The following is an 86,463-nucleotide window of genomic DNA, read 5'->3' as shown; positions in this document are numbered from 1 at the left end:
GACATGCCGGGGGCGGACCGGGACGGGTTAACGGCAGGCCCCGCCGACCGATTGCAAGCGGTCGGCGGGGCCATTGTGGCTCTTGACAGCGGATTGGGTCATATGAGCGAGCGGGCCGCATTTGAGACAAGGTGACGTGAAACGAAAGGGCGCTGACCTTTTGGTCGCGCCCTTGAAGTTGAACGTCAGATTGTCCAAATGCGGCCCGCGCAGCGTCGAGCCGTTACGGCGTTTGGCAAAACGCCGTAACTATAAGTTTGGTACCTTGACTTTGATTTCTCACGCTCCTAAATTGGTTAGGCACAAAACAATTCCACTACCTAACTAAAGAAAGGAGCAGCACTAATTTATGTGCGATGAACCTCTTAGCCTTTGTTCGCACGAGCCCGGCGGCGACCCGTCACAGCCGGCGGATGTATCCGAAGCGGTTAGCTCGGAAGACAAGCTTGCCAAGCGCATCCTCAATAACCTGGGCTTTTGCGGCCATTACATGCATTTTCATGGCGGAGGCGTGTCCGGCAAGGCGCCCATCATCTGCCTACTGGCCAAGCAGCCCGGCGGCGAGATGTCGCAGCAGGAACTCGGCATGCACTTCGGCCTCAAGCCGGGGTCGCTTTCCGAGATCCTGTCCAAGCTCGAGCTCAACGGCCTCATTGAGCGCAGCCGTAACCCCAAGGATCGACGGCAACTCACCATTCGCCTGACCGAAACCGGCCGGGAAAACGCCCGCATCGACCAGGCGGCCCGCATCCGCTTTAGAGAACGGGCCTTTAGCGCGCTCACCCACGACGAGCGCGAGCAGCTCGCCGAAATGCTCGATAAAATCCGCAAAACCTGGGAGGAACTGGATGATTAAAACCCTCATGGGCAGCATCCGCGACTATATGAAAGTCACCGTTGCCACGCCGTTGCTCGTGCTTGGCGAGGTGCTCTGCGAGATGCTGATTCCATTTATCACCGCCAACCTGATCGACGCCATCAAAGACGGCGCCACCGTAGCCGAGATGCTTCCCACCGCGGGCTTTTTGGTGCTCATCGCGCTGACGTCGCTTGCCTTTGGCGCCGCTGCCGGCGTCACCTGCAGCCATGCGAGCTGCGGGTTCGCCAAGAACCTGCGTCACGACCTGTTCTACAAGATCCAGACGTTCAGCTTTGCCAACATCGATGAGTTCTCGACCTCCTCGCTCGTCACGCGCCTAACCACCGATATCAACAACGTGCAGCAGGCCTTTATGATGATCATCCGTATCGCCGTGCGCGCGCCGCTGGTATTGATCTTCGCCTTTACCATGGCGTTTATCATGGGCGGCAGCGTTGCCATGGTCTACCTGGTTATCATTCCGCTGCTGGGCTTTGGGCTGTTCTTTATCATCTTTAAGGTGCGCCCCATCTTCTCGCGTGTGTTCCACAAGTATGACGCCCTTAACGAGTCCGTCGAGGAAAACGTCACCGGCATGCGCGTGGTCAAGAGCTATGTGCGCGAAGACTTTGAGAAGGAGAAGTTCGCGACCGCCGCACGCGACGTCCAGATGGACTTCACCCGCGCCGAGAAGCTGCTCGCCTTTAACAACCCCATGATGAACATCTGCGTCAATGGCGCGTTTGTCGTCATCATCTACCTGGGCTCCAAGCTCATCATCACGAGCCAGGGCACGCTGTTCGACGTGGGCCAGCTCTCCTCGATCTTTACCTATGGTTTCCAGATCCTTATGAGCCTGATGCAGCTGTCGATGATCTTTGTCATGGTAACTATGGCCGACGAATCGGCGCACCGCATTACCGAGGTGCTGGCCGCCGAGCCCACGATCGCCGATCCCGCCGAGCCCGTGCTCGAGGTGGCCGACGGCTCCATCGACTTTGACCACGTGAGCTTTAAGTATTCCGCGCATGCGAAGCGCCAGGCGCTCGACGATATCGACCTGCACATTAAGAGCGGCGAGACCATCGGCATCATCGGCGGTACCGGCTCGGCCAAGTCCACGCTTGTAAACCTCATCGCCCGCCTGTACGACGCCACCGAAGGCACCGTGCGCGTGGGCGGCGTGGATGTGCGCGACTACGACTTGGACGCCCTGCGCCACCAGGTAGCCATGGTACTGCAGAAAAACGTGCTGTTTAGCGGCACCATCGCCGAGAATCTGCGCTGGGGCGACCCGAACGCCACCGACGAGGAAGTCCGCGAGGCGGCACATCTGGCCTGCGCCGATGAGTTTGTCGACGGCTTCCCCAAGGGCTACGATACCTGGATCGAGCAGGGCGGCTCCAATGTTTCCGGCGGCCAGAAGCAGCGCCTGTGCATTGCGCGCGCCCTGCTGCGTCGCCCCAAGATCTTGATCCTGGACGACTCCACCAGCGCCGTCGACACCAAGACCGATGCCAAGATCCGCGCAGGGCTGGCAAGCTATCTGCCCAACACGACCAAGCTCATCATCGCCCAGCGCATCAGCTCCGTGCAGGACGCAGACCGCATCATCGTCATGGAGGGCGGCCGTATCGCTCAGATCGGCAACCATGAAGAGCTACTCAAGACGAGCGAGATCTACCGCGAGACCTTTACCTCGCAAAACAAGATGTCTGCCGAGGGCGAAGGGGCCGTCGAGGCCGACACCGAGGCATCCGCAACGCAAGCCCAGAACCAGGAAGGAGGCGAGGCACATGAGTAAGGCAACCACCGCCGAGCGCGCGCTCAACCGCAAGAGCGGCACCATGTCGCGCCTCATCAAGACGCTCTTTGGCTTCTACCCCGTGCTTTTGCCCCTCGTCGTCGCCGGCGTGGTGCTCTGCGCCGTCATCAACTCCATCGGCGCGACCTTCCTTCAGAGCGCCCTGCAGATTATTAGCGAATCGTGGCAGTCGGGCGATTGGGAAGCCGCACAGCCCAAGATCGCGCAGCTCGTGACCACCCTCGCCTGCATCTACGGCGTCGGCATCCTGTCCTCGCTGTTCTGGAACCGCACCATGGCCATCATCACGCAGGGCTCGTTGGAAAAGCTGCGCGAGAAGATGTTCAACCGCATGCAGGACCTACCGATCCGATACTTCGACACGCACCAGCGCGGCGACATCATGAGCCACTACACCAACGACATCGACACGCTGCGCCAGATGATCAGCCAGTCGCTGCCCAACCTGCTCATGACGACCATCGTCATCGTCACGGTGTTCTTTATCATGCTGTACTACAGCGTGTGGATGTGTCTGGTGATTATTGCCGGCGTCGCCTTTATGACCTTTATGACCAAGCTGCTCGGCTCCAACTCCGCGCGCTTCTTTATTGCGCAGCAGACCGAGCTCGGCGTGGTCGAGGGCCATATCGAGGAAGTTATGAACGGCCAGAAGGTCGTCAAGGCATTCTGCCACGAGTCTGCCGCCGAGGCCGATTTTGACGAGCGCAACGAAAAGCTCTTCGAGGTATCGCAAAAGGCCAACATGTACGCCAACATCCTCATGCCCATCCTTATGAACCTGGGCAACCTGCTCTACGTGCTGGTCGCGCTGGCGGGCGGCATTTTCCTGGCGCTGGGCGTGCCCAACCTGAGCATCTCGGGCATGACGCTGTCCATCGCCGTCGTGGTGCCGTTCCTCAACATGACCAAGCAGTTCTGCGGACAGATCGGTCAGATCTCGCAGCAGATCAACGCCGTGGTCATGGGTCTCGCCGGCGCCGACCGCATCTTTGAGCTCATCGACGAGAAGCCCGAGACCGACGAAGGCTACGTGACGCTCGTCAACGCGCAGGTGAACCCCGAGACCTGGCAGCTCGAGGAGGCCGACCACCACACCGGCATGTGGGCATGGAAACACCCGCACCGTGCAACCGGCGAGATCGAGTACGTACCGCTGCGCGGCGACCTGGTCATGGACAACGTCGACTTTGGCTACACGCCCGACCACGAGGTGCTGCACGGCGTGTCCGTGTTTGCCAAGCCGGGCCAGAAGGTCGCGTTTGTCGGTGCCACCGGCGCGGGCAAGACGACCATCACCAACCTCATCAACCGCTTCTATGACATCGCCGACGGCAAGATCCGCTACGACGGCATCAACGTCAACAAGATCCGCAAGGCAGATCTGCGCCGCTCGCTGGGCGTGGTGCTGCAGGACGTGAACCTGTTCACCGGCACTGTGATGGACAACATCCGCTACGGCAACCTGGACGCCACCGACGAGGAGTGCATCGCGGCGGCCAAGCTCGCGGGCGCCGACGACTTTATCACCCGCCTGCCCGACGGCTACGACACCATGCTCACCGGCAACGGCGCGCAGCTGTCGCAGGGCCAGCGCCAGCTGATTTCGATCGCACGCGCTGCCGTCGCCGATCCGCCGGCAATGATTCTGGACGAGGCCACGTCGAGCATCGATACCCGCACCGAAGCCATCGTGCAAGCGGGCATGGATAAGCTCATGGAGGGCCGCACGACGTTTGTCATCGCGCACCGCCTGTCCACCGTGCGCAACGCCGACGCAATCATCTGCCTGGATCACGGCCGCATCATCGAGCGTGGCAACCACGACGAGCTGATCGCCAAGCGCGGATATTACTACCAGCTCTATACCGGAGCGTTTGAGCTGGAGTAGCTCAAAACAGCCCCTACGCTCCCAACGGAGCTCCCCGTGGGAGACGGGGTGCTTACTCCGTGCTCAAACATTCTCGCTTCGCTGCGGAACCGCGCGCGGAGCAAACACCCCCGTCTCCCTCGGGGAGCGCCTGCGCACACGGTCTTTTCTCGCAGCCTGAAAAAAGTGGTGAGGCCCTGGCCGTTTGGCCAGGGCCTCGTTTTGTAAGGAGGGACTCCACCGTCTCCCGTCCGCAGTCCCGTAGCTAAAAAAGCCCCGTCCCAAAAAGACTGCTTTGGCAGAGCGTCGGGTGGTATCCTTGGTAGCCCTGTGCTGCAAACGCAGCTTAAACGCAAGGAGTCCCATGGATCTTATCGCCCAGCTTGCCCACGAGCTCAACCTTAAGGTCGCCAACATCGAGGCAACCGTCAAGCTCATCGACGAGGGCAACACCATCCCCTTTATTTCGCGCTACCGCAAGGAAGCCACGGGCGGCATGGACGACGTCGCCCTGCGCGCACTCGACGAGCGCCTGTCCTACCTGCGCAATCTTGAGCAGCGTAAAGAGGACGTCATCCTGCTCATCGACGCCCAGGGCAAACTCACGCCCGAACTCGAGCAGCAGATTCGCGAGGCCACGCAGCTCCAGCGTGTCGAGGACCTCTACAAGCCCTACCGCAAAAAGCGCATGACTCGCGCGCAGAAGGCCCGCGAGGCAGGCCTTGAACCGCTCGCCAACATGATCATCATGCAGGCCTCGGCCAAGGGCAGCGCACTCGACGCCGCCGCGGCATACGTCAACGAGGAGGCCGGCTTCGACACGCCCGAAAAGGCGCTTGCCGGCGCGGCGGACATCGTGGCCGAGACGGTGGCCGAGGACCCCGAGAACGTCGCCGACCTGCGAGCCTTTACGCAGAACACCGCCGACATCGTCGTCGAGGCCACCGACCCCACCGAGAAGACTCCCTACGAGCCGTACTACAGCTATGACGAGCCGCTGCGCCGTATACCCAACCACCGCGTGCTGGCTATCGACCGCGGTGAGCGCGAGGGCAAACTCCGCGTGCGCGTGAACGTCGACGGCACTGCCGCCACGGCACGCCTCGGCAGCCGTTGGCCCCGACGCCAGGGCGTGTTCGCACCCGTCTTTGATGCCGCCATCGCCGACGGTTACAAGCGCCTCATGGCCCCCTCACTGGAGCGCGAGGCCCGCGCCAAGCTCACCGTCCGCGCGCAGACCGAGGCCATCAACGTCTTTGCCAAGAATCTCGAGGGCCTGCTCTCGGCACGCCCCGTACGCGGCGCCCGTGTGCTCGCACTCGATCCGGGCTACCGTACCGGCTGCAAGGTCGCCGTCATGGACGAGACCGGCAAGCTACTCGACTACGGCGTGGTCTACCCCACCAAGCCGCGCCATGACGTCGCCGGCACCAAGCGCGAGCTCGCCCGCCTCGTCAAGAAGGACGGCGTCAACACCATCGTCATCGGCAACGGCACCGCCAGCCGCGAGACCGAGGAAGTCGTCTCGGAGTTCATCGCCGAGCAGGCGCCTGGACTGCGATACACCATCGTCAACGAGGCCGGCGCATCGGTGTACTCCGCCTCCGAGCTCGCCAGTCAGGAATATCCCGACCTGGACGTCACCGTGCGCGGCGCCATGAGCCTGGGCCGTCGCCTGCAAGACCCGCTGGCAGAGCTCGTCAAGATTCCACCCCAGTCCATCGGCGTTGGCCAGTACCAGCACGACCTTGACCAGGCCGAGCTTTCGCGCACCCTGGGCCATGTGGTGGAGAACGTCGTCAACCGCGTGGGCGTCGACGTAAACACTGCAAGTGCGAGCCTGCTGGGATACGTATCGGGCATCACGCCGAGCGTAGCCAAAAACATCGTGGCCTACCGCGAGGAGAACGGCGCCTTTACCGATCGCCGCCAGCTCAAGAAGGTTCCCAAGCTGGGACCCAAGGCATATCTCAACGCCGCGGGCTTCCTGCGCATCAGCGGCGGTAAGAACCCGCTCGATGCGACGAGCGTCCACCCCGAAAGCTACGAGGTGGCCACGGCCGTCCTGGAGCGTGCGGGTGTGGCGGCAAGCGAGCTCAGCCGCGGCGGCGTGCCCGACATCGAGCGGCGCATCGGCAGCATCTCGGCGCTGGCAAGCGACCTGGGCTGCGGCACCCTCACGCTCATCGACATCGTCAACGAGCTCAAGAAGCCCGGCCGAGACTCGCGCGACGACGCGCCCGAGGTGGTCTTTAGCCGCTCAGCACTTTCCATCGACGACCTGGAGCCCGGCATGGAGCTCAAGGGCACGGTGCGCAACGTCGTGGACTTTGGCGCCTTCGTCGACGTGGGTGTGCACCAGGACGGCCTCGTGCATATCTCCAAGCTGGCCAACCGCTTCGTCAAGCACCCCAGCGACGTGGTGCGCGTCGGCGACACGGTCAAGGTGTGGGTCGAAAAGGTCGATCGCAACCGCAAGAAAATCTCGCTCACCATGGTTCAGGGCAAATAGCCGCCAAAGCGGACGTCCCCCTCTTCGCGGCGTGCAAAATTGCGAGTATTCAGCATCTCCCGATAGCCCCGCGGCGCTTCAGAGGGTCATAAAAGCAAAAACGGCCCCCGTTTTGGCGTTTTAGGGCCAAAACGGGGGCCGTTCCGCGCTTCAACCAGCTGGTAAAAGTCTTTACCATGCTGAAAACTCGCGATTTTGCACGTCGCTGCAGGGGGTACCCTTGCTTAGGGCAGAATATGGAAACCCAAAGCGGCGATATCCTTTGCAAAGCCACGGACGGTATCAAGCGAGACCTCGTACGGGTCACGGCCGATGTTCTTGCGCTTGGCCAGGATGCTATTTGGCACCGTGATGATCTGGCAACCGCAGGCCTCGGCCTGGTAAATGTTGATAAGCTCGCGCGTGGACGCCCACAGGACCTCGCAGTTGGGCTTGGCGGCGGCCTTCTTGACCGACTCCGTCATAAACGGAATGGGATCGACGCCGGTGTCGGCGATGCGACCGGCAAAGAGCGAAATGATAGACGGCGTCTCGGCGTCAACGGCATCGATCATCTCGTCGACCTGCGTAGGCGTAAAGATAGTAGTGACGTTGACCTTGATGCCGTCGGCCGAAAGCTTGTGGACCAACTCAGCGGTGGACTCGCCCTTGGTGGTCACGCACGGAATCTTGACGTAGACGTTCTCGGCCCAGGTAGCAATCTCGCGCGCCTCGACCTCCATGGTCTCGACGTCGTCGGCAAAGACCTCAAACGAGACGGACACATCGGTGATGTGGGCCAGAACCTCCTTGGCAAACGCGCGGTAATCCGTCACGCCACCCTTCTTCATAAGGGACGGGTTGGTCGTGAAACCCTGAACGTTGCCGTTCTCGTACATGTCGAGCATGCCCTCGAGGTTTGCACCGTCAGCGAACACCTTGATTGCCATCTGCCTGATTCCTTTCGTTTGCATACAGCCGATAAACTGCTAAACACTTTACCTACGTTTATCAAGGCGTGAACTGCGGTTTTTTATCTTCTCGGCGAACGGTTTTGCAGATTTACCATTTTTATATCGACATTCCAGCGGCAAAACGTTTTTGCCAATCATCGCGGTTGATTCCGTTCGCGGCGCTGAGACAGCGCTTCACCGGCGCGTTTTCACAACCGCTCCAAAACAAAAAGCGGCGACGCCTCATTTGAGACGTCACCGCTTCCGTGTAGGAGCCGGTTATCGGAGCTCCGCCCGATTAGGGCCTAACGTATGCCTAGATTACTCTTCCTCAACGTGATTGATCACAGCACCCTTGGTGTGGATGAAGTTGGGGACGAAGGCGACGACCAAAAGGACAGCGAGAATCGCGTAGACACCGGTGGTACCGAAGGCCTCGGCAGCGCGGCCGAGCGTAATACCAATGACGGAGAAGTCGAAGTCGCCAAACGTAGTGTTCTTGAAGCCAAAGACGTCAAGAACGGGCAGGAGCAGGGCCGGGGCAAAGGTGATGAGCAGGCCGTTGACGAAAGCGCCAAGAGCTGCACCCTTGCGACCGCCCGTGGCATTGCCGTAGATACCGGCGGTAGCACCGCAGAAGAAGTGGGGAACCATGCCCGGGATGATGAAGATGCCCAGGGTAGCGCCCACGATGAACATACCGACCACGCCACCGATAAAGGAAGCGACAAAGCCGAGGATGACGGCGGTGGGAGCATAAGGGAAGAAGACGGCGCAGTCGACGGCGGGGATGGCACCGGGGATCAGCTTGTTGGAGATGCCCTGGAAAGCCGGGACCAGGTCGGCGAGAATCATACGGACGCCGTTGTAGACGATAGTGACACCGACGGCGAAGGACAGGGCACAAGTCAGGGCATAGACGATCACATTGTCGCCGCCAGCGGTCTTGGTAACGACCGCAGGGTCTGCGATGTAAGCGGCAAAAGCGGTAACCAGGTAGAAGAAAGCCATGGTAAGAGCCGTGGAGATGGTGGTGTCGCGCAGGAAGGCAAACTTCTCGGGAACCTCGATCTTCTCGGTGCTGTTCTCCTCGGCGTCCTTAGCAAAAAGCGTACCGACTGCAGCGGAGATGTAATAGGCGAGTGAACCGAAGTGGCCCATGGCGATTTCATCGCCATCGGTAACCTTCTCGGTGAAACGCTGACCAACGGCGGGAAGCATAGCGCTCACGAGGCCCAGGAACATGCCGCCCACGATGACAAGCTGGACATCCTGGAAGCCAGATGCCTGCAGAACGGCAGACAGCAGGCAGGCCATAAACATGCTGTGATGGCCCGTCAGGAAGATGTACTTAAACTTGGTAAAGCGGGCAATGATAATGTTCACGACGTAGCCGAGAATCAGGATCATCATGGTCTGAACGCCAAGGACGCTCTGAGCCATCGAAACGACGACCTCGTTGTTAGGCACGACGCCGGTGATGTGGAAACCGGTCTCGATGAAGGTACCCAGCGGAGCAAGGTTCTCCTGAACAACAGCGGCGCCAGCAGACAGCATGATGTAACCAAGAATGGGCTTCAGGGTTCCCGTCATCACCTTGTGGGCAGGGCGCTTGAGCGCAACAAGGCCCACAAAGGCAAACAGACCCATGATCCACGCTGGCTTGGTCAGAATCGATTGGATAAACTCAAGTATGGGAAGGATGGCTTGCATCTGCGCTTCCTTTCTCTCTAACGTGGGCGCGTTTCCCTCTTCCACAGGGAACCGCCCTTTTTTTTATGCCGCTTTAGGCGTTAGCAGCGGCCGCCTTGATTGCCTCAAGGGCGTCTTCGCGGATCTTCTTCTTGTTCACATAGCTGCGAACGATCACAACGTTGCCGTGGAGCTCGGGGGCGAGCTCCTTAACGGTGATGAACAGATCCGGATTTGCGGAAGAAGCACCGTTCAGGTCCATAGACTCAACGTCGGCCTTGATGCCCTCCTCCTCGCAAAGCTCCTCTACTTTGCCAGCGAGCATCAGGCTAGACCCGATGCCGTTTCCGCATACGGTGATGATATGCATGGCAACCTTCCTCTCCTACACGTGACGGTTTTCCGTCTATCCAAAAGCGGCGACGCATCGCCGTGCCATTAAGGCCTAAAAGAATGAACGCATGGTCTCCAAAACCTGCTCGGGCGTATCGCATGCGCTGAGCTTGGCAACGCAGTCCTCGTCCTCGAACATCTGCGAAAGCTCCGCCAAGCAGCCAAGATGAGCCTTGGGGTCGGGTGCGCAAATACCCACGAGCACGTGAACCGGATCGAAATCCTCATGTCCAAATGCAACGGCAGGGTCAAGCGTGACAATGCAGATGCCGACCTCGCTCACATTGCCATCGGCCTGAGCGTGAGGCATGGCAATGCCCTCTTCCAAGACCATATAGGGACCGAATTTGTGAACCGACGAAATCATGGCGTCAACATAGCTCTGGTCGCATTTGCCGGCGTCAACGAGCAGCTTACCGCATGCCTTGATCGCTTCCTCCCAATCGGAGGCCTCGACGTGGCAGGCAACAAGCTCGGGCTTAAGAAGATCGGTCAGCATGCTCGCCCCCTACTCCTCGGGCAGGATATGGAAACCAAGTGCCTGAATGTCGCGGGCGAAGCCTTTGACCGTATCAAGCGAGTACTCGAGTAAATCTTTTCCGAAATTCTTGCGCTTGGCAAGAAGGGCATTGGGAACCGTAATGATCTGGCAGCCAACGGACTCCGCCTGGAAGATATTGAGGACCTCGCGCGTAGACGCCCAAAGAACCTCGGCAGCAGGCTTGACGGCAGCCTTCTTTACGGACTCCGCCATGAGGGGCAGCGGATCGACGCCGGTATCGGCAATGCGACCGGCAAAGATGGACAGAATAGAGGGGGTCTCGGCAGAGACGGCATCGACAAACTCGTCGACCTGCTCGGGCGTGAAGATGGTAGTGACATTCACCTTGATACCGTCGGCAGAAAGGCGCTTGACCAGCGCGGCGGTGGACTCGCCCTTGGTGTTGAGTGCCGGGATCTTAACGTAGACGTTGTCTGCCCAGGTTGCAATCTCGCGGGCCTCGGCTTCCATACCCGCCTCGTCGTCGGCAAATACCTCAAAAGAGACCGACACATCGGTGATGTGCTCAAGAACCGTCTTGGCAAAAGCGCGGTAGTCAGTCACGCCACCGGCCTTCATAAGGGAAGGATTGGTCGTGAAACCCTGAACGTTACCATTGTCATGCATGTCAAGCATGCCTTCGAGGTTAGCGCCGTCGGCAAACACCTTGATCGCCATGTTCGGTCCTTTCTCATCTAGCACTATTTCCATCGAAAGCCTTCTTCTTTGTTTCAAAAGCTTTTCGGTTTTCTTTTATAAACCATTTCAAAAGCTATCGAAAGCTCAATTGTCATCTTTCCGTGAACGGTCGAATATCGGGTGTGAACGTACTTCTTTTGGGCGGCACCTTCAGAACAAGACCCTCTACACGCTATTTAAGTGCAAACTATCTGCTACGCATGCATTTGGGACATGCCATTCCGTTCATTTGATTCATTCGATTTTGCCTTGTCCTTTTCATATCGATACGTTATATTTCGATTACGAAAGGCGTATCTTTTGCCTTTCGTTCAAAAGGAGCGGCATATGGCATCTACTTCAGACCTTTCACCGGCCGAGCGTCAGCGATTTATTATGAACTGGCTGGCCGAAAAGCCAAATATCTCGGTATCCGACATCGTTCGCCGTTTTTCGGTTTCGGAAGTCACCGCACGACACGACCTCGTCTCGCTGGAATCCGAAGGCAAGCTGCGTCGCGTACGCGGCGGAGCGGTATCGCTTTCTCGCTCCAACGCAATCTCGTATCCCGAGGAGCGTATCAATGTCCAAGTCGAGGCCAAAGAGGCCATCGCCGCAACCGCGGCAACTCTTGTTGATGATGGCGATGTTCTGGTAATTGATATCGGCACCACAGGCTTTTACTTCGCTAAGGCCCTCATGGACAAGCGTGAGATCACCATTATCACCGGCGATCTTGCAATCGCGAACTATGCCAGCTTTAATCTCCCCAATGCTTCGGTAGTGCTGCTGGGCGGCTCCGTGCGCAAGGGCCACCTCTATCTCGCGGGCGCACTAACGCTCGACTGCATGAGCAAACTCCATGCCGACAAGGCGTTTGTCAGTGCCGACGGATTCCACCCCGACCACGGTTTTACCGTCGAGCACGACTTCTCAGCCATGATCAAGCATATGTACCTGACCAACTCAAACCAGAGTTACATGATGGTTGACCAGGGAAAGTTCAACAAGACCAGTTTTTATCAGTCCGCGCAGATCGATGACCTCGATGGCATCATCGTTGATGGAGACGACGAGGGTATCATGACGGCGGCGATCGAGAGCAGTCGCAGCCATCCCAAGCTCTATATTGCAAAATAGCTCAAATGGCCGGGTCGCCCCCCCCCTGCGGGCGACCCGGCCATTTATTCAATCAACCCAAAATGCCGCATCGCTGTGACGGTGCCGTCGTGTGCGACATCGTCGGTCACGTAGTCGGCGACCGCCTTGACCTCGGGCATGGCGTTGCCCATGGCGACAGCCGTCTCGACCGAAGCGAGCATGCCCAGGTCGTTGCCCGAATCGCCGAAGCCAAAGGTGCGCGCATTTCCTTCGCGGCCCAGATACGCCAGCGCTCGCGCCACGCCCACGCCCTTGTCAATACCCTTGGGGCTCAGCTCGCGATTCTGGCCACCGGTGTTGCACAGCTCAAACTCGCAATCGATAAAGCCGTCATCGTTGGCTACGCGAGCCAGGTCGCCCGCGGAGATACACACTTTGCCTACGCGCAAGCGGCCATCGACGCGCATCTGATCAACGCCATGCACCACGCCGGCGCCTAGCAGAAATGACTGTTCGACACCAACTGGCTCAAGTGAATAAGTGGCACCGTTCGTCTCGAACAACGCCTCGCCGCCTGCCACAGTAATGCGACGCGCAAGCTCCTCGATAACGTCTTCGTCAAAGCAGTCCTCGTGTACCACGCGTCCCTCGACTTCGAGCGTGGCACCTGCCATGGCCACGACGCCCGCGGGGTCGAGCGCACGCAGGCTATCGGCGATAAGCCACAGGGGGCGACCCGTGCAGATAAATGCCTTGTGCCCTGCATCGCGCAGTGCACGGAACGCCTCAACCACCGTCTGCGAGGGGCGAACCGCCGAAAAGTCCTTATCGGTCATATCGTCGGGATCGAACGACGTCAGCGTGCCGTCCACGTCAAAAAAGAGCACGGCGGAATCGGGGCACGCATCAATCATATGGGTTCCTTTCGAGGATAAGGGCAAACGAAGCATCCATCATATAATGGAGCGACGCAACCAGAGAGGTCACCCATGGAATTTTACGCAAGCTGCCCCGAGGGCTTTGAGTCCGCACTCGCCGATGAGCTTAAACGCCTCGGGCTTTCGCATGTCCGCCGGCTGAAGGGCCGCGCTACGTTTGAGGGCGAGCTCGAAGAAGGCTACCGCGCCTGTCTGTGGTCGCGCCTGGCGAGCCGCGTGTTCGTGGTTCTTGGGCGCTTTGAGGCGCAGGATGCCGACGAGCTGTACGATAGCGTTTACGACATCGCCTGGGAGAACATCATCCGCCCCGGCGCAACCATCGCCATCACCGCCCGCGGCGTGACCGAGCAGCTGCGCAACACACGCTTCTCTGCCTTGCGCGCCAAGGACGCATTGTGCGACCGCCTGGCCGAGACCACGGGCCGTCGCGCCGATGTCGACGCCGCCGACCCCGATGTTCACCTGCTGCTTTCGCTGCGCCAGCGCCGTGCGAGCATAAGCCTGGACCTTTCGGGCGACCCGCTGTTCAAGCGCCTGCCGCCCGCCGCGACCCGCGCCGGCGAGGGCGCGCACGTGCTGCGCCCCGACTACGCCGCCCTGGTGCTGGCGCAGGTCGGTTGGACCGCGCTGTGCGAGCGCGAGCTGACGGCCGATGATTACGAGAACGAAGCCCTGCCCACGCTGATCGACGCCTCGTGCGCCGGCGGCGGCCTGCTGCTGGAAGCCGTGAACATTCTGACCGACCGCGCCCCGGGCGCTGCACGCGAGCGCTGGGGCTTTGAGGGCTGGCAGCCGCACGACGCCGCCCTATGGGAGCAGCTGCTCGCCGAGGCACGCGAGCGCGAGGCGGCGGCGCGCGAGCGCCAGGCGCGCATCGTCGCCGTGGACATTGACCCCGCTGCCCGCAAGACTGCCGAGCGCATGGTCAAGTGCGCCGGCTACAAGCGTTTTGTCGACTTTTGCGCTGCCAAGCCAGCCACCGTGCTGGACCATGCAGGCGCTGTCGCCGGTGCCGCCGTGGTCGCAGACACCACCGAGACCCCGCTTTCGCTCATGCACGACGCCATGACGCTGGTCGGCGAGCTGCGCCGCGCGCCCGAGCTTGCCGCGGCGCCGGTCGCCGCGCTCACCCGCGATGGATTGCTGGCCCGCTCGCTCCACGCCGAGCCCGAGCGCTCGATCGCCGTCATGCCCAACAACGAGGAGGCGACCGTCGAAGTCTGGCCGTCGCTCGACCACGCCGCCGTAGCGTTTGAGGCTGCGACCGGCGCAGATGCCGAGGCCGAGGTTGCGGATACCAACGAAGTCAACGACAAAGCCGCCAGCACCCCCATGCCCGAACCTGCCGCCACGCTCGACCTGGGCGACGGCAAGCCGCTGCCCGTGCTCATCCCCGAGTCCGAGCAGTTCGCCAACCGCTTGCGCAAGAACGCCCGTCTGCGCCGCAAGTGGGCAAAGCGCGAGGGCGTGAGCTGCTACCGCGTCTACGATGCCGACCTACCCGATTACTCCGCCGCCATCGATCTGTACGAGGGCTGCCCGCAGACGCCGGGCCGCTGGCTCGTCATCGCCGAATACGCCGCGCCCAAGACCATCGATCCCGCGCTTGCCCAGGCCCGCATGCTCGACATTCTGGCCATCGCTCCGCGCATCCTAGATGTTCCCGCCGAGCACGTGCACGCCAAGGCCCGCATGCGTTCGCGCGGCGGCTCGCAGTACGGCAAGCAGGGCGCCGGCAAGGGCGGCTCGGGCGAGCGCGCCAATATCGCACGCCGTCGTCTGCCGCTCATCGAGGAGGGCGGCCTTACCTTTGCCGTCAACTTTGACGACTACCTGGACGTCGGCATCTTCTTGGATCACCGCGTCACCCGCAACCTGGTGCGCGAGCACGCCAAGCAGGCGCGGCGCTTTCTCAATCTGTTCGCCTATACCGGCACCGCTACCTGCTATGCGGCAGACGGCGGCGTCGAGGAAACTGTGACAGTCGACCTCTCCAACACCTACCTGGACTGGGCCGAGCGCAATATGCGCCAGAACGGCTTTGTTGGTCCGCAGCATCATTTTGTGCGCGACGACGTGCTTGCCTGGATTCGCGACCAGCGCCAGACGCGCAACCGCTGGGACCTGATTTTTGTCGATCCGCCCACGTTTTCGAACTCATCAAAGATGGGCCGCCGCACCTGGGACGTCCAGCGCGACCATGTTGAGCTTTTGGCCGGCGTATCGCGCCTGCTCGCACAGGGCGGCCACGCCATCTTTAGCTGCAACCTGCGCGGCTTCCGTCCCGAGACGCGCAAGCTCGCGCGCGCGGGCGTCGTGCTAGAGGACATTACGGCGCAGACCATCCCCGAGGACTTTGCGCGCAACCAGAAGGTGCACCATTGCTATATCGTGCGCCGCCTGCCCATCGAGGACGCCATGGCCGAAGTCGGCTTTAGCGCCGAGGAGATTGCAGAGCGAACCGAAGAGCTGCGCAACCCCGAGGCCCGCAAGCCCCGCGCAACGGCGCCCGCGCACGCGCAGGCCGGAGACCGAGGGTCGCGCGGCGACGGCAAGCCTGCCTGCGCCGGCAAGCCCAAAAAGAAGAAGTTCTACGCCAGCAAGCCCAAGGGCAGATAAACCAAGTTGCGGTGGAATACGGACTGTTTTGCCTGGAATTAGGCAAATTTAGACCGTATTTCACCGCAACTCATATTGGGATGGTGGTTGGCGATCTAGCCTTGGGTGACCAGGCGATAGCCGATACCCACGTGCGTCTGGATATAGCGCGGATGCGCCGGATCGGACTCGATCTTCTTACGCAACGTGCCCATAAAGACACGCAGGCTCGCCAGGTCGCTCTTAGTTGCCGTGCCCCAAATCTCGTGCAGGATAAACTGGTGCGTCAGCACCTTGTCGGCGTTGTGCGCCAGCAGGCACAAGAGCTTGTACTCGATCGGCGTCAGATGCAGCTCCTCGCCATCCATCGTGGCGATGCCGGCATCAAAATCGATATGCAGCTCACCGGTATCGAACGAGCCCTCGGAGGCAACGCCGCCCGTTTGCGCATACGAAAGGCGCCTGAGCGTCGTGCGAATGCGCGCGAGCAGCTCCTCGACCGAAAACGGCTTGGTCAGGTAGTCGTCGGCACCGGCATCGAGTGCGCGAATCTTGTCCGCATCCTCGCTGCGCGCCGAGACCACAATGATCGGCATGCCCGACCATGCGCGCACCGACTCCACTACCTTGACGCCGTCCATATCGGGCAGGCCCAGATCGAGCAGCACAATGCTCGGTGCCTGCGATGAAGCGGCGGCGATGGCGGCATGGGCGGTCTCCACGGCCATATGGCGCAAGCCGTGCGCCTCGAGCGCGGCAACGATAAGGTTGCGGACGGCAGGGTCGTCCTCAACGACCAAGATGAGCGGTTTCATGGCAGAGTTCGACACAGCGTTACTCCTTATCAAACGAAACGTCGGCGGCGGGAAGCCCAATCGTAAAGACCGAGCCGTGCGGGTCCGCCGCGGCAACCTCTATGCTACCGCCATGCGCCAACATAATGGATCGACAGAGCGAAAGTCCCAAGCCCACGCTGCGATGGCTATCAGCCAAGCCATGGTTGACAGTGTAGAACGATTCAAAGATCCGGCCCTGCTCCTCGGGCGCAATACCGGGACCGTCATCGGCGACGGAACATGCCACCTGTCCATCGTTCGCCATAATCGAGATCACGATATGCGAGCCCGACGGCGTATAGGCAATAGCGTTGTTCACCAGGTTCACCACCAGCTGCACCATCAGGCGCGCATCGACGTTGACGAGCGCCGGCTCGTCGCACGGCACCACCTTAAGATCGTGCTCGCGTACGGCCGGATTCACGTGGCGCAGCGCCTCCTCGACGATATCGTCCATGAGCTCGAGCGTGGTCGACAGATGCATGCCGCCGCCCTCGAGCTTTGTGATGGCGAGCAAATTCTCGACGGTGGCGTTGAGCCATTGCGCATCCGAACGAATGGAAAGGAGCATGCTGCGGCGCGTCTGGCTATCGAGCACGGCCGTGCCGGTCGAACCCTGGTCGAGTAGCACGTCGGCATTGCCCGAAATGCTGGTAAGCGGTGTGCGCAGATCGTGCGAGATGGAGCGCAGCAGATTGGCGCGCAGCTGTTCGTTTTTGGCGAGCACCGCCGCCTCCTCGCGGGCCTCCATGGCGCGGGCGCGATCGAGTGCCAGCTCGCCTTCGCTCACGATGGCGTCGGCAAGTGTCCGTTCCTCGTGCGTCAGCACGTCGGGCTCGGCAACGATAGCCAGCACGCCCACCACCGAGGCGGGGTCGCCCGAGCGCACGAAGCTGTCGCCTGCGCAAACCGTCAGGTAGACGCCATAAAACGCCGAGCCGCCATAGGTGGCATCGAGCGGCGTTCCCACATAGGCGGACGCCGAGAGCCGCGGCGGCATCTGGGGCGTCAGCTGGTGCACCGGCGAGGCGTCACCCACGGCCGTGTACGTCGCACGCGGCAGCAAGTCATCATCGTCGGCGTCGGCGCTGTACCACACGACCGGACAGCCCGAAAGACGCGCCAGCTGCGTTGCCATGGCATGCACAATCTGCTGCTGATCGGAACACCGCTGCAGCATGCGGTTGGTCTCGAGCACCATATGCGTGCGACGGTCGCTGGCGGCAGCCTGTGCCAAGGCGCGGCGCAGGGCCAACGCAATCGAGCTCGACACAAGCGAGACCACAAACATGATGAAGAACATGCCGGGATAGACGCGGTCGATAAACGATAGCGAGCAGCGCGGGTCGACAAACAAGAAGTTGTAGAGCGCTACGGCGGCAGCCGAGCTCAGCAAACAATACAGGCGGCTCCAGGTAAAGAATGCGCACAGCTGCACGGCGAACACATAGACGATCATGATGCTCGGCGCGAGACCAGGATGGTCGAGCAGCGCACCCACAATCGTCGCCGCGACCAGCAGCCCCGCCGATACGCAGGCGTCATACAGAGGGCTGCGACGTGTCAGCGTTGTGCGCCGCCACCAAAAGCTATCGGCAATATCGCCGTCCGCACGGACGTCCATCGGCACCCCGCCCCTCTCTTAAAAACAAAAACCACCACAGAGGGGACAGCACCTTTGTGGTGGTTTCCCTTGTGGTGGTTCCAAGTGTATAGCCTTTGCAGTCTGCGGTCGTTAGACAAACAGCACGTGCGCGAGCAGGGCACACACTCTTGTCCATCGAAGGCCAACTCCATGCAACCTGTCGGCGACTACGGGCGCTCGTTGGGGGCCAGGCGCTGCATCTTGTTCACAGCCTTGAACTTGGTGAACAGCGGCACATACTCAAAGCTCACGTTGGAGTTCTCCAGGCCATACCAGCGCGCCGGCGTACCGGCAAAGCGGCGGATGATGTACTTGAGCGTGATGGCCGTGCGCTCGCTCGGCTCCACGTCACTCTCGGGCGCCAGGAGCTTGCGGATCATGACGAACTTAAACGTACCGATGTTGCCCGGATCCTTGTAGACCGAGTAGTCATGCATCTGCGGCGGCAGCTCGCCAGTGGCGGCCAGATCCTGAACAACCTGGCGCAGGTAGGCGTTCACGCGCTGGTTAACCTTGTAGCCCAGGTACAGATGCACGCGGAAAACATAGTCGGTGCCAAACGTCTCGACCGAATAGGCAAAGGTATGCGGTTCATCCATGGTCTCGACGTTCACGAACCACCAGGCGCGGGCGCGCTTGGGATGCTTGTCCAGAATCGAGTAGACGATATCGCGGTCGATGTAGTCGGTATTGGTGTCCTTGGTCAGGTACACGATGTTGTCGCTCATAAGCTCATAGCGATCGTCGTCGCGCAGGCGCTTGAGCTGCGGCAGATAGCTGCGCAGCGGCAGCAGCGTAAACTGACGCCGCTCGACCGCCGTGCCGTTGTACCAGCACAGCATAACGCCCATGATGAGCATGGCCATAAGAATAGTGAAATAGCCACCGTGGAAAAATTTGGTGAGCGAACTCACAAAGAAGAAGCCCTCGAGCATAAGGAAGAACACAACGAAGATATACGGGACGACCTTAAGGCCGCGATCAACATGCAAGTAGAAGAAGAGCAGCAGCGTCGTGCACATCATGGTCAGGGTGATCGCCAAGCCGTAGGCGGCCTCCATGTGCGCCGAGCTCTGGAACAGCAGCACCACGATGACGCAGCCCACAAGCATGACGTTGTTGACCATGGGAATATAGAGCTGGCCCTTGGTCTCGGCAGGATAGAAGACCTGCATGTGCGGCATGAGGTCCAGGCGGCTGGCCTCGGACACCAACGAGAAAGCGCCGGTGATGAGCGCCTGCGAGGCAATGATGGCCGCGACGGTGGAAAGGCCGACGGCAAAGGGACGCAGGCCCGGGGTAAGCATCTGGTAGAAGGGGTTGAGGTCGGCGATACCCATGAGCTCCGGGTTGCCGGCGTTGTTGATAAGCCACGCGCCCTGGCCCATGTAGGACAGCAGCAAGCAGCACTTAACGAACGGCCAGGTTGCGTAGATGTTGCCACGGCCCACGTGGCCCATGTCGGAGTAGAGCGCCTCGGCACCGGTGGTGGCGAGGAAGCAGCTGCCCAGAATCATGATGCCCGCATGGTTGTTGGGGCTCAACAAAAAGGCGATGCCGCGCACCGGGTTGAGGCACAGCAGCACGGCGGGGTGCTGGAAGACAAAGAACAGACCCGTGCCGCCCAGGAACAGGAACCACAGCGTCATGATGGGGCCAAAGGCGTGGCCGATCTTGGCCGTGCCGATGCGCTGCACCAAGAAGAGCGCAATGATGATGGCAAGCGTGATGGCCACGACGCGGGCCTGATCGTCGCCCAGCACGGCATGGACTGCCGGAATGGTGCGCAGGCCTTCGATAGCCGTAGTCACGGTAACGGCAGGCGTGAGGATGCCATCGGCGAGCAGTGCCGCGCCGCCCAGCATGGCGGGGATGATGAGCCATTTGCCGCAGCGCTTAACCAAGCTGTACAGAGCAAAGATGCCACCCTCGCCATGGTTGTCGGCGCGCAGCGAGATGAGCACGTACTTGACGGTCGTCAGCAGCGTGACCGTCCACACGACGAGCGAGAGCGCGCCGAGCACGAACTCCTCCGTGACGCTTCCGATGCCGCCGTTGCCGGCAACGAGCGCCTTGGTTACATACATGGGGCTGGTGCCGATATCGCCATACACCACGCCCAGCGTGACGAGCATCGCCGAGATGCTCACAGGAATCGCAGCGTGCGAGGCTGCCTCCTTGGCCTTTTGTTCCATAAGCCGGTTTCCTCCCAACTTTAACGTTCGAGGGGATTATAGATAATCGTCCCATGTTTTAATGCACTGTTTTCCCAGCTAGATAAACATTTATACGGCCTTTAGGCCACCGCGGCGATATGGAATGTGACAAAGGGACTGTCCCTTTGTCACATTCGTCATTTTCCGAGCCAGTTTTTGAACCACCACTCCATGGATCGGCTCATCTCGGCCATAAAGGGGCTCGTGTGCTTGCGGGTGTAGATATCCACGACGCGCTCCCCCACCTCGCGGGCATGCGGACGGAACATCGCGTCCATCTCGGCCACCTGCGCATCCATGGTCGCGGCATCGGCGCGGCGATAGCGCTCCTCGTGCACCAGGTTCACCACGGGATGCGCAATCGCCGGGCGCTCCTTGCGGGGCGTGCCGATGATGAGCATCGACAGCGGCATGGTATAGGGCGGCAAGTCCAGCAGCGCAGCAACTTCCTCGGCGTTCTCGACGACATCGCCGATATAGCAGCTCCCCAGCCCCAGGGCCTCGGCGGCGACCACGGCGTTTTGGGCAGCGATCACGGCATCCTGCGCCGCGATGGCAAAGTCGCCTAAACCCGGCGCGCGGCGGGGCGCCTTGCCCGTGCGCTCGACAAACTCGGGCTCAAAGCAACCCACGTGCTCAAACAGATCGATCCACTTGGCATAGTCGACCACAAATATAAGTGCCCAGGGCGCCTTGGCGATCATGGGCTGGTGGTCGCACAGGTCGGCCAGGCGATCGAGCGTTGTCTGCTCGCGGATACTCACGATGGAATACATCATCATGGCGCCTGCCGACGGCGCGCGGCTCGCCGCATGCAGAATCGCCGCCCGCTGCTCGTCGGTCGCCGCTACGGGACGGTCGTTGTCATCGCGCGCAAAAGCGCGCGTGGACGAACGGTGCTCCAAAATGTCCAGCACCGCGTTGCCCGTGGTCTCGACCGGATAGCCGCCCGCGCCCATGCCAGCGCCCACGTCGCCCGCACTCGTCATACAAACCTGCTCGTTCATCGCCTTAACCTCGCCATTTCTTTAAGAAGCCTTTACGTTTCCGTGTAATTCCCGTCCATTATCGCGCAGGTCGCCACTACATTGCGCCACACCGCCACACATGCGCGCTAATATGGCTGGTTGTTGTGCGCAGCCACCAATCGCAGCGCATATCTTGGTAACAATCGGGTAAACCCCCGCTTTCGTAGTTTTAAGTTTGTGAGGAGTCTCAGCATGTTCGCAGCCGCCATCTCGCTCGTCGGTCTTGCGGCGACCGTCTTCCTTGTCTTGCGCGAGGCCAAAGCCATTCGCGCGCAGTCGGGCACCGTTGCCAAGGGCGCTCTTGCCTGGAGCGTCGCCTTCGGCCTGTTCCAGCTCTTTTTGACCATTTGGGGCGCCATGAGCCTCGTCGCCCAAAACGAGCCGCTCGCCTTTGTGATGCTCATCCTGACCAACGCCATCCTCACCGGCTGCGCCTGGGCCAGCATCGCACGCGACCGCATCGCCCCGCGCGTCTTTGCGTTCGCCGCGCCCGACGCCCCCGCCCCCACCGGCAAGCTCGCCCGTCTGCGCGGCGCCTTTGTGGGCAAACCGCTCGTCGCCGCCGTGCTGTGCCTGCTGCTCGCCGGCGTCTTTGCGCTGCTGGGCATGGAGGTCTCGTCCAACCACGACTTTACCTGGGTCTACCCCCTGTGCATACTGCTCGAGTGGGCCATCATCACCACGCTCATGGTCGGCCTGTTCTTCCTGTTCCAGCGCCGCGGCGCAGCTCCCGCCGCCCTGGCCTTCGCCCTCTTTATCCTGGGCATTGCCGAGTTCTTCGTCATCACGTTTAAATCCATGCCCATCCAGCCGGGCGACCTTTCGGCCATCTCCACCGCCGCCGCGGTCGCCGGCAACGGCTACACCTACTCGATCTCGCTGTTCTGCGTGCTGTCCATGGGCTTTACCGCCATCGCCATGCTGCTATGCGAGTACGCCGGCCTGGTAGCACCGCACCGTCAGAAGGGTGCCGCCAACGCCAAGCGCATGCTGCTCACCAACCTGCTCGTGGCGGTGCTGTGCCTGGGCGGCGTGACCGCGCATGTCACGCTTATCGACTACTACAACACCCTCGGCATCACCGTCTACACCTGGCGCCCGCTCGAGAGCTACTGGCGCGAGGGCTATCTGCCTGCCTTTATTAGTGCGGCACAGTCCATCAAGCCGCCCAAACCCGCCAACTACTCCGCCGACGACGCCAAGGCAACGCTCAAAAAGTATGCCAAGGCCTATGACAAGTCCGATGCCGCCACAAGCGACGCCCGTACCGCCGCCCAAGAGCAGTTCGATAGCGAGAAGCCCACGGTCATCGCCATTATGAACGAGACCTTCTCGGATCTTTCGATCTATCAGGAGATGCACGCCGGCTACGAGGGCCCGCAGTACTTTAAGAACCTGTCCGACTGCCTCAGCCGCGGCAAGCTCTACGTGAGCGCCTACGGCGGCGGCACCGCCAATACCGAGTTTGAGTTTATGACCGGCAACTCCATGGCCAACCTGGGCTCGGGCGTGTACCCCTACACCATCTACAACATGGAAACGACCGGAAACCTGGCAGAGCAGTTCAAGTCGCTCGGATATTCCACAACGGCCATGCACCCCAACCACGCAACCAACTGGAACCGTGAGAACGTCTACAAGGACTTTGGCTTTGACCAGTTCCTGTCTATCAACGACTTCCAGGGAGCCGACACCTTGCGCGGCATGGTGACCGACCAGGCAACCTACGACAAAATCCTTGAGCTGCTCAACCAGAACGCCGACCCGCAGTTCATCTTTGACGTGACCATGCAGAACCACTCGGGCTACGATACGGGCCTGCTGCCGGCAGATAAGCAGATGCACCTGAACATCGACACGACCGATCTGGACGCCAAGACCATCGAGGACGGCACACTCTCCGATGTCGACGAGTACGTCTCGTGCATCGAGCAGTCCGACCAGGCGCTGCGCTACTTCCTCAATGCCCTGCGCAATCTCGACCGCAAGGTGGTCGTGGTGTTCTGGGGCGACCATCAGCCGTTCTTCCCGTCCAAGTTCAACGATAAGTGGTTTACCGGCGAGGACGACGCCACGCATCAGGAGCGCCTGTGGCAGACCGACTACATCATCTGGGCCAACTACGACGTTGCCGGCTGCGACCAGGCGAGCGAGGTCGACGACCTGTCCATCAACTACCTGTCCACCCAGCTGATGCAGCTGATCGGCGCACCACTGACCGACTACCAGAAAGCGCACATGACGCTGCGCAAGTCGCTGCCCGCCATCAACTCGGTGGGCTACGAGGACGCTAGCCTGCGCTGGGCGCTCTCCTCCAACGTCACCGGCGAAGACGCCGTCGCCGCGGCGGCCACCAAGGCGCGCGAGGATTACGCCAAGATGCAGTACTACGAGATGTTCCGCGACGGCAAGAACGTGTACACCGAACACCTCCAGACCGAGGCCAACGAGACCGACCCCAACCTGGCGCCGGGTACGACCAAGATCAAGTAGCGGGGATCAAGTAACGGGGTCGGGGGCCCGAATCGACGGCAGGCGGAGGTACGGGAAAGGCCTGCTGCTCAAACAGTCCTGCGCAAGACGGGGGCCACATTAAGTGGCCCCCTATGCGTGCGGAACTCGCGACAGACCTTTCCCGTACCTCCGCCTGCCGTCGCCCCTCACCCGTTGCGGGCTGAGTGGGCTGAAGAGAAACTGCGCTCGCCAAACGCTTGCCACGGTTGCTCCCGCGAGTGTCAAGAAAAAGCCTCGAGGATTTCGAGGCTTTCTCTTCTGTATTATTTCGCACGCGCGGCAGCGATAGACCTACTCGCCCAGCACGGCCTTCTTGGCGGCTGCCGCCATGTTGTCCAGATCTTCCTTGGTCGGATGGTCCTTCGCGGCAACCCAGTTGTCGAGCAGCAACTTAGCGCGGGCGTTGTCGGAATCTTGCTCGAGCATGGCCTCGTAGCGCTGCTTGACCGCAGGGCCCATCTTGCCCTGGCACATCGCCCAACCTACAAGCTCGGCATCATTGGCCAAATTGGAGGTCACGCGATCGATAATCTGCTGATAATAGCTCTGGTCGGCGCCAAAACCGCAGGTGCCAAACAAAAAGACGCGCTTGCCGTGCAAGGTGGAGAGCAACGCCGCGACCGAAGGCGTGCACGCGCCCTTGTCACACCAAAAACCGACGAGCACCGTGTCGGCCGCGCAGGCGCCCTGCGCCTCGAGCGCAACCTGATCTGCATCCGCATCGTCGCTCAACGCCGCGGCATGGACAAACTCAACACCCGCAGCCTGCAGAGCGCGCTTGATCGCGCCCGAAACCATCCTGGTATTGCCGCTCTTGCTGTTAACCACCAAAGAGCACGTCATAGTCACGTTGCCTCGTTTCCCCCAAAACTAAAGCCACTAATGCAATTTATTAGATGAATATCTTAGTACCAACGTGACAGATGTAAACCACCGGCCGCTAATCGGTGGCCCCTACTGCGCAAACTGGCTGCGGTAAAGATCGGCATAGAAGCCGTCTGCCGCCAGCAGCTCGTCGTGTGTGCCGCGCTCGATAATCTCGCCGTCGCGCATCACCAGAATGCAGTCGGCGTTGCGAATGGTGCTCAGGCGGTGCGCCACCACAAAGCTTGTGCGACCGGCCATGAGCTCGTCGAATGCCGCCTGCACCTGCAGCTCGGTGCGGGTGTCGATGCTCGAGGTCGCCTCGTCCAGCAGCAAGATCGCCGGGTCGGTGAGCATGACGCGCGCGATGCACAGCAGCTGTTTTTGACCCTGGCTAAACGTGCCGCCGTCCTCGCCAATCACCGTGTTGTAGCCCTGCGGCAGCTGCACGATAAACTTGTGCGCATGCGCGCGCTTGGCAGCTTCGATAACCTGCTCGCGCGTGGCATCGGGACAGCCGTAGGCTATGTTATCTGCCACCGTGCCCTCGAACAGCCACGTATCCTGCAACACCATGCCAAAGGCACGGCGCAGGCTTGCGCGCGTGTAGTCACGCGAGGAACGGCCATCGACCGCAATGCGGCCGGCATCGATATCATAAAAACGCAGCAGCAAATTGATGAGCGTTGTCTTGCCACAGCCCGTAGGGCCGACCAGGGCAAAGCGCATGCCGGGCTTGGCCTCGATGCAGATATCCTGCAGCAGCTTGCGGTCGGACACGTAGCTAAAGTCCACATGCTCAAAGGCGACCTCGCCCTGCGGTGCGGCAAGCTCTATAGCGTCCGACGCGTCGGGCTCCTGCTCGCGCGCATCGAGCAGCGCAAACACGCGGCGCGCCGAGGCATACGCCGCCTGGATCTGCGTAATAACGTTGGTGACCTCGTTGAACGGCTTGGTGTACTGGTTAGCATAGGACAGGAAAATCTGCACGCCGCCCACCGTAAGCGCCGCGGGCACGCCCGTGATCACGCCCACGCAGCCGATCACAGCGACCACGGCATAGATGATGTTATTGATAAAGCGCGTGCCGGGGTTGGAGAGCGAACCCATAAACTGCGCGCGCTCGCCCGCGGTGTAGAGCTCGGCATTGAGGGCATCGAAGCTCGCTTGCGCGTTGGAGCCATAGGCAAAGGCGTCGACAAGCTTCTGCTCGCCCACGTACTCCTCGATATGACCACCGAGCTGGCCTTGGATGCGCTGCTGTGCCGTAAAGCTTTTGTTGGAGAGCTTGGCAATAGCACCGGCTGCAAAAATGGAAAGCGGCGTGACGAGCACCACCACGAGCGTCATGGTCAGGCTGATGGAGAGCATAAACGCGAGCGTGCCCACGATGGTGATAACGCCGGTGAAAAGCTGGGTAAAGCCCTGCAGCAGGCCATCGCCCACCTGATCGACATCGTTGACCACGCGGCCCATAAGGTCGCCGTGGGCATGGCTGTCGATAAAGCTGAGCGGCATGCGGCTGAGCTTATCGCTCGCCTCCACGCGCATGTCGCGCACCGTCTCGTAGGACAGGCGGTTGACGCAGTAGCCCTGCAGCCACTGAAAGGCCGCGGCCCCCACCACGACGAGCGCGAGTCTGGTAACGAGCGGCAGCAGCGCATCGAAGTCCACCTGCCCGGCGGCGACAATCAGGTCGATGCCCTCGCCGACGAGAATGGGCGTGTAGAGCTGCAAGATCACCGAAGCGGCGGCACTCACAAACGACGCTACAAACGAAATGCGGTGCGGACGAACATAGCCCAGCAGGCGGCGAGTTACCGCGCCCACGGGATAGCGCTCGGGGTCGCCGGGCTGACGCGGGCCGTCACCCAAGTCACTGAGGTTATCGTTGCCGGACACGTTGGCCGTCATCGTGGCGACCGAACCGGAGGAAGTGTAGGGATTCATTTAGCAGCCCTCCTTTGCGCAGACGGATGCGGGGGCGGTCGGGGCGCCTGGGACGGGCGCGGGGCTTGGAGCGGGCGTGGGCGCCGCACCCCCCTGCTGACCCTCGAGCTCCTCGCGGCGAAGCTGCGACTGGCAAATCTCGCGGTAGAGCTGGCAGCTTGCATACAGCTCATCGTGCGTGCCCAAGCCCGCGACCGAGCCGTGGTCGAGTACGCAAATCACGTCGGCGTCGCGCACGGTCGAGACGCGCTGGCTCACGATGATGGTCGTCAGCGGCAGCCCGCCCTCGGCGGTACCGCACACGCTTCGTTCGCGAATGGCACGGCGAAGCGCTGCGTCGGTCTTAAAGTCGAGCGCCGAGGCGGAGTCATCCATAATCAGAACCTGCGGCGAGCCCACTAAGGCACGCGCGATAGTCAGGCGCTGACGCTGGCCACCGCTGAAGTTCTTACCGCCCGCCTCGACCGGGGCATCGAGGCCCTGCGGCTTGTTGCGCACAAACTCGCTGGCCTGCGCCATATCGAGCGCCGCCCAAAGCTCCTCGTCGGTTGCCGCCTCATCGCGCCAGGTCAAGTTGCTGCGGATGGTGCCGCTCACCAGCGACGCGCGCTGCGGAACGGTCGCGACCACACGGCGCAGCTGGTCGAGCGGCCAGGTGCGCACGTCGGCACCCATCACGCTCACGCTGCCGGTGCTCGCATCGTACAGGCGTGGGATAAGCGAGACGAGTGTGGACTTGCCGCTACCCGTGCCACCGATAATGCCGAGCGTTTTGCCCGCCGGCAGCTCCAGGGTCACATCGCTCACGGCATTTACCGCGCCCGCGCCAAACGAAAAGCTCGCATGGTCAAAGCTCAGTGCGGGAACCGGAACAACGCCACCCGCCAGTTCGCTCGGCTTGGGCAGCGCGACCGGCTGGTTGCCCTCGTCGGTGATGCTCGGATCACAATTGAGCACCTCGTTGATGCGCGACGCGCTGGCGCTCGCCTTGGTAAAGACCACGACCAGGTTGGCGACGTACACGATGGAGGTGAGCGTCTGCGTCATGTAGTTCACAAACGCCATAACCTGGCCCTGCGTAAGCTCACCCGCGTTGACCTGGATGCCGCCCACCCACAGGATGGCGCACACGCCTAGGTTCATCATCAAAAACGTTACGGGGTTAAGGATCGACGAGAGCTTGCCCACCGCGATGGCGGTATGGGCCTGGTCGTCGGCGGCTTGGGCAAAGCGCTCGCGCTCGTGATCCTCGCGTACAAAGGCGCGGACCACGCGGGCGCCCGAAAGCCCCTCGCGGCAAATGAGTGCGATGCGGTCGAGCTTTGCCTGCAGCTGCTTGTAGTACGGAATGCAGCGCGCCATGACAAACCAAAACACCAAGCCGATGGCGGGCGTGCAAATCAAAAAGATCACGCCGAGCTTAAGGTCGATGGCAAGGGCCGCGCACATAGAGCCCACCGCCAAGAAGGGCCAGCGAATGAGCATGCGCACGCCCAGCGCCACGGCAAGCTGCACCTGGTTGACATCGTTGGTAATGCGCGTGATGAGCGACGGCGTGCCAAAGCGGTCGAGTTCGGCATAGCTCAGCTTATTGATGTGCTGGTAGAGTGCGCCGCGGATGTCGGTGCCCATGCCCTGCGAGGTGAGCGCCGCCATCTTCTGGCAGACGAGCGTAAACGAGATGCCGATCACAGCCATGGCGGCGAGCACCATACCGTAGTGGACGACGGCGTTGACATCGCGCGCGCCAATACCCTTATCGATCATCTGGGCAATCACCAGCGGCGTAAGCAGGTCAAAAATCACTTCGATCAACTTACACGCAGGGCCAATCACCATATACCGGAGAAACTTACCACCAAAACGCCTGAGCAGCTCAATCATAGAAGGCGCTCCCTATCATCATCTCTCTTCAATCTGATTCATGATAGTACGGCGAGCCCTGGAGATGCGTAAGCAACTCGTTACAGATGTAAGGGCGACGGTCACTAGCGCCCAAGGCATGTAGCAGCCGATGTTTTGGCAACGCCAGCGAGCGCCGCAAGACACGGGATTCAATTCTTCAGATAAATGCGCCCTCTACGGGTGATTTTTGGACGAAGTAGTCCCGGTGCCGGCGGGCTGTTTGGCAGTCGAGCGATCCCGCAGGCAAAGCCGAGGACCAGCGAGACACCAAACAGCCCGCCGGCACCGGGACCGCATCGCAGCACCAAAAAAGCGCCCGTGCGCTCGATGGATTCGGATGCCCGACAGAGGCTCCTTATGGCTGCTTCCTTCCGGACCTGACCAGATTCGGAACATGTCGTCATCCGAACCCATCGAGCGCGCTTGGCGCTCGATATATCTTACCTGCTCCCGCCCGATGGGGCAAGGTAGCTAATTTGGGACGGGGCCAAAAAGACTACTTTTGAGTTGCCTGGATAAACTTAAATACGGCCGAGGTCGTAGGCTCGAGCGGCTGCCTCGCCGGCACAGATGAGGTTGGTTGTGGCTTCCTGGGGGTCGAGCGCTTGGTCAAGGGGCATGGGCCTGCGGCAAACCGGCAGAACCAAGTCGATACCCTGTCCATACACCGCATCCAGGTTGTCGGCACGACCGCCCACGACGGCGACCACCGGCTTGCTATATCGCTTCGCACGACGGGCCACGCCCACCGGCGCCTTACCGGCGGCGGATTGCTCGTCCATATTGCCCTCGCCCGTTATGACCAGGTCGGCATCGCGCACGCACTCGTCAAACCCAATCAAATCGAGCACCGTCTCCACGCCCGAGCGCAGCTCCGCACCGAGCGCCAGCAGCGCGGCACCCAAGCCGCCGGCGGCACCGGCACCGGGCACACCAAGCACCGAGCCAAATGACCGTGCACCCTCGGGCGCGCGCAGAAGCTTCTGGGCTCGCATCTCGAAAATCGCCGCATCGAGCAGACGACCGTAGCCGACCATCCATCCGTCGTATTTGCCCAGGGCCTCGGCATCCCCCGTCGGCAGACCCTTCTGTCCACCGAACACCGCAAGCGCGCCGCGACGCCCCACGAGCGGATTCTCAACATCGGAAAGCACCACGATACGCACGCCATTCAGCGCCCAAAGCGCTGGCGCCAAATCGATACTCACCACGTGTTCGAGGCCCGCAAGACCGGGGGCGATATTGCAGCCACACTCATCGACAAGATGCGCGCCCAGCGCCTGCAGCATACCGGCGCCGCCATCGTTGGTAGCGCTGCCGCCCAAGCCAATATAGATAGTCTTTGCCCCAGCACGGACCGCGCGAAGCATGAGCTCGCCCACGCCATAGGTCGAAGCCGCGATCGCCGCCGATTCCGTGCAGGGCGAATACCCAATACCCGCCGCCTCGGCCATCTCAACTAAAGCCGACTCGTGCTCGCCGTCCACCAGCATCCGTGCAGACACGCGGTCGCCCAAGGGGCCTGCAACCTCGCAGGTCACAAGCTCGCCGCCGCGCGCGGCGACGGCATCGAGCGTTCCCTCGCCACCATCTGCCAGCGGCAAAGCGCTCAGCTCGGCATCGGGCCACACCTGGCACACGCCTTCGGCAACGGCCGCCTCCGCCTGTGCACTCGAAACGCTGCCCTTAAAGGAGTCGATCGCCAGCAGCACACGGCGGGGCCGGCGGCACGCGACACCAAAATCGACCGCCTCAACGGCAATATCTTCGGCACACGTGAGTGCCTTGGCATGAGCGACATGCGCCTCAAGATCGGCCCCACAACCGCAGACAGCACCATCGGTGTCACGCAGCCCACTAAAATAGCCGCTCAACACCTCACGACACTCGTCTGCCAGCACGCCGGCGGCCACATTAAACCGATGGTTCAGGCGCGAATCGGCATTGAGGTCATACAGCGAGCCCACCGCGCCCGCCTTGGCATCGGCCGCACCATACACACAACGCCCCACGCGCGCGTTAACCATAAGCCCCGCGCACATGCAGCAGGGTTCGAGCGTCACGTAGACCGTACAATCGGAAAGGCGCCAACGCCCAAGCGTCTGAGCGGCGGCGCACAGGGCCAAAAACTCGGCATGTGCCGAAGGGTCCTGGTCGAGCTCACGGCGATTATGCGCCCTCGCGACAATCTCGCCCGCACGCACCACCACAGCACCAATCGGCACCTCGCCCACTGTCGCAGCGGCGCGCGCCTCCGCCAGCGCCTCGCGCATGAACTTCTCGTCGATTTCAGTGATCGTCATCGTTCGCCTTCCCTGTTGCAAATTCAAAACGATGCTATCATTACGACTCACGGAGAGATGGCAGAGCGGTTGAATGCGGCGGTCTTGAAAACCGTTGAGCGCGAGAGCGTTCCGGGGGTTCGAATCCCCCTCTCTCCGCCACCTTAGTGATTCACCGGCGTCATGGTGCGCTCAAACAGCGCATCGACCACGTCGGCCATCTCGGGTCGACTCTCAAGATCGTGGCCCGATTCCCACCAATTTGTGAACACTCGAATAATGCCACCGGCGATAAATTCCGATGTCGTCTCGAGCGAAACGGGCGCCAGGGCGTCTTCGGCAAGCGAGCTCATCACGCGCTCACGGATGGAATGCGCGATGCGGTCGCAAATCATGCCGGTCAGCATGCCCGACATGCTGCTCGCCAAAAGGTTATCCATGAGCTGCTCATGCGCCAGTACCATATTCATGGCATCGTCAAAGACCTCATGGCGAAGCGCCTGTACATCCACAAGCGGCTCCGCGTCCGCTGCGTCGGTCTGGTTTTGGGGCAAGCCCGTCATAAGCTCATCGATATAGAAGGCAAAATAATCGTTTTTATCGCGAAAATGCTTATAGAACGTCGTGCGGCGAATCAGGGCCCGGTCGCAAAGCATGGCAACCGTCAAATCCTCAAACCGATGCTCTTCCAAAAGCTCGGTAAAGGCGTCGAACAGGGCACGATAGGTTTTCTTGATGCGAAGGTCCATCCGTATCACCATCCTCAAGGCGTAGACAGCATTCCGTAATTTGTCGCATATCTTACACCTGTACCACCCGTTCGATATTGGCGCCCCCTCCCTGGTTGAAACAAAACGCTTACCGGAAAGTTCGGCACCGCCAAAGGTTGCGGGTATACTAGATACGTTATACCAACAACGGCCGGCGCAAAACGCCGCTGCCATTCGAAACGGAGACATCATGCTTCCCGTCATCATCGGTATCGTTGTTGTCGTTGTGATCGGCTGCGCCATCGCTGGCATCTACAACAACATGGTTACCAAGCGCAATCGTATCGATAACGCCTGGCAGAACATCGACACGCAGCTGCAGCGCCGCAACGACCTGATCCCCAACCTGGTCGAGACCGTCAAGGGCTACGCCAAGCACGAGCAGGACACGCTCGCCGCCGTGATCAACGCGCGCAACACCGCCGTAAGCGCCACCACCCCCGAGGCCAAAATGGAAGCCGACAACGTGCTGACCGGTGCACTGCGCCAGCTCTTTGCCGTGGCCGAGGCCTACCCCGACCTTAAGGCGAACACCAACTTTATGCAGCTCCAGGCTACGCTCGAGGACACCGAGAACAAGGTGAGCTACGCGCGCCAGAGCTACAACGACTGCGTGCTCAGCTACAACAACGCCATCCAGACGTTCCCGGCCGTTATCTTTGCCGGCATCTTCCAGTTTAAGGAGCGCCAGGGCTTTGAGGCCGCCGAAGCTGCCCGCCAGGCACCGACCGTCAAGTTCTAACAGATCCGCAGCGTATCCTTAATCGGGTATATACATAAACCGCATAAACCGTCCCGTCGAATGCATACTTCGGCGGGACGGTTGCTTTTTGCCCGCAGGTACCCCAGAGGGCGGCGTGCAAATTTTGGAGTTTTCAGCATCCTGGAGCCCAAAGGAACAGGAACGGACCCACAAAACCGCGTTGAAAACCCTGATTCTGAGCCCTCAGCACCTCAGGGATCACTCATTTTCTACAGGATGCGGCTCACGGCGCCTGACTTTCGCCCAAAATCCCGTATGCATGCGCACCCGGCTGCTGAAAACTCCCAAAAATGTACTCCCCGTCCCACCCCAGGCGAGCGGCAACCGGAAAACCGCGCACGCACCTCTTCCTGGTGCGCGGTTTTCCTACAGAACTGCGCGGGGTCACTAGGGCCAAGCTCCTTATGGAGCCCACACCCAAGCGCACTCCGCAGGACGAAAGAACCCCCGCCGCACGTAGTGCGCAGCGGGGGTTCTTTCATATCCGAGGACGCGCCGGAAAGGAAGGTCGCCCTCGGGCCGAACATACAAGACAGCTTACGCGACGGTGTAAACCCAGTTGTGCTTATCCTCAACAGCACCAGACTGAATACCAGTCAGGGTCTCGCGAAGTTTCTTCATAACAGGGCCGATCTCGGTGCAGCCAGCCGGGAAGGTCACGGTCTCGTCGGCACCATAAACCTTGTTGTCAATCTCGCCGACTGGGGAGATAACAGCAGCGGTGCCGCACAGACCGCACTCGACAAAGGTGCCGGCCTTAACCTCGGCCCACTCGACGGGACGCTGATCAACGGTCATGCCCAGGTCCTGAGCGACCTGAACGAGCGAGCGACGGGTGATGGAGGGCAGGATCGAGTCGGTGTGCGACTGCGGAACGACGAGGGTGCCGTCCTCTTTCACGAACAGGACGTTGGCGCCACCGGTCTCCTCGACATAGGTGCGAGACTCGGAGTCAAGATACAGGTTCTCGGCATAGCCCTCGCGATGGGCCTCCATCGTGGGCTTAAGGGACATGGCGTAGTTCAGGCCGGCCTTGATGTTGCCGGTGCCATGCGGGGCTGCACGGTCATACTCGGAAACGCGCAGCTTAACGGGCTTAAGGCCGCCCTTAAAGTACGGACCGACCGGAGTCACGAGAATGCGGAACGTGTACTCAGGAGCAGGAGCCACGCCAATCACGTCACCAGAGCCAATCATAAACGGACGCACGTACAGGGTCGCACCGGAGCCGAAAGGCGGAACCCAGGCAGCATTGGCAGAAACGACCTGCTTGACGGCCTCAACGAACTTGTCCTTGGGGAACGGCGGCATCTCGAGGCGCTGGGCAGAGTTATACATGCGCTCAGCGTTCATGTCGGGACGGAAGCAGACGATGCTGCCATCCTCGGCGGTGTAGGCCTTCAGGCCCTCAAAGACCTCCTGGCAGTAATGGAAGATGCCGCCGCACTCGGAGACATGCATGGTGTGGTCGGTGGTCAGGCCGCCCTCGTCCCACTCGCCATCCTTCCAATGAGCCTCGTAGCTGTAATCGGTCTTCATGTAGCCAAAGCCGAGGCTACCCCAATCGATATCCTTCTTCTCGACAGTCATATGTCGCTCCTTACATACACAGTTGCATACTCGCGAACCCGCACGCAAGGACCGAGGCCGACCGTGTCGCAACGTCGCACGCCCGGAGCGTAGAGCCGGACGGGACACGCGGGCAACATCGAAGCCGATGGCACGTCGATTCGCATGGACGAGATTGTACTCCCCGCGCGCGTCGGATAAAACGTTTTTCTTTAACTAAGTAAAGTATTTTCATTTGCTTCGGAATTCACCAGGGTAAATAGGCGTCCTCCAAGCCGCGGCGTCCGCTCGCCCCATGCGCCCCGCGACCGCCCTATCGATATACTCTAAGTCGAGACGATGATTGGAGCCCCCTTGGCAACTCAGAACAAACGCGAACACTTGACGGAAGACCTGCTCAAGCGGCTGTTGGCCAGTTCGAGCATCGACGCCTATCTGGACGAAGGCGAAACCGTCGACCAAACGCTTCCCTCGTACTTGCGCTGCCTCATCGACGCGCGCCGCATCAAGCGCTCGGACGTCGCACGCAACTCGGGCCTTAACCCGACCGTTGTGTACGACATCTTTGCCGGCAAAAGCCGCCCCGGCCGCGACCACGCCATCATGTTGGCACTCGGCATCGGCTGCACGCTTCGAGAGACGCAGCGCCTTCTGAGACTCGATAGCGTCGCCGAGCTTTGGTGCAAGGATCGCCGCGACGCCATCGTCATCTGGTGCATCGAACGCGGCATGAGCCGAGCGTGCACCGACGACGAGCTCTACCGCCTGGGTGAAAAAACGCTTCTGGGAACCAACCCACTCAAATAAACGCCCACGTCCGCGCGAGCCCCGCGGCCTATCGTCTCCATACGCGATTCAGTTGCCAACTGAACAAACAGAACAATCGTTGGCATATTATTTTTGGGGCATTTGCCCAGCTACCATGAAGGGAGGACGGCTTGAACGACAACCAGCTCATGCATGCCATGAGCCTTGACGACACCTATCGCGTCGAGCAGGTGCTCGCACGCGGCGAAGACGGCATTACCGAACTCGTCACGATTGACGGAGCCGGTCCCTTCGTGCGAAAGAAGATTCGACAGGAGCTTGCCCGCCGCAATGTATGGTCGGCACTCACAGAATGCAGCTCGCCCCGCCTTCCCCGCGTTGAGGCGACCTACGAACTACCCGAGCACTTTGTTGTCGTCTACGACTTTGTGCCGGGTCGGTCGCTTTCCAAAGTTATCGAAACCGATGGGCCGTTGACGCCGGAAGAGACGACATCGCTTGGCATCGAGCTTTGCGAGGCGGCCGAGGAGCTCCACAGACACGGTATCGTCCACCGTGACATTTCCCCCAACAATATCGTGGTTGCCGCGAACGGCGCGCACCTCATCGACCTCGGTATTGCCCGCATGCGCGTCGAAGGGGCAAGCAAGGACACGACTTCCCTCGGAACTTGGGGGTTCGCCTCGCCCGAACAATACGGCTTTGCCCAGACCGATGCGCGAAGTGATGTCTACTCCATCGGACGCGTTCTTGGCTTTGCGCTTACGGGTGTCCGGCCCGATGACGAGGCTTACGAGCAGATTCTTAAGAAGAATCTTGATAATGCACCCGCGACGCTCGCCCATGCCATCACGTGCGCCTGCTCGTTTGAGCCAAGCGCGCGATTTCAGTCTGCAGCAGAGCTGGCAGGGGCGCTCGCCGGCTCGTCTCGACCGGGAAACGACAGGGCATCTTCTGGCACAGATGGGCAGGTCGACCATGCCCAAATGGCGGCGGGCACGCATGCGCCTAAGCGCAATCCAGGCAAAAGCAGGACGCGGACCTTTGGCGGCCTGTTGCTAAAACTGGCACTCGTCACCGCGATGCTTGCCGGGCTGATGGCAGTCGGCGCGATTGCCATCTCGACATTCCACGCCGACCGAGAAAGCAACAACGGGCCCACGTCCTCATCGCAAGCCGGCCAGTCTGATGGCGTTTCGACATCCAAAAAAGCAAATTCGGCTAGCAATACCAACCGTTTATCCGCCGAGCTCTCGATTGCGGAATCAGGCTGGTCGGTTGATGGGCACGGGTACGTCCACTTTGGCATCGGCCTTAAAAACTCCGACGGCACTGCCGCTATCGCATTTCCCACCATTAAGATCTCCGGATACGATGCGGACGATAACCTGATCTTTACGGATGAGAAAACCTACAGCGCCATCGAGCCCGGCCAGACCGCCTACTTTGGCGATCAGACGGGAAATGGCACCGCTCCCGCGCGCGTTGAGTTCGAGGCAGTCACACCCAGCGGCGTTGCACTTGCCACCGCCACCGAAGCGCCGGTGTACGAAATTTTCGATAGTACCGAATCCGCTGGGACAGACGGCATGCAGTCATTCTTGGCAAAGCTCAAACTCCAAAGCGCCCCGAGCGGCTTTGATAAGACCCAGGTGTTCCTATCGGCCATCCTGCGCGACAAGCAGGGCAACATCGTTGCTGGCTATAACAACTTTTCCGACTGCCCCGCCGTCGGTTCCACGACCCCCGTTTCGGTCGATGTCCACAATCCGCCCCCGCACGCAAGCTGCGATATCTACGCCGCCCAGTGGTAGAACCGGAGGGCACCGCGAATAATTCCGCAGCACAAAGAAGGACCGGCATCGCGCCGGCCCTTCCATACTTCTACAGCCCTAGAATCTCACGCTTCTTGGCATCAAACTCCTCTTGCGTCAAAATCCCGGCATCGAGAAGCTCTTTGAATTTCTTTACGGCCTCTATTTGATCCTCAAGCGTCCGCGCGGACTCGGCACCACCTCCTGGCGTCTCCTTGGGCTCCGTCGTATCCGGCGTACAGTCCGCGCCCGCGCCGCCTTCTACAGAAGCGTTACGGGGGTTGAGCATTCCCGCCAGCCCCATGCCGAGCACCATGCCGCCCGCGGCGCCAAACCCGTTCTCGCGTACGCCCTCGGCAATCATCTGCTGAGCCGCCACATCGGCTGCCTGCTTAGAAACCCCCTCGTAAGCGCTAACATCCAGCTTCTTTTTCGCATAGCTCTTGATAAGCTCGCGCGACTCATCGGAGAATTCAATGTTTTCGATGGCGACTTGCACAAGCTTGATGCCAAAGCGATCTTGCCATGACCCCGCGTTATCGCCCTCGTCCAGGATCATATGGCGAATTTCGTTGACGTGTGACGGCAGCTGCGAAATTCGGACCTCGGACGACAAGGCATTCGTGGCCACGATGAGCGAAGCCAGAAACTCTGCAATCAGCATGCTCCGTGCGCGCGGGTCGTCAAACGAATAGCTATAGACGTTCGCAGGAAGAAAATTCCTGATAAAACGCTCGGCATCCACTACCTGCAGCGACAGCTGACCATACGCGAAGACCTCAAGATCCGCGCCGTAAAACAAGTCGTTATACGCAAGCGGTCCACGCGTGCCAAACCTGATGCCGCGGATTTCGCGCAGATTGACAAACGCCACACGCTTCTGCGACGGTGACATACCAGCATGGCCGACACGACGCGCCGCCTGTCCGAGGACCATTTTGAGGACGCCCTGCTCCTCACGGTCGTGGTCATCAAAAAGCGACGCTTCGCCGTCGCGATACTCAAAACCGCCCGGTTCCGTTATAACTTGCTCGATGCCCGCCTGACTAAAAATAAACGCCGCGGTGTTCTCGGGAACAAAAATGAGCGAGCCGTTGGACAGAACGTCACTCGATCCGTAGTTTCCGCCACGCCCGTTTTGCCCAACCTTACGCACCCCCGGAGCGACAACAACGTGCTCGTCAAAATGACTGGCAGTGACAATATCTTTCCATTGATCGGCAAGGACGCCGCCAAGCGAGTCAATCGCAACATTTACAATACCCACGATTACCTCACCCTACAGCACAAACTTGGTATCGCAGTACGAACAAACAACGCCTTGGCCTTTGCGTCCCGCGACGGGCGCATGGCATCCGGGACACTTTGCTGTCACCTTTGCGGCCATCTTCTCGGCATGAGGCTTTTGCACCTTCAGAGAAGCACCCAAGGCACTGCCAATGGAGTCGCCAACTGCCCCGACAACGCCCACGGCACCGTCTACAAAATCTGCAATCTCTGCCGCAGTGCCCGAGGGAAGCTCCGAGGTATCAATGGCATCGATGTTGCCCGCCGCCGCGCGGCGCACGCTTTCGGCCCAACGGTCGGCCAGGCGCTTGCCGCCTTCGGTAAAGCTCACCGTAACGGTCTCCTCCGAAAATGCGACTCGCAGCACCGGCGTACTATTCACACGTGCTGCGATAGCCTGGGGAACATCTGCCGAACACAGAATCGAATCGAGCGGGCAGCGCTTGAGATAGCGTCGAGTTTTAAACAGCCCCTCGGAGACCGTTGCGACCAAGATTAGATTCATATTTGTAAGCACAATCTCATCGAGAGCCTCGCTACCAGAGCCAACGCCCAAGCGCACATTCGAGGTCTGCATGATGATGAGCTCGCCGGGTGCCAGATTATACTCGTCCACGCCGCCATCTCCCGTCCAACGTTTTCTTCCCATCCTAAACACCGGGCAAATAATTTCATCAGCTGCCAACTGAATTTCTCACCAGATTCAGTTGGCAGCTGATGAAATCCCCGCAGCCCACAGCCACAATTCGAAACAGTGTCATCCATATCGAGGGAAGGAACAACTATGGATTGGGAAGCTTCGGGCAGCGGGGATAATGGCGTCCCCCAAACGGTGTCGACGCCTGACGGCAAGCCGCCCAAAGGTAAGAAAAAATGGCCGATCGTTCTGGCAGTGCTTGTTATCCTGATTATCTTGGCACGCATCAGCTCCTGTGTGGGCGGCTGCAGTTCTTCGAGCCCCTCAAAAACCGTCGAAACATTCACCTGGCCCAGCAGCGGTCTCGCGACCGAACTGCCCAAGCCCAAGACAAACAAGGGCGAGATATACGAGAACAGCTCCGAATCTTTCTCGGCAACGCTGAAAGAGGTCTCACAAGCAGACTACGATAGCTACGTCGTTGCTTGCAAAGAAGCCGGCTATACCGATTTCTCGGGCGAAGGCACCGATGATTTTGAGGCAACGGCACCCAGCGGAGCAAAACTGACCTTGTCCTACTACAGCAGCTCAAAGTCCCTCGACATCGAGCTCGAGAAGCCGCAGGACAACAGCGAACAGGCAGACGCGGCCGACGACACCGATGCGGTAGCCACTGATTCACAGGCCGAATCCGCCCCAGCCACATCCTCGTCCGATTTCCGTGCCATGATGGACGGCTACGAGCAGTTTATGAACAGCTACGTCGAGTTCATGAAAAAGTACGAGAATTCAGACGACACCGCATCGATGCTTGCCGACTACGGATCGATGATGCAGCAGTACAGCGAGTGGTCGCAGAAATTTGATAGCGTCGATGAAAGCTCGCTTTCCGCCGAGGACCAGGCCTATTACCTTGAGGTACAAGGGCGTGTGCTGCAGAAGTTGAGCGAGGTCCAATAGCCTCGCACTCAACGCCACATATCGTTCGCACAACAAAAAAGACCCGTCATCCAAGTGGCGGGTCTTTTTGCACCAATCGGTTTTAGACGCCTACGCGTTCTGTTTGCCGAGCTTAGCCTTAACCAGGCCGATCACAGTCGGGATGATCGACACGGCTACGATGCCAATGATCAGCAACTCAAAGTGCTCCTGCACAAAGGGGATGCCACCAAAGAAGTAGCCCAGCAGTGTAAAGACCGTCGACCAGGTAATGCCGCCCAGCACGTTGTAGATGACAAAGTTGCGCCAGTGCATGCCGCCCATGCCGGCAATGAAGGGCACAAAGGTGCGGATAAACGGGAAGAAGCGGCCGAGGAAGATGGCCAGGTGACCCCACTTGTCCAAGAAGTCCTCGGACTTTTTGATACGCTCGGGCGTCATGGCCTTGACCTTGCCCGAAGCGATGATCTTTTTGCCAAAGAAGTGACCGATCATAAAGTTGCACTGGTCGCCCAGGATGGCAGCAGCCCATGCTACGGCCAGCAGGGCCACGATGTTAAAGCCACCGTTATGGGCAAAGAAGCCCGAAGCAAACAGCAGTGAATCGCCGGGAAGGAACGGGAAGAACACCACGCCTGTCTCAACGAAGATAATGAGGAACACGCAGCCGTAGGCCATAAGCGGGCCGGCGGCGATCCAGCTGGCAATCGCGGTGCGCGGATCTTTGAGTAGCTCGGCGATAAAATTGATGAAACCCATGAAGTAAAACCTCTCAGTTGTGGGCGCGGATACGTCCAAGTTGACCAGTATACGGTTGCGGTGCCCCCTCGTGCGCAACCCCACAAAAGCATGACTCCATTACCAGCAAGTTTGCATAACTGACACCTGTCATGCAAAGCCGCCAAGATTATTCTTCCTAATCCCTAGCGAATCGCTATACTTTATTGAATCGCATTGCCATGGCGCTAAGGGAGGGCGGCCGGTGAGCTTTATCAATACCATTCGCGAGGACATCAAGACCGTCCAGACGCAGGACCCCGCCGCGCAAAACGGTTTGGTCATCTTCCTTTCCTATCCTGGCCTGCACGCCAAGTGGAACCACGTGCCCGAGCACTGGCTGTGGGAGCACGGTCATCGCTCGCTCGCCCGTGTGCTCTCGCAAATCACCCGCCACATCACCGGGGTCGAGATTCATCCCGCTGCACAGATCGGCAAGCATTTCTTTATCGACCACGCCATGGGCGTCGTCATCGGCGAAACCACCATCGTGGGCGACAACTGCGTGCTCTACCAGGGCGTCACGCTTGGCGGCACCGGCAACGAAACCGGCAAGCGCCACCCCACCCTGGGCAACAACGTCACCGTGGGCACGGGCGCCAAGGTGCTCGGCAACATTCGCATCGGCAACAACGTCAAAATCGGCGGCAACTCGGTTGTCGTCAAGGACGTGCCCGACAACTGCACCGTCGTGGGCGTACCGGGACGCATCATCAAGCGCAACGGCTGCCGCGTGTTCGAGGAGAGCTTCGACGCCAAGCAGCACCGCGAGTACATGCCTGACGATGCCGCCGAGCAGTCCGCCCTCAACCGTCAGGGCATCACCGAGAACGCCCGCCGCGTCAAAGAACTCGAGCAAGAGGTAGCCGAGCTCAAAGCCCTCGTTGCCAAACTTGTGGACGAACGCTAGACGCGGACGGCACGATGTAACAAAGGGACTGTCCTTTTGTCACATCGTGCCGGTAGCTGCGGTTTTACAGATTTTTTCTCTAGATTTAACGTTATAATTGAATGTCCGTTTTTCTGTCACCGTTTACAGCGAACTTGGCAGAGTGGGTCGACGCCCACCCGGCCACACGAAAGGACGCGTCTATGAGAAAAGCACGTATTAACCAAGGAATCGCCGGGGCCATGACGCTTATCATGGCTCTGGGCCAGGTTCCAACCTCGGGTTTTGCCGAGGCCCTTAACAGCCCGGAGTTGGTGACGACCGACCAGCAGGCAGAAGCCCCAGCAGCCAACAACGACGCCGGCGCTGATACCGAGGACGCGGGCAGCGCTACAGTCAGCGCGCAGGCGCAGCAGGACGCATCGGTCGGCCAGAACGATGCCAATAGCAACAACGGCTCCGCCTCGAACGCCGTCGCGCGAGCCGCCGTTCCGACGGCCGCCAGCACGACCTTCTCGTTCCATGGCGACGGCACGACGAAAAAGGACCTCTACAACTTTATATATAGCAATTTCTCTGGATCGATTACGCGCAGCAGGTTCAGGCTCCTCGATTCCACGGGGCAGGAAATCGTTAGCCTCAATGCACTAGCCAACAATGACGCCGTTGCGCTAACGAACGGTGCCACCTACACCGTGCAGTATCGGCGCGGGTTCGAATGGGCCGACTGCGGCACGCTTAAGGTTCAGAGCTACTGGAATGCCAACTTCTCCGCATCCGGCTGGGAAGGCGGCGGCGCGCGCATCGACAATGAGGCCGTGTCTGGCGATTACAAAATCAACAGCGGAGACAGCAAAACCTTCACCGTCGTGACGAGCGATGACTACACCGTCTCCGTCACAATCGATGGCAACGCGGCAACGCCCAACGACGATGGATCCTACACCATTCCTAGCAATCGGGATTCCAGCATATCCATCGTCTACACGCCGGCAACCCAGGCAACCATTAAGCTCAAACCCGTCGAGGGCGTGAACACAACAACTGTCGGCGGAGACACGGCAGACGCCAACGGCAATATCGTCGTCAACTACAAGAATCCCGGCAACATCGCCGTCACACCCGCCGAAGGATACGCCATCACGGGCATTAAGCTCGTCAACGACGTCGACGGCCGCGAAGTCGACCTTGCCAGCCCCACGTTCTCCAATCATATCGCAACTGTCGCAGGCGTTCCCGCCCTCACCAAGGACGGAAACTACACGCTCACCGTCGAAACCGTTAAAGCCGGCGTCAAGGGTATCGATGGCGCCGAGGCCGGCATTATCGGCAGAGACAAGAACAGCTACGACGCCATCGTCTTCGCCGCCGCATTCGATCAAGCCGGCAGTGTTCCCGCAGGCCTTACCTTGAACGACGTTACCATCACCTATAACGCCGGCGGAACGTTGTTTGGCGACCCCTGGAAGAAACTCGACTTCACGCCCGGCTGGCCCAACTTTGGCAAGCATGAGTTCGGCGGCAACGGCGACGGCTCCACCGAGACAATCCGCATCGCTTATGGCGGAGACGACCAGTACCCCGCCTCCTCCGTCGAGCTCACTGTAAAGATCACCGACGGACGTTACAAGACCCAGATGTCATGCAACGTCAACGTGTCCGTCCAATACAACGCCGATGCCGCGGTCATGCGCGACGCACTTTACCAGGCCCTCAACCCGCATGTCACCTACATCAACGATGAAGGCAAAACCGTAGACGTGCCCAACCTTTCGACTGATGATTTTGAGTTCGAAGGCCTCACGCTGCCCGCCGATGCCGGTGAGCACACGGCCGTTACCGTTAAGTACAAGGGCACCGCGAGCAAGGGCGACCAGCTTGGGTATCAGCCTTGCAGCGTCGACAACGTAACCGTAACGGTAACCAAGGCGCCCTCCACGCTCAAAGTCACGAGCAAAAAACTCACCTACGGCGAGACCGTCACCATTGCGGACCTGGTGAGCTCCAAGCCCAGCAACGAAGAGACCAAGCCCATTACCGTCATCGCCGGCATCGACGGCGAGGCCACGGGCTATGCATCTGTCGATCTGAGCTATTACTCGCCCACCGTTCAAAACATCATTAACCAATGGCTCCATTTGGACCAGGGCGTCTCGATGGATGAGCTGCTCGATAGACTGAATAGCGACACCGCGATGAATCTGCTCAAGTTCGCGCTTAAGGACGCGGGCGTCGAGAACCCCGATCAGCTGGTCGACAACCTTAGAAACGTGCTTACATCCTTGCAGAAGTACGGTTTGGGCTCGTCAACGATCGCTCTCGGCGGTACCCCCAGCAAAGCGGGCGTCTATGTGGTTGCTGCCGGCACTGCAAGCGGCAATTACAAGACATCGCTGGGCATGGGTTATCTGACCATCGCGCCCAAGACGGCCAATGTCGAGCTCGCGTGGAAGCAGGAGATGCCGAACAAGACGCTCGGCCATGACGAGGCACAGAATTTTGATTTTGGCGCTAAGGCCCTCGATGGCAATGATGACGTTACCCAACAGGTCAACGTCCGCGTCGTGTACGCCGGCGTCACCACCACGGGCGAAACGTACCTGAGCAGTAAGGCACCCCGCACCCCGGGCGCCTATACCGAAACCGCAACGGTGATCGGCGGCAATTACCTGGCCAAGCCCATCATCCGTGCATTTTCCATCGGCCGCGCCCAGACCACGGTGACGCTCGAGGGCGATACATTCACCTATAGTGGCAAGCCGCAGGGCCCCGCAGCCGCTGTTGTCAACGCTGTCGGCAACCCGATTGACGATGCAGCGCTCGTCTATCTGTATAGCGGTGTCACTGCAACCGGCAATGTGTATCTGAGCACCTCCGCCCCGACCGAGGCCGGCAAATACGTCGTGAGCGTCGCGTTTGTGGGAGATGCCCAGTACGGTAGCAGCCGCAATACCGCATCGTTCACCATCAGCAAGGCGAGCGCGACTATCGTCATGAACGACGACACGGTCACCTATGACGGATCTGCGCGCGGCCTTGTCGCCACGGCAACCATCCCCGACGACAACGGTGCCATCGTCGATGTAACCGACCAGCTAACCATTCGCTATGGCGATAAGGACGAGGCACCCAACGACGCCGGCTCCTATGAGGTCACCGCGATCTTCCCGGGTAACGACAACGTCGAGCGCACAAACGTCAAGGCGACCCTCACCATTGCCCCGCGTCCGGTTACGATCGCGCCTTCCATACAAAAGATCAGCAAGGTTTCCGGCACCAGCGATCCCCAGCTTAGCTACACGATCGTCGACGACGCAGCCCAGACGGCTCCGTGGAGCGGCACCGACAGCCTAGAGAGCACCGTCGAGAAAGCCCTCTCCCCCGCTGCCAAGCGCGCCGACACAGACGAAGAGCCCGGTGAGCATGTAGTCAAGGCTTCAATCGGAAAAAGCGATGCGAACTTTGAGGTAACGCTTGGAACGTGCACGCTCACCATTTTGCCGAGCGTCACGATCACCAGCCCCCAGAATGGCACCGTTAAGCTGAGCGGCGACGCGCTCATCGAAGAAGAGGGGACTAAGGGTGCCCCCGCGGGTTCCCAGCTCGAGCTAACTGCCCAGGCGAACGAGGGCTACAAGTTCTGCGGCTGGAAGGTCGTATCCGGCGACGCAACCCTAAGTGATGCGGACGCCGAGCACACCACCCTCACCGTGGGACAGACTAACGCCGAGGTCGCTGCAAAGTTTGAGCTCGCTTGGACGCCCATCGGGCCCGCCATGATTAACGTCAAATGCTCCGTCGCAAACGACAAGGGCGGAAGTGCCATCAGCACGCCCGCGGCAGCCTATGCCGGCGACACCGTAACCATTACGGCCACCCCCGATGAGGGCTACGAGTTTGATTATTGGGAGGTCCAGAGCGGCGATATTGAGCTTGCCGACGCAAGCGCTGCGACCACCACCTTCGTGCTAGGAAATACGCAGCCGCACGTAATCGCCCACTTTAAGAAGGTCGTGAAGCCCACACCGACTGAGCCGACCGATAAGACGGACAAGACCGATAACGGCAACAGCTCCAAGACCGCCGCAAGCGCCAATAAGGGCGCCGAAAGCAAAAAGGGTGCCTCCAAACTTGCCGGCACCGGGGACCACGCAATCGTCTTTGCTCCGATTGCCGCCGCTGGCGTCATTATCGCCTGCATCGGCGCCGCACTCCTCCGCCGTCGTAGCCAATAAGCGGCACGCGCCGACACCATAACGCGGCACACATAAGGCCCGCCTCGGATAATCCGGGGCGGGCCTTCTTCTCGATGTGACATGTGGGACTGCCCCTTTGTCACATCATGCGAACTGGCTCAGATAGAGGTCGGCGTAGGCGCCCTCGGCAGCCAGCAACTCCTTATGCGTGCCCTGCTCGATAATGTTGCCGTGATCCATGACCAAGATCAGGTCGGCGTCCACGATCGTCGACAGGCGATGCGCGATCACAAAGCTGGTGCGCCCGCGCATAAGCGCGTCCATGGCGCGACCGATGGCGAGCTCGGTACGCGTGTCCACGCTCGACGTCGCCTCGTCCAGGATGAGAATCGCCGGGTTGTTGAGCAGCACGCGTGCGATGGTCAACAGTTGACGCTGCCCTTGGCTAATGCTCTCGGCATCGTTGGCCACCCGCGTGTCATAACCCTGCGGCATGGTGCGCACAAAGAAGTCGACCTGCGCGGCGCGCGCAGCCGCCACGATCTCGTCGCGCGTCGCCTCGGGACAGCCGTAAGCGATGTTTTCGGCAATCGTGCCATCGAATAGCCAGGCGTCCTGCAGCACCATGCCAAATTGCTGGCGCAGCTCGCCGCGGTCCATACAGCTCGTGTCCACGCCATCGAGCGTAATGCGCCCGCCGTCAATCTCGTAGAAGCGCATGAGTAGGTTGATGAGCGTGGTCTTGCCCGCGCCCGTGGTTCCCACCACAGCGATCTTCTGACCCGGCTCGGCTGTAAACGACACGTCGCGCATGAGCGGCTTTTCGGGCGTGTAGCCAAAGCGCACATGCTCAAAGGCGACGCGGCCCTCCACGCGACCCGGTAGCTTGGCGGCCTCGCCCGGCAGCGGATCGGCTTCCATCTCGGGCTCATCGAGCAGGTCGAACACGCGCTCCGCACTCGCCAGCGCGCTCTGCAGCGAGTTGAAAGTGAACGACAGCTGCGTCATGGGTTCTGACGCCCCGTAGATAAACTGGAAGAACGCCTGGAACACGCCGACGGTCATGTGGCCGGCGACCAGCATACTGCAGCCCACCAGCGCGATCACGATCTGCGCCAAACGGCCGATAAAGCGAACCGCAGGGCCGACGGCATTGATCATAAAGTCGGCCTTGGTACTCACGCGCGCTAGCTCCCTCGAGGCCTCGTGCACCTCGGCAGAGCTCTGATGCTCGCGGTTGAATGCGCGAATCACCAAACGGCCTGAATAGCCTTCCTCGACCGCGCTCGTGATTTTGGACACCCACTCCTGACGCTCGCCCGTCACATCATGCGTACGGCGCGAAACCACCTTGGTTACCAGCAGCGATACCGCCGTAAAGCCCAAAAAGACCAACGTGAGCTTGACGCTATAGACAAACATCATGATGATGGCACCCGTCACGGTACCGATCGATACCAGCAGCTGCAGCAATCCGCGCTGCATACTCTCGGACATCTTGTCCAAGTCGTTGGTCGCGCGGCTGACCACTTCGCCGGGGCGATGCGCGTCAAAGTAGGCGAGCGGCAGGCGGCTGAGCTTCTGCGCGATGCGGTTGCGCAGACGCAGGTTGAGTCGCTCGGCGACGCTCGACATCAAAAAACTCTGCAGCGCATAGAACGATCCGGCGGCTGTCCAGATCAAAAAGTAGACAAAGATGGTCTTACCGCACTGATCCCAGGTGATGCTGAAGGTCGTTCCGCTGGCAAACGCCACCTGTATATGGCCCCACAGCTCGTCGATAACATGAGCGCTATATGCCGGCGCGGCGGTGTTAAAGATGACGTAGAACACAATGCTCGCGAATACAATATAGAAGCGCCAATGGTCGCCGGCGGCCTCGCTCCACAAGCGGCGCACCGTCGCCCAGGTATCCCGGGGCGTCTCGTCCTCTTCTTCGTCGTCCACGTCGCGCATACGCTCTGCCTCGGCACGGGCGCGCTCGTCCTCGGCACGCTCGTTTTCCTCGTACAGCGCCTGGCGACGAGCCTCGCGCTCGGCCGCGGCCCTGGCGGCGGCATCCAGCTCGTCGGCGCGGCAGACTGCTCGACCGCTTCCTCGGCCGCGTCCACAACGACGGCATCGATAGCGTCGCTGCGCTTCTTGAGCTCCTCGGTCATGCTACTCACCTCCCTTCATCTGCGATTCCGCGATGGCGCGGTACACCTCGCAGGTTTCCATAAGTTCCTCGTGCGCGCCCAGACCCACGACCTCGCCATCCTTGAGCACGACAATCTGGTCGGCATGCAAAATCGTCGAGATGCGCTGCGCGATGATGAGCACCGCGGCGTCGCGCGTCTCGTCCTGCAGCGCATGGCGCAAGGCCGCATCGGTCTTAAAGTCCAGGGCCGAAAAACTGTCATCGAAGATATACAGATCGGCATGCTTCATGAGCGCACGGGCAATTGCCAGGCGCTGGCGCTGGCCGCCCGAAAAGTTCGTACCGCCCTGGGCAACCGGAGTATCGAGCCCCTGCGGCTGATCGAGCACAAAGGTGCTCTGGGCAACCTGCAGCGCATGAAGCATGTCCGCCTCGGTCGCGTCCTCGTTGCCAAAGCGCAGATTGCTTGCCACGGTGCCCGAGAACAGCCATGCCTTCTGCGGCACATAGGCGATGCGCCCGCGAATCTCATCTTGCGAAAGCTCGCGCAGATCGATGCCGTCCAGGCGAATGGCGCCCTTGGTGGCATCGTGGAAGCGCAGCAGAAGCTTTGCCACCGTCGACTTGCCCGAGCCCGTCGAGCCCACAATCGCGGTCGTCTGACCGCGACGACAGGCAAAGCTCAGGTCGCACAGGGTGTCCTCGTCGGCATCGTCAAAGCGAAACGACATGTGGTCGAACACGGCAACAGCATCCGCATCGTCCTCGGAGGCAGGCGTCCCGTCACCCAGTGTACGCTCGCCGTCCACGATGCTCGGCTCAATCTCCAACACCTGCTGCGCACGGTTCAGGCACGCGGCAGCACGCGGAAGCGTCAGCACCACCATCTGGGCCATCATCACAAAGAACAGGATCAGAATTGCATACTCCAGCACCGCCGAGATACTCGCAATCTGCATGGCATGGGCGCCCACCCGGTTACCGCCCACCCACAGCACCGCCACCTCGGCGATGTTCATCAAAAAGAAGCTGGAGCTGTCAAGGCCCACAAACAGGTGGTTGACCTTGATGGCGTTGGCCGCGTAATCGCTGAACACCTCGTCCAGGCGCTGTTCCTCACGACGCTCCTTGTTAAACGCACGGATGACGCGCACGCCCACGATGTTCTCGCGCAGCACCACGTTCATGCGGTCGATAAAACCCTGCAATCGCATAAAAATCGGCGCCGCATTGGCAACCGTAAAGACCGCCGCAACCAGCACGATCGCAACCACGACGCCCAGAAGCATGCCCATGGCCGGATCGATGAGCCAAGCGAAGATGATGCCCGCCACCGCCAGGAACGGCACCGGCAGCACCAGCTGAATCGTCTGAAGGACAGCCTGTTGAATCACGTTGATGTCGTTGAGTGAGCGCGTGATCATCGATCCGGTGCCAAAGCGCTCAAAATCGCTGGCAGACAGCTCGAGTGATTTGTCGTAGACGGCATTGCGGATGTCGCAGGCCACGTTAGCCGCCAGACGCGCCGAAAGATAGCAGCCCAGCACCGTGCCGCCGCTAGCCATGCTCGTCGCGATAAACATGTATAGGCCGTTGCGTAAGATGTAGTCGACATCGCCCGTGGTAATACCGGTGTTGACCATGTTCGCCAGCATCGTGGGAACCAACAGCGTACCGACGTTATCCACCAGCAGCGCCAGCAGCGTCACTGCGACAAGCCCTCGATAGGGCTTCAAAAACCTCATTAACAGTCGCACGACTCACCCTCACCTTGATTCTCGGCAGCGATATGCTGCTTAAAGACATCGCACTCATCGCCGAGCGCATGGGAAAATTTTTCGATTAGGCGCATGATTTCGCGCTGTTCCCAGGGCTCGAGCACTTCGAAAGCCTGTTGCTCGGCTTCTTGCGCCGGCAGCGCATATTGCTCGGCAAACCGCATGCCCGCTTCGGTCAAACGCACAACCTTGTTCTTACGGCTGCCTTCGGCAAACTCCAACGTTGCGAAGCCCCGCGCCGTCAAGGTTTTAATTGCCGAGTTGATGGTCTGCTTGCTGTAGAACCATTCGCTTGTCAGACGGCTTACGGCAATACTGCCGCCTGCCGTGCTGGTATCGACGAGCATCCAGTAAGCGCAGTCCGAAAGGCCGCAGGCGCGCGAGAACTCCGAATAGATATGGTCGAGTCCATTGAGCAGCCGGTCGAAGTCGACCGGCGTAACCGCGCTATTCATCTATCCCACCATTCGATTGTCCGATTTTTGACCAATTTCGTGTCTTTAGATTAGTCCGAGTGTTGACTATCGTCAACAGGCTCTCCGCAAATGCCTACACTTTTATGGCCTATCGGCAGAAAAAGACCGCCGGCGCGGGGGCGGCGCCAGCGGTCACGTGAAAATCGGGTTTCATTGCCTGTTAAGCGGCGACGGCCTCGTAGACCGTAGCGCCCGAGAAGCTATCGTGCAGGCTTTTGCCGCTGATCCAAGGCAGCTCGACGACCTCGCAGAGCGTGTTGACCAGCTCGGAGCAGTCAGTAAAGTGGCCCTTATCGTTGAGGGCCTCGCAATCCTGAACACGCCAATAGCCATCGGTGTGCGTGATGTAGTACTCGTGATCGTCAATCGTCACAAAAGCGCGCGTCTTGGAACGCAGCAGCTTCAGAAATCCTTCGAAATCGGTCTCGACGACATCTCCAGCCTGGAACATGATAGTTACCTCCTGGCCCAGCGCACCACGGCGCGTTGATAAACGTTGGTACTCCTTTAGTAAAACCTTTATCAGAGGTTATGCGTTCGTCATTTAGGCAAGTGGTAAAAACCGCAGGGCAGACGGGATAAAACGTTTAACCATCCCATTGGTTTGTCACATTTTGAAGGTACTTTTATGCAAACCTACTTTCCCAATTGGAATCTATCCATTTACCGGGCAATTGACCGTCTATCGTTTGAGCCCGACGGGTATGAACGGGGCATCTGCAACGCCACCGCAAGGAGACACCATGGAGACTATCGAAGCGCTCATTCACCGCCGCAGCTGCCGCAAATACAGCGATCGTCCCGTCGAGGCCGAAAAGCTTGCACGTATTATCGAAGCCGGCCAATATGCACCGAGCGGCATGGGCCGCCAGCCGGTGACGTTTGTCGCCGTCACCGACCCCGCGACCGTCGAGCGTCTCTCACAGCTCAACGCCCAGGTCATGGGCAGCAACAGCGACCCCTTCTATGGCGCCAAGACCGTTGTGGTGGTGCTGGTTGACCGCAGCGTGCCCACACATCTGGAAGACGGCTCGCTCGCCATGGGTAACTTGCTCAACGCCGCCTATGCACTGGGTGTCGATTCGTGCTGGATTCATCGCGCGCATGAGGTCTTTGACTCGCCCGAGGGCCTGGAACTGCTGGCCAGCTGGGGCCTGCCCGCCGACGGCAGCCTGCGCGGTGTCGGTAACTGCATTCTGGGCTATGCCGAGGACACGCTACCCGAGGCAAAGCCGCGCCGCGACAACGTGGTGTACGTTAGGTAATTAGTTCCGCCGTTCTACCGAACGGCGGACCTGCTGACGCTGCGCGAGCCGTATTCACGCCAATCTGACGTTCGATTTCGAGGGCGCGACCAGAAGGTCAACGCCCTCTCATTTCACGTCACCTTGGCGCAAATGCGGCCCGCTCGCTGTTGGCGACTGACATCGAATGAGCTGCTGATGGCATTCGACACTTGGGCAGCTAAAAGGCCCCGTCCCAAATTTGCTACCCCACTATCAACTTATCTTGCCGATGGATTTGTCGTCGTTTCATTCGTTCGAGTCGCTTTGGCGCCATCGCCTTGTTCGCCCTCGTCCTTTTGCGCATCGGCGATGGTGGAGGCCGCCGCAACGATACCGCGCTGGGGCGCGACGCCCGTCTGGTCTTGTGCACCCTCAACAAGCTCCGTGCCAACATGTGCAAGTTCGGGCGATTTGAACATCGCGTCCAGGCTCGCACCGCCGCCGGCGTAGCCAAGCGCAGCGAGCGCGATGACAATCACTGCAACGACGACCGCAATCGGAACATAACGATGCCAACCAGCCGGATTGAGCCCGCTGCGGCGAGCCGCCCCGCGGCTAATGTAGCCAAGTGTGCCATCGTGCCTGAGCTTTGAGCCCACCACGCGCCTTCGTCCCCACAACGAGGACTCGGCCTGCATGGCCAAGCGGGCGCTTGCCGAAGGATAGCCATATTTAGTGCGCTTGAACGAGCCATCAAACCCCGAGGCGCTTTTGCCCCACGTCCGCGAAGTCGTACGTCGGCTGACCGGCGCCGCAGTTCGTTTCGCTTGGTTCGTTTTTGAAGTCTCCGCCATACTCCCCCGCACGCCGTAACACAGTCGAAACAATACTGCTTTGGACTGTATCACACGCGCCGCGCGCGGTCACGGCACCTTGCTCAGTGGTCGTTGTCCTTCAGCAGACGCCATAAGGTCGTGCGACTTATACCGAGTACCTCTGCCGCACGCGTCCGGTTGCCGTGAAGGTGCTGCAGGACCAACCGAGCGATATCGCGCTCGGTATCGGCCAGAGGGCGTAGGATATACAAATCGCTTTCGAGCGTTGGGGCACCAAAGGTCGCGGTCTTGATAACGTCCTCCTGGGCGAGCACCTCCTCCGCCACGGCACGCTCCACCGTACCCGCCCCTACTAATATATAGAGTCGTTCAGAGACTTCGCGCAGCTGCAAGTAATTTCGCGGCCAGCGGTACGCATCGAGCGTCTTTGCCGCGGCGGCGGACAGCCATGGGACACCCGTCTCAAACATATCTGCCAGATACTCCAGATAGCGCGCAACCTTTTCCGACGCGCCGCCCTGCTCGGCAATCGCCGGCGCCACACTCACTGCACAGGCCAGACGCTCGGTTACAAAAGCAGCCTGATCGCTTTCGCCGCCGCCTGGCATGTCGTTTGCCGTCAACACCACATGGCAACGAGTTGCGAGCGCCGTGTCGATCATTGCGGACACGAGCTCGCGCAGGCGCTGGGGGCCAACAGCATGCCAGCCGCCCATGCAAAGTGTCAGCCCCGTTTGGAATAGCGGCGATTCGGAACTTTTGAGCAGATGGCGCCAACCGCGATCCGTAAGCTCATCGAGCGCAACGGACACAAAGGGCTGGTCGGCATAGGGTCCATCCAGGTACAGGCGTTTTGCAATCTGATCCTGTCCCGCGCCCAGCTCGCCCTCGAGCATAAGGGGCACTCCGCGCGCATAGCTCTCCCGTACGGGGGCAGCGACCGCTGCCGCGTCTTCGACGATGCCGTATGCGCTCGATTCGTAGCGGGCCTCAACTTCGTCGGCGTTGAGCCACTCGATGCCCGCATGCGCCGCGGCGGCGCGCACCTCGCGGACCACGATGACCCAAAGGCCCCCGCCCTCTTTGTCGGTGGGGCGAACGGTCAGGCTCAGGCGCGTACCCGCACGCCCCATAACCAGACGCGCGCCGTCTCCTATGCGGTCGAGGCGCTCAGCGACAAAAGCCGCCACATCCCGCTCAAGCGCCGCGTCATTCATGGTCGAGATCGCGACGTCCCCACGCGCATCGATTGCCAATGCCGAGGCCCCGGCAGCAGCTAGGGCATCGCTCAAGATCTTCAGCTTGGCATCGCTATCCATGATTTGCCCCTGTCCGCTGCGACGTACAACCGCCGACGGTCGCACGACCGAGTGTTTCAAAATTGAACGATATTGCTCACCAAACACTATAGGGCAGAAAGCGCCGTCCTGCGAGTATAGGTGTTGCCCCGCATCGCCATCCTGGCGGGGCGATAAGAGCTCTTCGGGATCTATTAACCTGCGGACAAGCCATACCCGCAAGAGCTCCTATCGCTCCACCGCGAGGATGCGGCCACCGGCAACCAGCACGTAAATGGGCTACTTCTCTACCAGATTCCCAGCACGTGCTGCATTCCCAAACCCATGCACGCAATGCCAATCCAGCAGCAAAAGCCCAATGCGATGGGCTTGCCGCCTTTTTTGACCAGCTCGACGATATCGGTATTAAAGCCAATAGCCGCCATGGCCATCACGATAAAGAACTTCGACAGCTCCTTGATGGGCGCCGTAACGGACGCGGGAAGCTGAAACACTGTGGTGACCACACTCGCCAGCACAAAGAACAGCACAAACATGGGAAACGCGCGCTTAAGGGAGAACGTGCTTTTGGCGTCGCCGCCGGCCTTGCGCGCCAGATGCATCTGCCAGCATGCGAGGACCAACGTGATGGGAATAATGGCCAGCGTCCTGGTGAGCTTGACTACCGTAGCGCTCTCGAGCACATTGGCGCCAGGATGCATACTGTCCCAGGCGCTCGCCGCAGCCGTTACAGACGAGGTGTCGTTGATAGCGGTACCGGCAAACAGGCCAAAGCCCTCGTTGGTCAGCCCAAGCATGCCTCCAAGCGTTGGAAACACGAGCGCCGCGATAACGTTAAACAGGAAGATGACCGAAATAGCCTGGGCAATCTCGCGATCGTCGGCATCGATGACGGGCGCGGTCGCGGCGATGGCGGAACCGCCGCAAATCGACGAACCCACACCCACAAGCGTCGCGATCTTGCCCGGCACGTTCATAACGCGGCAGAGCACAAAGGCGATGATGAGCGAGGTCAAGATCGTAGCCACGATAATCGGCAACGACTGGGCGCCTTTGGACAGAATCTGCGAGAGGTTCATGCCAAAGCCAAGCAGGATAACCGCGTACTGCAAGACTTTTTTAGACGTATAGGTGACGCCGGCGGCGAGCTGTTCGCGACGATTCTTGGGAAAGACGAGCGCCAGAACCATGCCAAAGAGGATGGCAAATACCGGCCCACCGACCACCTCAATCTGTTTGCCGAGCAACGACGCAGGGATGGCGATGATCAGGCAGAACAAGACGCCCTTCCAGCGCTCGCGTACGATATTTACCAGTTGCATATGGGATTCCTTCTTTCTATTTCACGTTTGCGACGGCTTATGATACGGCAACATTGAGCACAGCCATACGCAAAAACAGACTAAAATGCCGCAATAGTTCTCGGGCAACAACCGAATTACCCAGCGCGGAGAGCTGATTCGCGGCATAATTAACAACTGACATATGAGTGTGATAGAACAGTTGCGAGGCACTATGGAAGAATCGATGCACGTCGGCGAGCAGGAAACGAGCCTACAGGACCAGTCCTACCACACCATTCGACGCAAAATAGTCTACCTGGACTACAAGCCGGGCGAAAAGTTGGGCGTCAAGCAGCTTTGTGACGACCTAGATATGGGGCGCACCCCTGTGCGCGAGGCACTGGTGCGTCTGGCGCAAGAGGGCCTAGTACGCACCGTGCCCCAAAGCGGCACCTATGTCTCGCCCATCAACCTCACCCTTGCCGAGAGTGCCTGCTACATTCGTGAGCACCTGGAAAAGCAGGTGATTGTGGAGTGCTGCGCCCGTGCCACCTCGGTAGGCATCGAGCAGCTCGACCGAGCCATCGCGCTGCAGGAAAAAGCCATGGCCGAAGAGGACCGCATCGGCTTCTTTTTAAGTGACAACCTCATGCACCGCATGATCTTTAGCATCGCGTGCCGCAGCACCGTGTGGTCGTGGCTCGAGGCGACCAATGCCGACCTGGAGCGCTTCCGCTGGCTGCGCGCCGCTACGCAGGCGCTCGACAATCAGGAGATTGTTAACGAGCACAAGCAAATCCGCCGCGCCATCGCCGGTCGCGATCCTATCGAGGCAAGCTTTTTGGTCAGCAAGCACCTGCATATGATGTTCCGCAACCAGACCGAGGTCCTGGACCAATATCCCGAGTACTTCGAGACCAGCAGGCTCCGCTAACCTGCCAAAAAGGGACAGGTTTATTTTGGCAGGTTTTATCTGGGCAAATGCAACAAGGCCCAGCTCCGCTGCAACGAAGCCGGGCCTTAGTTGTTAGGACGTAGGAACTCGATTACTCTACTGTGACACTCTTGGCCAGGTTGCGGGGCTGGTCAACGTCGCAACCGCGCAGGACGGCAACCTCGCGGGCGAGCAGCTGCAGCGGAACGCTCGCCGTGATGGGGCTGAATACGTCACGGACGGCCGGCACGCGAATGATGCAGTCGGCAATCTTGTTGATTTCCTCGTCGCCCTCGGTAGCAACGACGATGACCTTGGCGCCGCGCGCCTTGCACTCCATGAGGTTCGACACCGTCTTGTCGTATGTTGCGCTCTTGGTTGCAACCGCGATAACGGGGAAACCCGGGTCGATCAGCGCGATAGGGCCGTGCTTCATCTCGCCGGCAGCATATGCCTCGGCATGCAGGTAGCTGACCTCCTTGAGCTTGAGCGCGCCCTCGTAGGAAATGGCGGCGCCCATGCCGCGACCCACGAACAGCGCAGACTGCGCGTCCTTGCAGACAAGCGCGGCCTCGTGCACGGCCTCGGTCTGCGTATCCAGAATCCACTGGATCTGCTCGGCCGTATCGGAAAGCTCGCGGAACAGCATGCGCGCCTGCTTGGTGGTCAGACGGTACTTAACCTGCGCCAGCAGCAGGGCCAAAAGCGTAAGGCTCACGACCTGACCGATGAAGCTCTTGGTCGAGGCAACTGCAATCTCCTTGTTAGCCTTGGTGTAGATAACGCCGTCGCTCTCGCGCGCCACCGGGCTGCCCAGCACGTTGGTGATGCCAAAGACCTTGGCGCCCTTGATGCGCGCATCGCGAATGGCGGCAAGGGTGTCGGCCGTCTCGCCCGACTGGGACACGGCCACGACAAGCGTCGTCGGCGTGATGATGGGGTTGCGATAGCGGAACTCGCTTGCCGCCTCGACCTCGGTAGGAATACGAGCCCAACCCTCAATAAGGTTCTTGGCGATAAGTCCGGCATGGTAGCTGGTGCCGCAGGCAATCACATACACGCGGTCGATATCGTTGAGCTCCTCGAGCGAAAGGCCCAGCTCGTCGATATCGAGCTCACCGGCGGGGGTCATGCGGCCCACCAGGGTATCACGCACGACGCGAGGCTGCTCATGGATCTCCTTAAGCATAAAGTCGGGATAACCGCCCTTTTCGGCCATATCCAGGTCCCAGTCGATATGGGTAAGCTTGGGCTCAATCACGTTGCCAGCCTCGTCGGTATACTCGACGCCTGCGGGCGTAAGCTTGGCAAACTGACCGTCTTCGAGCACCACGACATCGCGGGTGGCATCGATAAGCGCGATCACGTCGGAGGCAACGTAGGAGCCGGTTTCGCCGACACCGACCACAATCGGGGAGTCCTTGCGGGCCACGGCAATCACGCCGGGCTCATCGGCAGAAACGGCGGCCAAACCATAGGCGCCCACCACGTGGGCGCAGGCCTCGCGCACAGAAGCCATCAGGTCGTGTGTCTCGGCATAGGCCTCTTCGATCAAGTGCGCAAAGACCTCGGTGTCGGTCTCGCTCTTAAAGTGATGGCCGCGGCCCTCCAGCTCCTCACGCAGCTCGGCGAAGTTCTCGATGATGCCGTTGTGGACGATGGCGATGCGACCGTCGCAGCTGGTGTGGGGATGGGCGTTGACAACGGAGGGCTTGCCGTGGGTAGCCCAGCGGGTGTGGCCGATGCCGCAGGTGGCGTCGCTGTCGACATTGGTAAGTTCGCTCTCCAGGCCCGCGACCTTGCCCACGCGGCGAATGACGTCGAGGTGAGCCGCCGTGCCCTCGCCCACCTCGAGTGCGACGCCCGAGGAGTCATAGCCGCGATATTCCATACGCTTAAGGCCCGTGACAAGGATGTTCTTTGCAATATCAGAGCCGGTGTAGCCGACAATTCCGCACATAGGATAAATCCCTTCGCTCGCGTGACTGCAAAACGTCCACGCACAAGGGGCGCTGAGACGTATAACGTTCGAGTATTGTACTCACGCGAGCGCAAGCTGATATACCAGAAGTGGTATCTCAACTTAGATACCACCTGATGCACACACGTTCAGCCGGTCCAAACCACCACAAAGGTGCCTGTCCCCTTCGTGGTGGTCGCGTTGGCAATAGCGTTTCCCCAGATAAAACCTGCCAAAATAAACCTGTCCCTAATTGGCAGGTTTTGACACCCTAGGGACGGGCGATGCTACAATCTAGCTTGTACTTGAAACGCATCAAAGGGGCCGCTATGGCAAAGGTAAAAATCAGCGACGTCGCACGCGAGGCAGGGGTCTCGCTGGGCACGGTATCCAACGCGCTCAACCATCCCGAAAAGCTGCGCCCCGAGACCCTCAAAATCATCAACGAGACCATCAATCGCCTTGGCTACCTGCCCAACCAAAGCGCCCGCCAGCTCGCAGGAGGCACCACCAAGTCCTTTGGCCTGGTCCTCCCCCGTCTCGACCACGGCTTCTCGCTCCAAATTGCCAGCGGTGCCCATAACGAGGCCCGCAAGCACGGTTACGACCTGCTTATCGCCAACGCCGATAACGACGACATCCTCGAAGACCACTACCTGCGCTATTTTATGGGCACGCAGATGTCCGGCGTCATGGTTCAGCCCATGGCATCCCCCGATTGGCACCCCGCCATGACCAAGATGCCCGTGCCGATTGTCCATCTGGACATCCACTGTTCCGAGCCCGGTTACTACGTGGCCGCCGACAACGAGGCACAGGGGCGCATTATCGCCGAGCTCGCCATTGCCCGCGGCGCACGCCATATCACCGTTGTGGGCAGAGCGGCATTTATGCAGCTCACCCTGCGCGTGCTTGGCATTCACAAGACCCTCGCCCTTCATCCCGATATCAAAATTGAGGTCATTGACGCCGGAGAATGGAATACCGCTGCCGACGGTTACGGCATCGGCGCCCAGATTGCCGAGCGCTCTGCTGACGAGCGTCCGGATTTTGTCATCGGCCTAACCGACGTATTGGCCTCGGGTGTTATCTCGGCGTTGATCGACAAAGGCATCTCCGTCCCCAAGCAAGTTCGCGTGGCCGGCTGCGACGGCAACCCGCTTGCATGGAGCGGGTCGGTCCCTCTCACCACAGTGGCACCGCCGGGTTACGAAATTGGCCGCAAGGGCGTGCAGCTGCTCATGGAGCAGATCGAGAACAAGGCGCCGACAAAAACCAAACGCGTCCGTATCGGCTCCGCCGCACGCACCGTCACCGAGGTCACAGCCGCCGAGGACATCAACCGTCAGGAACTCGTGCGGCCGTTCCTCTTAGAGCGCGCCAGCACCCAGGCAAGCAGCCAAGCCGAAGCCACCGCCATCAACCTGGGCGCGTATCTATAGCACGTCGACCAGTATGCCAAAACGCAGCTTAAGCAAAAGAGGCCCGGCCATTGCCGGACCCCTTATGCTTAAGCGTAAATGTGGGCAATTGCCCGTTTCAACGCCGCAGCTGTCTAGCGCACGGCCTTGACCGCCGCCGTAAGGTCGAACAGCGTATCGAGCACGGCCACGCAGCCATCCACCACATTCTGCGGCAGCGGCACGATGTCGGGGACGGCAAAGACATGGCAGCCGGCCGTGATGCCAGAGACGCAGCCGTTGCGCGAATCCTCGACCACAGCGCATTCCTCGGGAGCAAAGCCCGCGCGCTCGCAAGCGAGCAGATACATCTCGGGGTCGGGCTTGCCGTGCACGACGTCCTCGCCGCAGGTCACCGTCTCAAACTTGTCAAAAAGACCGACCATCTTAAGGTTGCGCTCGGCCGTAGCGAGGCGCGACGACGTCGCTAGACCCACGTGATAGCCCGCAGCCACCAGCTCGCCTATGCACTCGGCGGCGCCGGCCTTAAGCTCCAAATCGGTCTTGACCATCTCGTCGCGAATCTCCTTGTGGCGAACATAGATCGCCTCGGTGGTTTCATGGCTGCCGTAATGCTTATCAAGGATGTCCATGACATCGGGCAGTGTGCGTCCGATAAACTGATGGATCAGCGCATCATCAATCGCGACCCCCAGCTCGGCAGCGCCCGCCTTCCATGCCTTGATGCCCAAACGCTCGGTATCGACCAGCGTTCCGTCCATGTCAAAAATTACAGTCTTGATCATATCGGTCCCCTCACCGGATTGCATTACGGCCACTCTAGCTTACTTTACAAACTTGTATATAACGTATGTAGCATATTGCACTATCGTTACATAGGCAGAAGTCATATGACGAGCAGTCCGATAGGATTATAGTTTTCGACCGAGTACTCAATGGTAAGGATTGTTTTATGCTTTCAGACACTACCGCACCTGCAAAGGAGCTTCAGGACAAACTCGCGGCGCTCGAACAGCTGCTTTTGGCATACGGACGCGTCGCCATCGGCTTTTCCGGTGGCGTCGACAGCAGCTTTTTGGCCGCGGTCTGCGCCCGCATCATGCCTGCCAGCACGCTTCTCGTTCACCTCACCACGCCGCTCATCGGCACGCCCGAACAGACCTCGTTTGAGCGATCCGTTGACAGGCAAACCAATGAGGGACCGCATTTTAAGCTCCCCGTGCTCAATCTTTCGGTCGATCAGTTGCAGCTCCCCCAAGTAGCCTGCAACGACGCCAACCGTTGCTACCACTGCAAGCACGCCGGCTTTACCGCCATCGTCAACCACGCTAAGTCGCTCGGCTTTCCCACCGTCATCGATGGCAGCAATGCAAGCGATCGCGGTGACTACCGTCCCGGCATGCGCGCTGCCAAAGAGCTCGGCGTACGCTCCCCTCTTATGGAGGTCGGCTTTACCAAGGACGAAGAGCGCGAGCTGTTGCGCGCATGGGGCTATCCCGTTTGGAACCTGCCGGCGGGAGCCTGTCTTGCCACGCGCGTCCCCACAGGCGAGGAGCTTACGCATGAGAAGGTCGATTTAATCCGCGCCTGCGAGGACTACCTGCACGATCTTGGTCTGGCGCAGGTACGCGCGCGCTTGGTCGGTGGCTGCATGCGTATTGAAGCCGCTCACGCAGATGTCGCCAAGATTGCCGCTCTCGGCGGTGCTACCGTCAATGCCGAGGGCAAGACCCCGCTGCCCGCCGCCATCGAGTCCGCGCTGCGCGAGCTGGGCTGCGCCCACATCTCCCCCGAAGTCACCCCCTACATCCACGGCAACATGAACCAGTAACCTGCCAAAAAGGGACAGGTTTATTTTGGCAGGTTTTATCTGGGGAAACGCGAAGAGTGCCACGCCAAATCACCGTTACGGACAGGGAGGCATTCATGCAGCTCGCCCTGCGCATACTTGGCATCCACAAGGCCCTCGCCCTGTATCCCGATATCAAAATTGAGATCATTGACGCCGGAGAGCGGAATGCCGCAGCCGACGGCCACGGCATCGGCGCCCAGATCGCCGAGCGCGCCGGCACCCAGGCAAGCGGCCACTCCGAAGCCACCGTCATCGATCTCGGCGCATACCTTTAGCGCACGGCCTTGACCGCCGCCGTCAGGTCGAACAGCGTATCGAGCACGGCCTCGCAGCCATCCACCACATTCTGCGGCAGCGGCACAATGTCGGGGACGGCAAAGACATGGCAGCCGGCCGTGATGCCAGAGACGCAGCCGTTGCGCGAATCCTCGACCACAGCGCATTCCTCGGGGGCAAAGCCCGCGCGCTCGCAGGCAAGCAGGTAGATCTCGGGGTCGGGTTTGCCGTGCAGGACGTCCTCGCCGCAGGTCACCGTCTCAAACTTGTCAAAGAGGCCGACCGTCTTAAGATTGCGCTCGGCCGCGACGCGGCGTGACGACGTCGCAAGGCCCACGTGATAGCCCGCAGCCAGCAGCTCGTCGAGGCACTCGGCGGCGCCGGCCTTAAGCTCCAGGTCGGTCTTGGCCATCTCGCTGTGTAGCTCAATGTTGCGGGCAAAAATCGCGTCGGCGGTTTCGCCCTTGCCGTAATGCGCCTCAAGGATGTCCTTAACATCGGCATTCGAACGGCCGATAAACTGATGGATTAACGCATCATCAATCGCGATCCCCAGCTCGGCCGCGCCCACCTTCCATGCCCTCATGTCCAAACGCTCGGTATCAATCAGCGTTCCATCCATGTCAAAAATAACAGCCTTGATCATATCGACCCCTTCATCGGCTTGCGTTACCGCAAATCTGCTGCGCCTTACAAGCTTGTATATAACGTATATATCATATTGTACTTTTGTTACATAGACAGAAGCTTTATGACGCAACCTACCAAAAAGGGACAGGTTTATTTTGGCAGGTTTTATCTGGGGAAACGCAAACAGGGCCGCGACACCTCTATGGCGTCGCGGCCCTTTTCCTTGGAGAAGGATCGATTGATTGAACAGGATGACCGTTCTAGTCTTCGAGTCCGCTATTGATGAGCTCCGCAATCTCAACGGGATCGGTGCTCGCGCGCACCTTGTCACGGAAGCCGGCGTCCATCAGCATCACGGCAGCCTTGGAGAGCAGACGCAGGTGCGTGGTTCCAGCCTCGCCGGCGGGCACGTACAGCGCGAGCGCAACATCGACGGGCACCCCATCGAAGCTCGGCCATTCAACGGGCTCGGCCAGTTTAAGCACGGCAACGCCCGGCGTGTGGATCGCGTCGCTTTTGGCATGCGGAACGGCAAAACCGGCGACAAGGCCGGTCTCGGCCTCGTTCTCGCGAGCAATAAAGGCAGCTTCTACGGCAGATGCGTCATCGGCAAAACCGAGCTCGATGGCCTGCTCGGACAAATAATGCAGGGCGTCCTCGCGCGAGGCGGCGGTATACCCGATCGTCACTTGGTTGGCAGATACAAATCCCATGGAAACCTTCCTTACAACACAGACCTGACCGCAGCTTCGATGCCGCCGGCGTCCAAACCGTACTTGTGCAGCAAATCGACCGCAGGGCCGGACTCACCATATACATCGCGCACGCCGACGCGTCGCATCGGCACCGGATGCTGTTCCGCGAGTACCGAGGCCACAGCCTCGCCAAGACCGCCGATAATCGAGTGCTCCTCGGCAGTGACCACGCGACCAGTCTTCTTGGCGCTGGCAACTACCAGGCGCTCATCAAGCGGCTTGATCGTGTGCATGTTGATAACCTCGGCATCGATACCATCGACAGCGAGCGCCTCGGCAGCCTCAAGTGCCTCGGCAACCATAAGGCCACAAGCGATGATGGTCACATCGGACCCCTCGCGCACGACCACGCCGCGACCAATCTTGAACTCATAGTCCTCGCGATCGTTGATGACCGGTGTTGCCAGGCGGCCGAAACGCATGTAGACCGGTCCCTCAAACTCATAGGCGGCGCGCACGCAAGCGCGAGCCTCGATGTCATCGGCGGGAACGATCACCGTCATACCCGGGATCGTGCGCATGAGCGCGATGTCCTCGCAGCACTGATGCGTGGCGCCGTCTTCACCGACCGAGATGCCCGCATGCGTGGCGCCGATTTTGACGTTGAGGTGCGGATAGCCGATGGAATTACGCACTTGTTCGTACGCGCGGCCGGCGGCGAACATGGCAAAGGTGCTCGCAAAGGCGACGTGGCCCGTGGTTGCAATGCCGGCGGCGAGCCCCATCAAGTTGCTCTCGGCAATGCCGGCGTCGTAGAAGCGCTCAGGGTGCGCAGCCTTAAACTTGCCGGTCTGTGTGGCGGCGGCCAGGTCGGCATCGAGAACCACAAAGTCATCGTGCTCATTGCCCAGCTCGACAAGTGCCTCGCCATAGCTAACGCGCGTGGCGACTTTCTTGACGTCTGCCATTAGAGCTCCTCCCCTGCTGCTGCGAGCTCGGCCATGGCCTGCTCAAACTGTTCATCGTTGGGTGCCTTGCCGTGCCAGCCCACCTGGTTTTCCATAAAGGAAACGCCCTTGCCCTTCACCGTCTCGGCGATAATGGCCACAGGCGAGTCGCTCACTTTGCGGGCCTCGGCAAAGGCGGCGGCAATCTGCGCCATGTCGTTACCGTCGGCGAGCTCAATCACATGCCACTTAAAGGCGCGGAACTTGTCGGCAAGTGGCATAGCCGAGTTAACTTCGTCGATACTGCCGTCAATTTGCAGGCCATTGTGATCGACGATAGCGACGAGGTTATCCAGGTCGTGGTTGCCGGCGAACATGGCCGCCTCCCACACCTGCCCCTCCTCGCACTCGCCGTCGCCCAACAGCGTGTAGACGCGATAGCTGTCACCCCAGTGCTTTGCGGCGAGCGCCATTCCAACCGCAGCGGAGATACCCTGACCGAGCGATCCGGTAGACATGTCGACGCCCGGCGTGTCATTCATATTGGGATGGCCCTGCAGGCGGCTGCCGATATGACGGAGCGTCTCGAGCTCCTCCTTGGGAAAGAACCCGCGCTCGGCGAGCACGGCATAGAGTGCCGGAGCGCAATGGCCCTTGGAGAGCACAAAGCGGTCGCGCTCAGCGCGGCTCGGATTTACCGGGTCGACATCCATTTCCTCAAAGTAGAGGTAGGTCATAATGTCGGCGGCGCCAAGCGACCCGCCCGGATGCCCCGACTTGGCGGCGTGGACACCCGTGACAATACCGCGGCGAACCTCATTGGCAATCTTGGCCAGTTCCTGATCGGTCATGGAGTTTCCTCTCTTGAGCACGCCGGCCCGGCATAACAAATGCTGGGCCGGCAGAACCATCGTTACTGTGCCTCGACGACCTTTTTCCAGTCGGCCTCGAACGAGGCAAGGCCCTGGTCGGTCAGCGGGTGATGCAGGCATTTCTTAAGAGCGGCCATGGGGACGGTCGCAATATCGGCACCGAGTAGCGCCGCCTGGGTCACGTGATTGGGCGTGCGGACGGATGCGGTGATGATCTCGACGGTGTCGTCGACGTTCTTACCGGTCCAGTCATAGTTCTTGATGCAGGTCACAACGTTGTCGAGCTGCGAGATACCGTCCTCGGCGATGTCATCGAAGCGTCCCACAAACGGGCTGATGTAGCGGGCGCCGGCGTTGGCGGCCATGAGGGCCTGCGTCGGCGAGAAGACGAGCGTCATGTTGACGCGCACGCCCGCATCGGCCAGCGCGCGGCAGGCGGCGAGGCCGGCCTCGCAGACGGGGAGCTTGACCACAATGTTGGGAGCCAGGGCGGCAAGACGCTTGCCCTCCTCGATCATGCCCTCGGCAGTAGTCGCGGTGGACTCGGCAGACACGGGCAGACCCTCGCAGAGCTCGGCAATCTTGAGCATATGGGGCTCAAAGTCGGCGAGCTTACCGCCGGTCTTGGCGTACAGGGACGGATTGGTGGTGACGCCGGCAAGGCAGCCCCAGCTCTTGGCCTCGGCGATCTCGTCAAGGTTGGCGGTATCGATAAAGAACTTCATGGTACAAACTCCTTCGAATGAATAGCTAGCAATCTAAGGACAACGGCTCAATCACTGGTCGACCCAACGTCAGCGAGCGGGCAGCTGCCGTGGCAAGGTGGTGCGAAAGAGGAGCGAAGCGTACTTTGGTACGCGAGCGACGGCTTGAGCGCCAGATTGCCCGGCAGATGCTCGCGCAGCGTCGACCGGTCCGGCGTTTGTCAAAACGCCGGAACTACTTAGTCCTCGAGAGCCTTCTCGATGCGGCTCGTGACGCCCTTGAGGTTAAGACCGACGACGTACTGCTTAATCGGGCGCTTGATGTGCTCGATCACAAAGCGCTTGCCGTCGATGTTCTGGGCAGCGAGGTTGCGATAGAGCTTCTCGACCTGCTCCTTGACCTCGGGATCGTTGAACGCGTAGTGGCCGGAGACATCCAGAATCTTCAGGCTGAGCTCGTCGTCGGCCAGAATGTCGTCAACCTGCAGGTTGACATCATCGCCGGTCATCCACTTGCGCCAGCGCTCGGTCTTGATAGCCTTGACCAGCAGCGCGTGATACAGGTCGGAGGGATCGTCGCACAGGCCGTTGTCGACCAGAATCTGCTCGGTAGCGCAGAGCTTGAGATAGGCGCGGGTCTCCTCGGTGCCGTACTGAGGGGCGACATTGGAAGCGGTCACGTGAGCCGGAATGTGCTCGAGCAGCGTCGCGTCGTCCAGGTAGTCGGCGTTGTGCTCCTTCAGGCCCACGCCGTAGCGCTTTGCCATGTCGGCGAGCTCGCGGGCGTTCTTAAAGTTGTAATGGCCAACCTGCTCGGTCCAACGGGTAAGCGTGCCGGTCTGGCCGACGATAAAGGTGGGCATGGGGCAGCCGCGCTTCTCGAGCTCGGGCTGCAGCTGAGAAATGAACTCCTCGTACTTATCGGTAGAGGTCAAGCCGCCATTGGTCTCCTCGGTACCGACCTCATAGGCGACCTCGGGCAGGTTATGCTCGCGACGGTACTGCTCAAGGTAGTCGATAAGATCGATCGTGCGGCGAAGCACCACGTCGAGCGGAATAACCTTGCCGATCTGATAGGGATCCTTGGTGGGGTCGACCATCAGCAGGTCAAAGCCCGCCTCCATGTCGGCGACGAAGGACTTGCGGGCGAGCTCCATGGCCTCGTCCTCGGGCAGGTGGGCGTTACGCTCCTCGTCACGCTGCCACGGACCGCCGTGATCGCGGCACAGGTAGTACGGGCCGGTGTAACCCACCTCGTCGGCAACCTTCTTGATGTCGGCGGCAAAGCGCTTCTGGTCCCAACCGTTGACGTAGCCGGCGCCCATCTCGTCCATATCGACCTGGTTGCGGCTGGCGATAAACATGGGCGGGAAATCCTCGTCCTTGGCAAGCTCGAACACAGCCTGAATCAGGTTGGGGCTCATGGGACCAATACCGACCATGGTTGCATGATCGCCGCTGTCTTGCAGCTTGAGCATGCCCTGAACGGCCTGGCGGATGGTGAGGTTGGACATTTTGTTCTCCTTCTCCAGAGGATTGTTGACAAAAGTTCCCTGGGACCCAGATGCGGGCCCTATCAGTACGGATGGATTTTGTTGTGTAGGGGCGGTTGTGCGAAGTCAAATCCATCCCTCCGCACAACCGGAGTCCTTAAAGGTTTACTTGGCCTGCTTATCGAGCGTGGGCTTCATGGCAATCAGGATTGCAGCGGCGACCATGGAGCCAATCACGATGTCCAGGCAGAACAGCGCGACGTTGTTGGTGGCAAGGGCGACAATAAAGCCACCGTGCGGGACGTAGCAGTCGATACCCTGGAAGGCAGCAAGCGCCGCACCCACGGCAGAACCGATGCAGATGCCGGGAAGGGTGTGACCGAGATCCTTGACCGCGAAGGGGATAGCGCCCTCGGTAATACCGATGCAGCCCATAAACAGTGCGGAGATACCCATCTGACGGTCAGCGTCATCGAACTTGTTCTTGGCGATGAGCGCAGCGAGGCCGCAAGCAATCGGGGGAATGGCGACAGCGACGCGGAACATACCGTTGGGGCCGTAGATGCCGGAGGCCATGATGGCCATGGTAAAGGTCGAAGCGGTCTTGTTGACGGGACCACCCATATCGAAGGCGGTCATAACGCCAATGACCAGGCCCAGGACGACGGCGGAGCCGCCCTGCAGGCTTCCGAGCACGCTGGTGAGCCAATCCATCACAAAGCCAAGCGGCGTGGCCAGGATGTAGATGTAGGCCATGCCCAGGACGAGCGAGGTCAGAATCGGGATGATCAGGATCGGCATGATGGTCTGGATGGTGTTGTTGACCTTCCAGGTCTTCATCCAGCGGACAAAGTAACCGCAGATGACAGCCATGATCATGGCGCCCAAGAAGCCGGTCGAAACGCTGTTGCCGCTCGGGGTGACGACGGCGTTGTTGACCAAGTAGCCCAGGACAAAACCGGGGGCAAGCGCGGGCTTGCCGGCCATCGAGTAAGCGATGTATGCCGCAAGCACCGGAATCATCATAGAGATGCCGGCCATACCGATGGTGTTAAGGCTCACCATCAACGGGTTGGTGACCTCCATGCCGTTAGCACCGGCGGTACCGGATGCCAACGAGAAGGCGAGGAACACGCCACCGATAACGACAATGGGGATAAAATAGGAAACGCCGGTATTGAATGCATTGAGCAGCGTCTTGCCAGGATCGGCAAAGATAGACTGCTTGGACGCCGGTGTCGGGGCCTGCGGGGCAGCGGAGACGGCCTTCTTCTCTGCCTTGGCCTCGGCCTTGGGCGCGTCAACGGCGCCACCCGTCGCCTTGATAATCTCAACAGCCTGGTCGATGATCTTGACCGGATCGGCAATCACATCGGAAGTACCGACCTTGAGGAACTTGCCCTCGGCCATCTTCTGCTCAAAACGGTCCTCGTTCTCGACACCCACGTCGACGGACTCCAGGACCAGGTCGGCGGAGTCCACGTCTTCCTGCGTGAGCTCATTCTCGATACCCAGGCCACCCTGAGCCTCGACCTTGCACTCGATGCCACGGGCGGCGCATTCATCCTGAATCGCCTTCTGGGCCATATACGTGTGGGCGATACCCACGGTACAGGCGGCAACGCCTACGATCTTCATTGCTTCCCTCTTTTCATAGAGTTGCGTGCGCAAGACACCGTTTGCGGAGGCCTCCGGAGCATCCCCTGCCGTTTGGACTTGCTGTCTTTTCGACAAGACCAATATAGGTGCTCATTTTTCTTAATACCAGCTTATTTCGGTAAACGCGCAGGTCAGAGCGTTGGTTATGCAATTTAGTTATGCGTTTAACCAAAAATGAATCCTGCGTTTTTGATCTCTTTTTTAAAAGTCAAGAAGTATTTAGATTTCTCGGTAGACGGCAGGCTTGCATAACCGCCACGAATTTCGGACCCCACGGATACGGTATTGTTGCATACTCATGAAAGGGTGAAAGGACAGGCAGAATCGTGTGCCCGCAACCCGAACGTGAACCACCGCGCCAAACAACGCAATTTGTCGGAAGGAGTCGCTGTGACCAAACAGCGCGTTACGATCGCAGACGTCGCCCGCGAGGCGGGAACTTCAACAGCCAGCGTCTCGTATTACCTCAACGACAAACGAGACAAGCTCAGCGACAAAACGCAGGCAAAGATCGCGCGCGTTATAAAGGAGCTGGGATACGTCCCCAACGCCCAGGCGCAAACACTCACCGGCAAACAGACCCGCGTCATCGCCATCATCATCTTGGATAACACCAACAAATGGGCGGGCCTCGTCCTCAACGGCATGGAGCAGGTCATGCTCCCCGCGGGCTACCAGACGGTTGTTTGCACGAGCAACTTTAACCCCGAGACCGAGCTCATGTATGTCGACAAAATGCTCTCGCTGGGCGTCGATGGCTTTATCATCCAGCCCACGGCAAACTTCAAAGCCGTGCACGACCGCATTAGACGCGCCGGCAAGCCGGTCGTCTTTTTCGATGCGGCCATCTATAGCCCAGGTACCAGCTGGATCAAGACCAACCTTTACGACGGTGTGTACAACGCCACGCAGGTACTCCTCGACGCCGGTTACGAAGATTTCTTTTCCATTGCCGCCAACATGACCGAAATGCGCACCCGCATGGAGCGTTTTCAGGGGTATGCCGAGGCGCTGGCAGCGAACGGACAGCTCTACAAAGCGATTTCCATCGACCACAACAAGCCGTCGGTCAGTGAGCTTACCGAGTACTTTAAATACAAGCTCAACCCCGCCAAGCGAACCCTTATCTTCGTGCAAAATCAGTGGGCACTTCCCCGTGTCTACAAGGCCCTCCAGCCCATGGCCCATCTGCTTCCGCAGCAAATCGGCCTTTTGGGACTCAACTGCGAAGACTGGACCAACCTCACCACGCCGACCGTCTCCACCATCATCGAGCCCGTCGACCAGGAAGGCAGAGAGGCGGCCGAGATGCTCCTCGCGCTACTCGATGGCAGCAGCACGCCCGGTGAGCAGCGTATTCTCGAATGCAAACTCAATTGGCTCGGTTCTACCTCGATCTAGACCGCGGGACAAATGAATCCGTAGCGTTTGTCCCAAATCTTAAGTATTTGTTCGATAGAACGGCCCTCGGCGGCTCCTGCTAGACTGGTAGACTCCCAACCGTCCGTCCAGGAGTCACCATGTCGCGCAAGTCCGCCTACAAGCAAGCACTTTCTATCGGCACCGCTGTGGTGCTGGGATTTGCGCTGTTTACGGGATCGCTCGACGGGGCGCCCAGACTGCTCTCGCCGCAAAGTGATGAACAGGCGGCGGCTCTGGCCGAGAAGCAAGACGAGAGTCCCAGCCGCACCGACGACGAGGCAGACCTGGTTGCCCGACTCGAATCGGGAACGGCAAACTCCACAGACTCCCAAAACAGCCCGAACTCTGGCGACAAGCCACATTCCGTCGCACCCGACACCGGTGATGACGCTTCCGCGGACAGCGCCGCCACCCCCATCGACGAGGTCGAAAACCCCAATCTCGACCGCGCCCGCGGCGTATACCTCAGCAGCATTCCTGACTACGCGGGTAACCCCTATGTTGCCCTGCGAGCCGACAGCACGCACCCGTTGGGCACACCATCATTCACGCTCGATGAATACGAGCACGCCGCCGAAGAGGGCTGCTTTAAGAAGTTCTCCAAGCTCGACAGCCTGGGCCGCACCCGCAAAGCGCTCGCTTGCGTGGGCCCCGAATCGCTCGGTCAAGGCGAGCGCGGCGATATCTCGCGTATCCATCCCGCTGGATGGCGCCAGCAACGCTACGACTTTATTCCGGGCCAGAGCCTCTACAACCGCTGTCACCTCATCGCCTGGTCGCTCTGCGGCGAAAACGCCAACCGCAAGAATCTCCTCACCGGCACGCGTTATCTCAACGAAACGGGCATGCTGCCATTTGAGGAGCAGATTCTCGGCTACATCCGCGATACGGGCAACCATGTGCTCTACCGCGTCACGCCCATGTACAACGAAGAGGAACTCGTCTGCCGTGGCGTGCGTCTTGAGGCGCAATCGGTCGAGGACCACGGCAAGACCCTGTGCTTCCACGTGTACTGCTACAACCTGCAGCCGCATGTGCAGATCGACTACGCTACCGGCCGCAATCAGGCCTCGGGAGACTAGGGGCGGCCAAGCTGCCCCAAAACTTAAAATGAACCGTTTTCCTCCATCCCCCAGCCAGGGATCAAAAAGGGCCGCCTGGATTGCCCAGAGCGGCCCTTGCATCGGCATGTATGTTACAGACAACGCCCAACGCTACTTGGCACGGCCCTCCTCATAGCGCTCGACCAGCTTGGCCTGAACGTCATAAGGCACCTGCTCATAGCCCGCAGGCTTCATGGTAAAGTCGCCCGTGCCGCGCGTGATGGAGCGCAGACGCGTCGAGTAATCCGTCAGCTCGGCGAGAGGCGCCTGAGCGATGACCACGGTGTCTCCGCGCTCATCGGTCTCCATACCCGTCACGCGACCGCGCGAGGCCGAGATGTCGCCCATCACGGCGCCGGCGTAGCTCTCGGGAATAGTCACCGTGATTTCCTCGATGGGCTCCAGCACCACCGGGTCGGCATCGGCGCATGCCTTGCGCAGGCCGATGCGAGCCGCCGCGCGGAACGCCATCTCGTTGGAGTCGACGCTGTGATACGAGCCGTCGTACACAGCCACGCGAATGCCCGTAAGCGGGTAGCCGGCAATGATGCCGTCCTTCATGGTCTCCTGAACGCCCTTGTCCACGGCAGGGATCAGCGAGCGCGGAATGCGGCCGCCTACGACCTCGTCCACAAACTCATAGCCGTCGCTCGTACCGTCGGGCCCAATGAGCGGCTCTACGCGCAGCCAGCAGTCACCATACTGGCCGGCGCCGCCGGTCTGCTTCTTGTGGCGGCCCTGGGCAGTTGCCGTGCGGCGAATGGTCTCGCGATACGGGATGCGAATCGGCACGCTCTTGGCCGCGACCTTGGTACGGTCCTCAAGACGATTGAGAAGGACCGAAACCTGCGCCTCGCCCACCGCCGAAATGATGGTCTGGCCGGTCTCCTCGTCGCGGTCGATGCTCATGGTCGGATCGGCCTTGCATGCCTTCTCGATAAACGTGTAGAGCTTCTCTTCGTCGCCGCGATTCTCGGCCTCGATGGCGATGCGGTACTGCGAGTTGGGGAACTTAAACGCCGCAGCCTCGACCTTGCCGGTAATCGAGAGCGTATCGCCCGTCTCGGCCGCCAGCTTGGGCGCCACGATGATATCGCCGGCATAGGCGTGACCAACCTCAGTCATGTCGCGGCCGCACATCACATACAGGTGAGCCAGACGATCGCTCTTGCGTGTGCGCGCGTTGATCAGCTCAAGGCCCGGCTCAAGCGTGCCCGTCAGCACCTTGATGAAGCTGATGCGACCCTGCTGAGGATCGGCCAGGGTCTTAAACACAAACGCCACCGGGCGGTCATCGTCGCTCGAGATCTTGAGCGAATCACCGTCGATGAGCGGCATCTCGCCGTAGTCCGTCGGCGCCGGGAAGTACGTGGCGATGTCGTCCATCAGCGAGTTGACGCCCTGCTCCTTAATGCAATCGCCCGCAAAGACCGGCACAAAGATGCGCTCGGCGATTGCCTTCGACAGCAGGCCTTCAAGCTCCTCCTGCGTCAGCGTCTCCTCGCCTTCCAAGTACTTCATCATCAGTTCGTCGTCAGCCTCGGACACCAGCTCGCACAGATGGTCATGGGCCTCCTCGGCCTGGGCACGATACTCCTCGGGAATCTCCGACTCAACGGCTTCGGCGCCGTTGCAATGGCGCGCCTTCATGCGCACCAGGTCGATGATACCGTCAAAGTCCTCGCCCTCGCCCCAGGGAAGGGTCACGGCGCCCAGGCGCGCGCCAAAGCGCTCCTGCAGCAGGTCCATCGTGGTCGCAAAGCTGGCCTCGGAGCGCGACAGGCGGTTTACGAACACCGCACGCGCCAGACGCAGGTCCTCGGCGGCATACCAGAGCTTAACCGTCGTAGGCTGCGGGCCGGCCTCAGCGTCGACCACAAACAGAGCCGTCTCGCAGACGCTCATCGCGGCAAAGGCGTCGCCGATAAAATCGGGGTAGCACGGGGCATCGAGCACATTAATGCGCGCACCCTTCCAGTCGATCGGCGCAATGGTCGTCGAGATGGAAAACGCACGCTTGACCTCTTCGGGGTCATAGTCGAGCGTGGGCTTGGTGCCGTCGTGGCCGCCCAGGCGGGCGGTCTTGCCGGAAAGGTGGAGCATGGCCTCGGCGAGTGAAGTCTTGCCCACCCCACCTTGGCCTACGAGCACCACGTTCCTTACGTTACCGGTCTTGGGAGCACCCATGATGACCTCCTTGCAGGGCCGCGCGCAATGCGCGACGCCAACGGGGAGAGTTCGCGGTCGATGCCGTCCCGGGAGCAGCATGGTCGGCAGCCGATCCGGCTCACCCTCCAAATGTCCTATGCCACCACCCTACCCTCGCGGGCGACTGTCCATGCACACCTTTCGGCGCACGTATGAATACGGGCGGCGAGAGGAAGGGCAAACGCCTGAGGCGGTTATTAAGCCCCATAGGCGCAAATAAAAACCGCCGCAGGCCATAAGACCTGCAGCGGTTTCGCCTCAATGTCTACTTGAGCCTAGCCCTCGATACGGCTCAGGAACTCGCGCGTGCGCCGTTCGCGCGGATGGCCGATAACCTGCTCGGCAGGACCCTCCTCGACAATGCGACCGCCGTCCATAAAGACCACGCGATCGGCAACATCGCGCGCAAACTGCATCGCATGGGTCACGATCACCATCGTCATATTCTGCGCGGCAAGGTCTTTAATGACGCGCAGCACCTCGGCCGTTAACTCGGGATCGAGTGCCGAGGTCGGCTCATCGAAGAACAAGATCTCTGGATCGAGCGCCAAGGCGCGCGCAATACTCACACGTTGCTGCTGACCGCCCGAAAGCTCGCATGGCACCTTGTTCTCGTTGCCCGTAAGCCCCATCTGCGCGATCAACTCACGCGCGCGTGCTTCGACCTGCTCGCGCGGGCGCTTTAGCACGCGGATCGGAGCGTCGGTAATGTTTTTCATCACGGTATAGTGCGGGAACAAATTGTAGTTCTGAAACACCAGGCCAAAGCGCGAGCGCGCCTGCTTGGGCACATCGCCTTTCGCATACACCGTGCCCGATCCCGCATCCGTCGCAACGGCTAGATCACCAAACGAAAGCGAGCCGCCGTCAAGCGTCTCGAGCAGCGTGGCGCAGCGCAACAGCGTTGACTTACCGCCGCCCGAAGGTCCGATAATCGCCACGACCTCGCCGCGCTTTACCTCGAGCGAGATATCCTTGAGCACCTCATTGCCACCAAACGCCTTGCGCGCGCTCGTTATATTCATTACCGTTCCGGACACGGGAACCTCCATGTGTTGAAAAGCACGACGGAACAGGCTAGTCGTGGTAGTAGTCAAGTCGCTTTTCGGCGGCGCCCAGCAGCATCTCGACCACAAAGTTAAAAACCCAGTAGATCAGTGCCGCAATCGCAAACGGCACCATGCTCACTTGAGAGGCAACCAGTGCCTTGGCCGTCGAGAACATCTCCCCCACGCCGATGGCAAACGCCAGCGACGTGTCCTTGACCAGCGTGATGATTTCGTTGCCCATCGCCGGCAAAATGCGCTTGGCGACCTGCGGCATCACAATGTACAAAAACGTCTGCAGGCGTGAGTAACCCAGCACCTCGGCGGCCTCATATTGACCACGCGGGATAGACTGCAAACCCGAGCGATAGATCTCGGCAAAGTAGCCGGCATAGTTGATGATGAATGCCACAACGCACGCTGTCCACTTGGAATCGGGCGTGAGCGAAATACCAAAGACATAATACGGAGCAAAGTAGATGGCAAACATCTGCAGCATGAGCGGCGTACCGCGCATGACCGAAATGTAGATGCGCGCAATCCAACGCAGCGGCGCGATTCTGCTCATACGCATAAACGCCACGGGAATTCCCAAGGGAATCGAGCCCAACAGCGTGAGCACAAACAACTGCAAACTGACCAAGAAACCCTGGCCAAGCATCTGCATCATGACCTGAATAGACAACCCAAGCTCTCTTTCACAGCAACAGAACAGCAGGTGTTAATTGAAATAGGCACAGTGCCCAAGATTGCGAGCGACAAGCCCGACGAAGCGTACTTTGGTACGCGAGGAGGGTTGGAGCCGCAAGGTTGGGTGCTGTGGCTATTTCAAAACCCAGTTGTCGAAGGATAGACCGTAGCTCGCATACTTGTCGCACAGGTCCTTGACTGTACCGTCCTCATAGAGCGCCTTGAGCGACTCGGTCACGGCGTCGGCCGACTTGGTGTCGCCCTTTTTAAAGCCAACGGCGTAGTGCTCGCTGGACAGCGGCTTGTCAAGTTGCGTATAGGCATCGGGCTTGGCGGCAAGCTGATACTGGGCGATCGAAAGGTCGCAAGCCACCGCATCGACCGCGCCGCTCTCGAGCTGCATAAAAGCCGTGTTGTACTCGCCGATGGTATCGAGCGTGGCAAACGTCGCCGCCAGATCCTTCTGGTCACCCTCTAGCACATCCTGTGCGGCAGAATCGGTCTGGGTAATCACGGTCTTGCCGGCAAGGTCGTCCCAACTCTTGATGCCCGCATCCTTCTTGACCACCAGCACCTGCTCATTGAGCATGTACGGCTCGGAGAACGTGTAGTCATCCTCGCGGCCCTCCATGGTAAAGCCGTTCCAGATGCAGTTGATGGCACCCGAGTTGAGCAGCGTATCCTTGGCGTCCCAGTCGATGGCCTCGTACTTGACCTCCCAGCCCTGCTTATCGGCAACTGCCTTGGCCAAATCGAGATCAAAGCCGGTGTACTCGCCATCGTCGCCCACAAAGCCATACGGAGGATAGGACTTGTCAAAGCCCACCACGAGCTTCTTAGACTCCACAGCGCCCTTGGCGTCCTTTGCCGCAGCAGAGCCGGCAGTGGAACCCTTGTCGGCACCACCGCCGCAGCCGACAAGACCAAGGCCAAGCACCGTGGCGAGCGAGCCGGCTAGACCAACAAACTGACGACGAGACATATCGGTATTCATGGTATTCCCCCTTGATGGCACTTTAGCTAAGTAAAGTGAGTCATGTAACGTTCAGAATCATACACTTTAGCGTGATAGAGCACAAGGCGAGTTTGCCCGCCGCGTGAGGGGTGTGGGGTTAAGTTTCCTGCTCTACAGTCCTGCTCACGACGGAGAGCACATTAAGTGCTCTCCTATTCGTGCGGAACTCGCGATAAACTTAACCCCCACACCCCTCACGCGGCGGGCAACCGTCGTTGGGCTTATCACTGACACGATTAAACCGCTTGCATATCGTCTGCTGGCTTGGCACGGTACAATACTTGCAGCTTTAATTCATGAATTAGTGGAGTTATTGATGGCAGAATCTCGTGCGGAGCGTAAGGCTCGTCGTGCTTTGATCGAGGCGGCTGAGGGGTCGGAGGAGAAAAAATCTTCCAAGAAATCCAAGTCGTCTCAGGACACGAAGGGTAAGTCGGCCAAGGGCAAGGCTAAGACCAAGCGTCCCAGCCCTCGTCGGAGCGAGGGTAAGGCACCTCAAGCTCGTTCCAAGCGCTCGCATAATGAGTCGTCCCGGTCCGCTCATAAGGCCGTTGATCCCAAGTCGCCTTGTTCCATCATGAAAGCTTGCGGTGGATGCACGGCGCTCAACAGGCCTTATAAGAAGCAGCTGGCGACCAAGCAGGCTGCTATGGATGAACTTTTTGCTGCTCTTTGCGAGCGTGAGGGCATAACCGTCGATCCCATTCGCGGTATGGACGTTACTCTGGGCGACCCGGGCAAATATCCTGCGCCGCGTGGTTTTCGCCATAAGGCCGCCACTCCCTTTGCCCCCGGCAAAGGGGGCGCTGTCCGCTGCGGCTTTTTTGAGCGCGGCACGCACAGAATCGTCGCTGTTCCCGAATGCCCCGTCGAGGCGCCGGGAGCCCGTCAGATTCTTAACGGCATTGCGCGTGAGGCCGAGCGCCTGCACATTCCCGCCTTTAACGAGGACAAGCATCTGGGCCTGCTTCGCTATGCCGTCGTTCGCTGCGGCTGGCGCACCGACCAGATCATGATCACCCTCGTTACCGCCCAGCGCGACCTGCCGCATGCGCAGGAATTCTTTGAGGCCATCGCCGCACTCGATCCGCGTATCGTCACCGTCGCCCAAAACATCAACGGACGCCCTGGCAACGCCATCCTGGGTGAGGAAACCCACATCGTGTATGGCGCTGAATGCATGCGCGACCAGCTACTCGGCTGCGAGTTCGATATCTCCCCCACCGCGTTCTACCAGACCAACCCGCAGCAGACCGAGCTGCTCTACCAGCTCGCTATCGACGGTATGGATCTGCACCAGGGCGATGTTCTCATGGATGCCTACTGCGGCAGCGGCACCATCGGTCTTTGCGCAGCTAAAGAAGCTCAGAACAAGGGCATCGGCATCATGTTACTTGGCGTGGAGCGCAACCCGGCGGGCATTGCCGACGCACGCCGCAACGCCGAGCTCAACGGTCTTACCCGCAGCGCCTGGTTTATGGCCGACGATGCCACCGACTACATCCTAGATGCCGCCGACAACAACGAGCGCATCGACGTCCTTTCCATCGATCCGCCGCGTGCCGGCTCTACCCCCGAGTTCCTCGAAGCCGCCTGCGCGCTTAGACCTCGCCGCATCACCTATATCAGCTGCAACCCTGTGACCCAAGGGCGTGACCTGCACCAGCTCCTCGACGGTGGTTATCGCCTGCTCAAGATCACGCCCGTCGACATGTTCCCCCATACCGACCACACCGAAACTGTAGCGGTCCTCGAGCGCCGCTAATCCACCGGTACAAGAAGGGGGCGACCCGTCTGGGCCGCCCCCTTACTTGGTTTATGAACTCCGCTACATCCTCTTGCGCAGGTCACACACGCCGGCTGCCGCCATCTCGCGCAGTAGCGTCTCGCGGTCGCGCGTCACGATCAAATCCAGCGGAAAGTGAATCTCGTCGAGCATCTTGCGCGCTTGGTCGAGCTTACCAATTGCCATACCAATGTGCGCATCGGTCGAGACGCCAATTCCCACGCCCAGCTCGGCGCACCGCTCGGCAATCTTGCGGCACACGTCCCAATGCTCGGCATCCGCGCCATGCTCAAGACTGTGATTGTTGATCTCGATGATCTTGTGCTTAGCCTTAGCAGCAAGCAACACCTCGTCGATATCGAACGGCACGCCCGATCGACCCGTATGCCCCAGCATAAACACCTTGGGGTGCTCCAGAGCATTGATATACATCTCGGTCGTCTGGGCCAGCGTCGCGCCTTCAGCGAACTGCGGATTATGCACGCTTGCAACCAAATAATCCAAATTACGCGTAACCCGATCGAACAGCGAATGCTGACGGCTGTACGAATCGCCGGCAATATCGAGCGTGACAGGAGTGTCCTCGCCAAACAGACTTCCGTCCAGCGAAACGATATCGGCCTCGGCGCCACGCAGCACCAACACGCCGCTCCAAATGCGCGGCCATATATCCTGGTTGATAAAGAACTGGTAACTGCGCAGGTCATTGGGGCAAGCCGTAACCATAGAGCTCAGATGGTCGGCAGATCCAAGCACCTGCAGGCCACGCTCTGCCGCCCAGTACACATTCTCCTCAATGGTCGAATATGCATGCGCAGAGAACATCGTATGGGTATGAATGTCACAGGAAAGCAGGTAGGGCATCAGGTCTCCTTATCTGGTATGGCCGTCGCGTATATTCATTGTACGCATAGCCTTCGATAGTCGTAAAACCGCTCCATCCCAAAGACACAACGTCCATGACAACGGGGTCCGGTTTAACACCAAACCCCGTTTCACGTAAAACATTGTAGGCAGAGCGCTCTGCTTTTAACGATACTCGTCCGCCAACTGTTTCCAAGCGGGTAGCGAATTGATAATCGTTTCGTAACTCACGCAATAACCCAAGCGGAACCAACCCGGCATGCCAAAGCTATCCGAAGGCACCGCGAGCAACTCGTACTTCTTTGCACGCTCGCAAAAAGCGTTTGCGTCGGGCTCGAGCGCCTTCACCCACAGATAGAAAGCGCCGTCCGGCTCAACGTAGGTGTAGCCGTACTCCGCCAATGCGTCGGTGAGCGCCGTTCGGTTGCGAGCATAGGCTTCGACATCACTCGGCTCATCGATGCAGTCGATAATCACGCGCTGGAAGAGCGCCGGTGCGCACACAAAACCCAGTGTACGGGCGGCACCGGCGACAGCCGGCATAAGGCGAGCAGCCTGCGGATTGGTGTTGGGAACCAAAATCCAACCCACACGCTCACCCGGCAGCGACAGCGACTTGGAATACGAATAGCACACGACGGTGTTCTCGTAGATTGAGGGTACCCAGGGCACCTCGGCACCGTACACGATCTCGCGGTACGGCTCATCCGAGATGAGCATAATCGGATTCTCGGGATCACGCTTGGCATTGACCTCGCGCAGAACATTGGCCAGTCGCGTCAGCGTGTCGCGCGTATATACGGCACCGGTCGGGTTGTTGGGCGAGTCGATAATGACGGCCGCCGTCTTATCAGTAATCGCCTTGAGCACGTTGCCCACGCTCAGCTGGAACGTGTCTTCATCGGCGGGTGCCTCGACACACGTACAGCCGGCCTTCTCAATCCACACGCGATACTCCGGAAAGTACGGGGCGATAACAATGACCTCGTCACCGGGATTGGTAACAGCGTTGAGCGTGCAGGTGAGCGAAGCCGCCGCACCCACGGTCATAAAGACATCTTTACCCTCATAGCTCGTGCCAAAACGACGGTTGAGCGACTCGGCCACAGCGACACGACATTGCGGCAGGCCTGGTGCGGGCGTGTATCCGTGCAGTTGGTCGCTCGGCAGCTCCAAGGCCTTTTTGATGGACTCCGCCACGGCAGCGGGCGCCGGAACACTCGGGTTGCCCAGCGAAAAATCGAATACGTTCTCCGCACCGATCTGTGCCTTGCGTTCAAGTCCATAGCTAAAGATCTCGCGGATGATAGAGCTTTCCGCGCCGCGAGCAAACATGGTTTCGTTGATCATCTGTTCCCCTTTCGCATAGGCGGTATTGTACGCTTTAGTCAAGCAAAGTACCGCAGCAATGTTAATTGGGGACAGACTTAAATGCGTGAAAACGCTCATTTAAGTCTGTCCCCAATCAACAGATGGCCCCATATCGCTCAAAAAAGCCTCCGCAGGTTTCCCCGCGGAGGCTCTCACGACAAAGATTACTCGTCGGCCTCGGTGTCGCCATCGGCCTTTTTTGTGTCAGCAGCCTCGACATCGTCAGCGCTATCGGATGCGACTTCGGCATCCTCCTGCATGGCCGCCTGCGCAAAAGCTGCGGCATCAGCCGCCAGCTCCTCCTCGCTCATACGAGGCGCGCGCTTTTTGGTCGGCACGCCGGCCGCCTTGGCATTGCGCTCCTCCTTGGCTGCCAGAATGTCGCCCTCGCGCTCAAGGTAGGCATCCCAGTCGTTGTCGAGCAGGGCGTTCACGGCGTCGCCTTCGACGGTCTCGCGCTCAAGCAGCACCTTCGCCATCAGATCGAGCTGATCGCGACGGGCATCCAAAATCTCAACAGCACGGCGATGGGCCTCACGCATGATGCGCTGAACCTCGATATCGATGCGGCGCGCCGTCTCCTCGGAGTAATCCTGGTGATCGGCATAATCGCGACCAAGGAACACCTGATGCTGTGCCTCGCCAAACACTTGCGTGCCCAGCTCCTCGCTCATGCCCAAACGCGTAACCATCTCGCGCGCCATCTTGGTCGCGCGCTCCAGATCGTTGCTCGCGCCCGATGTAATGTCATCGCACATGAGCTCCTCGGCAACGCGACCGCCCAAGAACACGGCAAGCTCGTCGAGCATCTCGTTCTTGGTCTTGAGGAAGTGATCCTCCTGCGGAAGCTGCAGCGTATAGCCCAGAGCCTGACCGCGGCTGACAATCGAAATCTTGTGAACCGGATCGGAGTGCTCCAGGATGTGACCCACCAGAGCATGACCGCTCTCGTGGTAGGCAATCGTGGTGCGCTCGGCTTCGGTCATCACGCGCCCCTTGCGCTGCGGTCCTGCAATCACGCGCTCCATCGATTCTTCGACCTCGTCCATCGAGATCACGGAGCGATGACGGCGAGCGGCAAGCAGTGCGGACTCGTTGAGCAGGTTTGCCAGATCGGCACCGGTAAAGCCAACGGTCATCTGGGCGAGCTTCTCAAACTTAACGTCCTCATCCATTGGCTTGTTCTCGGCATGCACGCGCAAGATCTGCTCGCGCCCCTTCACATCCGGGCGGTCGACCGTAACCTGGCGGTCAAAACGACCGGGGCGCAGCAATGCCGGATCCAGAATATCGGGGCGGTTGGTCGCGGCGATCAGGATGACCGATTCGCTTTCCTCAAAACCGTCCATTTCGACCAGCAGCTGGTTGAGCGTCTGCTCGCGCTCGTCGTGACCGCCGCCCAGACCGGCTCCGCGCTGACGTCCCACGGCATCGATCTCGTCAATGAAGATGATCGACGGAGCCTGAGACTTGGCCTCCTTAAAGAGGTCGCGCACGCGGCTGGCGCCGACGCCCACGAACATCTCGACAAAGTCAGAGCCCGAGATGCTAAAGAACGGGACACCGGCCTCTCCGGCAACGGCCTTGGCCAGTAACGTCTTACCGGTACCCGGAGGGCCCACCAGCAAAACGCCGCGCGGGATCTTGGCACCCAGCTTGCGATAACGGTCCGGATCGCTCAAGAAATCGCGAATCTCTTCGAGCTCCTCAACAGCCTCGTCCACGCCGGCAACGTCTTCGAACTTGACCTTGGGACGCGTAGCCTCGTTGGTCTTGGCGTTGGTCTTGCCAAACTGCATGTTCCTATTATTGGCGCCCATCATCTGGCGCATAAAGTAGAACATGATGGCGATCAGGGCAATCGTCGGCAGTACGCTCATCGCCAAGTCGCCCCAAAAATCGGGGTCGTTGGTGTTGACGATGTACTTAGTGTCGGGATGCTCCGCCATGAGCTCGGCAAGCGAATCGGAGCCGACATAGGTCGAGGAAAAGCTCTTGAGCTCACTCGTGTCGCCCTTGTCCTTTTTCGCCTTCCAGTAATGACCCGTCACGCTTCCGTCCTGAACCGTATAGGTCAGATCTTCGACGCGATCCTGCTTGATAGCGCTCACCATCTCGCTCGTCGCGAGCTTAACGGTATTGCTGGAGCTGGCAAAGCCGGAGCCCATATTAAAGAAGGCGTAGCCCAGAAGTGCGCAAGCCAAAAGAAAATACAGCCAGCCCGTACGTGTGGGTTTCTTGCCTCCGGGCATCCCCGGAATCTTAGGGTCCCGGGGTGTCTGGGAATTGTAGTCGTTACGGTCGTCGGGCATCTTACGAATAAACCTCCGGTTTCAAAATGCCCAGATACGGAAGGTTGCGATAGCGCTCGGCATAGTCGAGGCCGTAGCCCACCACAAAGGCATCGGGGCAATGGGTTCCAACATACTTGGGCGTAATGGCCGAGATGCGATCCTCAACGTCCTTCCACAGGAAGGCGGCGACCTCCAGAGAAGCGGGCTTGCGGCTCTCAAGGTTCTTCATCAGATACTTGAGCGTCAGGCCCGAGTCCAGAATGTCTTCAACGATCAGCACGTCACGACCGCGGATATCGATATCAAGGTCTTTGATGATACGCACGATGCCCGAGGACTTCACACCGTCGCCATAGCTCGAAACGGCCATGAAATCGATATTGGTCGGCAGCTCGATCTTGCGCATCAGGTCGCCCATAAAGACCACGGCGCCGCGCAAGACCGCAATCAGCACCAGATCCTTACCCGCGTAGTCGCGCGTAATCTCCTCGCCCAGGCGAGAGACGATACCGTCGATATCCTCCTGCGTAAACAGAACCTTCTCGATATCCGGATGTTGAGAAGCCATGACAACCCTTTCTTGTGCTTAATCGCCCACACACCGCCGTATGGACGCGAACTACACATTCTAGCAGCGCACGGGGTATATTTTCCAGCCCGTGCACCATCAGCGCGGGAATACCGTCAACGCCGCACAGAAAAACTGGTGCGAGGGGCTAATCCGCGTCAACCACGCGAAGCAGATAGGCCACACGCGTCGCCGCCGTGCACTTAAAGCGTTCGTCCGCGCGAACTCCGGCGACCCACACCACGACACCCCCCGGTGCCGTCCTTACCATGGGCACGCCGGTGCGCTCGGAAACGGGAATACGAGCCTCGCACAACAAGTCGGATACCTTCTTGCTTCGGCCACTCATGCCTAACGGGCACATCACGTCTCCCGGTGCGGGACCGTCCACCCACAGGCGCGCCAATCGCCCCTCGGCAGGAACCTCGCCGCGCGAGCCCGCCAAGATCCGCTCGCTATCGCTGTTGGCAAAACCCAGGGCAGCCGCGTCCACCAAAGCTGCCACTTCCCCAGCAGCCGCAAACTCACGGGCGCGGCGCACGATATCGCATCCCGGCTCAACGGATATCGCTTCTGTGACCAGCATACATCCCCCGCCCAACGACATACGGCCGGGTATGGTAATCCAGTCCGCAACCAAGCCCTCACGAGCCGCCGGCGCCTTAAACGCCAGCATGCCAAACTCAACACGTGCGTCAATCCCCGCCGGAAGCGTAACCGAACCCGCACCCTCGGCAACACAGGAGAGGACTCGCTCCACATGGCGCATCTCTGGGCGAGCGTCCGGATCGATGCGTTTAATCGCCAGTCGCACGATGCGCCGCGCGATTACCACCTCGGCCGCAGCAAGGCGTCTGGCATCAAGCACCAGCGCGCCCGCTGCCTCTTTGCGCAGGCAGCTTCGAAACGCCTGTGCCGACAACTGGGATAGAAACGCATCCTCATCACCCAAGATCTCACAGGCGGCACCAATCGTCTTGCACACGCTCGCATTACGCTGCGCCAGCACTGGCATTACCCGGTGGCGAACGTAGTTTCGCAGATACGAGATATCTTCGTTGGTCTCGTCCTCGCGCCACGGCTGACCATGCACCTGCAGATAGCCCACAAGCTCGCCATGAGTTAGGTCGAGCAAGGGGCGTACCACAATATTCCTTCGGCGGGGAATGCTCGAGAGCCCAGCAGGGCCCGACCCCTTAATGGCGTTCATCAAAAATGTTTCCGCGCGGTCTGAAGAGGTATGGGCAGTACAGATGCGCGCCGCCGTTCTCGGCGTCCCCATCTTGGCACAAAGCTCACGAACATACCTTCGCGCCGCGGCATAACGCACCTCGCGCGCAGCCGCCTCGATATTGCCCGACTCCCCATCAAAATAGGCGTGCTCCACGCACAGCGGTAAGCCGTATTGTGCGCAGAGCTCGCGCACAAAGGCCTCGTCGCCGTCGGATGCCTTGCCTCGCAGGTGATGGTTTACATGAAGCACATGTAGGCGCTCGCGAGCAATGGGGGCAACGCCGCGTCCATCTTGGATATCCAGCTTTGATGTGCACGCCATAAGAAGCAGTGCCGTCGAGTCCGCACCGCCTGATACCATGAGCACCACAGGAGCAGCCTGCTGCCTCGTCCGGGTCTCATCGACTGCCCCGGGTACGGCATGGTGTCCGTAATGCTGTGATACCGTTGGCATTCGCTTCCTCCTCTATTCGTCAGCACTCATTGTATCCTTTGGAATCTTATGTCTCGCCTGCACCTTCATATCCTCGGCAGCGGCTCTAAAGGCAACTGCGCACTCATCGAGGGCCCGCAGGGGCTCATTATGGTCGATGACGGACTGTCCCGCCGCGAAACGCTCAAACGCATGGCTGAGCTCGGCCTTTCGGCAGACGACGTGTCCGCCCTCGTTGTCACCCATGAGCACAGCGACCACATTAAGGGGCTTGAGGTGTGGTGTAAACATTGGAACGGACCGGTCTTTTCCAGCAGAGGCACGCTCGCATCAAAGGAAAGCCTCGCACATCTGTCTGTTGAGGAATTCGACCCAGGTGACGCCCTCTCTATTGCCGGGGTCCACATTCAAACGTATTCGACATCGCACGACGTCGTCAATCCTGTCGGCTACCGTTTTGATACCCAGGGTGATTCGGTTGGCTTTGCCACCGACACCGGCGAGTTGTCTAAGCATGCCATCGATACGCTCAGGGACTGTCGCATTCTTGCGCTCGAAAGCAACCACGATGTAGCCATGCTGAGTCAAGGAGACTATCCTCGCTTTCTTCAGGAACGCATCCTGTCTGCAAAAGGGCATCTCTCCAACGATCAGGCCGCCGATGCCGCACGCGCGCTGGTAACCGATCGCACCGAGCAGCTTATCGCGATGCACATTAGCCAAGACAACAATCGCCCAAGCCTTACCGTCAAAAGCTACGCAAGCTCACTTGGGGCAACACTCGACAACGAGCTTGGTAGCACCGCCACCCGCGTTGAGGGGCCACATAAACTCACAATACGTCCCGCCGGGCAATATCGGCCCATGACCATTCAGTAGGCTGTCTCAAATATTCAGTAGGCTGTCTCAAATAGAAAAGGGGGCCGGGAATCGCTTCCCAGCCCCCTTAGCTCAGGCACCGATGTTAATGGCCGATAACGTTAGTCGATGAAAATCTTCGTAACGTTCTTCTTCTCGACAATCTTAGGAACCGTAACGGTAAGGATGCCGTCAGCATACTTTGCAGAAAGGCCCTCGCTCGAAGCATCCTTCAGGTACACACCGCGCGTCGCGCTGTAAGAGCAAAACTCCTTCTGCAGGTAGTTCTTGTCCTTATTCTCTTCGCTCTCCTCAACATTCACGCTAATGGAAAGACGACCCTCATTAAGCTCAACGTCGATGTCGTCCTTCGCGACGCCGGTCAAATAAGCCTTGACCTCGTAACCGTCGCCCTTGTCCTCAACATCAACGGGAAACGCCTTGGAGGCGATCGAGTTATTTGCCAGATCGGTCATATCATCAAACAGATCGAACAACGAGCTAGCAGAGGGACGAACACCAAAAACCGAACGATAAGGAACCATGCTTGCCATGACTACCACTCCTTTAAGGGACTGCCGAGCCATCTTCTAGGTGGCAGGGACTTCTTTTGACGCTTTAATATATGCCCATCCATTTCTTATATATACATATTGATATAAAGTTTTTTGAGTCTCTATCTATAAGCATATCTAAGTCTATGTGACTAAGGTTTAATGAGGTCAAGGTTCTTTGAACCGTGCCTTAAATACCAAATGTGCCCTAGCTAAACAAAGCTGGGGCTTACAATGAGCGTATACACAATATTAATGACAACCTAAGGGCATCATGGACGATCAAGCCTCCGACAATTCGTATGATCAGATGCAGAACGATAAATCAACCTATCCGCAGACCATACGCTACCATCGTCCCCATATTTCCCAAGAGCCTATTGACGATACAGAGCCTGAATATGTAACTCGCAATCGTTATCAAACCCTTGAAGAATCTCAATCAGGTCGCAAACACATGGGCGTCGCACCGAGCGAATCGGCGTATCTCAAAGATGCCCCCTTATCCAAAAACAGCGCATACAACCAGGAGCAGGCCCGAAAACCCGCTAAGCAACAACGAAGAGAGCCTCGCCCTAAGCAGACCCTAACGCATTCTGCCCGCTATTTAGAGACGCCGAAGCAAGGAAAATCGATATTTATATCGTCTAGCAGACGACGCAAACAGCACCGGCTCCAAATCGCGCTCCTGATCATTGCCATCGCGGCAATCGCGCTGGTCATTCGTTTTATTTTCTTCAAATAGAAAAGACAATTAAGCCGTAGAGGCTTTAGGTTTACAACGCCCAAACGCAAAAAAGGGGGAGGCCGCGAGGCCTCCCCCTTCTCAGTCCAAGCGCACGGCTCGGTGCCGTCCACCGGTCAGCGGCGCCCTGGCCTCCCACGGGCTGGCCCCGCAGTACTCTCGGCGCGATGGGGCTTAGCTTCCGGGTTCGGAACGGGACCGGGCG

General features: G+C 59.8%; 68 protein-coding genes, 1 tRNA gene, 1 rRNA gene and 1 other RNA gene. 24 read left to right on the top strand and 47 right to left on the bottom strand.

The features are described from left to right. The first annotated feature begins 349 nt into the window (after positions 1 to 349). The 4 genes from ACTM82_RS04035 (at position 350) to ACTM82_RS04020 (ending at position 7,066) form a co-directional block, all read left to right on the top strand. Entirely contained in the window at positions 350 to 856 is a 507-nt protein-coding gene (locus ACTM82_RS04035) for a MarR family winged helix-turn-helix transcriptional regulator (protein WP_154518326.1), read from the top strand. Continuing rightward, on the top strand, positions 849 to 2,663 hold the full coding sequence (locus tag ACTM82_RS04030) for an ABC transporter ATP-binding protein (RefSeq protein WP_441054563.1): 1,815 nt from the start codon (positions 849 to 851) through the stop codon (positions 2,661 to 2,663). The genes ACTM82_RS04035 and ACTM82_RS04030 overlap by 8 nt, the downstream gene beginning before the upstream one ends. Further along, positions 2,656 to 4,575 carry an ABC transporter ATP-binding protein gene (locus ACTM82_RS04025; RefSeq protein WP_441041425.1) on the top strand — a complete coding sequence of 640 codons (1,920 nt, stop codon included), beginning with the start codon at positions 2,656 to 2,658 and terminating at the stop codon, positions 4,573 to 4,575. Before ACTM82_RS04030 ends, ACTM82_RS04025 begins: the two co-directional genes overlap by 8 nt. A 343-nt stretch (positions 4,576 to 4,918) precedes the next feature. Beyond that, on the top strand, positions 4,919 to 7,066 hold the full coding sequence (locus ACTM82_RS04020; protein ID WP_441054561.1) for a Tex family protein: 2,148 nt from the start codon (positions 4,919 to 4,921) through the stop codon (positions 7,064 to 7,066). A gap of 224 nt (positions 7,067 to 7,290) precedes the next feature. Here the strand turns inward: ACTM82_RS04020 and ACTM82_RS04015 are convergent, their stop codons facing one another. The 5 genes from ACTM82_RS04015 to ACTM82_RS03995 all read right to left on the bottom strand — a co-directional run bounded on the left by ACTM82_RS04015 (position 7,291) and on the right by ACTM82_RS03995 (position 11,302). After that, positions 7,291 to 7,995 (bottom strand): transaldolase, encoded by a 705-nt coding sequence (locus tag ACTM82_RS04015; protein ID WP_441054559.1) that lies wholly within the window; start codon positions 7,993 to 7,995, stop codon positions 7,291 to 7,293. Positions 7,996 to 8,319: 324 nt separating this feature from the next. Next, positions 8,320 to 9,711: a PTS ascorbate transporter subunit IIC gene (locus ACTM82_RS04010; RefSeq protein ID WP_089573144.1), complete on the bottom strand. Its 1,392-nt coding sequence runs from the start codon at positions 9,709 to 9,711 to the stop codon at positions 8,320 to 8,322. Positions 9,712 to 9,784: 73 nt separating this feature from the next. Continuing rightward, positions 9,785 to 10,060 carry a PTS sugar transporter subunit IIB gene (locus ACTM82_RS04005; RefSeq protein ID WP_022094539.1) on the bottom strand — a complete coding sequence of 92 codons (276 nt, stop codon included), beginning with the start codon at positions 10,058 to 10,060 and terminating at the stop codon, positions 9,785 to 9,787. A gap of 75 nt (positions 10,061 to 10,135) precedes the next feature. Next, positions 10,136 to 10,582, bottom strand: a complete 447-nt coding sequence (locus ACTM82_RS04000; RefSeq protein WP_441054557.1) for a PTS sugar transporter subunit IIA — start codon at positions 10,580 to 10,582, stop codon at positions 10,136 to 10,138. Between the two features lie 9 nt (positions 10,583 to 10,591). Further along, positions 10,592 to 11,302 (bottom strand): transaldolase, encoded by a 711-nt coding sequence (locus tag ACTM82_RS03995; RefSeq protein WP_117564350.1) that lies wholly within the window; start codon positions 11,300 to 11,302, stop codon positions 10,592 to 10,594. Between the two features lie 348 nt (positions 11,303 to 11,650). On the opposite strand from ACTM82_RS03995, the gene ACTM82_RS03990 reads away from it, so the two are divergent. Then, positions 11,651 to 12,442 (top strand): DeoR/GlpR family DNA-binding transcription regulator, encoded by a 792-nt coding sequence (locus ACTM82_RS03990; protein ID WP_195838607.1) that lies wholly within the window; start codon positions 11,651 to 11,653, stop codon positions 12,440 to 12,442. A 44-nt stretch (positions 12,443 to 12,486) separates the two neighbouring features. Here ACTM82_RS03990 and ACTM82_RS03985 read toward each other — a convergent pair whose 3' ends face one another. Continuing rightward, positions 12,487 to 13,317, bottom strand: a complete 831-nt coding sequence (locus ACTM82_RS03985; RefSeq protein WP_441054555.1) for an HAD hydrolase family protein — start codon at positions 13,315 to 13,317, stop codon at positions 12,487 to 12,489. A gap of 75 nt (positions 13,318 to 13,392) precedes the next feature. Here ACTM82_RS03985 and rlmKL point away from each other — a divergent pair, with 75 nt between their 5' ends. Then, entirely contained in the window at positions 13,393 to 15,960 is a 2,568-nt protein-coding gene (rlmKL, locus tag ACTM82_RS03980; protein WP_441054553.1) for a bifunctional 23S rRNA (guanine(2069)-N(7))-methyltransferase RlmK/23S rRNA (guanine(2445)-N(2))-methyltransferase RlmL, read from the top strand. Between the two features lie 95 nt (positions 15,961 to 16,055). Here rlmKL and ACTM82_RS03975 read toward each other — a convergent pair whose 3' ends face one another. From ACTM82_RS03975 to ACTM82_RS03960, 4 genes are all read right to left on the bottom strand, one after another. After that, a complete protein-coding gene (locus tag ACTM82_RS03975) occupies positions 16,056 to 16,769 on the bottom strand; it encodes a response regulator (protein WP_370450656.1) in 714 nt (237 codons plus the stop codon). Positions 16,770 to 16,773: 4 nt separating this feature from the next. Then, positions 16,774 to 18,399, bottom strand: a complete 1,626-nt coding sequence (locus ACTM82_RS03970) for a sensor histidine kinase (protein ID WP_441054551.1) — start codon at positions 18,397 to 18,399, stop codon at positions 16,774 to 16,776. Between the two features lie 188 nt (positions 18,400 to 18,587). Then, positions 18,588 to 20,615 carry a KUP/HAK/KT family potassium transporter gene (locus ACTM82_RS03965; RefSeq protein WP_427719648.1) on the bottom strand — a complete coding sequence of 676 codons (2,028 nt, stop codon included), beginning with the start codon at positions 20,613 to 20,615 and terminating at the stop codon, positions 18,588 to 18,590. A 158-nt stretch (positions 20,616 to 20,773) separates the two neighbouring features. Next, complete coding sequence (locus ACTM82_RS03960; RefSeq protein ID WP_441054549.1) at positions 20,774 to 21,643, bottom strand: nitroreductase family protein; 870 nt, start codon at positions 21,641 to 21,643, stop codon at positions 20,774 to 20,776. A 213-nt stretch (positions 21,644 to 21,856) separates the two neighbouring features. Here ACTM82_RS03960 and ACTM82_RS03955 point away from each other — a divergent pair, with 213 nt between their 5' ends. Continuing rightward, positions 21,857 to 24,157, top strand: coding sequence for an LTA synthase family protein (locus ACTM82_RS03955; protein ID WP_441054547.1), 2,301 nt, complete (start codon positions 21,857 to 21,859; stop codon positions 24,155 to 24,157). A 312-nt stretch (positions 24,158 to 24,469) separates the two neighbouring features. On the opposite strand, the gene bilS is transcribed toward ACTM82_RS03955, so the two are convergent. The 5 genes from bilS to tadA all read right to left on the bottom strand — a co-directional run bounded on the left by bilS (position 24,470) and on the right by tadA (position 31,200). Further along, the gene (bilS, locus tag ACTM82_RS03950) at positions 24,470 to 25,021 is read right to left on the bottom strand and encodes a flavodoxin family protein BilS (protein WP_427727654.1); all 552 of its coding nucleotides are present in this window, start codon (positions 25,019 to 25,021) and stop codon (positions 24,470 to 24,472) included. Positions 25,022 to 25,132: 111 nt separating this feature from the next. Beyond that, positions 25,133 to 26,992 carry an ABC transporter ATP-binding protein gene (locus ACTM82_RS03945; RefSeq protein ID WP_441054545.1) on the bottom strand — a complete coding sequence of 620 codons (1,860 nt, stop codon included), beginning with the start codon at positions 26,990 to 26,992 and terminating at the stop codon, positions 25,133 to 25,135. Next, positions 26,993 to 28,876, bottom strand: a complete 1,884-nt coding sequence (locus ACTM82_RS03940) for an ABC transporter ATP-binding protein (RefSeq protein WP_441054543.1) — start codon at positions 28,874 to 28,876, stop codon at positions 26,993 to 26,995. Between the two features lie 342 nt (positions 28,877 to 29,218). Then, positions 29,219 to 29,314: signal recognition particle sRNA small type (ffs, locus tag ACTM82_RS03935), an RNA gene on the bottom strand. 104 nt (positions 29,315 to 29,418) lie between these two features. Next, positions 29,419 to 31,200 (bottom strand): tRNA adenosine(34) deaminase TadA, encoded by a 1,782-nt coding sequence (gene tadA / locus ACTM82_RS03930; protein ID WP_441054541.1) that lies wholly within the window; start codon positions 31,198 to 31,200, stop codon positions 29,419 to 29,421. 51 nt (positions 31,201 to 31,251) lie between these two features. Between tadA and ACTM82_RS03925 the strand changes: the two genes are divergently transcribed. After that, a tRNA-Ser gene (locus tag ACTM82_RS03925) sits at positions 31,252 to 31,341 on the top strand. 2 nt (positions 31,342 to 31,343) lie between these two features. On the opposite strand, the gene ACTM82_RS03920 is transcribed toward ACTM82_RS03925, so the two are convergent. Further along, entirely contained in the window at positions 31,344 to 31,928 is a 585-nt protein-coding gene (locus tag ACTM82_RS03920) for a TetR/AcrR family transcriptional regulator (protein WP_441054539.1), read from the bottom strand. Positions 31,929 to 32,139: 211 nt separating this feature from the next. On the opposite strand from ACTM82_RS03920, the gene ACTM82_RS03915 reads away from it, so the two are divergent. Beyond that, on the top strand, positions 32,140 to 32,691 hold the full coding sequence (locus ACTM82_RS03915; protein ID WP_441054537.1) for a LemA family protein: 552 nt from the start codon (positions 32,140 to 32,142) through the stop codon (positions 32,689 to 32,691). A gap of 558 nt (positions 32,692 to 33,249) precedes the next feature. Here the strand turns inward: ACTM82_RS03915 and ACTM82_RS03910 are convergent. After that, entirely contained in the window at positions 33,250 to 34,302 is a 1,053-nt protein-coding gene (locus tag ACTM82_RS03910) for a branched-chain amino acid aminotransferase (RefSeq protein WP_427728837.1), read from the bottom strand. Positions 34,303 to 34,635: 333 nt separating this feature from the next. Here ACTM82_RS03910 and ACTM82_RS03905 point away from each other — a divergent pair, with 333 nt between their 5' ends. Both ACTM82_RS03905 and ACTM82_RS03900 read left to right on the top strand, forming a co-directional pair. Continuing rightward, positions 34,636 to 35,088 (top strand): XRE family transcriptional regulator, encoded by a 453-nt coding sequence (locus tag ACTM82_RS03905; protein ID WP_441054535.1) that lies wholly within the window; start codon positions 34,636 to 34,638, stop codon positions 35,086 to 35,088. A 131-nt stretch (positions 35,089 to 35,219) separates the two neighbouring features. Beyond that, on the top strand, positions 35,220 to 36,863 hold the full coding sequence (locus ACTM82_RS03900) for a serine/threonine-protein kinase (protein ID WP_441054533.1): 1,644 nt from the start codon (positions 35,220 to 35,222) through the stop codon (positions 36,861 to 36,863). A gap of 70 nt (positions 36,864 to 36,933) precedes the next feature. Here ACTM82_RS03900 and ACTM82_RS03895 read toward each other — a convergent pair whose 3' ends face one another. Both ACTM82_RS03895 and ACTM82_RS03890 read right to left on the bottom strand, forming a co-directional pair. After that, positions 36,934 to 38,130 carry an SPFH domain-containing protein gene (locus tag ACTM82_RS03895; protein WP_441054531.1) on the bottom strand — a complete coding sequence of 399 codons (1,197 nt, stop codon included), beginning with the start codon at positions 38,128 to 38,130 and terminating at the stop codon, positions 36,934 to 36,936. A 12-nt stretch (positions 38,131 to 38,142) separates the two neighbouring features. Further along, on the bottom strand, positions 38,143 to 38,766 hold the full coding sequence (locus ACTM82_RS03890) for a hypothetical protein (protein ID WP_441054529.1): 624 nt from the start codon (positions 38,764 to 38,766) through the stop codon (positions 38,143 to 38,145). Positions 38,767 to 38,934: 168 nt separating this feature from the next. Between ACTM82_RS03890 and ACTM82_RS03885 the strand changes: the two genes are divergently transcribed. Next, positions 38,935 to 39,747 carry a DUF6591 domain-containing protein gene (locus ACTM82_RS03885; RefSeq protein WP_441054527.1) on the top strand — a complete coding sequence of 271 codons (813 nt, stop codon included), beginning with the start codon at positions 38,935 to 38,937 and terminating at the stop codon, positions 39,745 to 39,747. A gap of 90 nt (positions 39,748 to 39,837) precedes the next feature. Here the strand turns inward: ACTM82_RS03885 and ACTM82_RS03880 are convergent, their stop codons facing one another. Next, the gene (locus tag ACTM82_RS03880) at positions 39,838 to 40,485 is read right to left on the bottom strand and encodes a VTT domain-containing protein (protein WP_427719805.1); all 648 of its coding nucleotides are present in this window, start codon (positions 40,483 to 40,485) and stop codon (positions 39,838 to 39,840) included. A 223-nt stretch (positions 40,486 to 40,708) separates the two neighbouring features. On the opposite strand from ACTM82_RS03880, the gene cysE reads away from it, so the two are divergent. Together cysE and ACTM82_RS03870 are read left to right on the top strand one after the other, a co-directional pair. Then, on the top strand, positions 40,709 to 41,413 hold the full coding sequence (gene cysE, locus ACTM82_RS03875; protein ID WP_370450655.1) for a serine O-acetyltransferase: 705 nt from the start codon (positions 40,709 to 40,711) through the stop codon (positions 41,411 to 41,413). A 182-nt stretch (positions 41,414 to 41,595) separates the two neighbouring features. After that, positions 41,596 to 45,627 (top strand): InlB B-repeat-containing protein, encoded by a 4,032-nt coding sequence (locus ACTM82_RS03870; RefSeq protein WP_441054524.1) that lies wholly within the window; start codon positions 41,596 to 41,598, stop codon positions 45,625 to 45,627. A gap of 105 nt (positions 45,628 to 45,732) precedes the next feature. Here ACTM82_RS03870 and ACTM82_RS03865 read toward each other — a convergent pair whose 3' ends face one another. The 4 genes from ACTM82_RS03865 to ACTM82_RS03850 all read right to left on the bottom strand — a co-directional run bounded on the left by ACTM82_RS03865 (position 45,733) and on the right by ACTM82_RS03850 (position 50,433). Then, on the bottom strand, positions 45,733 to 47,544 hold the full coding sequence (locus tag ACTM82_RS03865) for an ABC transporter ATP-binding protein (RefSeq protein WP_441054522.1): 1,812 nt from the start codon (positions 47,542 to 47,544) through the stop codon (positions 45,733 to 45,735). Positions 47,545 to 47,748: 204 nt separating this feature from the next. Beyond that, positions 47,749 to 49,473, bottom strand: a complete 1,725-nt coding sequence (locus ACTM82_RS03860; protein ID WP_441054520.1) for an ABC transporter ATP-binding protein — start codon at positions 49,471 to 49,473, stop codon at positions 47,749 to 47,751. Beyond that, positions 49,473 to 49,961, bottom strand: a complete 489-nt coding sequence (locus ACTM82_RS03855) for a MarR family winged helix-turn-helix transcriptional regulator (protein WP_441054518.1) — start codon at positions 49,959 to 49,961, stop codon at positions 49,473 to 49,475. The genes ACTM82_RS03860 and ACTM82_RS03855 overlap by 1 nt, the downstream gene beginning before the upstream one ends. A 181-nt stretch (positions 49,962 to 50,142) precedes the next feature. Next, entirely contained in the window at positions 50,143 to 50,433 is a 291-nt protein-coding gene (locus tag ACTM82_RS03850) for a CDP-alcohol phosphatidyltransferase (protein ID WP_441054516.1), read from the bottom strand. 292 nt (positions 50,434 to 50,725) lie between these two features. Here ACTM82_RS03850 and ACTM82_RS03845 point away from each other — a divergent pair, with 292 nt between their 5' ends. Further along, positions 50,726 to 51,247 carry a nitroreductase family protein gene (locus ACTM82_RS03845; RefSeq protein ID WP_441016630.1) on the top strand — a complete coding sequence of 174 codons (522 nt, stop codon included), beginning with the start codon at positions 50,726 to 50,728 and terminating at the stop codon, positions 51,245 to 51,247. A gap of 239 nt (positions 51,248 to 51,486) precedes the next feature. Here the strand turns inward: ACTM82_RS03845 and ACTM82_RS03840 are convergent, their stop codons facing one another. From ACTM82_RS03840 to ACTM82_RS03830, 3 genes are all read right to left on the bottom strand, one after another. Continuing rightward, positions 51,487 to 51,906, bottom strand: coding sequence for a hypothetical protein (locus ACTM82_RS03840; RefSeq protein ID WP_441054514.1), 420 nt, complete (start codon positions 51,904 to 51,906; stop codon positions 51,487 to 51,489). 239 nt (positions 51,907 to 52,145) lie between these two features. Further along, entirely contained in the window at positions 52,146 to 53,363 is a 1,218-nt protein-coding gene (locus tag ACTM82_RS03835; RefSeq protein ID WP_441054512.1) for a helix-turn-helix domain-containing protein, read from the bottom strand. A gap of 266 nt (positions 53,364 to 53,629) precedes the next feature. Then, positions 53,630 to 54,664, bottom strand: coding sequence for a YeiH family protein (locus tag ACTM82_RS03830; RefSeq protein ID WP_154517801.1), 1,035 nt, complete (start codon positions 54,662 to 54,664; stop codon positions 53,630 to 53,632). A gap of 193 nt (positions 54,665 to 54,857) precedes the next feature. Here ACTM82_RS03830 and ACTM82_RS03825 point away from each other — a divergent pair, with 193 nt between their 5' ends. Continuing rightward, a complete protein-coding gene (locus ACTM82_RS03825; protein WP_427794358.1) occupies positions 54,858 to 55,559 on the top strand; it encodes a GntR family transcriptional regulator in 702 nt (233 codons plus the stop codon). A 112-nt stretch (positions 55,560 to 55,671) separates the two neighbouring features. On the opposite strand, the gene glmS is transcribed toward ACTM82_RS03825, so the two are convergent. Next, positions 55,672 to 57,519: a glutamine--fructose-6-phosphate transaminase (isomerizing) gene (gene glmS, locus ACTM82_RS03820; RefSeq protein WP_441054508.1), complete on the bottom strand. Its 1,848-nt coding sequence runs from the start codon at positions 57,517 to 57,519 to the stop codon at positions 55,672 to 55,674. A gap of 329 nt (positions 57,520 to 57,848) precedes the next feature. On the opposite strand from glmS, the gene ACTM82_RS03815 reads away from it, so the two are divergent. After that, complete coding sequence (locus tag ACTM82_RS03815) at positions 57,849 to 58,961, top strand: LacI family DNA-binding transcriptional regulator (RefSeq protein ID WP_441054506.1); 1,113 nt, start codon at positions 57,849 to 57,851, stop codon at positions 58,959 to 58,961. Positions 58,962 to 59,074: 113 nt separating this feature from the next. Here ACTM82_RS03815 and ACTM82_RS03810 read toward each other — a convergent pair whose 3' ends face one another. Continuing rightward, positions 59,075 to 59,725: an HAD family hydrolase gene (locus ACTM82_RS03810; RefSeq protein WP_441054504.1), complete on the bottom strand. Its 651-nt coding sequence runs from the start codon at positions 59,723 to 59,725 to the stop codon at positions 59,075 to 59,077. A 167-nt stretch (positions 59,726 to 59,892) separates the two neighbouring features. On the opposite strand from ACTM82_RS03810, the gene ACTM82_RS03805 reads away from it, so the two are divergent. Beyond that, a complete protein-coding gene (locus ACTM82_RS03805) occupies positions 59,893 to 60,771 on the top strand; it encodes a hypothetical protein (RefSeq protein ID WP_441054502.1) in 879 nt (292 codons plus the stop codon). Positions 60,772 to 60,827: 56 nt separating this feature from the next. Beyond that, entirely contained in the window at positions 60,828 to 61,067 is a 240-nt protein-coding gene (locus ACTM82_RS03800) for a hypothetical protein (RefSeq protein WP_441054500.1), read from the top strand. Here ACTM82_RS03800 and ACTM82_RS03795 read toward each other — a convergent pair. The 7 genes from ACTM82_RS03795 to ACTM82_RS03765 all read right to left on the bottom strand — a co-directional run bounded on the left by ACTM82_RS03795 (position 61,064) and on the right by ACTM82_RS03765 (position 68,047). Further along, positions 61,064 to 61,714: an HAD family hydrolase gene (locus tag ACTM82_RS03795; protein ID WP_441054499.1), complete on the bottom strand. Its 651-nt coding sequence runs from the start codon at positions 61,712 to 61,714 to the stop codon at positions 61,064 to 61,066. The two genes, ACTM82_RS03800 and ACTM82_RS03795, sit on opposite strands and share 4 nt — an antisense overlap. Positions 61,715 to 61,958: 244 nt before the next feature. Then, positions 61,959 to 62,411 (bottom strand): PTS sugar transporter subunit IIA, encoded by a 453-nt coding sequence (locus ACTM82_RS03790; protein ID WP_195503788.1) that lies wholly within the window; start codon positions 62,409 to 62,411, stop codon positions 61,959 to 61,961. A gap of 11 nt (positions 62,412 to 62,422) precedes the next feature. Beyond that, positions 62,423 to 63,361, bottom strand: coding sequence for a transketolase family protein (locus ACTM82_RS03785; protein ID WP_441054497.1), 939 nt, complete (start codon positions 63,359 to 63,361; stop codon positions 62,423 to 62,425). After that, a complete protein-coding gene (locus ACTM82_RS03780) occupies positions 63,361 to 64,191 on the bottom strand; it encodes a transketolase (protein WP_441054495.1) in 831 nt (276 codons plus the stop codon). Before ACTM82_RS03780 ends, ACTM82_RS03785 begins: the two co-directional genes overlap by 1 nt. A 62-nt stretch (positions 64,192 to 64,253) precedes the next feature. After that, positions 64,254 to 64,937 carry a fructose-6-phosphate aldolase gene (gene fsa, locus ACTM82_RS03775; RefSeq protein ID WP_117757862.1) on the bottom strand — a complete coding sequence of 228 codons (684 nt, stop codon included), beginning with the start codon at positions 64,935 to 64,937 and terminating at the stop codon, positions 64,254 to 64,256. A 218-nt stretch (positions 64,938 to 65,155) separates the two neighbouring features. Beyond that, positions 65,156 to 66,430, bottom strand: coding sequence for a class II D-tagatose-bisphosphate aldolase non-catalytic subunit (locus tag ACTM82_RS03770; RefSeq protein WP_441054493.1), 1,275 nt, complete (start codon positions 66,428 to 66,430; stop codon positions 65,156 to 65,158). Between the two features lie 144 nt (positions 66,431 to 66,574). Then, positions 66,575 to 68,047 carry a PTS fructose transporter subunit IIC gene (locus ACTM82_RS03765; RefSeq protein WP_441054491.1) on the bottom strand — a complete coding sequence of 491 codons (1,473 nt, stop codon included), beginning with the start codon at positions 68,045 to 68,047 and terminating at the stop codon, positions 66,575 to 66,577. Positions 68,048 to 68,458: 411 nt separating this feature from the next. Here ACTM82_RS03765 and ACTM82_RS03760 point away from each other — a divergent pair, with 411 nt between their 5' ends. After that, positions 68,459 to 69,469: a LacI family DNA-binding transcriptional regulator gene (locus ACTM82_RS03760; RefSeq protein WP_441048885.1), complete on the top strand. Its 1,011-nt coding sequence runs from the start codon at positions 68,459 to 68,461 to the stop codon at positions 69,467 to 69,469. Between the two features lie 119 nt (positions 69,470 to 69,588). Further along, entirely contained in the window at positions 69,589 to 70,572 is a 984-nt protein-coding gene (locus ACTM82_RS03755) for a DNA/RNA non-specific endonuclease (RefSeq protein WP_441054489.1), read from the top strand. Between the two features lie 132 nt (positions 70,573 to 70,704). Here the strand turns inward: ACTM82_RS03755 and ACTM82_RS03750 are convergent, their stop codons facing one another. The 4 genes from ACTM82_RS03750 to ACTM82_RS03735 form a co-directional block, all read right to left on the bottom strand. Next, a complete protein-coding gene (locus ACTM82_RS03750) occupies positions 70,705 to 72,780 on the bottom strand; it encodes an elongation factor G (protein ID WP_441054487.1) in 2,076 nt (691 codons plus the stop codon). 296 nt (positions 72,781 to 73,076) lie between these two features. Beyond that, entirely contained in the window at positions 73,077 to 73,826 is a 750-nt protein-coding gene (locus ACTM82_RS03745; protein WP_195838601.1) for an amino acid ABC transporter ATP-binding protein, read from the bottom strand. 52 nt (positions 73,827 to 73,878) lie between these two features. Further along, positions 73,879 to 74,532 (bottom strand): amino acid ABC transporter permease, encoded by a 654-nt coding sequence (locus tag ACTM82_RS03740; protein ID WP_154517772.1) that lies wholly within the window; start codon positions 74,530 to 74,532, stop codon positions 73,879 to 73,881. 138 nt (positions 74,533 to 74,670) lie between these two features. Next, positions 74,671 to 75,531, bottom strand: coding sequence for a transporter substrate-binding domain-containing protein (locus ACTM82_RS03735; protein WP_441048882.1), 861 nt, complete (start codon positions 75,529 to 75,531; stop codon positions 74,671 to 74,673). Positions 75,532 to 75,868: 337 nt separating this feature from the next. On the opposite strand from ACTM82_RS03735, the gene rlmD reads away from it, so the two are divergent. Then, the gene (gene rlmD / locus ACTM82_RS03730; RefSeq protein ID WP_441054485.1) at positions 75,869 to 77,317 is read left to right on the top strand and encodes a 23S rRNA (uracil(1939)-C(5))-methyltransferase RlmD; all 1,449 of its coding nucleotides are present in this window, start codon (positions 75,869 to 75,871) and stop codon (positions 77,315 to 77,317) included. Between the two features lie 63 nt (positions 77,318 to 77,380). Here the strand turns inward: rlmD and ACTM82_RS03725 are convergent, their stop codons facing one another. The 5 genes from ACTM82_RS03725 to tilS form a co-directional block, all read right to left on the bottom strand. Beyond that, positions 77,381 to 78,202, bottom strand: a complete 822-nt coding sequence (locus tag ACTM82_RS03725; protein WP_154517764.1) for a phosphatase — start codon at positions 78,200 to 78,202, stop codon at positions 77,381 to 77,383. A gap of 165 nt (positions 78,203 to 78,367) precedes the next feature. After that, positions 78,368 to 79,552, bottom strand: a complete 1,185-nt coding sequence (locus ACTM82_RS03720; RefSeq protein ID WP_154517761.1) for a pyridoxal phosphate-dependent aminotransferase — start codon at positions 79,550 to 79,552, stop codon at positions 78,368 to 78,370. Positions 79,553 to 79,737: 185 nt separating this feature from the next. After that, complete coding sequence (gene ftsH, locus ACTM82_RS03715) at positions 79,738 to 81,885, bottom strand: ATP-dependent zinc metalloprotease FtsH (RefSeq protein ID WP_427719758.1); 2,148 nt, start codon at positions 81,883 to 81,885, stop codon at positions 79,738 to 79,740. Position 81,886: 1 nt separating this feature from the next. Then, positions 81,887 to 82,435: a hypoxanthine phosphoribosyltransferase gene (gene hpt, locus ACTM82_RS03710; protein WP_154517754.1), complete on the bottom strand. Its 549-nt coding sequence runs from the start codon at positions 82,433 to 82,435 to the stop codon at positions 81,887 to 81,889. Between the two features lie 148 nt (positions 82,436 to 82,583). Further along, positions 82,584 to 84,122: a tRNA lysidine(34) synthetase TilS gene (gene tilS, locus ACTM82_RS03705; protein ID WP_441054483.1), complete on the bottom strand. Its 1,539-nt coding sequence runs from the start codon at positions 84,120 to 84,122 to the stop codon at positions 82,584 to 82,586. Between the two features lie 48 nt (positions 84,123 to 84,170). Between tilS and ACTM82_RS03700 the strand changes: the two genes are divergently transcribed. Further along, a complete protein-coding gene (locus ACTM82_RS03700; RefSeq protein WP_441054481.1) occupies positions 84,171 to 84,980 on the top strand; it encodes an MBL fold metallo-hydrolase in 810 nt (269 codons plus the stop codon). 101 nt (positions 84,981 to 85,081) lie between these two features. Here the strand turns inward: ACTM82_RS03700 and ACTM82_RS03695 are convergent, their stop codons facing one another. After that, positions 85,082 to 85,513 carry an Hsp20 family protein gene (locus tag ACTM82_RS03695; RefSeq protein WP_427728790.1) on the bottom strand — a complete coding sequence of 144 codons (432 nt, stop codon included), beginning with the start codon at positions 85,511 to 85,513 and terminating at the stop codon, positions 85,082 to 85,084. A gap of 274 nt (positions 85,514 to 85,787) precedes the next feature. Between ACTM82_RS03695 and ACTM82_RS03690 the strand changes: the two genes are divergently transcribed. Then, positions 85,788 to 86,258, top strand: a complete 471-nt coding sequence (locus tag ACTM82_RS03690; RefSeq protein WP_441054479.1) for a hypothetical protein — start codon at positions 85,788 to 85,790, stop codon at positions 86,256 to 86,258. Between the two features lie 114 nt (positions 86,259 to 86,372). On the opposite strand, the gene rrf is transcribed toward ACTM82_RS03690, so the two are convergent. Next, positions 86,373 to 86,463, bottom strand: a 5S ribosomal RNA gene (gene rrf / locus ACTM82_RS03685); the annotation flags it as partial.

Source organism: Collinsella sp. HCP3S3_E5 (assembly GCF_052067635.1).
GTDB lineage: Bacteria > Actinomycetota > Coriobacteriia > Coriobacteriales > Coriobacteriaceae > Collinsella.
The sequence above is the reverse complement of the archived record's forward strand: the minus strand, read 5'-3'. Positions and strand labels throughout refer to the sequence as shown.

Bases quoted from the DNA above. Each gene is read 5' to 3' on its own strand.
- rlmD (WP_441054485.1), top strand. From the start codon at position 75,869: ATGGCAGAATCTCGTGCGGAGCGTAAGGCTCGTCGTGCTTTGATCGAG.
- ACTM82_RS03725 (WP_154517764.1), bottom strand. From the start codon at position 78,202: ATGCCCTACCTGCTTTCCTGTGACATTCATACCCATACGATGTTCTCT.
- hpt (WP_154517754.1), bottom strand. From the start codon at position 82,435: ATGGCTTCTCAACATCCGGATATCGAGAAGGTTCTGTTTACGCAGGAG.
- ACTM82_RS03825 (WP_427794358.1), top strand. From the start codon at position 54,858: ATGGAAGAATCGATGCACGTCGGCGAGCAGGAAACGAGCCTACAGGAC.
- ACTM82_RS03860 (WP_441054520.1), bottom strand. From the start codon at position 49,473: ATGAGGTTTTTGAAGCCCTATCGAGGGCTTGTCGCAGTGACGCTGCTG.
- ACTM82_RS03970 (WP_441054551.1), bottom strand. From the start codon at position 18,399: ATGGACGTCCGTGCGGACGGCGATATTGCCGATAGCTTTTGGTGGCGG.
- ACTM82_RS03805 (WP_441054502.1), top strand. From the start codon at position 59,893: ATGCTTTCAGACACTACCGCACCTGCAAAGGAGCTTCAGGACAAACTC.
- ACTM82_RS03955 (WP_441054547.1), top strand. From the start codon at position 21,857: ATGTTCGCAGCCGCCATCTCGCTCGTCGGTCTTGCGGCGACCGTCTTC.
- ACTM82_RS03990 (WP_195838607.1), top strand. From the start codon at position 11,651: ATGGCATCTACTTCAGACCTTTCACCGGCCGAGCGTCAGCGATTTATT.
- bilS (WP_427727654.1), bottom strand. From the start codon at position 25,021: ATGACGTGCTCTTTGGTGGTTAACAGCAAGAGCGGCAATACCAGGATG.
- ACTM82_RS04020 (WP_441054561.1), top strand. From the start codon at position 4,919: ATGGATCTTATCGCCCAGCTTGCCCACGAGCTCAACCTTAAGGTCGCC.
- ACTM82_RS04025 (WP_441041425.1), top strand. From the start codon at position 2,656: ATGAGTAAGGCAACCACCGCCGAGCGCGCGCTCAACCGCAAGAGCGGC.
- ACTM82_RS03945 (WP_441054545.1), bottom strand. From the start codon at position 26,992: ATGAATCCCTACACTTCCTCCGGTTCGGTCGCCACGATGACGGCCAAC.
- ACTM82_RS03790 (WP_195503788.1), bottom strand. From the start codon at position 62,411: ATGGGATTTGTATCTGCCAACCAAGTGACGATCGGGTATACCGCCGCC.
- ACTM82_RS04015 (WP_441054559.1), bottom strand. From the start codon at position 7,995: ATGGCAATCAAGGTGTTCGCTGACGGTGCAAACCTCGAGGGCATGCTC.
- ACTM82_RS03840 (WP_441054514.1), bottom strand. From the start codon at position 51,906: ATGCAGGCCGAGTCCTCGTTGTGGGGACGAAGGCGCGTGGTGGGCTCA.
- ACTM82_RS03745 (WP_195838601.1), bottom strand. From the start codon at position 73,826: ATGAATATAACGAGCGCGCGCAAGGCGTTTGGTGGCAATGAGGTGCTC.
- ACTM82_RS03965 (WP_427719648.1), bottom strand. From the start codon at position 20,615: ATGGAACAAAAGGCCAAGGAGGCAGCCTCGCACGCTGCGATTCCTGTG.
- ACTM82_RS03695 (WP_427728790.1), bottom strand. From the start codon at position 85,513: ATGGCAAGCATGGTTCCTTATCGTTCGGTTTTTGGTGTTCGTCCCTCT.
- ACTM82_RS03855 (WP_441054518.1), bottom strand. From the start codon at position 49,961: ATGAATAGCGCGGTTACGCCGGTCGACTTCGACCGGCTGCTCAATGGA.
- ACTM82_RS03995 (WP_117564350.1), bottom strand. From the start codon at position 11,302: ATGGCGATCAAGGTGTTTGCCGACGGCGCTAACCTCGAAGGCATGCTT.
- ACTM82_RS03845 (WP_441016630.1), top strand. From the start codon at position 50,726: ATGGAGACTATCGAAGCGCTCATTCACCGCCGCAGCTGCCGCAAATAC.
- ACTM82_RS03865 (WP_441054522.1), bottom strand. From the start codon at position 47,544: ATGCGCGACGTGGACGACGAAGAAGAGGACGAGACGCCCCGGGATACC.
- ACTM82_RS03755 (WP_441054489.1), top strand. From the start codon at position 69,589: ATGTCGCGCAAGTCCGCCTACAAGCAAGCACTTTCTATCGGCACCGCT.
- ACTM82_RS04030 (WP_441054563.1), top strand. From the start codon at position 849: ATGATTAAAACCCTCATGGGCAGCATCCGCGACTATATGAAAGTCACC.
- ACTM82_RS03785 (WP_441054497.1), bottom strand. From the start codon at position 63,361: ATGGCAGACGTCAAGAAAGTCGCCACGCGCGTTAGCTATGGCGAGGCA.
- ACTM82_RS03910 (WP_427728837.1), bottom strand. From the start codon at position 34,302: ATGACTGTCGAGAAGAAGGATATCGATTGGGGTAGCCTCGGCTTTGGC.
- ACTM82_RS03920 (WP_441054539.1), bottom strand. From the start codon at position 31,928: ATGGACCTTCGCATCAAGAAAACCTATCGTGCCCTGTTCGACGCCTTT.
- ACTM82_RS03720 (WP_154517761.1), bottom strand. From the start codon at position 79,552: ATGATCAACGAAACCATGTTTGCTCGCGGCGCGGAAAGCTCTATCATC.
- ACTM82_RS03870 (WP_441054524.1), top strand. From the start codon at position 41,596: ATGAGAAAAGCACGTATTAACCAAGGAATCGCCGGGGCCATGACGCTT.
- ACTM82_RS03850 (WP_441054516.1), bottom strand. From the start codon at position 50,433: ATGTTCCAGGCTGGAGATGTCGTCGAGACCGATTTCGAAGGATTTCTG.
- ftsH (WP_427719758.1), bottom strand. From the start codon at position 81,885: ATGCCCGACGACCGTAACGACTACAATTCCCAGACACCCCGGGACCCT.
- ACTM82_RS03915 (WP_441054537.1), top strand. From the start codon at position 32,140: ATGCTTCCCGTCATCATCGGTATCGTTGTTGTCGTTGTGATCGGCTGC.
- ACTM82_RS04005 (WP_022094539.1), bottom strand. From the start codon at position 10,060: ATGCATATCATCACCGTATGCGGAAACGGCATCGGGTCTAGCCTGATG.
- ACTM82_RS03810 (WP_441054504.1), bottom strand. From the start codon at position 59,725: ATGATCAAGACTGTAATTTTTGACATGGACGGAACGCTGGTCGATACC.
- ACTM82_RS04000 (WP_441054557.1), bottom strand. From the start codon at position 10,582: ATGCTGACCGATCTTCTTAAGCCCGAGCTTGTTGCCTGCCACGTCGAG.
- ACTM82_RS03830 (WP_154517801.1), bottom strand. From the start codon at position 54,664: ATGCAACTGGTAAATATCGTACGCGAGCGCTGGAAGGGCGTCTTGTTC.
- rlmKL (WP_441054553.1), top strand. From the start codon at position 13,393: ATGGAATTTTACGCAAGCTGCCCCGAGGGCTTTGAGTCCGCACTCGCC.
- ACTM82_RS03700 (WP_441054481.1), top strand. From the start codon at position 84,171: ATGTCTCGCCTGCACCTTCATATCCTCGGCAGCGGCTCTAAAGGCAAC.
- ACTM82_RS03885 (WP_441054527.1), top strand. From the start codon at position 38,935: ATGGATTGGGAAGCTTCGGGCAGCGGGGATAATGGCGTCCCCCAAACG.
- glmS (WP_441054508.1), bottom strand. From the start codon at position 57,519: ATGTGCGGAATTGTCGGCTACACCGGCTCTGATATTGCAAAGAACATC.
- ACTM82_RS04010 (WP_089573144.1), bottom strand. From the start codon at position 9,711: ATGCAAGCCATCCTTCCCATACTTGAGTTTATCCAATCGATTCTGACC.
- ACTM82_RS03765 (WP_441054491.1), bottom strand. From the start codon at position 68,047: ATGAAGATCGTAGGCGTTGCCGCCTGTACCGTGGGTATCGCCCACACG.
- ACTM82_RS03795 (WP_441054499.1), bottom strand. From the start codon at position 61,714: ATGATCAAGGCTGTTATTTTTGACATGGATGGAACGCTGATTGATACC.
- tilS (WP_441054483.1), bottom strand. From the start codon at position 84,122: ATGCCAACGGTATCACAGCATTACGGACACCATGCCGTACCCGGGGCA.
- fsa (WP_117757862.1), bottom strand. From the start codon at position 64,937: ATGAAGTTCTTTATCGATACCGCCAACCTTGACGAGATCGCCGAGGCC.
- ACTM82_RS03780 (WP_441054495.1), bottom strand. From the start codon at position 64,191: ATGACCGATCAGGAACTGGCCAAGATTGCCAATGAGGTTCGCCGCGGT.
- ACTM82_RS03735 (WP_441048882.1), bottom strand. From the start codon at position 75,531: ATGAATACCGATATGTCTCGTCGTCAGTTTGTTGGTCTAGCCGGCTCG.
- ACTM82_RS03960 (WP_441054549.1), bottom strand. From the start codon at position 21,643: ATGAACGAGCAGGTTTGTATGACGAGTGCGGGCGACGTGGGCGCTGGC.
- ACTM82_RS03880 (WP_427719805.1), bottom strand. From the start codon at position 40,485: ATGGGTTTCATCAATTTTATCGCCGAGCTACTCAAAGATCCGCGCACC.
- ACTM82_RS03940 (WP_441054543.1), bottom strand. From the start codon at position 28,876: ATGATTGAGCTGCTCAGGCGTTTTGGTGGTAAGTTTCTCCGGTATATG.
- ACTM82_RS04035 (WP_154518326.1), top strand. From the start codon at position 350: ATGTGCGATGAACCTCTTAGCCTTTGTTCGCACGAGCCCGGCGGCGAC.
- ACTM82_RS03750 (WP_441054487.1), bottom strand. From the start codon at position 72,780: ATGGGTGCTCCCAAGACCGGTAACGTAAGGAACGTGGTGCTCGTAGGC.
- ACTM82_RS03690 (WP_441054479.1), top strand. From the start codon at position 85,788: ATGGACGATCAAGCCTCCGACAATTCGTATGATCAGATGCAGAACGAT.
- ACTM82_RS03770 (WP_441054493.1), bottom strand. From the start codon at position 66,430: ATGTCCAACCTCACCATCCGCCAGGCCGTTCAGGGCATGCTCAAGCTG.
- ACTM82_RS03815 (WP_441054506.1), top strand. From the start codon at position 57,849: ATGGCAAAGGTAAAAATCAGCGACGTCGCACGCGAGGCAGGGGTCTCG.
- tadA (WP_441054541.1), bottom strand. From the start codon at position 31,200: ATGACGATCACTGAAATCGACGAGAAGTTCATGCGCGAGGCGCTGGCG.
- ACTM82_RS03835 (WP_441054512.1), bottom strand. From the start codon at position 53,363: ATGGATAGCGATGCCAAGCTGAAGATCTTGAGCGATGCCCTAGCTGCT.
- ACTM82_RS03985 (WP_441054555.1), bottom strand. From the start codon at position 13,317: ATGATTGATGCGTGCCCCGATTCCGCCGTGCTCTTTTTTGACGTGGAC.